The 115,343-nt window shown below is 59.6% G+C and carries 102 protein-coding genes and 5 pseudogenes (2 of these 107 running past the window's edge); 70 read left to right on the top strand and 37 right to left on the bottom strand.

Translation table 11 applies throughout. The annotated features are described in order from the left end of the window. Window positions 1-746: the 5' portion of a carbohydrate ABC transporter permease gene (locus tag XH89_RS37945; protein ID WP_128969536.1), read on the bottom strand. It extends 181 nt beyond the left edge of the window; 746 of the gene's 927 nt are visible here — the first part of the coding sequence; it begins with the start codon at window positions 744-746; its stop codon lies beyond the left edge, outside the window. A gap of 57 nt (window positions 747-803) precedes the next feature. Continuing rightward, a complete protein-coding gene (locus XH89_RS37940) occupies window positions 804-2,240 on the bottom strand; it encodes a sugar ABC transporter substrate-binding protein (RefSeq protein WP_128955162.1) in 1,437 nt (478 codons plus the stop codon). A gap of 653 nt (window positions 2,241-2,893) precedes the next feature. Here XH89_RS37940 and XH89_RS37935 point away from each other — a divergent pair. Further along, a complete protein-coding gene (locus tag XH89_RS37935; protein ID WP_128929507.1) occupies window positions 2,894-3,961 on the top strand; it encodes a HoxN/HupN/NixA family nickel/cobalt transporter in 1,068 nt (355 codons plus the stop codon). 302 nt (window positions 3,962-4,263) lie between these two features. After that, entirely contained in the window at window positions 4,264-6,288 is a 2,025-nt protein-coding gene (locus XH89_RS37930) for a TonB-dependent receptor (RefSeq protein WP_128930141.1), read from the top strand. Window positions 6,289-6,290: 2 nt separating this feature from the next. Here the strand turns inward: XH89_RS37930 and cybH (XH89_RS37925) are convergent, their stop codons facing one another. Then, window positions 6,291-7,016, bottom strand: coding sequence for a Ni/Fe-hydrogenase, b-type cytochrome subunit (gene cybH, locus XH89_RS37925; RefSeq protein WP_128929508.1), 726 nt, complete (start codon window positions 7,014-7,016; stop codon window positions 6,291-6,293). Window positions 7,017-7,358: 342 nt separating this feature from the next. Between cybH (XH89_RS37925) and XH89_RS37920 the strand changes: the two genes are divergently transcribed. The 43 genes and pseudogenes from XH89_RS37920 to argE all read left to right on the top strand — a co-directional run bounded on the left by XH89_RS37920 (window position 7,359) and on the right by argE (window position 54,951). Continuing rightward, on the top strand, window positions 7,359-9,470 hold the full coding sequence (locus XH89_RS37920) for a methyl-accepting chemotaxis protein (protein ID WP_164938218.1): 2,112 nt from the start codon (window positions 7,359-7,361) through the stop codon (window positions 9,468-9,470). Between the two features lie 117 nt (window positions 9,471-9,587). After that, complete coding sequence (locus XH89_RS37915) at window positions 9,588-10,904, top strand: DUF3422 domain-containing protein (RefSeq protein ID WP_128929509.1); 1,317 nt, start codon at window positions 9,588-9,590, stop codon at window positions 10,902-10,904. Window positions 10,905-10,973: 69 nt separating this feature from the next. Next, a complete protein-coding gene (locus tag XH89_RS37910) occupies window positions 10,974-11,990 on the top strand; it encodes a HupU protein (RefSeq protein ID WP_128929510.1) in 1,017 nt (338 codons plus the stop codon). Beyond that, entirely contained in the window at window positions 11,987-13,426 is a 1,440-nt protein-coding gene (locus XH89_RS37905) for a nickel-dependent hydrogenase large subunit (protein ID WP_128929511.1), read from the top strand. The genes XH89_RS37910 and XH89_RS37905 overlap by 4 nt, the downstream gene beginning before the upstream one ends. 210 nt (window positions 13,427-13,636) lie before the next feature. Next, window positions 13,637-14,728 carry a hydrogenase small subunit gene (locus tag XH89_RS37900; protein WP_128929512.1) on the top strand — a complete coding sequence of 364 codons (1,092 nt, stop codon included), beginning with the start codon at window positions 13,637-13,639 and terminating at the stop codon, window positions 14,726-14,728. A 29-nt stretch (window positions 14,729-14,757) separates the two neighbouring features. Further along, the gene (locus tag XH89_RS37895) at window positions 14,758-16,548 is read left to right on the top strand and encodes a nickel-dependent hydrogenase large subunit (RefSeq protein WP_128929513.1); all 1,791 of its coding nucleotides are present in this window, start codon (window positions 14,758-14,760) and stop codon (window positions 16,546-16,548) included. Between the two features lie 9 nt (window positions 16,549-16,557). Next, window positions 16,558-17,301, top strand: coding sequence for a Ni/Fe-hydrogenase, b-type cytochrome subunit (cybH, locus tag XH89_RS37890; RefSeq protein ID WP_128929514.1), 744 nt, complete (start codon window positions 16,558-16,560; stop codon window positions 17,299-17,301). Between the two features lie 16 nt (window positions 17,302-17,317). Then, window positions 17,318-17,896, top strand: coding sequence for a HyaD/HybD family hydrogenase maturation endopeptidase (locus tag XH89_RS37885; RefSeq protein ID WP_128955163.1), 579 nt, complete (start codon window positions 17,318-17,320; stop codon window positions 17,894-17,896). Between the two features lie 26 nt (window positions 17,897-17,922). Beyond that, a complete protein-coding gene (locus XH89_RS37880; protein ID WP_128929516.1) occupies window positions 17,923-18,219 on the top strand; it encodes a HypC/HybG/HupF family hydrogenase formation chaperone in 297 nt (98 codons plus the stop codon). Window positions 18,220-18,472: 253 nt separating this feature from the next. Next, window positions 18,473-18,919, top strand: coding sequence for a hydrogenase accessory protein (locus XH89_RS37875; RefSeq protein WP_128929517.1), 447 nt, complete (start codon window positions 18,473-18,475; stop codon window positions 18,917-18,919). Next, a complete protein-coding gene (locus XH89_RS37870; RefSeq protein ID WP_128955164.1) occupies window positions 18,916-19,779 on the top strand; it encodes a hydrogenase expression/formation protein in 864 nt (287 codons plus the stop codon). Before XH89_RS37875 ends, XH89_RS37870 begins: the two co-directional genes overlap by 4 nt. Next, window positions 19,776-19,985 carry a rubredoxin gene (locus XH89_RS37865; RefSeq protein ID WP_128929519.1) on the top strand — a complete coding sequence of 70 codons (210 nt, stop codon included), beginning with the start codon at window positions 19,776-19,778 and terminating at the stop codon, window positions 19,983-19,985. Before XH89_RS37870 ends, XH89_RS37865 begins: the two co-directional genes overlap by 4 nt. After that, a complete protein-coding gene (gene hybE, locus XH89_RS37860; protein WP_128929520.1) occupies window positions 19,982-20,491 on the top strand; it encodes a [NiFe]-hydrogenase assembly chaperone HybE in 510 nt (169 codons plus the stop codon). Before XH89_RS37865 ends, hybE begins: the two co-directional genes overlap by 4 nt. Beyond that, window positions 20,488-21,579 (top strand): nickel-dependent hydrogenase large subunit, encoded by a 1,092-nt coding sequence (locus XH89_RS37855; RefSeq protein WP_128929521.1) that lies wholly within the window; start codon window positions 20,488-20,490, stop codon window positions 21,577-21,579. Before hybE ends, XH89_RS37855 begins: the two co-directional genes overlap by 4 nt. After that, window positions 21,572-21,913: a hydrogenase maturation nickel metallochaperone HypA gene (gene hypA, locus XH89_RS37850; protein WP_128929522.1), complete on the top strand. Its 342-nt coding sequence runs from the start codon at window positions 21,572-21,574 to the stop codon at window positions 21,911-21,913. Before XH89_RS37855 ends, hypA begins: the two co-directional genes overlap by 8 nt. Then, window positions 21,913-22,818 (top strand): hydrogenase nickel incorporation protein HypB, encoded by a 906-nt coding sequence (gene hypB, locus XH89_RS37845; RefSeq protein ID WP_128955165.1) that lies wholly within the window; start codon window positions 21,913-21,915, stop codon window positions 22,816-22,818. Before hypA ends, hypB begins: the two co-directional genes overlap by 1 nt. 2 nt (window positions 22,819-22,820) lie before the next feature. Continuing rightward, complete coding sequence (gene hypF / locus XH89_RS37840; protein WP_164933597.1) at window positions 22,821-25,076, top strand: carbamoyltransferase HypF; 2,256 nt, start codon at window positions 22,821-22,823, stop codon at window positions 25,074-25,076. Continuing rightward, entirely contained in the window at window positions 25,076-25,312 is a 237-nt protein-coding gene (locus XH89_RS37835; RefSeq protein ID WP_128929525.1) for a HypC/HybG/HupF family hydrogenase formation chaperone, read from the top strand. Before hypF ends, XH89_RS37835 begins: the two co-directional genes overlap by 1 nt. Next, window positions 25,309-26,451, top strand: coding sequence for a hydrogenase formation protein HypD (gene hypD / locus XH89_RS37830; RefSeq protein ID WP_128955166.1), 1,143 nt, complete (start codon window positions 25,309-25,311; stop codon window positions 26,449-26,451). The genes XH89_RS37835 and hypD overlap by 4 nt, the downstream gene beginning before the upstream one ends. Then, window positions 26,448-27,488 carry a hydrogenase expression/formation protein HypE gene (gene hypE / locus XH89_RS37825; RefSeq protein ID WP_128929527.1) on the top strand — a complete coding sequence of 347 codons (1,041 nt, stop codon included), beginning with the start codon at window positions 26,448-26,450 and terminating at the stop codon, window positions 27,486-27,488. The genes hypD and hypE overlap by 4 nt, the downstream gene beginning before the upstream one ends. A gap of 8 nt (window positions 27,489-27,496) precedes the next feature. Then, complete coding sequence (locus tag XH89_RS37820) at window positions 27,497-29,197, top strand: hydrogenase maturation protein (RefSeq protein WP_128955167.1); 1,701 nt, start codon at window positions 27,497-27,499, stop codon at window positions 29,195-29,197. After that, window positions 29,194-30,648, top strand: a complete 1,455-nt coding sequence (locus XH89_RS37815) for a sigma-54 dependent transcriptional regulator (RefSeq protein WP_128929529.1) — start codon at window positions 29,194-29,196, stop codon at window positions 30,646-30,648. Before XH89_RS37820 ends, XH89_RS37815 begins: the two co-directional genes overlap by 4 nt. After that, complete coding sequence (locus tag XH89_RS37810) at window positions 30,623-31,984, top strand: sensor histidine kinase (RefSeq protein WP_128929530.1); 1,362 nt, start codon at window positions 30,623-30,625, stop codon at window positions 31,982-31,984. The genes XH89_RS37815 and XH89_RS37810 overlap by 26 nt, the downstream gene beginning before the upstream one ends. Window positions 31,985-32,197: 213 nt before the next feature. Further along, window positions 32,198-32,440, top strand: a pseudogene (locus XH89_RS42230) (hypothetical protein); the annotation flags it as partial. A gap of 571 nt (window positions 32,441-33,011) precedes the next feature. Next, on the top strand, window positions 33,012-33,887 hold the full coding sequence (locus tag XH89_RS37800; protein ID WP_128929531.1) for an ABC transporter substrate-binding protein: 876 nt from the start codon (window positions 33,012-33,014) through the stop codon (window positions 33,885-33,887). Then, window positions 33,884-34,774, top strand: coding sequence for an amino acid ABC transporter permease (locus XH89_RS37795; protein ID WP_128955168.1), 891 nt, complete (start codon window positions 33,884-33,886; stop codon window positions 34,772-34,774). Before XH89_RS37800 ends, XH89_RS37795 begins: the two co-directional genes overlap by 4 nt. After that, window positions 34,771-35,538: an amino acid ABC transporter ATP-binding protein gene (locus XH89_RS37790; RefSeq protein ID WP_128929533.1), complete on the top strand. Its 768-nt coding sequence runs from the start codon at window positions 34,771-34,773 to the stop codon at window positions 35,536-35,538. Before XH89_RS37795 ends, XH89_RS37790 begins: the two co-directional genes overlap by 4 nt. Before the next feature lie 45 nt (window positions 35,539-35,583). After that, on the top strand, window positions 35,584-36,933 hold the full coding sequence (locus tag XH89_RS37785; protein ID WP_128929534.1) for an LLM class flavin-dependent oxidoreductase: 1,350 nt from the start codon (window positions 35,584-35,586) through the stop codon (window positions 36,931-36,933). A gap of 199 nt (window positions 36,934-37,132) precedes the next feature. After that, window positions 37,133-38,068, top strand: coding sequence for a LysR substrate-binding domain-containing protein (locus XH89_RS37780; RefSeq protein WP_128929535.1), 936 nt, complete (start codon window positions 37,133-37,135; stop codon window positions 38,066-38,068). Window positions 38,069-38,306: 238 nt separating this feature from the next. Then, window positions 38,307-39,902 (top strand): hydantoinase B/oxoprolinase family protein, encoded by a 1,596-nt coding sequence (locus XH89_RS37775; protein ID WP_128929536.1) that lies wholly within the window; start codon window positions 38,307-38,309, stop codon window positions 39,900-39,902. Between the two features lie 17 nt (window positions 39,903-39,919). Next, on the top strand, window positions 39,920-42,043 hold the full coding sequence (locus XH89_RS37770) for a hydantoinase/oxoprolinase family protein (RefSeq protein ID WP_128929537.1): 2,124 nt from the start codon (window positions 39,920-39,922) through the stop codon (window positions 42,041-42,043). Window positions 42,044-42,393: 350 nt separating this feature from the next. After that, window positions 42,394-42,867 carry a transposase gene (locus XH89_RS42225; protein WP_128929538.1) on the top strand — a complete coding sequence of 158 codons (474 nt, stop codon included), beginning with the start codon at window positions 42,394-42,396 and terminating at the stop codon, window positions 42,865-42,867. Further along, a pseudogene (tnpB, locus tag XH89_RS37760) lies at window positions 42,864-43,218 on the top strand (IS66 family insertion sequence element accessory protein TnpB). Before XH89_RS42225 ends, tnpB begins: the two are co-directional and overlap by 4 nt. 50 nt (window positions 43,219-43,268) lie before the next feature. Beyond that, window positions 43,269-44,828, top strand: coding sequence for an IS66 family transposase (locus XH89_RS37755; RefSeq protein ID WP_128929539.1), 1,560 nt, complete (start codon window positions 43,269-43,271; stop codon window positions 44,826-44,828). Then, complete coding sequence (locus tag XH89_RS37750; RefSeq protein ID WP_232995571.1) at window positions 44,825-45,451, top strand: UPF0149 family protein; 627 nt, start codon at window positions 44,825-44,827, stop codon at window positions 45,449-45,451. The genes XH89_RS37755 and XH89_RS37750 overlap by 4 nt, the downstream gene beginning before the upstream one ends. Before the next feature lie 486 nt (window positions 45,452-45,937). Then, entirely contained in the window at window positions 45,938-46,432 is a 495-nt protein-coding gene (locus XH89_RS37745; protein ID WP_128929540.1) for a flavin reductase family protein, read from the top strand. A gap of 14 nt (window positions 46,433-46,446) precedes the next feature. Then, the gene (locus XH89_RS37740; protein ID WP_128955169.1) at window positions 46,447-47,883 is read left to right on the top strand and encodes an NAD-dependent succinate-semialdehyde dehydrogenase; all 1,437 of its coding nucleotides are present in this window, start codon (window positions 46,447-46,449) and stop codon (window positions 47,881-47,883) included. A gap of 47 nt (window positions 47,884-47,930) precedes the next feature. Continuing rightward, complete coding sequence (locus XH89_RS37735; RefSeq protein ID WP_128929542.1) at window positions 47,931-49,202, top strand: hypothetical protein; 1,272 nt, start codon at window positions 47,931-47,933, stop codon at window positions 49,200-49,202. A gap of 243 nt (window positions 49,203-49,445) precedes the next feature. Beyond that, the gene (locus tag XH89_RS37730) at window positions 49,446-50,705 is read left to right on the top strand and encodes a Glu/Leu/Phe/Val dehydrogenase (RefSeq protein WP_128929543.1); all 1,260 of its coding nucleotides are present in this window, start codon (window positions 49,446-49,448) and stop codon (window positions 50,703-50,705) included. Window positions 50,706-51,033: 328 nt separating this feature from the next. Then, window positions 51,034-52,323, top strand: coding sequence for an NAD(P)/FAD-dependent oxidoreductase (locus XH89_RS37725; protein ID WP_128930144.1), 1,290 nt, complete (start codon window positions 51,034-51,036; stop codon window positions 52,321-52,323). Window positions 52,324-52,387: 64 nt separating this feature from the next. Next, window positions 52,388-52,804 (top strand): RidA family protein, encoded by a 417-nt coding sequence (locus tag XH89_RS37720; RefSeq protein ID WP_128930145.1) that lies wholly within the window; start codon window positions 52,388-52,390, stop codon window positions 52,802-52,804. Between the two features lie 4 nt (window positions 52,805-52,808). Beyond that, window positions 52,809-53,483, top strand: a complete 675-nt coding sequence (locus XH89_RS37715; RefSeq protein ID WP_128929544.1) for a DUF1028 domain-containing protein — start codon at window positions 52,809-52,811, stop codon at window positions 53,481-53,483. Between the two features lie 304 nt (window positions 53,484-53,787). After that, window positions 53,788-54,951 (top strand): acetylornithine deacetylase, encoded by a 1,164-nt coding sequence (gene argE / locus XH89_RS37710; protein WP_128955170.1) that lies wholly within the window; start codon window positions 53,788-53,790, stop codon window positions 54,949-54,951. A gap of 459 nt (window positions 54,952-55,410) precedes the next feature. Here argE and XH89_RS37705 read toward each other — a convergent pair whose 3' ends face one another. From XH89_RS37705 to XH89_RS37675, 7 genes are all read right to left on the bottom strand, one after another. Next, window positions 55,411-55,566: a hypothetical protein gene (locus tag XH89_RS37705; RefSeq protein ID WP_164934241.1), complete on the bottom strand. Its 156-nt coding sequence runs from the start codon at window positions 55,564-55,566 to the stop codon at window positions 55,411-55,413. Continuing rightward, the gene (locus XH89_RS42220) at window positions 55,567-55,752 is read right to left on the bottom strand and encodes a hypothetical protein (RefSeq protein ID WP_367401020.1); all 186 of its coding nucleotides are present in this window, start codon (window positions 55,750-55,752) and stop codon (window positions 55,567-55,569) included. It abuts the gene before it with no gap. A 75-nt stretch (window positions 55,753-55,827) separates the two neighbouring features. Continuing rightward, complete coding sequence (locus XH89_RS42215) at window positions 55,828-56,067, bottom strand: SDR family NAD(P)-dependent oxidoreductase (protein WP_128929546.1); 240 nt, start codon at window positions 56,065-56,067, stop codon at window positions 55,828-55,830. Window positions 56,068-56,151: 84 nt separating this feature from the next. Further along, the gene (locus XH89_RS37690; protein ID WP_164939084.1) at window positions 56,152-57,171 is read right to left on the bottom strand and encodes an Ldh family oxidoreductase; all 1,020 of its coding nucleotides are present in this window, start codon (window positions 57,169-57,171) and stop codon (window positions 56,152-56,154) included. Between the two features lie 16 nt (window positions 57,172-57,187). Continuing rightward, window positions 57,188-58,246, bottom strand: a complete 1,059-nt coding sequence (locus XH89_RS37685; protein ID WP_164934239.1) for a ketopantoate reductase family protein — start codon at window positions 58,244-58,246, stop codon at window positions 57,188-57,190. A 35-nt stretch (window positions 58,247-58,281) separates the two neighbouring features. Beyond that, a complete protein-coding gene (locus XH89_RS37680; protein ID WP_128929549.1) occupies window positions 58,282-59,256 on the bottom strand; it encodes a flavin reductase in 975 nt (324 codons plus the stop codon). Window positions 59,257-59,310: 54 nt separating this feature from the next. After that, window positions 59,311-60,228, bottom strand: a complete 918-nt coding sequence (locus XH89_RS37675; RefSeq protein ID WP_128929550.1) for an SMP-30/gluconolactonase/LRE family protein — start codon at window positions 60,226-60,228, stop codon at window positions 59,311-59,313. Between the two features lie 205 nt (window positions 60,229-60,433). On the opposite strand from XH89_RS37675, the gene XH89_RS37670 reads away from it, so the two are divergent. The 5 genes from XH89_RS37670 to XH89_RS37650 all read left to right on the top strand — a co-directional run bounded on the left by XH89_RS37670 (window position 60,434) and on the right by XH89_RS37650 (window position 66,404). Beyond that, on the top strand, window positions 60,434-61,732 hold the full coding sequence (locus XH89_RS37670) for an NtaA/DmoA family FMN-dependent monooxygenase (RefSeq protein WP_128929551.1): 1,299 nt from the start codon (window positions 60,434-60,436) through the stop codon (window positions 61,730-61,732). Window positions 61,733-61,801: 69 nt separating this feature from the next. Further along, window positions 61,802-62,812, top strand: coding sequence for a TRAP transporter substrate-binding protein (locus XH89_RS37665; protein ID WP_128929552.1), 1,011 nt, complete (start codon window positions 61,802-61,804; stop codon window positions 62,810-62,812). Continuing rightward, complete coding sequence (locus XH89_RS37660) at window positions 62,809-64,677, top strand: TRAP transporter large permease subunit (RefSeq protein WP_128929553.1); 1,869 nt, start codon at window positions 62,809-62,811, stop codon at window positions 64,675-64,677. Before XH89_RS37665 ends, XH89_RS37660 begins: the two co-directional genes overlap by 4 nt. A gap of 97 nt (window positions 64,678-64,774) precedes the next feature. Further along, entirely contained in the window at window positions 64,775-65,581 is an 807-nt protein-coding gene (locus XH89_RS37655) for an amidohydrolase family protein (RefSeq protein WP_164935742.1), read from the top strand. A 115-nt stretch (window positions 65,582-65,696) separates the two neighbouring features. Next, window positions 65,697-66,404, top strand: a complete 708-nt coding sequence (locus XH89_RS37650) for an RraA family protein (RefSeq protein ID WP_128929555.1) — start codon at window positions 65,697-65,699, stop codon at window positions 66,402-66,404. Between the two features lie 24 nt (window positions 66,405-66,428). On the opposite strand, the gene XH89_RS37645 is transcribed toward XH89_RS37650, so the two are convergent. After that, window positions 66,429-67,274, bottom strand: coding sequence for an IclR family transcriptional regulator (locus XH89_RS37645; protein ID WP_194468755.1), 846 nt, complete (start codon window positions 67,272-67,274; stop codon window positions 66,429-66,431). Window positions 67,275-67,950: 676 nt separating this feature from the next. Here XH89_RS37645 and XH89_RS37640 point away from each other — a divergent pair. Next, the gene (locus tag XH89_RS37640; RefSeq protein ID WP_128929557.1) at window positions 67,951-68,409 is read left to right on the top strand and encodes a helix-turn-helix domain-containing protein; all 459 of its coding nucleotides are present in this window, start codon (window positions 67,951-67,953) and stop codon (window positions 68,407-68,409) included. A 625-nt stretch (window positions 68,410-69,034) separates the two neighbouring features. Further along, entirely contained in the window at window positions 69,035-71,308 is a 2,274-nt protein-coding gene (locus tag XH89_RS37635; RefSeq protein ID WP_128929558.1) for a hypothetical protein, read from the top strand. A gap of 546 nt (window positions 71,309-71,854) precedes the next feature. On the opposite strand, the pseudogene XH89_RS37630 reads toward XH89_RS37635, so the two are convergent. Further along, a pseudogene (locus tag XH89_RS37630) lies at window positions 71,855-72,127 on the bottom strand (IS21 family transposase); the annotation flags it as partial. Window positions 72,128-72,305: 178 nt separating this feature from the next. Here XH89_RS37630 and XH89_RS37620 point away from each other — a divergent pair. Next, entirely contained in the window at window positions 72,306-73,046 is a 741-nt protein-coding gene (locus XH89_RS37620) for a hypothetical protein (RefSeq protein WP_232995572.1), read from the top strand. A gap of 374 nt (window positions 73,047-73,420) precedes the next feature. Here the strand turns inward: XH89_RS37620 and XH89_RS37615 are convergent, their stop codons facing one another. Continuing rightward, window positions 73,421-73,837: a hypothetical protein gene (locus tag XH89_RS37615; protein WP_128929560.1), complete on the bottom strand. Its 417-nt coding sequence runs from the start codon at window positions 73,835-73,837 to the stop codon at window positions 73,421-73,423. Window positions 73,838-74,292: 455 nt separating this feature from the next. Here XH89_RS37615 and XH89_RS37610 point away from each other — a divergent pair, with 455 nt between their 5' ends. From XH89_RS37610 to XH89_RS37590, 5 genes are all read left to right on the top strand, one after another. Continuing rightward, window positions 74,293-74,544: a multiubiquitin domain-containing protein gene (locus tag XH89_RS37610; RefSeq protein ID WP_042336969.1), complete on the top strand. Its 252-nt coding sequence runs from the start codon at window positions 74,293-74,295 to the stop codon at window positions 74,542-74,544. After that, complete coding sequence (locus XH89_RS37605; RefSeq protein ID WP_082847948.1) at window positions 74,531-74,914, top strand: E2/UBC family protein; 384 nt, start codon at window positions 74,531-74,533, stop codon at window positions 74,912-74,914. The genes XH89_RS37610 and XH89_RS37605 overlap by 14 nt, the downstream gene beginning before the upstream one ends. Window positions 74,915-75,060: 146 nt before the next feature. Next, on the top strand, window positions 75,061-76,260 hold the full coding sequence (locus XH89_RS37600) for a ThiF family adenylyltransferase (RefSeq protein WP_232995573.1): 1,200 nt from the start codon (window positions 75,061-75,063) through the stop codon (window positions 76,258-76,260). After that, window positions 76,214-77,818: a phosphotransferase gene (locus XH89_RS37595; protein WP_128929562.1), complete on the top strand. Its 1,605-nt coding sequence runs from the start codon at window positions 76,214-76,216 to the stop codon at window positions 77,816-77,818. The genes XH89_RS37600 and XH89_RS37595 overlap by 47 nt, the downstream gene beginning before the upstream one ends. A 9-nt stretch (window positions 77,819-77,827) precedes the next feature. Continuing rightward, the gene (locus XH89_RS37590; RefSeq protein ID WP_128929563.1) at window positions 77,828-78,388 is read left to right on the top strand and encodes a DUF6527 family protein; all 561 of its coding nucleotides are present in this window, start codon (window positions 77,828-77,830) and stop codon (window positions 78,386-78,388) included. 297 nt (window positions 78,389-78,685) lie between these two features. Here XH89_RS37590 and XH89_RS37585 read toward each other — a convergent pair whose 3' ends face one another. After that, on the bottom strand, window positions 78,686-78,955 hold the full coding sequence (locus XH89_RS37585; protein WP_128929564.1) for a WGR domain-containing protein: 270 nt from the start codon (window positions 78,953-78,955) through the stop codon (window positions 78,686-78,688). Window positions 78,956-79,221: 266 nt separating this feature from the next. Continuing rightward, window positions 79,222-79,815, bottom strand: coding sequence for a hypothetical protein (locus XH89_RS37580; protein ID WP_128929565.1), 594 nt, complete (start codon window positions 79,813-79,815; stop codon window positions 79,222-79,224). Here XH89_RS37580 and XH89_RS37575 point away from each other — a divergent pair. Beyond that, on the top strand, window positions 79,814-80,266 hold the full coding sequence (locus XH89_RS37575) for a hypothetical protein (RefSeq protein ID WP_128929566.1): 453 nt from the start codon (window positions 79,814-79,816) through the stop codon (window positions 80,264-80,266). The genes XH89_RS37580 and XH89_RS37575 overlap by 2 nt on opposite strands. Before the next feature lie 12 nt (window positions 80,267-80,278). Here the strand turns inward: XH89_RS37575 and XH89_RS37570 are convergent, their stop codons facing one another. The 4 genes from XH89_RS37570 to XH89_RS37560 all read right to left on the bottom strand — a co-directional run bounded on the left by XH89_RS37570 (window position 80,279) and on the right by XH89_RS37560 (window position 83,169). Beyond that, window positions 80,279-81,397: a hypothetical protein gene (locus XH89_RS37570; RefSeq protein WP_128929567.1), complete on the bottom strand. Its 1,119-nt coding sequence runs from the start codon at window positions 81,395-81,397 to the stop codon at window positions 80,279-80,281. Further along, complete coding sequence (locus XH89_RS42210; RefSeq protein WP_210214794.1) at window positions 81,378-81,686, bottom strand: hypothetical protein; 309 nt, start codon at window positions 81,684-81,686, stop codon at window positions 81,378-81,380. Before XH89_RS42210 ends, XH89_RS37570 begins: the two co-directional genes overlap by 20 nt. After that, a complete protein-coding gene (locus XH89_RS42205) occupies window positions 81,590-82,057 on the bottom strand; it encodes a hypothetical protein (protein WP_371825247.1) in 468 nt (155 codons plus the stop codon). The genes XH89_RS42210 and XH89_RS42205 overlap by 97 nt, the downstream gene beginning before the upstream one ends. 128 nt (window positions 82,058-82,185) lie before the next feature. Beyond that, window positions 82,186-83,169 (bottom strand): CBASS cGAMP-activated phospholipase, encoded by a 984-nt coding sequence (locus tag XH89_RS37560; RefSeq protein WP_164934236.1) that lies wholly within the window; start codon window positions 83,167-83,169, stop codon window positions 82,186-82,188. A gap of 192 nt (window positions 83,170-83,361) precedes the next feature. Between XH89_RS37560 and XH89_RS37555 the strand changes: the two genes are divergently transcribed. The 3 genes from XH89_RS37555 to XH89_RS37545 are packed head-to-tail and all read left to right on the top strand — an operon-like array spanning window position 83,362 to window position 86,640. Beyond that, on the top strand, window positions 83,362-84,510 hold the full coding sequence (locus XH89_RS37555) for a cyclic GMP-AMP synthase DncV-like nucleotidyltransferase (protein WP_128929569.1): 1,149 nt from the start codon (window positions 83,362-83,364) through the stop codon (window positions 84,508-84,510). Next, window positions 84,503-86,191 (top strand): ThiF family adenylyltransferase, encoded by a 1,689-nt coding sequence (locus XH89_RS37550; protein ID WP_164934235.1) that lies wholly within the window; start codon window positions 84,503-84,505, stop codon window positions 86,189-86,191. The genes XH89_RS37555 and XH89_RS37550 overlap by 8 nt, the downstream gene beginning before the upstream one ends. Continuing rightward, a complete protein-coding gene (locus tag XH89_RS37545; protein WP_128929571.1) occupies window positions 86,188-86,640 on the top strand; it encodes a Mov34/MPN/PAD-1 family protein in 453 nt (150 codons plus the stop codon). Before XH89_RS37550 ends, XH89_RS37545 begins: the two co-directional genes overlap by 4 nt. 28 nt (window positions 86,641-86,668) lie before the next feature. On the opposite strand, the gene XH89_RS37540 is transcribed toward XH89_RS37545, so the two are convergent. Further along, the gene (locus tag XH89_RS37540; RefSeq protein ID WP_128929572.1) at window positions 86,669-87,565 is read right to left on the bottom strand and encodes a hypothetical protein; all 897 of its coding nucleotides are present in this window, start codon (window positions 87,563-87,565) and stop codon (window positions 86,669-86,671) included. 617 nt (window positions 87,566-88,182) lie between these two features. Further along, window positions 88,183-88,764 carry a hypothetical protein gene (locus XH89_RS37535; RefSeq protein WP_128929573.1) on the bottom strand — a complete coding sequence of 194 codons (582 nt, stop codon included), beginning with the start codon at window positions 88,762-88,764 and terminating at the stop codon, window positions 88,183-88,185. A gap of 157 nt (window positions 88,765-88,921) precedes the next feature. On the opposite strand from XH89_RS37535, the gene XH89_RS37530 reads away from it, so the two are divergent. Genes XH89_RS37530 through XH89_RS37520 form a run of 3 tightly spaced genes read left to right on the top strand, consistent with a single transcriptional unit; the run spans window position 88,922 to window position 92,117 of the window. Further along, entirely contained in the window at window positions 88,922-89,920 is a 999-nt protein-coding gene (locus XH89_RS37530; RefSeq protein ID WP_128929574.1) for a hypothetical protein, read from the top strand. Then, the gene (locus tag XH89_RS37525) at window positions 89,914-90,402 is read left to right on the top strand and encodes a hypothetical protein (RefSeq protein WP_128929575.1); all 489 of its coding nucleotides are present in this window, start codon (window positions 89,914-89,916) and stop codon (window positions 90,400-90,402) included. Before XH89_RS37530 ends, XH89_RS37525 begins: the two co-directional genes overlap by 7 nt. A gap of 20 nt (window positions 90,403-90,422) precedes the next feature. Next, window positions 90,423-92,117: a hypothetical protein gene (locus XH89_RS37520; RefSeq protein WP_128929576.1), complete on the top strand. Its 1,695-nt coding sequence runs from the start codon at window positions 90,423-90,425 to the stop codon at window positions 92,115-92,117. On the opposite strand, the gene XH89_RS37515 is transcribed toward XH89_RS37520, so the two are convergent. The 4 genes from XH89_RS37515 to XH89_RS37500 form a co-directional block, all read right to left on the bottom strand. Then, window positions 92,092-93,273 (bottom strand): radical SAM/SPASM domain-containing protein, encoded by a 1,182-nt coding sequence (locus XH89_RS37515; protein WP_128929577.1) that lies wholly within the window; start codon window positions 93,271-93,273, stop codon window positions 92,092-92,094. The two genes, XH89_RS37520 and XH89_RS37515, sit on opposite strands and share 26 nt — an antisense overlap. A 245-nt stretch (window positions 93,274-93,518) precedes the next feature. Continuing rightward, entirely contained in the window at window positions 93,519-93,725 is a 207-nt protein-coding gene (locus XH89_RS37510; RefSeq protein WP_050631493.1) for a hypothetical protein, read from the bottom strand. A gap of 294 nt (window positions 93,726-94,019) precedes the next feature. Next, window positions 94,020-95,051 (bottom strand): nucleotidyl transferase AbiEii/AbiGii toxin family protein, encoded by a 1,032-nt coding sequence (locus XH89_RS37505; protein ID WP_232995576.1) that lies wholly within the window; start codon window positions 95,049-95,051, stop codon window positions 94,020-94,022. A gap of 9 nt (window positions 95,052-95,060) precedes the next feature. Then, a complete protein-coding gene (locus XH89_RS37500) occupies window positions 95,061-95,729 on the bottom strand; it encodes a DUF6088 family protein (RefSeq protein ID WP_128929578.1) in 669 nt (222 codons plus the stop codon). A 586-nt stretch (window positions 95,730-96,315) separates the two neighbouring features. Here XH89_RS37500 and XH89_RS37495 point away from each other — a divergent pair. The 3 genes from XH89_RS37495 (at window position 96,316) to XH89_RS37485 (ending at window position 101,339) form a co-directional block, all read left to right on the top strand. Next, a complete protein-coding gene (locus XH89_RS37495) occupies window positions 96,316-97,629 on the top strand; it encodes a DUF2130 domain-containing protein (RefSeq protein WP_128955173.1) in 1,314 nt (437 codons plus the stop codon). A 606-nt stretch (window positions 97,630-98,235) separates the two neighbouring features. Beyond that, on the top strand, window positions 98,236-99,249 hold the full coding sequence (locus tag XH89_RS37490; RefSeq protein WP_232995577.1) for an SIR2 family protein: 1,014 nt from the start codon (window positions 98,236-98,238) through the stop codon (window positions 99,247-99,249). Beyond that, window positions 99,246-101,339, top strand: a complete 2,094-nt coding sequence (locus XH89_RS37485) for an ATP-binding protein (RefSeq protein WP_128929580.1) — start codon at window positions 99,246-99,248, stop codon at window positions 101,337-101,339. Before XH89_RS37490 ends, XH89_RS37485 begins: the two co-directional genes overlap by 4 nt. 579 nt (window positions 101,340-101,918) lie before the next feature. Here the strand turns inward: XH89_RS37485 and XH89_RS37480 are convergent. From XH89_RS37480 to XH89_RS41510, 6 genes are all read right to left on the bottom strand, one after another. Beyond that, on the bottom strand, window positions 101,919-103,475 hold the full coding sequence (locus tag XH89_RS37480) for a hypothetical protein (RefSeq protein ID WP_128929581.1): 1,557 nt from the start codon (window positions 103,473-103,475) through the stop codon (window positions 101,919-101,921). Window positions 103,476-103,490: 15 nt separating this feature from the next. After that, window positions 103,491-104,261 (bottom strand): DNA-binding transcriptional regulator, encoded by a 771-nt coding sequence (locus tag XH89_RS37475; RefSeq protein WP_128929582.1) that lies wholly within the window; start codon window positions 104,259-104,261, stop codon window positions 103,491-103,493. A gap of 1,150 nt (window positions 104,262-105,411) precedes the next feature. Beyond that, a complete protein-coding gene (locus XH89_RS37470) occupies window positions 105,412-106,233 on the bottom strand; it encodes a hypothetical protein (protein ID WP_232995578.1) in 822 nt (273 codons plus the stop codon). Window positions 106,234-106,509: 276 nt separating this feature from the next. After that, window positions 106,510-107,439 carry a relaxase/mobilization nuclease domain-containing protein gene (locus tag XH89_RS37465; protein WP_232995579.1) on the bottom strand — a complete coding sequence of 310 codons (930 nt, stop codon included), beginning with the start codon at window positions 107,437-107,439 and terminating at the stop codon, window positions 106,510-106,512. Between the two features lie 143 nt (window positions 107,440-107,582). Next, a complete protein-coding gene (mobC, locus tag XH89_RS41515; protein ID WP_237866544.1) occupies window positions 107,583-107,909 on the bottom strand; it encodes a plasmid mobilization relaxosome protein MobC in 327 nt (108 codons plus the stop codon). Window positions 107,910-108,525: 616 nt separating this feature from the next. Continuing rightward, window positions 108,526-108,687 (bottom strand): hypothetical protein, encoded by a 162-nt coding sequence (locus XH89_RS41510; RefSeq protein WP_232995580.1) that lies wholly within the window; start codon window positions 108,685-108,687, stop codon window positions 108,526-108,528. A gap of 334 nt (window positions 108,688-109,021) precedes the next feature. Between XH89_RS41510 and XH89_RS37450 the strand changes: the two are divergent. Then, window positions 109,022-109,717: pseudogene (locus XH89_RS37450) on the top strand (transposase); the annotation flags it as partial. A 113-nt stretch (window positions 109,718-109,830) separates the two neighbouring features. Here XH89_RS37450 and XH89_RS37445 read toward each other — a convergent pair. After that, window positions 109,831-111,036: a sulfotransferase gene (locus XH89_RS37445; RefSeq protein ID WP_276575773.1), complete on the bottom strand. Its 1,206-nt coding sequence runs from the start codon at window positions 111,034-111,036 to the stop codon at window positions 109,831-109,833. A gap of 898 nt (window positions 111,037-111,934) precedes the next feature. On the opposite strand from XH89_RS37445, the pseudogene XH89_RS41505 reads away from it, so the two are divergent. Next, window positions 111,935-112,155 (top strand): annotated as a pseudogene (locus XH89_RS41505) (helix-turn-helix transcriptional regulator); the annotation flags it as partial. Window positions 112,156-112,355: 200 nt separating this feature from the next. Here XH89_RS41505 and XH89_RS37440 read toward each other — a convergent pair. The 5 genes from XH89_RS37440 to XH89_RS37420 all read right to left on the bottom strand — a co-directional run. After that, window positions 112,356-113,339, bottom strand: a complete 984-nt coding sequence (locus XH89_RS37440) for a hypothetical protein (RefSeq protein WP_128929584.1) — start codon at window positions 113,337-113,339, stop codon at window positions 112,356-112,358. A gap of 245 nt (window positions 113,340-113,584) precedes the next feature. Beyond that, a complete protein-coding gene (locus tag XH89_RS37435; RefSeq protein WP_371746380.1) occupies window positions 113,585-114,010 on the bottom strand; it encodes a WGR domain-containing protein in 426 nt (141 codons plus the stop codon). A 35-nt stretch (window positions 114,011-114,045) separates the two neighbouring features. Beyond that, window positions 114,046-114,411, bottom strand: a complete 366-nt coding sequence (locus tag XH89_RS42200) for a hypothetical protein (RefSeq protein ID WP_128929585.1) — start codon at window positions 114,409-114,411, stop codon at window positions 114,046-114,048. 83 nt (window positions 114,412-114,494) lie between these two features. Then, the gene (locus tag XH89_RS37425) at window positions 114,495-115,169 is read right to left on the bottom strand and encodes a hypothetical protein (RefSeq protein ID WP_128929586.1); all 675 of its coding nucleotides are present in this window, start codon (window positions 115,167-115,169) and stop codon (window positions 114,495-114,497) included. Window positions 115,170-115,292: 123 nt separating this feature from the next. After that, window positions 115,293-115,343, bottom strand: the end of a protein-coding gene (locus XH89_RS37420; protein ID WP_128929587.1) for a 3'-5' exonuclease. It continues 504 nt past the right edge of the window; 51 of the gene's 555 nt are visible here — the last part of the coding sequence; the start codon falls outside the window, past its right edge — the gene reads right to left on this strand; the stop codon is at window positions 115,293-115,295.

The following is a 115,343-nucleotide window of genomic DNA, read 5'->3' as shown; positions in this document are numbered from 1 at the left end:
ATGTCGAAGATGCGCACGAGGTCGAGGCCGCGGATAAGGCATGCAACAGCTATCACGGGCGCGATCGCCGGCAGAATGATCGCGCGAAGCACGCGCAGATACGATGCCCCATCGATCTCAGCAGCCTCCAGTTGAGACTGATCGACATTGGACAACGCAGCGAGCAGCAGCAGAAACATGAACGGCGACCACTGCCAAACTTCGCAGATGATGATCGCCGGATAGACGTAAGCAGGGTTGACGGTCCACAGGATCCGGATCGGTTCGCCGGCGAAAAAGCTGAGTATCTCACCGATGGGACCAAAGCGGACGTCGAACAACAGGCGCCAGGTCGCACCAGCAACAATCGGAGAGATCACCGTCGGCAGCACCAAGAGCGCGACGAAGAGCTGGCGCCCGGGCATGCGGTCGATGAAGAGCTGCGCCATCAGGAAGCCGATCAGTAGCTCGAGAGGCAGGGCGATTGCTGTGATGATCGCGGTGTGGCCGAGCGATGCCCACAAACGGGTATCTCTGAACAACTCCGCATAGTTCAGCAAGCCGGCGAAAGACGTATCATTGTCCGTCATCGTGATGCGCTGGAAGCTCACGATCAACGAGTAGATGAGGGGAAAGAGGCCGACGAGGAGAAGAACCAATATTGCGGGCGCAACGATGAGATAGGGTAGGCGGTCCTCGAGCACACGCCCGAGCCGGCTCGGGCGGCGATGTTCAGTGCCATTAAAGCTTAAAGAGAACGTCATCATCAATCCAGGAATCGCGCCGCACGGGAGGCGGTGCCTCCCGCGCGCCCTCCAAGCCAACTATTGCGGATAAGCGCCTGGTTTTGCTGCCCAGACCTTATAAACCGCCTTCTGGTTTTCAATGCCCACCTTCTCGGTGATGGCATCAAACTGCTGCGCCATGCGGTCGAGAATGGTCTTCGGATCTTCGCCGGCCCAGAGGCTCGAAATGGCCTTGGTCATCGCCTCGTCGTACTTGTCCTGCTGCAGCAGGGAGAGATCGAGCAGGCCCTTCTCGCCAGATGTCTTGATCGTGTCGAGATAGGCAGGAGCATCAGGCCAGAGCGCACGGTATTTCTCGCTCGCGTAGTGCGACAGGCGGAAGGGATCGCGGAGCGTATAGGGGAGCTGCACGCGCTCAAGGCTGGTCTTCTTGCTGTTCAGCCATTGGATGAAGAGATAAGCGGCCTCCTTGTTCTTGCTCGTGGCCGAGACGGACAGGTCGAAACCGACGCCAAGCTCCGGGCGACCGAGGGGCGTGAGCGCATACCCGACCTTGCCGGCGACTTGCGATTTGGGTACCCATTTCAGCGCTTCCTCGCCCGAGCCGTAGCCGGCGGCCCAACGCCCATAAGGGGGCCAGGAGATCGTCATGGCGGTGGTGCCCTGGAGGAACGCGGCCAAGTTGTCGACGAAATTCCATTGCTCCACGCCTGGTGGCATGAACTTGTTCTCGGCCAACATCTGCTTGAAGACCTTCAGGCCGACATCGCTGTTCACCGTCGATTTCATCGTATCGGCATTGAAGAACTTGCCGCCCTCCATGCGGAAACGTTCCTGGAACATGTATTGCGGATAAGGCGCAGTTCGGAAGAAGCCGGCGCCATAGACCTTGGGCGCCATCTTGTCAGTGATGAACTGTCCGATGTCGTCAAGCTGCTTCCAATCCTTGGGCGGAGCGAGCTCGTAGCCGAACTTGGCCTTGAACCCCTCCTTCATCTTCGGATCCTCGAAAATGTCTTTGCGGTAGTAGAGCAGCATCACATCGCCGTCGTCCGGGAAGCCGAAGATCTTGCCGTCATACTGCATCTGGTTGTCGCGATAGGCTGCGGCGATGTCCTGCAACTCGTCGCGATAGCCGAACTTGTCGACATATTTGTCCAGGGGCTCGAGCGCTCCGGCCCGGGCCAGGTCGGGCATCCAGGATGGAATGACGTTCAGTGCGTCATAGGCCCCGGCGCCCGACTTGAAATCCTGCATGATCTTGGTGAACATCTGGTCGGTCGGCACCTCGACCACCTTCACCTTGATGCCAGTGAGCTTCTCCCATTTCGGACCCGAATAGTTGAGCGGGTCGAGCGATTGAAGGCCCGCCTCCCAGACGATACTGATCGTCGTGCCCGCATATTTCTTTGCTGCTTCGACAGCAATGTCGGCGGCATCCTTATCAGCGGCAGGAGCCGATACACCTGTGAGCGCAAGGATAGCGGCCACGCCCAACAATGTCCTGAACTTCATGCCTTCCTCCTCTTCATTTGAGCAATCCTAAGCCGCCAAGGTGGCCCCGGAGCTTTTGCCTCGGCGCGTCGACCGGTTACCCATGCTGGACGTCGACTGCCGCACCGTCGGAGGGCTGTCGAACGAACAGATGAGTGTCTTCTGGGGATGGCCATCCGCGCTCAGGCCGCGCTGCCCGATAGGCACGAACGCGATTTCGCCTTGGTAAAACACGCCTTCCCCCCAAAAGCTCTCGATGTATTTGCTTTTGGCGTCACTCTGCTGTGAGGCGGAAGCGGCCGGCAAATGAGAACTTTGCAACCACCGATGAGCCACATTCACCTGTCAGCAGTCTCTGCTGCGGCCCGCTCAAGCCTCAAAGCTGAAGAAAATCCGGTCAAAGCACGGCGGACCATTGGCCAAGCCAGTTGCGCCCTTGCGAGCCTTTGCTGAACTACGAATACGTTTCTTCAGGGATGGGAAGTACCTTGCCGAATATGGTTAGTTAGTTTGCGAGCGGCATCGCCTATTTTAAGGCGTAACTCGCTATCGACAGGGATTCTTTTGCAAGTGCAATCGCTTGGCGCCCTTTTACGCCATGGTCTTACTTGGCCTGAATATTGCTCAGGGTATGAGAGTTCGACAAAAAGATCATACCAGGGGAGTGGCGCCGCATGGGGCAGGTCACGTCACGAAGTGGCCTCTTGAAAGGCCTTAAGTTGAGAACTGTCTTGTTGCTGGCAGGGCTGACGCTGACCAACATTGCAGCCTGGGGCTGGGCCGTTGCGCTGTTCGCCGGTCAGCCGTCGGTAATGGCAACCGCGCTGCTCGCTTGGGTGTTCGGTCTGCGCCATGCCGTGGATGCCGATCATATTGCGGCAATCGACAATGTCGTGCGGAAGCTGATGCATGCCGGCCGCGCCTCCGAAACTGCAGGTCTCTACTTTGCGCTCGGCCATTCCACGATCGTTCTCGCTTCAATGATCCTGCTTGCCGCCGGCGTCATGACCCTCGGCGGAGAGGGTTTGCTCAAAAACTTGGGCGGCCTTCTCGGAACCTCGGTTTCAGCCGTCTTCCTGCTCGGCGTGGCCGCCGTCAACTTTGCGATCTTCGCAAACTTGTGGCGCACAATGCGTGCAGCGCAGGCCAGCGGCGTCTACGGTGCACAATTACTCGATGCGCCCCTAGCCGGAAGCGGTCTTCTTTCGCATTTGCTCGGCCCGATCTTCCGAATTGTGACGCAAAGCTGGCACATGTATCCGCTCGGATTCCTGTTCGGATTAAGTTTCGACACGGCGACCGAAATTGGCCTGCTCTCCCTCTCTGCCTCTGAGACTGCGCGCGGCCTGTCGCTCTGGCAGGCCATAGTCTTTCCTGCACTTTTCGCTGCCGGAATGTCCCTGGTTGATACCTTGGATTCAGCATTTATGGCCAGCGCTTATCGCTGGGCTTTCGTCGATCCGGCCCGAAAGCTTTGGTACAATCTGACAATCACAGGTGCCTCAGTCGCGATTGCGCTGTTCATCGGCAGCGTGGAAACGCTTGGCCTGATCAGCGATCAGCTTGAGCTCACGGGTGCCCTTTCGAGCCTCGTCGATCGCCTCAAGGGATCACAAGCCATCTTAGGCTTCGGCGTGATGTCATTGTTCGCTCTCGCCTGGCTAGCATCTCTCCTGCTGTATCGCGTTGCATGGAAGGGAAAGACCACTCGAACCGCCTTGCCGACATCACGCGCGACTTAGCGGCTGCAGCGATGCTGTCGAGCCGCTCGAAGCCTGCCGTCTTTGCCCGCTGGACGAGCATTGCAGCACTAAGCATCTGCGCCCTCATGATCGACGCTGAACCTAGCTCTGGAGACAATATCCAGACTAGCTACACCTTGCCTGCAGTCATAGTCACTCGTGAGGAGATCCCACGGCGACCGCGAAGAGCTCCAACGCCACGCTCGGATCGAGCGCTCGGCATAGGGTCCAGTAGCCAGCTGGGCGGGCAAGCCTCAGCGGTATCGGCCAAGAGCAGCGCGGCCTTGGCTCCCGCGTCGAGCATGGCAAGCCAGATCACAGTATCAGGCGAAGACGTCAACGCGCGGCCCGTGATGCGCCCGGGCGAAGTGCTCGAAGCTGTACCGGGGCTCATTGTGACGCAGCATTCCGGCGAGGGCAAAGCGAACCAGTACTTCTTGCGCGGCTATAATCTCGATCATGGCACGGATCTCGCGATCTATGTTGATGATGTGCCTGCCAACATGCGCACTCACGCCCACGGCCAGGGCTATGCCGACCTCAATTGGCTGATTCCTGAAGCGATCGCCGCCATGGAGGTAAAGAAGGGGCCTTACTTCGCCGATGAAGGCGACTTCTCCTCGGCCGGCGCCGTGCATATCGGCCTGATCGACCGCACGGTGAAGGGGCTAGCGCAGATGACCGCCGGCAGCTTTGGATATCGCCGCTTCCTCGGCATGGATTCGACGAGGCTCGGCGATGGGACATTGCTCCTCGCCGGCGAGGCTGGGACCTACAACGGCCCCTGGGACAACCCGGACAACCTCCGCAAGCTCAATGGGCTCTTGCGCTACAGTCAGGGCACGGCCACCGACGGCGTGTCGGTCACGGGCATGGCTTACGCCAACAGATGGAATTCGACCGATCAGGTGCCGCAGCGCGCCATGACGGACGGATTGATGGATCGGTTTGGATCTGAAGACCCGACTGACGGCGGCAACGCAAACCGTTTTGCCCTGTCGGCGCGCGTGGCGCAGAGCGATAATTCCGGGGCCTGGAAGGCGAACGCTTATGTCGTCAAGAGCGAGCTCGATCTCTACAATAACTTCACTTATTTCCTGGCCAATCCCGTTGTCGGCGACCAATTTCACCAGCACGACGGCCGCCTAATGGCCGGCGCTAACATCGCACGGACGATGGATGGCTCATTCGCTGGGCTGCCGATGCAGACGACCTTCGGCCTGCAGTCCCGTTACGACGCCATCGATCTCGCGCTCACCGACACCCACCGGCGCAGTTTCCTGTCCAACGTACGCAGCGATAAGGTCGGGGAAGGCAGCATCGGCGCTTACGCCGAGAGTACGTTGCACTTTTCGGACTGGCTGAGGACCACGGTCGGTTGGCGCGGGGACTATTACGCGGCCGACGTGACGTCGCTGTTCGATGCGAACAACTCAGGCCATGCCAACGCTACGATCGGAAGTCCCAAGCTTCGCATCGTGGTCGGTCCCTTTAACAAGACCGAGTTCTTTTTCGGCGCCGGCTATGGCATGCACTCGAACGACGCGCGGGGTGCGACGACGACGGAAGATCCGAGCGATCCCGGGACAAAGCTGCCGCGCTCGCCGCTGCTGGTCCGCACCAGGGGCGCGGAGGTCGGCGTGCGTTCGAGGATCGTCCCGGATCTCGACACCTCGCTCAGCCTCTTCGTCCTCGACCAGGATTCCGAGATCCTGTTCTCAGGCGATGCCGGCGATACCACGACGGCGCGCGCGAGCCGCCGCTATGGATTCGAATGGACCAACCATTACCGCCCACGGTCTTGGATTGACGTCGACGCCGATCTCGCGATGACCCATGCGCGCTTTCGCGGTTACGACAGCGACCAGGCGGAGGTTTATGCCTCACTCGCCGGCTATCCCGCCGCGCAGATCGGCAACGCGCCCGGCAACTATATCCCTAACGCACCGACCATGATGGCGTCCGCCGGCATCTCGCTCGGCGCGAAGACGGGCTGGTTCGGCGCCCTGCGTTGGCGCTATCTCGCCTCCAGTCCGCTGACGGAAGACAACGCCTTCCGATCGCAACCTACCGGCATCTTCAACGCGCGGATCGGCTACCGCACCGACAAGGGCTGGCGCCTCCAGCTCGATTTGCTCAACCTCCTCAACAGCAAGGCGAACCAGATCACCTATGCCTATGGCTCCCTGCTGAAGACGGACAAACTTTACAATCTCTGTGCCGCCAATGCCGCCCCTGCGCCAGTCTGTGCCATTGGTGTGATGGACTATGTGCTTCACCCGGTCGAACCCTTGACCGTCCGAGTGACCCTAGCGGGCACATTCTGATATCAGTCAGGTCGCGAGTCGCGAAACGTCCGTTCGCCGGTAATAATGGCCGATAGCATGCTCTGACGCGACACGATGTCCTCGCGCACGGCAGCATATACATGCAGGATGACGAAAGTCACAATGAACCAGAGGCCGAGATGGTGCACTGTATGCACGTCTTGACTGTTTGGGAAGATCGAGAACCACCAGCCGAACAGCGCATACCATAAGCTGTCGCGACCTTCGCCCTCAGCGTAAAGTGCAAATCCGGTCAGCATCATCAGGATCATCACAATCACGAACAAGAACATCGCAGTATTGGCCAAAGGATTGTGGCCGACGTATTTTTTCGGGTAGCGCACTAGGAACAGGTACCATCGCAGCTCGTACAAAAGGCCCCAGCGCCAGATCCGGTTGTAGATCGGAAACGCGAACAACTGGCGGGCATACTGGTTGCCGACGAACGCCCAGTAGACGCGATAAAGGAACGCGAAGGCGAGCACCTGTCCCGACGCGAAGTGAACAAATCGGATGTAGCCCATCGTGTACCAATTGCTAGCTTCACCAGGCATCGAGGGAAGCGGCGAGGCGATTAGATAACCGGTAACGGCCAGAAGAGAGATCGTTAGCGCATTTAACCAGTGCCAGATCCGTACCGGTGCCTCATAGACATAGATTGATTGGCGATCCGTGCCGACGGCGCCGACGGCGTCCAGCGTACCCGGAATCTCCGAGATTTTCGTCATCGCATGCTCCTGCATTGAGAGTGATTCGACGCAGCGAACAAACGAATCAGCGCATGCCATCGAGAATATCGCGCGCATGCCGGCGCGAAATCACCGCCCTGCAATTTTTTTCTTCACGCTTCAGCGGCCCTACGCAACGAAGAATTGGAAACCCGCTTTAACCGCAGGTGGAAATCCTGCTTTCATATCTTTATTGAACCTCTTTGCTATTTTCCGCTGCATCCACGTGGGTTCGCGGTCTTTTTCCCTGCATGAGCAGCGAGCTTCCTTACCCGGCGCACGACACTTGCTGCGCGGCAGCTCGCTGCAATTTACCGATGATTAGGAGAGACGGCACATCGTTTGCTCATTTCCAGCTCCAGCGAACCGGGTATTTGCGATATGGATTTGAGCTTCATTCGGCGCGGCGGCGCATCGCGCCGGGCAGGCGTCTTCCAGACACAGGGCCGGATGAATGCAGCGGCCATGAGCTTGCCGAAAAGCGAGCCAGTCATCGCCAACCTGTCAATTCGCCTGAAAATCATGATGGGATTTGCTATCGTTCTGCTGCTGTCGGCGGGCACCATGGCGGGCGCCTGGTTTGGCTATGAGGCGATCCTCGACGGCTTCGACGTTTATCGTATCAGCATGTCGGAATCGGATTATGCGCGCGAAATCGACAGCTCGCTCTCGGCATACCAGAGCAACGCGCGCTATTACGCCCTGACGGGCATAAAGGAGGCGGAAGCTGCCGCGGAAGAGGCGCGACGCTTGCTCGAGCGAACGATCACGGCAGCCAAAACCGAGACTGCAACTCTCAGCTGGCAGCAGTCGATAAAGGAACTGTTCGAAGCCTACCGCGCCTATACCGATTCCTTCAACAAAGTGTTGGCGCTGCGCGCCGGGATCGATCGCTCGGCAGCCACGATGGGCGGACAGGCGCACGTCATCCGGACCGCGCTCGATCAGGTGAAGGCGCCGGGCGCTCAAGCAGAAAATATCATTGAGCGTTTCGATACGATCGATCGCCTCGTAACGACAGAATTGAAGCTCCACGATGAAGTCCTCGCGAGGGACGTCTTACAGAGAATAGAAGGGTTTAAAGGTGCGATCGTGCGAGAGCGTCGCTCGCCGGACGTCGGCGGACAGGCGCTCGACGAGCTCGTCGCGTCTTACCGAGATGGGTTCGCCCGAGTGGAGGCCGCAGGCCAAGAGATCGATCGTTTGATGGCGGACATGTGGAAGCTGCGTCACGGACTATCCGGGGCGGCCGCCTCTCTGAAGCGAGTGGCTTTGGCGGAGCAGGCTGATGCCGAGAAAAAGACCGCGGTGCAAATCATCCACGGTCAATCGGTAGTGGTTGCCCTTGCGCTCGCCTCGATTGCAATTGGCCTCGTGCTCTCCTTTGCGATCGGACGCGGTATCGCAAAACCTGTCATCGCGATGTGCAGCTCGATGATCGAGCTGGCAAACGGCCGCTATGAGATCGTGCTGCCGGGGCTCGGTCGGCACGACGAGGTCGGCAAGATGGCTGGCGCGGTCGAGAGCTTCAAGCGGCAAGCCATTGAGCGCGCCGAACGCGAAGCTGCGGAGATCGAAGAGCGTAACAGGTCGGCGGCCGAGCTGCGGCGCGCTGAGCTCGCTAAATTCGCTGGCGGCTTTGAGGCCGCGGTGGGTGACATCGTCAACGGCATTTCGGGTTCTGCTCAGCAACTCGAAGCAGCAGCATCAACGCTGTCACGCAATGCGGAGGCGACAGGGGGCCTGACCAACGCGGTGGTCGGCGCCGCGCGAGAATCGTCGAGCAGCATTGGTTTGGTCGCCTCGGCGGCCGAGGAGCTGTCGCTGTCGATCAATGATATTCGCACCCAGGTCCGCAACTCGAATGCGATCTCCGGTAATGCGGTAGCCCAGGCCAAGAGCACGGACGCCCGCATCGCGACGCTCGCGCAAGCCTCGCACCGGATTGGTGATGTCGTGAAGCTGATTACAGCGGTCGCAGAGCAGACCAATCTGCTCGCGCTCAATGCCACCATTGAGGCAGCCCGCGCCGGAGAGGCGGGCCGCGGCTTTGCCGTCGTCGCAGCCGAGGTGAAGTCGCTTGCAAGCCAAACCGCCCGTGCGACGGAGGAGATCGGCTCTCACGTCGAAGGTATGCAGCAAGCGACCGGAGATTCGATTGCCGCGATCAAGTCGATCGCCGGCATCATTGGCGATATCTCCGCCATCTCGGGTTCGATCGCGTCCGCCGTCGACCAGCAGACCGCGACGACACAGGCGATCGCACAGAGCGCGCAGCAGGCGGCCTCTGGCACCGCGCAGGTGTCATCCAATCTCGAGCAGGTCAATCGCGAAGCAAGCGAGACCGGCTCGGCGGCTTCCGCCGTGCTGCAATCAGCGCGCGGACTAACCGAGGCGAGCCACCGCCTGCGCGCGGAGCTTGACCGTTTCATGGCCAACGTCGTCGCGGCGTAGTCTGGCTCGCAATGCGAGACGCCTGCGACTACCATTGCGCAAGTGCCAGAGACCTGCGCTAGTCAACGGACAAGCCGGCACCCTCGCGTGGGCAAACCGGTATCCTAGGGATCGTCGATGGAGCATGGTCTGGATCTGGCCGGATTCGCGTTGCACCCGCAACGCGGTGCAGTGTTGGGTGAGGTGCATGCGCGTCCGTTCACGCGGCTCTCCGCGCCTCTCGCAGTGCTGCGATTTGCTTTTTTGGGCCAGGGAGAAGCGGCGGCCGCCGACCGGCAGGCCTTTGTAGGCTTTTGCACCGCGCAGGGCTTGGCGGCACCCGAGGTGTCGGCTAAGCACCACCAGGTGTCAATCGGAGCAGTTTCGCTACGCTGGGAACAGCATTCCGAATTCACGACTTTCACCTGGATCTGGAGTAATGAGGCATCCGCGCTGGCGTTCGCTCCCATCGGTGACGAACTTACCGCATTGATCCGGGCACTGCCGCAAACGGGACAGCTGCTTGTGGCGGTGAGGCTCGAGGTGGAGCAGACCGAAGCGGCCGTCGCGCGCGCTGAGGAGCTGTTTGATAAGAGCAGCCTCGCAATGGCGACAGTCCGCAGCGGCCCTGCGGTCGTCGCTTCCGACTTTCGTGCGGATGCGCAGGGCTTTGTCCGCATTCTCATCTGCAACGACGGCCTGTCGCCGGGCCGGCTTGGCGCTCTTGTGCAGCGCGTGCTGGAGATCGAGACCTATCGCACGCTGGCGCTGCTCGGCCTGCCGGCCGCGCTCGAGCTCGCGCCCTCGGTCGATCACATTGGGCGGCGGCTGGTCGAAGTGCTCCAGGAGATGCAGGGCGCCGAGGACCTCAAGCTCAACAATCACCTCCTCACGGAGCTGACCGCATTGGCCGCCTCATTGGAGCGCGGCGCAGCGGGTAGCCTGTTCCGCTTCGGCGCGAGCCGGGCTTATTACGACATCGTGCAGGCCCGCCTTGGCGTGATCGAAGGAAGCGAGATCGGAGGGCGACCGACCTGGTCGTCCTTCCTTGCCCGGCGGATGGCGCCGGCGATGCGCACCTGCGCCGCGATGGAGGACCGCCAGGCCAACTTATCGATCAAGCTAGCGCGCGCCGCCGATCTCCTGCGCACGCGGGTGGACGTGGAACTGGAGGAGCAGAATCGTGACCTGCTGCGCTCAATGAACGAGCGCACCAAGCTGCAATTGCGCCTGCAGAGCACCGTCGAAGGCCTCTCCGTGGCGGCGATCGGCTATTACGTCGTCAGCCTGTTCGGCTACCTCGCTAAGGGCGCACATGACGGCGGCTTGCATGTCGAGCCGTCACTCGCGACAGCATTGTTCGTACCATTTGCCGTCGGTCTAATTTGGATCATCACGCACCGGATCCGCCAGAGGCACCTTAAACATGAAGGCGCGCCGGGCGATCATGACTGAGTTCCTTCGCGCCGAGGGCTTGCCATTCGAGCCGGGTCGGCCGAAGCTGGTGGAGCTGGAGGGCAAGTGATGAGCCAATCGAACGGAATGACCAACCTGCTCTGGCTGCAAGGCGCGAGCTGCGGCGGTTGCACCATGTCGATCCTCGAAAGCGGCTCTTCCGGCTGGTTCGACGAACTGAGGCAGTTCGGCATCAACCTGCTGTGGCATCCCTCGGTCAGCGAGGAGACAGGCGAGGAAGCGGCCGAGGTGCTCAACTCCGTGCGCGAGGGCAGGGTGCCGCTCGACCTACTGCTCCTCGAAGGCTCCGTTGCCCGCGGCCCGAACGATAGCGGCCGCTTCAACATGCTCGCGGGCACGGGCCGCTCGATCTACCACTGGATGCTAGATCTCGCGCCGCGGGCGGACTATGTCGTTGCGGTCGGAAGCTGTGCCGCCTATGGCGGGGTGCCAGCCGCCGGCGCCAATCCAACCGACGCGGTCGGGCTGCAATTCGAGGGCGCCGATGCTGGCGGCGCGCTCGGCGCAGGCTTCCGCTCCCGGCTCGGCTTGCCGGTGATCAATGTGGCTGGCTGTGCGCCGCATCCGGGCTGGATGATGGAAACCATTTTGGCACTGACGTCCAAGGACTTGTCAGCGACTGACCTCGACACCTATGGCCGACCGAAATTCGTTGCCAACCATCTTGCTCATCACGGCTGCTCCCGCAACGAGTTCTATGAGTTCAAGGCCAGCGCCGAAACCATGTCCGAGCGCGGCTGCCTCATGGAGCATCTCGGCTGCAAGGCGACTCAGGCTGTCGGCGATTGCAACCAGCGCTCCTGGAACGGCGGCGGTTCCTGCACGAAGGGCGGTTATGCCTGCATCGCCTGCACGTCACCTGGCTTCGAAGACGCGCAGAATTTCCTGGAGACCGCCAAGCTTGCCGGCATCCCAGTCGGCTTGCCGACCGACATGCCAAAAGCCTGGTTCGTCGCGCTCGCGGCGTTGTCGAAATCGGCGACTCCGCGGCGCGTGAGGCTGAATGCGACCGCTGATCATGTGGTGGTGCCGCCCGGCCGCACCACGGCCAAGCGCACGCCATGACGAGGATTACGATCGGCCCGTTCAACCGCGTCGAGGGCGATCTCGAAGTCCGCCTCGACGTCGAAAGCGGCCGGGTCCAGCGCGCCGAAGTGACGGCGCCGCTCTATCGCGGGTTCGAGCAAATTCTGGAGGGGCGGCCACCGCTTGATGCGCTGGTGTTGGCGCCGCGCATCTGCGGCATCTGCTCGGTCTCGCAGTCGGTCGCCGCCGCTGCCGCGCTTCGCCATGCGATGGGAACCGAGGCGGCGCCGAACGGTCTGCTCGCCACTAATATCGCGCACGCGGCAGAGAATGCCGCCGATCATCTTACGCATTTCTACATCTTCTTCATGCCTGACTTCGCCCGTGAAGCCTACGCTTCGCAGGATTGGTACCAGGAGACTCGCGAGCGCTTTGCGGCCACCCGCGGCAGTGCGGCGCGCGATGCGCTGCCGGCGCGGGCGCGGCTGCTCGAGACTATGGGAATCATTGCTGGCAAATGGCCACACAGCCTTGCCTTCCAGCCGGGCGGCGCGACGCGCGCGATCGAACTCGGCGAGCGCGTACGGCTGTTGTCGATCGTGACCTCATTTCGCACGTTCCTTGAACGTACAGTGTTCGCCGATACTCTAGAGAACATGCTGTCGCTCTCGACCGCAGACGAGCTCGACCGCTGGCGCGCGGGGCGCAGCGGTGATTTCGCTCATTTCCTCAGGCTTGCCGACAGCCTCGCGCTCAGTGAGCTCGGCAAGGGACCGGGCGTGTTGATGAGCTATGGCGCCTATCAAGGCGCCGATTGCGGACTGTTCCCGCGCGGCATTGTTGGTCCAGACATGGTTGTGGAGCCGTTGCCGCTGAGTCAGATCAGCGAGGACGTTTCCCATGCATGGATGCGGGATTGCTCCTCCGATCCTGCGCACAGCAACACCGTACCTGATCCCGACAAGGCAGGCGCCTATAGCTGGTGCAAGGCGCCGCGGCTTTCGGGCCAGCCGGTCGAGGTCGGGGCGATTGCGCGCCAGACCGTGGCCGGGCAAGCGCTGATAGCCGATCTCGTCGCCCCAAGCGGCACCAATGTCCGCAACCGTGTGATCGCCCGGCTGATCGAGACTGCGCGCATCGCACTTGCGATGGAGCAGTGGACCCGCGCGCTACGACTTTCGGAACCGTTCTGTGCTCCCTCGCAGGAGATGCCCGACGGGGCATATGTCGGTCTCGTCGAGGCCGCGCGCGGCAGCCTCGGGCATTGGGTGGCGGTGCGCGGTGGAAAGATCGAGCGCTACCAGATCATCGCGCCGACCACCTGGAATTTTTCACCGCGCGATTCCCTCGGCGTGGCAGGCCCTCTGGAACAGGCGCTGGTCGGCACCGATGTGGGCGAGGCTGGCGCACGTTCCGTTGCGGTTCAGCATGTCGTGCGCTCGTTCGATCCTTGCATGGTGTGCACTGCGCATTGAAACGGGCTCGGCGGCGTAAACCTCGTTACCGCCTGCAAATCGAATTGTTTCCGCTTCTTTCGTGCAGTGCCGCTCGATCTTCGCGTCTTGCACAATTCAGATCTCGCAACCTTTTGACATTCCTCTAATTTCATTTTGCGCCACGCAGTTGGCCTGCTTCTTGCTGTCCCTAAGCGTCATTGAAAGCCAAAGCTGACGGCGGGAGGATTTATGGGCACGGCGACGGAAACATTTTACAGCGTGATCAGGCGGCAAGGCATCACGCGTCGAAGCTTTCACAAGTTCTGCAGCCTGACCGCGACGAGCCTCGGCCTCGGCCCGCTGGCGGCGAGCCGCATCGCCAATGCGCTCGAGACCAAGCCGCGTGTGCCCGTGATCTGGATGCACGGTCTCGAATGCACCTGCTGCTCCGAGAGCTTCATCCGCTCCGCGCATCCCCTGGTGAAGGATGCGGTGCTGTCGATGATCTCGCTAGACTACGATGACACGATCATGGCGGCCGCGGGCCATCAGGCGGAAGCGATCCTCGAGGAGACCCGTGCCAAGCATAAAGGTCAGTACATTCTGGCCGTTGAAGGTAATCCGCCGCTCAACGAGGGCGGCATGTTCTGTATCGACGGCGGCAAACCATTCGTCGAAAAGCTGAAGATGATGGCCGAGGACGCGATGGCGATCATCGCTTGGGGCGCTTGCGCGTCCTGGGGCTGCGTACAGGCGGCAAAGCCCAATCCGACCCAGGCCACACCGATCGACAAGGTCATCACCAACAAGCCGATCATCAAGGTGCCGGGATGCCCCCCGATCGCCGAAGTGATGACCGGCGTCGTCACCTTCATCACCACCTTCGGCAAGCTGCCCGAGCTCGACCGCCAGGGCCGGCCTAAGATGTTCTACTCGCAGCGCATCCACGACAAGTGTTACCGGCGCCCGCATTTCGACGCCGGCCAGTTTGTCGAGGAGTGGGACGATGAGGCGGCGCGCAAAGGCTACTGCCTCTACAAGATGGGCTGCAAGGGGCCAACGACCTATAACGCCTGCTCAACCGTGCGCTGGAACGGGGGGGTCTCATTCCCCATCCAATCGGGACACGGCTGCATCGGCTGCTCAGAGGACGGCTTTTGGGACAAGGGCTCGTTCTACGATCGCCTCACCAACATCAAGCAGTTCGGCATCGAGAAAAACGCCGATCAGATCGGCATGGCGGCAGCGGGCGCCGTGGGTGCGGCGGTGGCCGCGCACGCCGCCGTCACTGCGGTAAAGCGGCTTGCCAGCAAGCGCGAAGACGCCGGCCACAACAGCTGATCAAAAGACACATTAGGGTAGAAACGATCATGGGTATCCAGACTCCCAACGGCTTCAATCTCGACAATTCCGGCAAACGCATCGTCGTCGATCCCGTGACCCGCATCGAGGGACACATGCGGGTCGAGGTCAATGTCGACGCCGACAACGTGATCCGCAATGCCGTATCGACCGGCACGATGTGGCGCGGGATCGAGGTGATCCTGAAGAACCGCGACCCGCGCGATGCGTGGGCATTTACCGAGCGGATCTGCGGCGTCTGCACCGGCACGCACGCGCTGACCTCGGTGCGCGCGGTCGAGAACGCGCTTGGGATCACCATCCCCGAAAACGCAAACTCGATTCGCAACCTGATGCAGCTCGCACTTCAGGTGCACGACCACGTCGTCCATTTCTATCACCTGCATGCGCTCGATTGGGTCGACGTCGTCTCCGCACTCTCGGCCGATCCGCGCGCGACATCAACGCTAGCCCAGTCGATCTCGAGCTGGCCGCTGTCCTCGCCGGGATACTTCAAGGATCTGCAGACCCGGCTCAAGAAGTTCGTCGAGTCCGGACAGCTCGGTCCGTTCAAGAACGGCTATTGGGGCAGCAAAGCCTACAGATTGCCGCCCGAGGCCAATCTGATGGCGGTCGCGCATTATCTGGAGGCGCTCGATTTCCAGAAGGAGATCGTCAAGATCCACACCATCTTCGGCGGCAAGAATCCGCATCCAAACTGGCTCGTCGGCGGCGTGCCCTGTCCGATCAACGTAGATGGGACAGGTGCTGTCGGTGCCATCAACATGGAGCGGTTGAACCTGATCTCCTCGATCATCGACCGCATCATGGAATTCAACGAAATGGTCTACCTGCCTGACGTGGCCGCGATCGGTTCGTTCTACAAGGACTGGCTCTATGGTGGAGGCATTTCGGGTCAGAACGTGCTCGCCTATGGCGACGTGCCAGAACATGCCAACGACTATTCAGCCAAGAACCTGAAGCTGCCACGAGGCGCCATCATCAACGGCAATCTCTCCGAGGTGCTTCCGGTCGATCACGCCAATCCCGACGAGATCCAGGAGTTCGTGGTCCACTCCTGGTACAAGTATCCCGACGAAACCAAGGGCCTTCATCCTTGGGATGGCATCACGGAGCCGAACTACGAACTCGGACCCAATGCAAAGGGTACCAAGACCGCGATCGAACAGCTCGACGAAGGCGGCAAATATTCTTGGATCAAGGCGCCGCGCTGGAAGGGACATGCCATGGAGGTCGGCCCGCTCGCGCGCTGGGTCGTCGGCTATGCGCAGAACAAGGCGGAGTTCAAGGATCCCGTCGACAAATTCCTGAAGGATCTCGATCTACCAATGTCGGCGCTGTTCTCGACGCTCGGCCGCACCGCGGCGCGCGCGCTCGAATCTGTTTGGGCCGGACGCCAGATGCGCTATTTCCAGGACAAGCTCGTTGCCAATATCAAAGCCGGCGACAGCTCGACCGCGAATGTCGACAAGTGGAAACCGGAGAGCTGGCCGAAGGAAGCCAAGGGCTTTGGCTTCACCGAGGCCCCGCGCGGCGCGCTCGCGCACTGGATCAAGATCAAGGAAACCAAGATCGACAACTACCAGTGCGTGGTACCGACGACCTGGAACGGCTCGCCGCGCGATCCGCAAGGCAACATCGGCGCGTTCGAAGCCTCGCTCATGAACACGCCGATGGTTAATCCCGAGCAGCCGCTCGAGATCCTGCGCACGATCCATTCCTTCGATCCGTGCCTTGCCTGTTCGACGCACGTCATGAGCCCGGACGGCCAGGAACTCGCCAAGGTCAAGGTCAGGTAGGAGGCGGCCATGATGGATGCAATTGCTCCCCCGGTGGAAAGCGAGCCGGACCTGACGGCGATCGCGGCCGATGCTGCTGGCGAGCATGCGGTGGGCCGGCCCACCGTCTATGTCTACGAAGCGCCGGTGCGCATCTGCCATTGGGTGAACGCGTTCTCGATCATCATCCTGATGGTCACCGGGTTTCTGATCGGGACGCCGCTGCCGGCGGTCGAGGGGGAGGCGTCGGCCAACTTCGTGATGGGCTATATGCGCTTCGCCCATTTCGCGGCGGGGCAGGTGCTCGCGGTGTTCTTCCTCGCGCGTATCCTGTGGGCCTTCACCGGCAACCACCATTCCCGGCAGATCTTCTATCTGCCGGTGCATCGCCGGCAATTCTGGAAGGAAGTCTGGCACGAGATCCGCTGGTACGCCTTCCTGGAACGTCAGCCGAAGATGTATGTCGGGCACAACCCGCTGGCGCAGACCGCGATGTTCACGGGCTTCACGTTGTTCGTGACCTTCATGATCGTGACCGGCTTTGCGCTCTATTCGGAAGGAGAAGGCATCGATAGCTGGCAGCACAAACTGTTCGGCTGGGTGTTCTCGATCTGGCCGAACAGCCAGGACGTTCACACCTGGCATCATCTGGGCATGTGGGCGCTGGTCGTGTTCGTGATGGTACACATCTACGCTGCGATCCGCGAGGACATCATGTCACGCCAGAGTATCATCTCCTCGATGATCTCGGGCGAACGGCAATTCCGTGACTGAAACTGGAACGATCTCGATGTTGAACGCCCCAAACGACGACCACATCTTGGTGCTCGGCATCGGCAACATCCTGTGGGCCGATGAAGGCTTTGGCGTGCGCGCGGTGGAGGACTTCCACCGCCGCTACGCCGTGCCTGATAATGTCACGATTCTCGATGGCGGAACGCAGGGGCTCTATCTCGTCAACTATCTGGAGGACGCTGATCGCTTGCTCGTGTTCGATGCCATCGATTATGGTCTGCCGCCAGGCAAGCTGAAGCTCGTGCGCGGCGACGAGGTGCCACGCTTCACCGGCGCGAAGAAGATGAGTCTGCATCAAACCGGCTTCCAGGAGGTGATCAGCGCAGCCGACCTGCTCGGCCGCTGCCCGAAGCACCTCGTCCTGATCGGCTGCCAACCGCTCGATCTCGAAGACTGGGGAGGTCCATTGACGGCGTCCGTACGCGATCAGATCGCACCGGCCATCGAGCTTGCCTGCAAAGTTCTGGCCGAGTGGGGCATCGAGGTGAAGCTGCGCGATACGCCGTTGGCAGACTCCGAGCGCCTGCTCGCCAACGACATCGACCATGCGAGTTACGAGATGCGGCCGGCCTGACCGCCGGAGCGTGCCGGAGAAGACGGATGTGCCTTGGACTGCCGATGACTATCGTCGAGACCGATGGAATTTCGGCTTTGTGCGAGTTTCGCGGCGAGCAACGCCGCGTCTCCGTGCTTCTGCTCTCGCATCCTCCGGCCGGTGCCCACGTGCTGGTCTACATCGACACGGCGATCCGCCTACTTGAGAAAGAAGAAGCGTGCCTGATTGCGGCTGCCATCGACGGTCTCGGTGCAGCGCTCGACGGCAACGATTTCGACTGCTTCTTCGCCGATCTGATCGACCGCGAACCGCAATTGCCTGCGCACCTCCTGACTGATTAAGCGGGTTGTCATCCTAGAATGACTTGGCCGGCTGACCTCAGCCGCTGGCCGAGGTGCTCGCCGGAAGACAAGTTTCTAGTCTGGAAAGAAGGCTTTCGTTTGTAGTGGAAAGTAGCTTATCATTCGCATCCACTCGGCTTGATGGCGTTGAAAATAGATCAGTGAATTCAACTACATAAATCCTGACTGTCCCTGGCACGCAGCTTGCTAACACTATCCCGATCAGAAAGATAAGTCTGTTTTGGGAGGTCAAATGGAATTCCAGGTAGGACGGCATGATCTCAGTCGGCATGGCCTCAATGAGGTCGATGTCGCGACCGTCGATCATTTTCTTAAACATGCCGACCAAGCCGGTGCTGTCGCCGTGCTGCTATCGGCGGGTAATCCCAACCGTTTTCCGGAGGCCATTGATGTCGCCGTAGTGCTGCCTGAGCTGGTTACGGCGTTCGGAGGCCGCCTGCGCGCCGCGATCATTGCACCCCATGCCGAAGAGGCGCTTGGCGAACGTTTCGGGGTGCGAGTGCAGCCGACCCTTATCTTCGTGGCCAAGGGCGAGACGCTGGGGCTGATCGCCAAGATCCAGGATTGGTCAGTCTATGTCGACCGCATCACTAAGCTGATCGACCGCCCGCGCGGGCAAAGCGCAGCCATTGCCGTTACCATTGTTCCCCAGCATCGCGCAAAAGGTGTCGAGCTATGAAGGTCGGATTCTGGGATGCGCCGGAAGGCGCCGAGCAACCCGTCAGCGTGTTCCCTATCGGAGAAGAGAGTCTCAATGCCTCAAGTGGCAGCCTGACGGCGGCCGGCGCACTCGCAAGACTCGCAACATTAGACAGTGTCGAGCTCGCTAAGAACTGCCCCAAAGCCGTCACGCTGCTCTCCAACATCGCGGAGGCCATTGCAGGTCAAAGGGCGGACGCACCCTCGCAACTGTTCCGGCTCGGCAATCTCAACGATCTCGAAAGCAAGCTCGTCGCCGATGTTCTCGGCGAGGGGGAGGTCGGCGGCGTCGTAGCGCTGCCGGACGGATCGCTGGCGCAGATTCAAGAATCGGTGCTCGCAGGGATCTGGCGTGTCAGGATCGAAACTGACGCGGCTTCCGAATATATTGAAGTAGGCGCTGTTCCCGAGATCGTCAGACGCGCAGCAGCCGATCTGACAGCCGCCGATTTCGAAATCGGACAGGCCCCTGAAGGCGCCATGAACGTCCTACCGGTGCTCGCCGAGATCCGCGAGCGGGCGCTAGCCTGGCGTCCTGGCATCCGCTCGCAGATCATCAATTTCACTCTGTTGCCGATGAGCCCGGTGGATATGAGCTTTTTGCAGGAGACTATTCGGAACGGGCCGATCCAGCTTGTCTCGCGCGGCTATGGCACCTGTCGGGTGCTGTCGACTGGCATTCGCAATGTCTGGTCGGTGCAGTTTTTCAACGCCATGGACACCATCATCCTCGACACGCTGGAAGTTGGCGGGGTACCCACGGTTGCGCTTGCTGCAGACGAAGATTTCGAGGATTCCGCCGAACGGCTCCAAGAAATCATTGAGGCATATTTCAAATGAGCGCCTTTGAGAACTTTGGCGTGCGCCAAGACGTCACTGAGGCTGCGCGGCTTGAATGCGGCATCTGTTGGACCGTCTATGATCCGGCCGATGGTGATGCGGTGGCGCAGATCGCACCCGGCACACCGTTCTCACTTCTGCCGGAGGAGTGGCGATGCCCCAACTGCGACGCCCCGAAATCGAAGTTCATGGCGATCGAAACATGACTGCCAGCGCGCCAAGCTCTCCCAGCGACGCCGACGCGGTGACATGGGGCGAGCTATTGGCAGGAATGTATCGCCAGATCGGCGAGCGCGCGATGCGCGATTTGCCAATCTACAACGAGGCCCTCGATGTTGAGGCCATTGGTTTCCGTCGCTTCGAGGGAACGTTTGTCGGCATCATGGTCACTCCTTGGTTCATGAACGTGGTGATGCCGGCGAGCGCCGCTGGGGATAGGTCGGGCGCGACCGTGCGTATTCGCTTTCCAGCCGGTGATATCGAATTTACCCTCAGCGAGGTGCAAATGGGCCGCATCGCTAGCTGCTCGCTGTTCTCGCCAATGTTCCAATTTGCGGACATGGCATCGGCGCGAGCAACGGCTGACGCCGCTCTTGCCGAGCTGATGCTGCCGGCCGACAGCGAGGAGGCGGTCCGCCGGCGCGAACCACCGACGACCCCGATTGATCGTCGGAGCTTCCTGCGCGGTACCTTGACGGAGCGGCCGGGATGAGTCGCCCCTTTCGAAACGAAATTGACATAATGGTGTGGCTCACTGGTACCACAATTTCGGACGTTGCTATCCGGCCACGGAGCCGGCCTCCCCTGACGAGGCTGTTTGCCGGAAAGCCGGCAAGCGCGCTCATCCCTGTGCTGCCGCGCCTGTTCTCCTTATGCTCGGTCGCCCACCAAGTGGCCTTCCTTTCAGCAATCGAGGCGGCGCAGGGGCTGGAGACGATCAAGCCGATAGCGATGCATCGTCTCACGGCCGTTGTCGCCGAGCGCTTAACTGAATTGATACGCGGCCTGTTCGTCGCAGGCCTCGAACTCGATCAGGAGAGCGCACCCGCAGTGCGAAGCATGATACAGGCGAGCACCACTCTCAGTGGTGCGGTTGAAACCGTGCCAGATACCGTGCGCCGCGATGTCATTGCACACGTCAAGGCTGCGCTCCGCGCGCTCGGAGTTTCGGGTGAACACCAGCCTCCGGCGCCAGGCAGCGTACTTTCCACCTATCTGACGCGCTGCGATCGTGAGGTGATGTCATTGCCGGCGGCCGACCAATTCTTTCTGACCCCCGCTGACGATCTTGAGATCGTGACGCGCCTCATGGCTGAAGGGACGGCTTATTCCGAAGCGCCGGAACTCTGCGGGAAGGTTCCGGAAACGGGCGTCTGGGCGCGGCGGGCGCAGCGCGAACAGATTTTGTCCTTAAGTGCTAGCGGCGCCGCGCGCGTGAGAGCGCGCATCGACGAGATCGCCCGGCTCACCTGTTGGCTGGACGCCAGGCGGGACGCTCCCGATAATGGCGTCGTTGCGAGCTATCGGCTCGGCGAGCGCCGGGGCGCAGCGGCAGTGGAATGCGCCCGAGGCCGGCTCCATCACGCGGTTAAGCTCGATGAGGAAGGACGTATCGTCGGCTTCGAATATATCGCTCCGACCGAGTGGAATTTTCACGAACGCGGACCGCTGGTGCGAAGCCTCAAGGGCGCGCTCCTCTCCGCCGGCCGGCAGGGCCAAGACGCGGTGCGGACACTTGTCGGGGCGTTCGACCCCTGCGTCGGATTCAGCGTCAGCTTCCGCGAGGCCAGCCATGCATGAGATGGCCTTGTGCGAGGGCATCATCGGGATCGTCGAGGAAGAGGCGCGCAAGCGCTCGTTCTTGCGAGTGAAGGCGGTGTGTTTAGAGATCGGTGCGCTCAGCCATGTCGCGCCGGACGCAATGCAATTCTGCTTCGAGGCCGTCGCGGCGCGGACCATCGCGCAAGGCGCAAGACTCGAGATCATCGCGACGCCGGGCACGGCCTGGTGCATGGCCTGCTCGCAAAACGTCGAGATCAAGCAGCGCTACGAGCCGTGTCCATCCTGCGGCAGCTATCAATTGCAGGTCACCGGCGGCGAAGAGATGCGTGTGAAGGAACTGGAGGTCGACTGATGTGTACGGTCTGCGGCTGCAGCGACGGCAAAGCGTCCAACGAACATACGCATGATCATAATCAGGATCACGAGCACGCTCATGGAGGTCATCATCACCACCATGGCCCCGGTCACCATCACCACCACCATCACGACGGAAGCCACGATCATGGGCCTGGCGATACGGGCCTGCTCGACTGCAGTGCAGACGCCGCCGGCCAACAGATCGCGGGCATGAGCAGCGATCGCATCATCCAGATCGAACGCGATATTCTCGGCAAGAACGACAGACTCGCCGCCGACAACCGCGCTCGCTTCCGTGCCGACGGCGTGCTCGCCTTCAACTTGGTTTCGAGCCCCGGAGCCGGCAAAACCTCGCTGCTAGTCCGCACCGTCAGTGAGCTGAAGGACAGTTTCCCGATCGGCGTGATCGAGGGTGACCAGCAAACCTCCAACGATGCCGAGCGCATCCGCGCAACCGGCGTGCCGGCGATCCAGGTCAACACCGGAAAGGGCTGCCATCTCGACGCGGCCATGGTCGGTGAAGCCTATGACCGGCTGCCCTGGCTGAACGGTGGGGTCGTGTTCATCGAGAATGTCGGTAATCTCGTCTGTCCGGCGGCATTCGACCTCGGTGAAGCCTGCAAGATCGTGGTGTTCTCGACCACCGAAGGCGAGGACAAGCCGCTGAAATATCCGGACATGTTCGCTGCCTCCGCGCTTATGCTGATCAACAAGATCGATCTTGCGCCCGTGCTCGATTTCGACCTCGCCAGGACCATCGAATATGCGCGGCGGGTCAATCCCAGGATCGAGGTGCTGACGGTGTCGGCGCGCACCGGCGAAGGCTTCCTGGCCTTCTATGCCTGGCTCCGCAAGCGGGCTTCGAAGGCGAAGCCGGCCGAGATGACGGCAGCGGAGTGAGGATGAGCGACAAGGCCACAGCGCGGGACGGACAGCGGCTGCGCCTGCATGTGCGTGGCGCCGTGCAGGGCGTCGGCTTTCGTCCCTACGTCTATGGTCTCGCCACCCGCTATCGCCTCGGCGGCTTCGTCGCCAACGATCCGAACGGCGTTCTTATCGAAGTCGAAGGCGAGCGGGCGTCCGATTTCGTCGCCGCGCTGCCACTGGAAAAGCCGCCGCTTGCCAGGATCGACGAGATCTCGGTTCAGCCGATCGGCGCCGCCGCCACCGAGGAGTTCTCGATTCGCACCAGCGAGCAGGGTAGGGTGTCGACGCGCATCGTCGCGGACGCCGCGACTTGCCGGGAATGCCTGAGCGAGCTGTTCGATCCGGCAAGCCGATTCCACCGCTATCCCTTCATCAACTGCACGCATTGCGGTCCGCGCTACACCATCGCCGAGCGGCTGCCCTATGATCGTCCGGCCACCGCAATGAAGCGCTTTGCGATGTGCGCAGCCTGTGCCGCTGATTATGCTGACCCCGGCAGTCGCCGCTTCCATACCGAGGCGATTGCGTGCCCGCGATGCGGGCCGCGGCTCAGCCATGGCATCGCCGAGATCGCCGCCGCCGTCGCGGGCGGCAAGATTGTCGCGATCAAGGGCCTCGGCGGTTATCAGCTCATCTGCGATGCTCACAATGATGCGGCCGTGCGGCAACTGCGCCTGCGCAAGCAGCGCGATCAGAAGCCCTTCGCCGTCATGGTCGGTACGCTGGAGGCAGTCGCCGAGTTCGCCGAGGCCGACGCTGTCGAACTTGCGCTGCTCGAGTCACGGCCGCGGCCGATCGTGTTGCTGACGTCGCGCGGGCGCCTTGTGCAGTCAATCGCGCCGGAGCTGGCGCGCATCGGCATCATGCTGCCGGTCGCACCGCTTCACCACCTGATTTTCGATGCGCTGAATGCGGCGCATGCGCCGGTCGGCGAGAGCTGGGCGATTGTCGCGACCAGCGCCAATCTCAGCGGCGAGCCGCTGCTGATCGATAATCGCGAAGCGGAGCAACGACTTGCCGGCATCGCCGATCTCATCGTCACGCATGACCGCGACATCGTCACCCGCGCCGATGATTCCTTGGCTGCGGTGGTCGCCGGACGGCCCCAGTTCATTCGGCGTGCGCGAGGCTATGTCCCGGAGCCTGTCCGGCTTGCGCGCTCGGTGGCGCCCCTGCTTGCCGTCGGCGGAGCGCTGAAGTCGACGGTGGCGGTGACGCGCGGCAACGAGGCCTTTGTCTCCCAGCACATCGGCGACCTCGACACCGCAGAAGGCATCCGATTCTTCGAGGAAACTGTGGACCATCTGCTGTCTACCCTCGACGTCGAGCCTGTCGCCCTGATCCACGACTTGCATCCGAACATGGCATCGACCCGTTTCGCCGAGGCACGCGGGACCAGGCTGATCGCGGTCCAGCACCATCACGCCCATGCGGCCTCGGTGATGGCGGAGCATGGCATCGCAGGTCCGGTGCTTGCCTTAGTGCTTGACGGGTTCGGCTACGGCAGCGACGGCGGCAATTGGGGGGGCGAACTGCTTGCCTGTGAAGGCGCGCGGTTCCGGCGGCTCGGGCATCTGGCGCCGCTGAAGATGCCGGGCGGCGATCGGGTCGCGCGCGAGCCGTGGCGGATGGCCGCCAGCGTGCTGCACGCGCTTCGGCGCGGCGATGCGATTGCGTCTCGCTTTGCGGCACAGCCGCAGGCCGCGCGCCTATCGGCTCTGCTCGAACAACCCGGTATGCCCACGACGACCAGCGCCGGCCGGCTGTTCGATGCGGCCGCAGGGCTGCTCGGGGTCTGCACCGTACAAACCTACGAAGGCGAGGCTGCCATGAAGCTAGAGGCGCGGGTCCGCGAGCCGCGCGTTGTGTCCGGCGGCTGGGTGATCGAGAATGGCGTGCTGTCGCTGCTCCCATTGCTCGACCGTCTGGTGGTCGATGCGCCGGATCCCACCGACGGGGCCGGGCTGTTTCACGGCACCTTCGCTGCCGCTTGCGTCGATTGGATCTCCCAAGCGGCTCGTGAGACCGGACTTGAGACCGTCGCCTTGAGCGGCGGCTGCTTCCTGAACGCCCGCCTCAGCACCGGGATTTCGCGCGGTTGCATCGCTGCCGGGCTCACCCCGCTCTTGCCGCGCCAACTGCCGCCGAATGATGGCGGCCTAAGCCTGGGTCAGGCCTGGATCGCGGGGCTGCAACTTCTCGAACACCAAGGCTTAGAAGGAACCGCCTGATGTGTCTTGCCATACCCGCCGAGGTGACAAAGCTCCTGCCTGACGACATGGCCATTGTGTCCATCGACGGCGTCAGCAAGGAGATCTCCGTCGCGCTCATCGAGGATCTCGCCATCGGCGACTACGTGATCATCCATGTCGGCTACGCGCTTACCAAAATCGATCCGGAAGAGGCGCAACGGACGCTGGAATTGCTGCACGAGCTTAGCGCCGAGGCCCTGGGAGCCATGCCATGAAGTATGCCGACGAGTTCCGCGACAAGGAGATCGCGCTCGGGCTTGCGAACGCGATCCAGTCCGAAGCAGATCCGCAGCGCCCCTATCGCTTCATGGAATTCTGCGGCGGCCACACGCATGCGATCTCGCGTTATGGCCTGGAGGACATGCTGCCTAAAAACGTGCGGATGATCCACGGTCCGGGTTGCCCGGTTTGCGTACTGCCGGCGGGGCGCATCGACATGGCGATCCGACTGGCCGAACGGCCCGAAATCATCTTCTGCGTCTATGGCGATCTGATGCGCGTGCCGGGCTCGCAAGGCGCCTCGTTGCTGAAGGCAAAGGCGAAAGGCGCCGACATCCGCATGGTCTATTCCACCATCGATGCGCTCAGGATCGCCGAGGAGAATCCGCAGCGCCAGATCGTATTCTTCGCCATCGGCTTCGAAACGACGACGCCGCCCACTGCGGTCATGATCCGTTTGGCCGAAAAGAAGCAGCTCGCCAATTTCAGCGTCTTCTGCAACCACGTGCTGACGCCGCCGGCGATGCAGAACATCTTGGAGAGCCCGGATATTCGCAACATCGGCCGGGTCGAGATCGACGGCTTTGTCGGACCTGCGCATGTCTCGACTATTATCGGGACGGCTCCTTACGAGTTCTTCGCGGAAGAATTCGGCAAGCCGGTCGTGATCTCGGGCTTCGAGCCTCTCGACATGATGCAGGCGATCCTGATGCTGGTGCGGCAGGTCAATGAGAACCGGCACGAGGTCGAGAACCAGTACAGCCGCGCTGTAAAGCGTGACGGCAATCTGCGCGCCAAGGAGGAGGTCTCCGACATTTTCGAGCTGCGCGACCAGTTCGAATGGCGCGGGCTCGGGCAGGTACCCTATAGCGGCCTGAAGCTGAAGCGCGCTTTCGCGAAATACGATGCCGAAGCGCGCTTCGACATGAAGGAGCTCCGCGTTGCCGACAATCCGGCCTGTGAATGCGGCGCCATCCTGCGCGGCGTGAAGAAACCGGTCGATTGCAAGCTGTTCGGCACGGTCTGCACGCCGGAAACGCCGATAGGGTCTTGCATGGTCTCGTCCGAGGGCGCCTGCGCTGCGCACTGGACCTATGGCCGCTTCCGCGACCATCAGCAGAGGCGGGCATCATGAAGGCCCATCAACGCAAGCTCGACATCAAGAACGGCTGCGTAGACCTGTCCCACGGCTCTGGCGGCCGCGCGATGGCACAGCTGATCTCGGGTCTTTTCCACTCGGCCTTCGGCAACGAATGGCTGGCGCGCGGCAATGACCAGTCGGCCTTCGATGTCGCAGCCGGACGCATGGTCATGACGACCGACGGTTACGTGGTCTCGCCGCTATTCTTCCCGGGCGGCAATATCGGCTCGCTCGCCGTGCACGGCACGGTCAACGACATCGCCATGGCCGGCGCGCGGCCGCTCTACCTCTCGGCGAGCTTCATCATCGAGGAGGGCTTTCGCTTCTCCGACCTGAAGATGATCGCGGAATCTATGGGCGAGGCGGCGCGCGCGGCCGGCGTCCATATCATCACGGGCGATACCAAGGTGGTCGAGCGCGGCAAGGCCGACGGCCTCTTCATCTCGACCGCCGGCGTCGGCGTCGTACCCGATGGCCTCGATCTATCCGCCGAGAAGGCTCGCGTCGGCGATCGCGTCCTGATCTCCGGCACGCTCGGGGACCACGGCGTCGCTATCATGTCGAAGCGGCAGAACCTCGCCTTCGAGACCGAGATCGTCTCGGACTCAGCCTCGCTGCATGATCTCGTGGCAAAGATGGTCACCGCAGGCGGAGAGGGCATCCGCCTGATGCGCGATCCGACCCGCGGCGGGCTAGCCGCCGCGCTCAACGAGATCGCCCAGCAGTCTGGCCTCGGCTTCCGTGTGCAGGAGGAGGCGATCCCAGTGAAGCCGGGCGTGGCCGCGGCCTGCGAACTGCTGGGCCTCGACCCGCTCTATGTGGCCAACGAAGGCAAGCTGGTTGCAATTGTGGCCCCGGAGGCGGCCGCTGCCGTGCTCGCGACGATGCGCGCGCATCCGCTCGGCTGTGATGCGGCCGACATCGGCGAGGCCGTGGCCGACGATCACCATTTCGTGCAGATGGCGACGAGCTTTGGCGGTGGCCGGATCGTCGACTGGCTGTCGGGCGAACAACTGCCGAGGATCTGCTGAGGCCGGTCATGCGCATCCTGCTTCTCACGCACTCCTTCAACAGCCTGACGCAACGGCTCCACGTCGAGCTCAGGGAGGGCGGCCACGAGGTCTCGGTCGAGCTGGATATCCACCCCGACGTTACGCGCGAAAGCGTGGCGCTGTATCAGCCAGATCTGGTGATCGCGCCGTTCCTCAAGCGCGCAATCCCCGAAGATGTCTGGCGTAGCGTGCGCTGCCTGATCGTCCATCCCGGTCCGCCCGGCGACCGCGGTCCGGCGGCGCTCGACTGGGCGATTCTGGAAGGTGTTTCCAATTGGGGCGTGACTGTGCTTCAGGCCGACGGCGGGTTCGACGCTGGTCCGATCTGGGCTTTCAGAACCTTCCCGATGCGGTGCGCGGCTAAATCCAGCATCTACCGCAACGAGGTCACGACGTGCGCGGTCGCGGCGGTGCTCGAAGCCATTGCAGCAATCGAAGCCGGACAGCCGACACCGTCGCCGATGCCTGCCGATGATCCCCGCATTCGGGTGCGCGGGCCCTGCCGGCAGGCCGACCGGATGATCGATTGGCAGCACGACACGAGCGAGACCGTCCTGCGCAAGATCCACAGTGCAGACGGAATGCCGGGCTTGGTCGACAGCTTGTTCTTCAAAGATGTCAGGCTGTTCGACGCCCACGAGGCGCGCGGCATCTCCGGTGTGCCCGGAACCATTGTGGCGCATTGCGATGGAGCCTTGGCCCGGGCCACGGTCGATGGTGCCGTCTGGATCGGCCATGTGCGGCAGCTTGTACCGAAAAGCCTGAAACGATCCGCAGCAAAGGTCTTTGCGGAGCAGGCGATGCGCCTGCCGTACCGACCCGATTGCGGCTATGCGCCCATACGATATCGCGAGCAGGGCGAGGTCGGCGAGTTGCAGTTTTCCTTTTACAATGGCGCCATGGCGACCTCTGACTGCGAAGCGTTGTTGAACGCCTACCGAGCTGCGCTGGCCCGCCCAACCAAGGTGCTTCTCCTGACCGGTGGACGTGATTACTGGTCCAACGGCATTCACCTCGCCGAGATCGAGGCGGCTGACAGCGCTGCGGACGAGTCTTGGCGCAACATCAATGCGATCGACGATCTTGCGCACACTGTCATCGAGACCACCGATCGGCTCGTCGTTTCCGTCATTCGCGGCAACGCCGGGGCGGGAGGGGTATTTTTAAGTCTCGCTGCCGACGAGGTCTGGGCGAGCGATCAGGTCGTCCTGAATCCACATTATAAGGACATAGGCAATCTCTTCGGCTCGGAATACTGGACTTATCTGCTGCCGCGCCGCGCGGGTGCAGCGAACGCCACCCGGATCACGCAATGCCGCCTGCCGATGGGCGTGGCAGAGGCGGGGCGCCTTGGCATCATCGATCGTGCTCTGTCGGGCGGGGAGCTGGCGGAGGGCCGCCTCATGAGCCTTGCCGCGAGCATGGCGGCGGATGAACGCTTTGCGACGCGTCTTGCTGACAAGCAGCGACGTCGCGCAGCGGACGAAGCCCACAAGCCCTTGCAGGCCTATCGCGACGAGGAGCTGCGGCGGATGCGGCTTAATTTCTACGGATTCGATCCGAGTTACCACGTCGCCCGCTACAACTTCATTCACAAGGTGCCGAAGTCGCGCACGCCACTCACAATCGCACCCCATAGGTCGCCTCGCGCGCTCGACAAATCTACCCGCATGGCGGTGCGCATATGAGCTTCCAGGGTACTATTTTGGTAGTCGACGACGAGGTCAGGTCACAGGAGGCGCTACGCCGCGTCCTCAACGAGGATTTTGAGGTACTCTGCGCCGGCAGCGCAGCAGACGCTGAAAAGCTGCTCGAAGGGGAGATCGTCCACGCCATCATCTGCGATCAGCGCATGCCGCACGAATCCGGCGTCAGTTTCCTCAAGCGGGTGCGCGAGCTCTGGCCCGATCCGGTTCGCATGATCATCTCCGGCTATTCGGAATCGGACGACATCATCGCAGGGCTCAATGAGGCGGGCATCTATCAATACATCACGAAGCCCTGGCAGCCGGACCGGCTGATCGACATTGTCAAGGAGGCGGTCCAGCTCTATCGGCTTCAGAAGGAGACAGAGACCGCAGGGGTCGACGTCAAAGCAACGCCCGAGCACATCAAGAGGGTCGTTTCGGTCAAGCGCGGCGCAGCTAAGCATCTCTATGACTTCAACCGAATTGTGCACGCCCCGGACAGCCCGATGCATGCGGTCATTGAACTCGGCCGGCGGGCGGCCGAATACGACATCTCCGTGCTGATCACGGGCGAATCCGGAACCGGCAAAGAGCTGCTGGCACGCGCGATCCACTACGGCTCAGCCCGAGCCGGTAAGGCTTTCGTCGTTGAGAACTGTGGGGCGCTGCCTGACGAGCTCCTCGAAAGCGAGTTGTTCGGGTGTAAGAAGGGCGCTTTCACAGGCGCCTACCAGGATCGCATCGGTCTGTTCGAAGTTGCCGATGGCGGTACCATCTTCCTTGATGAAATCGGAGAGACCTCGCCGGCGTTTCAGGTGAAGCTGCTCCGCGTGCTGCAGGAGAGCGAGATCCGTCCGCTGGGCGCGCAACGTGTAAGGAAAGTCGACGTCCGTGTGGTGGCAGCCACCAATCGGGATCTTGAGGCCGAGGTGGAGGCGGGCCGCTTCCGCCGTGATCTCTATTACCGGCTGGCGGCGTTCCCGGTTCACATGCCGGCGCTTTGGGAGCGGCCGATGGATATACCCTTGATCGCAGAAGGAGTACTGTCTCAAGTCAAGACTTCCTTCAACCGGCCAGGTCTGCGCTTTGCCTCCGCTGCTCTTGAGGGCTTCGTCAAATACCTTTGGCCAGGGAACGTGCGCGAACTGCAGAACGAGATCCAGCGTATGGCCGTGCTGGCTGACTCGGACGAATTGCAGGCTCCCACGCTGCTCGGCCGGCGCAACGGCAGGCGGACCGCCACGGGGGTCATACAGAACCTGAACGGCGCAGCGAGCCTGAAGGACAGGGTGGAGGATCTGGAGAAGTCGGTTATCATCAACTCCCTGGAGAAGTATGAGGGCAATATCAGCCGGGTTGCCAGCGAGCTCGGCCTGTCCCGGGTAGGCCTGCGGAACAAGCTGTCCAGGTATGATTTGAGAAAAAATGGCAAAGGCGACGCATTCTCCTGACGGATCCGACTCGCTGCTCAAGTTGATCAGCGATCGCGGTGCTATCGAGTTCGACCACGAGCGTGAGGGCGCTTGGATCGAAGTCATCCGCAAGATGGATGAGGTTTATTCCGACCTATTGCGTTATGAGGTCGATCTGGAACACAAGAATGCCGAGCTCGAGGAAGCTCAAGCATTTGTCACCAACGTCATCGAATCTGTCTCTGATATCCTCATCGTTTGCGACGCGAAAGGCCAGATCCAGCAAGTCAATTCCGCTTTACAGCGCACGCTTGACCGCGCCAATGACGAAATCGTCGGCTGGAGGATGGCAGACATCATTGACGCTGCCGATGGCGCCAAGCTCATGTCGCTCCTCAAGCCTCGGAGCCCGTCCGAGGTTGTGGATGGCGAACTCCGTTTCTTGACCGAAGGCGGCAGCTCAGACCTGTTCGCAATCAACAGCTCGCCCCGACACGACCATCGGGGCCGCTTCATTGGCGTGGTTCTGACTGGAAGGCCTATCGGCGAGCTTCGCCGAGCCTATGAAGCATTGCACACGGCTCATCAGGAGCTACAGCGAGTGCAGCGTCAATTGGTAGAACAGGAGAAAATGGCAAGTCTCGGCCGACTGGTGGCCGGTGTCGCTCACGAACTTAATAATCCCATCAGCTTCGTCTATGGAAACGTGCACACCTTGATGCGCTATCGCACGGCGCTGACATCCTACCTTGATGCCGTCCACGGCACATCGATAAGCTCCGAAGCTGCAGCCTTGAAGAAAAGCCTCCGCATTGACGCCATTCTAGAGGATCTCGGCCCGCTCCTGGACGGGACAATGGAAGGCGCCGTGCGCATTAGCGAAATTGTAAAAAACTTACGCCGGCTTTCCCTCAGCAAGCTCGGGGAGTTTGATCGCGTCAACATCGAGCCTCTGATCAACACCGCCGTGCTCTGGGCAGTCCGCACGAAGCAGGTTCGCCTCGACATTCACATGGACATCGAGGCGGATCTTTGGACTTGCGGGAATGAAGGGCAGCTCCACCAGGTTATCGTAAATCTCGTCGAAAACGCAATTGACGCGACGCGCGGCACTCAGGAGCCACGGCTAAAGATATCGGCTCGCCGCAATCAGAACGAGATCCTGATTCGTTTGTCCGATAACGGGCCCGGGATCGAACAGCACAACATAGGTCGCATATTTGAGCCGTTCTTTACGACCAAGCGCGTTGGAGAGGGCACCGGGCTCGGCCTTTGGATCAGCTACGGAATCGTGCGCGAACATGGTGCCGAACTGACTGTTGTCAACGCACCAGAGGGAGGGGCAATATTCTCCTTCGCTCTCCCGGCGGCGTAGAGTTAGTCAGGGCTGCGACGGTTCGGCGCCGCTTCCGCCCTCAGGGCTTCTAATTTACTCGCTAGCGCGAGGTTCGGCCGCTGGCCAGGCTGTCGGCCAAGCCGGATGCGGAGGCTGTCGGCGCGAGATTAACGATCTCGACGTCCTGGAGCGCTAGCGCGTACGACCACATTCGACGTTCTCGTCAACAAGGCCGGTCAGTCGCAGCGTAGCAACATCCTAGACCTTGCGTCTGACGAAATCCACGCGCTGCTCGACGTCAATCTGCGCGCGGCACTGCACGTGAAACGGCTGATCGTGACAAGAATGCCGATGCGCGCCGCTACGTGGTTGACGTCTGGTCGGTCGCTGGCCACTACGCCTTTCCAGAACGCCCTGGCTTTCTTCATCCCTAGCCATCATGCCACCAAGGCCAGCGTATTGCGCGTTCGCGGGCTGAGCCCCGTTCTTTACTGATCTCGCGCTCGCGTCACCGAGATCTCGCCCGGTCGTGTGGCGACAAGCATCTTTAAGTGCGTTCGATACACTTCAACTCCGAGGACATCGCCCATGCCGTTGCCATCGCGCAGGTGTCACGGAAAGAGCACCTCCCTTTCCCGCTCCGGAGCTCTAATAATGGAGACCGCCATCGAGACTGCCGCTCAGCGGTTCGCGAGGCCCCGCAACGCACAATCAATGGATGGCGCGTTTTGTCCTAGCATGGGCCATTTTTTGTGCTGAGGGTCGGCCTATGCCTTGGATGCATACTGACCTTGATAGAATGAATTTGATCCAAAATAGCCCGCCCCTTAGCGTTGCTAATTAGCACCGTCGAGCTGTGGCGGCAGGAAAGCAACACTTTACGAGTTGCGAAACTGCCGCCCAGCTTCCCGTGTCGAGCCCAAGCACGCTTCGCGGTTTGCCGTGCTGGCCAATGGAAGACGTCGGTGCCGCGTCATTGAGGTCTAATTTCCTACCCTCAACAGCACGCGGCCGAGTGAAACACGTGCCCCTGAAGGCAAGGGCTACCAATAGGGAGGAGAAATAGATGGGACCGTGGCGAGTAAACGGGTTCACCAGTCAAATCGCGAAAGTTGTTGCCCTATCAGCAATTGTAGGGCTTTCCATTGCCTCCTGGAGGGTAGTGAGTGCAGCAGAGATCCAGGTGCCCGACGCAGTCAAAACGGCGGGAGTCCTGCGCATGGGTCTCAGCAATGCATTGCCACCGCTGCAGTTCAAGGATCCGGAGACGGGCGAATTCAGAGGGATGAATGTAGATATTGGCCGGGAAATCGCAGCACGTTTGGGCGTCAAGGCCGAATTCAATGAAATGCTATTTGCGCAGTACATCCCGTCACTGCAGACCGGTCGGATCGATATCATCATGGGTGGACTTAGCGACCTCCCTGAACGTCATTCCATTATGGAGATGGTCGATTACTTCAGGGATTTCTATCAGGTCTACGCACTTTCCAATTCTCAGCTAAAGGAGTTGTCCGATCTTTGCGGTAAGCGGGCCGGCGCCATTCGGTCCACTGTTTGGTACAAAGTGATGCTTGCAAAGAGCGAGTCGGACTGCGTTCAGAAGGGAATGCCGGCTGTGAAGTTGATTGGCACCGAATCAACGCCAGATACGCGGCTGCAGCTAACGCAAGGCCGAATTGATGCAGCACTGCAGGGCTTCGTCGAGGTTCCTTACATGATTGCGGAGTCCAAAGGCCTTTACAAGACGATCGGCGAGCCCTTCGCGCCAGAATTCAAGGCAATTGGTGTGCGTAAGGGCGATGTCGCGCTGCGTGACGCGATCGCCGACGCTCTGGATGCGATGATTAAGGACGGCACTTATGCAAAGATCCTGGCTAGATATCAGTTGAGCAAACTCGCTATTTCGGAAGTATATCTAAATTCGGAACCGCGAAAATGAGCGCGGTGTCAAACAAGCCTGTACGATCGAGCAGCGGTTCCTCCACTCTCTTTTCACGGCCCGATCTGTCGTTGGTCGAGATCGTGCCGCCGCGTTACGTCGGCCGCTGGATAATGGGCGTACTAGTTCTTGGTCTGTTGGTCCTTATTGTAAGGGCCTTCGCTAACGCGCAGATCGAATGGAACGTTGTTGCCAAATACTTAGCGGCGCCTACAATTCTCGCGGGCTTCTGGCATACGATGATCTTGTCCGTGCTGGCGATGATTGTCGGTGTCGCGCTCGGCTTGGCTATCTCGATTATGCGAATGTCGGATAATCCGCTCCTAGTCATCGTCGCATTTGGCTACCAATGGTTCTTTCGCGGGACGCCGGTAATCCTCCAGCTTCTGATTTGGTATAATCTAGCCTTAATCATCCCAGTCATCGGCATTCCCGGTCTGTGGACGGCCCCGACTGTCGATGTCATCACGCCCTTTTGGGCCGCGCTGCTTGGCCTTGGCATCAATCAGGGTGCCTATACCTCGGAGGTCATTCGCGCCGGAATCCTCTCGGTTGATGCGGGCCAGCACGAAGCGGCACAGTCGATTGGCATGACCCGTCTACACGCGCTCTGGAGAATCGTCCTACCTCAAGCAATGCGCGTGATAGTTCCGCCGATTGGTAACGAGTTTATTGGAATGGTAAAAATGACGTCACTCGCCAGCGTGATCCAGTACACCGATTTACTTTACAGCGCACAGAACGTGTACTTCGTCAATCAGCGCGTGATTGAGCTACTGATCGTAGCAGGCGCTTGGTATCTCCTCGCTGTCTCCATTCTCACGCCGCTTCAGTTGCTGCTCGAATGGCGGTTCGCGCGGGGAACATCTGTCGTGAGGGTCCGATGACCAAGCCTTTGCTCTCAATGAGAAGAGTTAAGAAGCGGTATGGAAATCTACAAGTTCTGGACGGCGTCTCCCTCGACGTCATGCCCAATGAAGTAGTGTGTTTGATCGGCTCATCAGGCTCAGGCAAAACGACGCTCTTGAGATGTATTAATCAACTGGTTTCCGTCGACTCAGGACATATCTGGATAGACGACGAAATCGTGGGCTATCGCCAAGTGGGGTCGCAATTGCGGCCACTAGGCGGTGCGGAACTCGCCCGCCAGCGGACGAAGACCGCGATGGTGTTTCAACGATTTAATCTCTTTCCCCATATGACTGCTCTTGACAATGTCATTGAGGGACCCGTGCGTGTCTTAAAGCGCAATAAGGCTGACGTCGTTTGTGAGGCGGAAGCCCTCCTAGCACGCGTAGGCTTATCCGAGAAGCGTAACGCGTACCCTTCCAGCCTGTCTGGCGGCCAGCAACAACGTGTGGCCATCGCGCGGGCTATGGCTATGCACCCGCGCCTTATGCTCTTCGACGAGCCGACATCTGCACTCGATCCTGAACTCGTTGCCGAAGTCCTCGCGGCGATGAAGGAATTGGCACGCACCGGCATGACTATGGTGGTCGTTACGCACGAACTTGGATTTGCGAGCGAGGTCGCAGATCGCGTGATCTTTATGGAACAAGGCCAAATCGCAGAAGAAGGCACTGCCCGAGAGGTTCTTATGCACCCCAAGGGCGCAAGGACCAAAGAGTTCATTTCGGCGGTGCTCGATTAACACGCAGCATCTCTACATACGACCAGAGAGGAATTGAGGAACGAAATGGCAAAGGAAATCGCTTTCGCCGCACTCATACATGCAGCCGGTAGCGCAAGTGCCGCGTGGCGCCATCCAGATACGGATCCAAAGAAGGCGTTGAGTCTTCAGTACTACACAGAGCTCGCAAAGCTATGTGAAGCAGGCCGCTTCGATCTGATGTTTCTAGCGGACAGTCCGGGCGTTGATGTCGACAATCTCCACGCAATGGCGCAATGGCCACGCGGGCAAAACGTACTTGAGCCCTTGACGCTTCTCTCTGCGCTAGCTGCGAGCACAGAAGAGCTTGGCCTCGGCGCCACGGTATCTGCGAGCTTCACTGAGCCGTTTAATATCGCCCGGCAATTCGCATCGCTCGATCACCTTTCGGGAGGGCGAGCAGCGTGGAACGTTGTGACGACTGCAAACCAGTATTCATGCCGCAACTATGGCTATAAGACGATGCCGCCACACGACGAGCGCTATGCCAGAGCCAGAGAAGCCCTGGAGGTGGTCCGAGCTTACTGGGATACTTGGGACGATGATGCCTTCATCTTCGACAAGGCAAGAGCTATGAACTTCGATCCGAACCGATTTCACCACGTTCGATACGAAGGGAAACATTTCAAGGTACAAGGCGGACTCAATATTGCACGTGCTCCGCAGGGGCAACCCGTCATTATCCAGGCGGGCGCGTCCTCGGTGGGTAGGGAATTTGCCGCAGAAACCGCTGAGGTCGTCTTCGGAACGGGCGCAACTCTTGAGGAGGCTGCGTCCCTCTACAAGGATATCAAAAGCAGGATGGCGAAGTACCGCCGTGATCCTTCCGAACTTAAGGTACTCGCCGGCTTCCGCGCGATGGTCGGTTCAACCGAAGCAGAAGCGAAGGAAAAGCTTCGCCTACTAAACAGTGTGATGCCGATTGAAGCCAAGGTCGCGTATGTCAGTACGGACCTTGAAGTCGACCTGTCGAAGCTGCCACTGGACGAACTCGTTCCCGAACAGATGATCCCGACTTCCTCAAACCTTCATCAGGGTTATTTCAATATACTTGCGGACATGATCCGATCGCGTAAATTCACGCTAAGGGAGATTGCACAGCGCTACGAACGCGGATTCGAGATTTTCTGTGGCACTCCAAGCCAGATCGCCGACGAGATGGAACGTTGGATCGACAATGAAGCTGGAGATGGGTTTATGATAACGTTCCCTTACATGCCGACCTGCCTGGAAGATTTTGTGTCGATGGTAGTCCCCGTGCTCCAGGAACGCGGACTTATGCGCAAAAGCTACCGCGGCAAGACACTTCGCGAAAACCTCGGGTTACGCTATCCCAAAAACGTCAATACGAAACGTCCAGCTACAGGCGTTCCATAAGAGATCTCGTGGCGCGCCGCCTTTGTCGAGCCTTTCAATGCGCATACAAAAGGGCCGCGGTGCAACAAAGCGCCGCGGCCTTTCTTATTGTGGGAGCTGAAGTTCATCCGTCGAACGACTTGACGCATGGCCGAGAATACCATTTGATTTATTCGAATCGGGCTTATGCATCTAAAATGTAAATTTGTTTGGGCGGCATATGGCTAGAGCGCTCAGTTCCCGCGAGATCGATGCGTTTCGGGCTATGATGCAATGTGGGACAACGCTTGCCGCAGCCGAAATTCTAAATACAACGCAACCGTCGGTGAGCCGGCTGTTGGCGCAAGCGCAAGACGCTGTGAAATTTCGACTGTTCGATTATCGACGGGGCCGTTTGGTTCCAACCCCTGAAGCCAAAATGCTCTTTGAAATCGTCCAAAAGCACTATCTTGGCTTGGAAACGATACAGCAAGCCGCTGAAAGTATCAGGTCATCCGGCACCGGCCTATTGCGCATCGCTGCCACTCCGTCCCTGGCTATGGGCGTTATTCCAACGATCATGAAGGCATTCCGGCAGTCTAGCCCCGGTGTGAGCATCAACCTTCAGACGGGAGGGTCGCTGCAGATCAGAGACGGGCTCCTCAATGGCATTTATGATGTTGGCCTGACGACGAGCGGAGCTCATTTCCGAACAGGAGAGTTCGAAATCGAGGTGTGTGACGAATCTGAGGCCCTATGTGCGGTCTGCGCAAACAGCCCGCTTGCTTCGAAGAAGGAGGTTGCGGTCTCTGATTTTCAAGAGGCAACGCTGCTCACTCTCAATCGTGGAGACGATCTAAGTGATTTGTGGCGTCAGACACTCGCGCAGCACGGCGTGAAACCCTCGTCCGAGATCGAGGTCACCTATTCGGCGATCCTCTGTTCGCTCGCCGCCGCCGACCTTGGCATCGGCGTCGTAAGTCCCTACATCAAACCGCTTATTTCCGATAACGTTCGATTTGTTCGTATTTCGCCGAGAATCTCGGTTAAGATGTTCGCAATCTTTCCGGGACATCTTGTGAAGTCATCGCTGTCGCAGCGTTTCACGCGTAGCTTGAAGGAAACGTTCCTGCACAACGACCCCCATGTCGTGAAGTGCGGCGACTGCACGGAGTAAGCCCCCTAGCGGGATTTCGGATCGAGCTAGGCAACTCTCGCGGGCCGACGTGCCCGCCAAACAATCCCAATGCTATATCACCCGCGTATAGAGCGTGCAGCAAGAAGAATTGGCTGACGCGTTTAGCCTGACTTAATGTCCCGCAGAATGCCCGAGCTGGTGCGACTGTCGCGCAGCGCTTCGTGGGCGAGTGCAAGACCGTAGGGCAAGGCCGCGGGCGCTCCAAGGAGACTGACACGTGCTTGATGCAATCCAGCTTGAATTGATTTGGCGAAGGCTGATTTCTCTGACTGAAGAGGCCGCTACGACGCTGCTGCGTACCTCCTTCTCATCCGTCGTTCGCGAGTCTAATGATTTTGCGTGCGTTCTCATGGATGCCGAAGGACGCTCGTTAGCGCAACCCGCTAACAGCATTCCATCCTTTATCGGTACCGTTCCGCGGACGGTTCGTGGCTTTCTCAAACAGTTTCCACATGAGACCCTCTCCGAGGGCGATATCCTGATCACCAACGATGTCTGGCTTGGCACCGGCCATCTGCCCGATATCACGGTAGCCAAGCCCATTTTCTTGAATGGCAATATTGTTGCGTTCGCTGGGTCGGTCACGCACGCTCCTGACATTGGTGGACGCATCCGTTCTGCCGATGCACGCGAGGTGTACGAGGAGGGATTCCAAATCCCAATGATGAAGGTGGTTGAGGCGGGTCGAATGAACCGCACATTTGAAAGCCTGCTTCGCCAGAACGTTCGTACGCCAGATCAGACGGTAGGCGACCTTTATGCGCAGTTTTCTGCACTGCATCTGATGGAGGTGCGCCTCATTTCTTTGCTAAAGGAGTGGGAGCTCCGTTCATTCTCCGAAGTGTCTCAACAGATCCGCGGTCGGACGGAAGCCGCGATGCGGCGTGCGATTTCCGCAATACCGGATGGCGTCTATCATGCCACCGCCGTCAGCGATGGATTTGAAAATAGCATCGTGTTGCGGATGGCGCTTAAAGTTCATGGTGATGAAATCGAGGTTGATTACCGAGGTACAGATCCTCAAGTGCAGCGCTCCATCAACGTCTGCGCTGCTTATACGACGGCATACACTGCCTATGGAATCAAAGCCGTTCTTACGCCCGACACGCCAAACAATGACGGTGCGTTGGAACCGCTCAATATTCATGCACCTCTTGGCTCAATTCTTAATTCAAAGCCGCCCGCAGCGGGCGGGGCACGCGCACTTATCGGACATTTCCTGCCGGCGATGGTCTTGCGTGCGCTGTCACAAGTCGTGCCGGAGAGAGTCATCTCCGACGTCGGCTCACCTCTCTGGTGCGTAAACCTGGCCGGCGTCAAAGAGGATGGAAAGACTTTCGCTAACTTATTCTTCCTGAACGGAGGCTATGGGGCCAGCGCGGCCTCGGACGGCGCAAGCGTGTTGTCTTGGCCGAGCAACATTTCCTCCACGCCCGTCGAGGTGCTGGAACGAACCGCGCCGATCAGAATTTGCCACCGCCGAATCCGATCGCGGACAGCGGGCAGCGGTCGGTTCACAGGGGGGGCTGGGCAGGAGTTTCTCTTCGAGAATCTAAATAAAGGGCCTACCATAATTTCCTTTATGGCTGAACGAACTAAGCCAGAAGCTGTGGCGAATGGCTTAGCAGGCGGCGATCCCGGCGCTGCCGGTGAGATCCAGATCAACACCGTTCGGGTTGATCCCAAGATACAACACACTATCGACTTTGGTGCCCGCGTTCTGCTGCGCACACCTGGCGCTGGCGGATTTGGTGTTCCGATCCGCGCTCAGGAAGCGCTGGCCGAAGCCGATGGCGCCAAAGATTTTGTATAAGAAGGGTTAGATCCGATATGTACTCGCTTGGTATCGATATTGGCGGCACGTTCACCGACATTGTCCTCTATTGCACTGATGATGGTCGCGTTGTCGCACACAAGGAGCTGACGACGCCCCATGATCCAACAATTGGAGCCCTCGCCGGCGTAAAGCAGGTCGTTAACGCCAGCGGCACCGATCCCGATCAGATTGGTCGCGTGGTCCATGCGACAACGTTGTTCACTAACGCTCTCATCGAGCGTCGTGGCGCAAGGACCGGATTGATCACAACGAGCGGCTTTAGGGATACGCTCGACTTACAGCGGGAGTTTAAATACGATCTGTATGATCTATTTCTGAAATTGCCAAAACCATTGATTGAGCAGGATGATCGCGTTGAAGTTAATGAACGCACCTTGTTCAACGGGCACATCCAGCATCCACTCAACGAAGACGAACTTCTAATAAAAACACGCCGGCTGCTCGACAGGGGCGTCACTTCGCTGGCAGTTTCATTCTTGCATTCATATGCCAATGGGACAAATGAACTGCGAGCCAAGAGCCTAATCGAGCGGCATTTCCCACAAGTCCAACTGTCGATCTCGTCCGAGGTCTGCCCACAAATCCGGGAGTACGAACGAACGTCAACGACCGCCGCGAACGCGTATATCAAGCCCATTGCAGACAAATATTTGCGTGAACTCGAGGTGCAGCTAAAGGCCTTTGGAATACCAGGAGCACTTTTCATGATGCTCTCAAACGGCGGATTGACGCATATCGAGGAAGCGCGCCGTACGCCGATCGAACTGTTGGAGTCGGGGCCGGCTGCTGGCACATTGGTGGCCGCGTATTTCGGCAAACGCTCCGGATTTGACAATGTGCTTGCCTTCGACATGGGCGGGACAACTGCAAAGCTTGGCGTGATTGAGAACGGCGAGCCCCTGATCGCGTATCAGTTTGAAGCGGCTCGCCAGAAGCGGTTCGCCCCAGGAAGCGGATTGCCGGTGAACATCTCGACTGTTGAGCTTATCGAAATCGGTGCGGGCGGCGGGAGCATCGCACATGTTGATGAGCTAGGAATGCTCAAGGTGGGGCCGCAAAGTGCGGGATCGCGACCTGGCCCCGCCTGCTACCCGAACGGCGGAACTGCGCCAACGGTTACCGATGCAAACGTTGTTTCGGGGGCGATTGACGTTGATAACTTTGCCGGTGGCACTATGGTTTTGCGCCGCGGAGCTGCAGAGGCGGCGCTCACAGGCGTCGGGCACGCCATAGAGATGCCATTCATCAAAGTGGCGAATGGCATTCAGGCCATTGTTAACGAGACGATGGCAGCCGCCGCGCGTGTCCATGTTGCTGAGCGAGGCCACGATATAACTAAGTACAAGCTCATCGTGACGGGCGGTGGCGGCCCGATGCACGGTTGTGACGTCGCCAGACGTCTCGGCATCAAACAGGTTATCTGTCCGCCGAATGCTGGCGTCGCGTCGGCACTCGGCTTGTTGATTGCACCCGCGCGTGTTGATCGCTCGAGAACGCTTGGCGCCCTGCTGGGATCGATGGAAATCGAGAAACTCGAAGCAGCCTTCAGGCGCCTGGAAGACGACACAAGGCGCGTGATTGCGCAGGCCAGATCTCCGCACAGTACACTTCAGATGGAGCGCCGCGCCGACATTCGCTTTGTGGGCCAAGGGTCGGAGCTGGTAACAGGACTGCCCGTTGGACCCTACAGCGAGAGCGAACGTGAAACTATTCGCGCTGCGTTCATCCAGACCTATAAAGGTATCTTCGGCGATATCATACCCGATCTTGATCTTGAGATTATGAACATCCGTGTAACCCTGAAAGAAGTACGAGAACCCGCGAAACTTGGTCGGATGGAAGACCCTCCTCGCTCGGAGGGATCTCGCTATCGACCCGTGTATGATGATGCAACTCGCGCTTGGGTTAAAGTCCCAGTTCTTCGACGATCGGAACTCGGGATTGCAGGATCGATCGAAGGCCCGGCCCTTTTGGATGAGCAATCATCAACACTAGTTGTGCCGCGCGGGAGCCGCATGACGTTGGACGCCTCTGGCAATGTCATTGTTCAGCTCAGGGATGATGGTGACAGTGTTACCGTTCCAGTAGCAGAGCACGCCACCGAAATCGGGGCGTAGGGCTCTAATATGCAGGCCTGTCACGTCACGGCAGTCGCGTGGCGCCGCAGGATGTCATGCCGGGAGGCCTTCGGATCTCGAAGTCAACCAAGGCGCGAGGCAAGCTCTCGGATGGAAACGATCATACTCGCCCCCTCAGTCGCGTTCGTATGCATGCTCTAGCGACACCACCGGGCGGCAACGCGCGAGCCAGGAGGTGTCGAGCACGATCCGCCGATCGATCGGCGGTGTTGTGCGGTAGAACGGTTTTCTACCGTTGCCCTTCTGTAACCGGCATGAGCCCCCCACCTGGGCATCGCGCGAATGAGCTGCGATACAGCCTGGCATGAACTGTTTTTTGGAGGTGGGCTATGGCAGATGCCATGCATGAAGCCAGGCTTGATGCCAGGCAGGAAAGCGGCTCCTATCGTCGGATCGAGGTGATCACAGGGCAGCGTCGACGACGGCGCTGGACGGCTGAAGAGAAGGCTCGGATCGTGGCCGAGAGCTTCGAGGAAGGGGCCAATATTTCCGAGGTCGCTCGGCGCCATGGCGTTGTCCGTGGGTTGCTGACGGTGTGGCGGCGCAAGTTCGCGACGGCAGTGAGCTTTCAGGCGCCAGGCTTCGTGCCGGTCCGGATCGCTTCCGAGAGCGGTCCGGCGACGGCAGACGAGTCGGACCGGTTAGCGTGCGCGCATAAGGTGCCGCCGCAGATGGCATCGGCTCCAGGCAAGCTTGGCGGAATGATCGAGATCGAGCTGGGCGGGGCACGCATCCGGGTCGAGCCCGGAGTGGAGCTGGCGACGCTTTCGACAGTGCTATCGGCGCTTCGGGGCATCCGTTGATTGCATTACGGTCTGACCTCAAGGTGGTGCTGGCGGCACAGCCAGTCGACTTTCGCAAGTCGGTGCACACGCTGTCGGCGCTGGTGAGCGAAGCGTTGCACGCGAACCTCGTATTGCGGCGACATCTTCGTGTTCCGCAGCAAGCGCGCGGACAGAGTGAAGCTTCTGGCATGGGATGGTAGCGGCATGGTGCTGGTGACGAAGTGGCTGCACCAGGGACACTTCACCTGGCCGCCGGTCCGCGACGGCGTGGTGCATCTGAGTGCGACACAACTCGCGATGCTGCTCGACGGACTTGAGTGGACGCGTGTTTCACACAAGCCTGTGAAGCAGCCGGCCGTTGTCGGCTGAGAGGCGAAGATTTTGCTGGAGCCTGTGATGGGCGGATATATCGTTCGATCATGGCGATTCGTCCCGAAGCTCTTCCGACCGATGCAGCGGCTCTGGCCGAGATGGTGCTCGCGCTTGACGCCGAGAACGAGAAGCTACGTGTGGCGATGCAGACGCTGAAGGAGATGATCTTCGGCAAGCGCTCAGAGCGGCTGGCGGCGATCGTGGCCGAGCAGCTCGCGCTCGAACTGGACGATCTCGCGACTGGCGTCACATCACCTGCGCCAGCCAACGACGATTTGCCTGCGACGAAGCCGGCTGGGAAGCCGCGCAAGAAGGCGAGGCGCAACATCGGCGCGCTACCCAAGCATTTGCCTCGCTGCGAGCAGGTGCTCGAGCCAGACACGACAGCGTGCCCGTGCTGCCAGGGCCTTCTGCACCGGATCGGCGAGGATGTGAGCGAGGTACTGGACGTGATCCCGGCGATCCTGCGGGTACTGCGCACGATTCGTCCCAAATACGCCTGCCGCGGCTGCACCGACGGCGTGGTGCAGGCGAAGGTGCTGCCGCGTCTGATCGACAGCGGCATGGCATCGACGGCACTCGTGGCTCACGTGGTGATCTCGAAGTTCGCCTGGTATCTGCCGCTGTACCGCCAGGTGCAGATCCTGGCCGGTCAGGGCCTTCATCTCGACCGCGCGACGCTCGCCGGCTGGGTGAAGCGTGCGGCATGGTGGCTTAAGAGTCTTTATGAGCTTCAGCTGCGGACGATCCAGGCTTCGCCGCGGCTGTTCTGCGACGAGACGCCGATGCCGGTGCTCGATCCCGGACGACATCGCACTCGTATCTGCCAGTTCTGGGCGCATGCGATGGATGATCGCCCATGGGGTGGCCCATCGCCGCCGGCGGTCGCCTATGTGTTTGCGGATGGCCGCGGCACCGAGGAGATCGCCGGGCAATTGGCCGGCTTCTCCGGCATTCTGCAGGTGGATGGCTATGCCGCCTACAAAGCGCTTGCCCGCGGTCAAGGCGGGGCGATCCAGCTGGCTTTTTGTCTCGCGCATGCCCGACGCAAATTCGTCGAGGTGTACAAGACGATGCAGTCGCCGTTCGCTCACGAAGTGATCGAGCGCCTGCAAGCGGTCTACGCCATCGAGGCCGAGATCCGTGGCTTGAGCGCCGAACAGCGGCTTGCCGCCCGCCGCACCAGGTCCGCACCGCTGATGGAGGTGCTGAAGGCGCGACTGACCTCGATGCTCGACCACCTGTTCTCCCAATCGAAGCTAGTGGAGGCCATCAACTATACGCTCAATCACTGGGACGGACTGACGCTATTTCTCCGCGATGGCCGCGTCGAGGTCGACAGCAACACCGTCGAGCGTTCAATGCGCCCGATTGCGATGGGGCGCCGTAACTCATTGTTCAGCGGCAGCGAGGGCGGCGCCGAGAGCTGGGCAATCCTTGCGTCGCTGGTCAATACGGCAAAGCTCCACGAACTCGATCCGCAGGCCTATCTGGCCGATGTGCTGGAGCGCATCGTCTCCGGTCAGACCAAGAGCCACCAGCTGCACGAACTTCTCCCCTGGAACTGGAAGGCGACCCGCGAGCTCAGCGCACGGGTGGCCGCATGACCCGCCGCCGCCGTTCATCATCTTCATCATCGATGGCGGCAGCCGCGATGCCGCTCGACGAACTTGAGCCTTGGCTACAGGCTCGTGCCGAGCAGCATCCCGTCGCCACCAGTCTTCCCATGCTCGACGGCTATGTCGCCGCGATCGTGGCCGGGCCGGTGTCGATGAGTCCGCTCGACTGGATCTGTCCGCTGCTCGCCATCGACGCCGACGCATTCAACCATGGCGGCACGCCGGAGTTCGCCGCGATTTCGGCCGTCGCGCTGCGCCACAACGACATCAGTAATGTTCTTTCCACCGCACCACATCGGTTCGCACCGGTCCATGGCCGCAAGCCGAATGGCGACGTTGATGCGCGGCCGTGGTGTCAGGGATTCCATGCCGCCATGCGGTTGCGACTATCAGCCTGGGGCCCACTGCTCGACGTCAGCAACATACACCACGGCTTGCTCCTGCCCATCCTGCTGCATTGCGTCGACGATCAAGGGCGTCCACTGCTTGGACCACCAAGGAAAGGCCGCGAGACCGAGGAATTCCTGCGCAACGCCCATGCCGACATTCCGGACGTCGTCGAGGCCATGCGTCAGTACTGGATGCCGACCCGCTACGCTCGCACAGGCTGATCACTGCAGACGTGGGAGCTCATACCGGTTACGCCCTTCTGTGCGTCCCTCCCGAACTCGGCCGCCAGCCTCAGAGGTCGGCGCTCCTTTTTTCTGAGGAGTGAATGGCTACCGTCGCGGTTTGAGAGCGGCTTGGCTCGAGGATGAACGGATTCTGCGTAGGGGACTCCGAAGCATCGTCGCCTGGTCATCGTGACCGTTGGAGACCACCGGGCTGCCTAACACAGCTGGCATTTGAGGCGCCCGTGACCACGGATGAGTGGCGTTGGTAGGAGTATAATCAACGGTCAATGGCAATCAGCGCGCTGCGCGCCGCGCGCGGAACATGCGAGTTTGGTGCAACTATGCCTGATCCGAATACATGCCTTCAGTATCTCAATTGGATGAAGGCCAATGGCAATGATACGTCTTTGTTCGCTGTGGACGGGGCCGTCCTTCGCCACCGCTATCATGCTTTCGCTGGTACCTCAAAGGAGGGTCCATTAGATGATCGATGCAGGTCGCGCCATTGCCACAGCGACGCCCGAAACATTTCGAGAAGTGTCGCGGAAGTGGGCCTCTGGAATCGCCGTCGTAACTGCAGTCGATAGTCACGGAGCGCTTTTCGGCACCACGATGAGCGCCGTCGTCAGCCTATCGATCAGCCCCCTGCAATACCTGATATGCATCGACAGAAAGTCGAACTCGCTCCCCGCCATCACTTCGACAGGGTGGTTTTGCATCAACATGCTCTCCTCATCCCAAGAGCGCATTGCGATGACGTTTGCAAAGAAGGGGACAGATAAGTTTTCGGCGATTTCCTATCGAGAAGGTCTAAATCGATTACCAATTATCCAGGACGTCGCCTCATATATTATCTGTCACCTGAACAGCAGCTTTGATGGCGGCGATCACGTCATAATCGTTGGCGATGTCATCGAGATCGGTCTCCACGATGCGTCTCCGCTGGTCTATTTGAATGGACGCTTTAATAACGGATGACTTGCGGGGAACACATGAAATATGAGAATACGCTCCTCTTTATTGACGGAGAATGGTGCTCCGGCTCTGAGAAGCAAACGATCCCGATCTTTAATCCAGCAACTGACGAGGAGATCGGTCACGTCGCTAAGGCGACGGTGGCCGATCTCGACCGTGCAGCTGCGTCCGCCGAGAAGGCGTTCCATGTTTGGCGGAGAACGCCCGCGGTGGAACGCGGAGTTACGCTACGTAAGGCAGCTGGCCTGCTCCGCGATCGACTAGAGTCCATCGCCCATGTTCTCACCTTGGAGCAAGGTAAGCCTCTTTTGGAAGCGCGAGCGGAGATCGCGAGTTGCGCCGATGCCTTCGAATGGGCTGCTGAAGAGGGAAGGCGGCTCTATGGGCGCGTGATACCGTCGCGTGCAGCAGGCGTTGCGCAATATGTCGTACGTGCTCCAGTAGGCCCGGTTGCTGCGTTCACCCCGTGGAATTTCCCCGCGAGCCAAGTCGCGAAGAAGCTTGCTCCAGCGTTGGCTGCCGGATGCTCCGTGATCGTCAAGGCCTCGGAAGAGGTGCCACGATCTGCCGCGGCAATCATCACGTCACTTGTCGATGCTGGCATTCCAACAGGTGTTGTCCAGCTCGCATACGGCACTCCCGATGAAATATCGCGGCACCTGATTGCCCACCCGGCGATTCGGAAGATCTCCTTCACCGGCTCTGTTCCGGTTGGAAAACATCTAGCTGCGCTCTCGGGCGAGCAGATGAAGAGGACGACGATGGAACTCGGCGGGCATGGGCCGGCGATTGTCTTCAAAGACGCCGACATATCCTCAGCCGCGGCGCTGCTCGTTTCAGGCAAGTATCGCAACGCCGGTCAAACCTGCGCCGCGCCGACGCGGTTTATGGTACACAACGATGTTTATCATGAGTTCGTCGCAGCTTTTGTTGAAAAGACACAATCGCTTGTCGTTGGCAACGGTCTGGATGCGACAACGCAGATGGGCCCCCTCGCGAACGAACGCAGAGGGAAACTCTTCGATCAATTTGTGGACGACGCGAGGCAGCGAGGCGCAAAGCTCATGTGCGGCGGCGAGAGCTTATTTACTCGCGGAACATTCAGGCAGCCAACAGTACTTGCGAATGTCGATCCATCGATGCGAGTCATGAACGATGAGCCATTCTGCCCAATCGCGCTCATTAGCGGCTTTGACAATCCAAATGAAGCTGTTGCAGAGGCTAACCGATTGCCCTTCGGGCTCGCCGGATATGCCTTCACGGAATCATCGGCGAACGCTCAGTTCCTGGCGGAGAATCTTGAGGTCGGTATGCTCAGCATCAACCACCTGGGCCTTGCCTTGCCGGAAACGCCCTTTGGCGGCGTCAAAGAGTCTGGGTACGGTTCCGAGGGTGGCCTAGAATCAACTGAAGGCTATCTCAATACCAGATTCATCACCAATAAGGCCTACTAGGCGTCATGCCATTTGGGCAATCGACCACGACGACTCTGTGAGGAGCAATGTCCCCTTCAACTATCAACGAAAGAGTCAGCATCACACGACTTGGTGGTCAGGATTACAACTTCTTTTTTGGTTACTATAATAAGACGCCGTGGGACGGGCAGGGTCGCCTTATCCTAGGCCACCAAGTCGATGAACCTAACTTCCGCATTGGCAGAAATAGCGGCTGCAATGTCGGTTATTTTGATGAAGCGCGTGAGTTTCGGCTGGTTGATCGAACCCAAGCCTGGAACTGGCAAATGGGGAGCCAACTACAATGGCTCACCGGCATGCCTGGCCGTAACATAATCTACAATATTCGTACGTCGCACGACGCGGGTGGCCCGTATCCCAACATCGGTGCGCGGATTACCGACGTGGATACGGGGCGCACTCGCGATCTCAATATCCCGATTTACGTCGTAGCCGCGAACAGCAAATTCGCGATGTGCATTGACTATCGACGTCTCTACAAAACGCATGAGACGATCGGCTACTGCGCACTCGCGGGACGGCTTCCACTGGATAATGCACCGGACGATGATGGCATTTGGCGCCTCGACATTGCAAGCGGCGACTCGACACTCGTTGTCAGTTACCGCCAACTTTACGAGCTTGCTCATAAGCCATCCATGGATAAGGCAATTCATTGGGTGAGCCATATTGAGATAAATCCGTCATCAACACGTGTGCTCTTCCTTCACCGATGGACAGAGCGTGTTGAAGACGAGACCTGCTTCTTGCATCGCTTGATCACAATGGATCCGGATGGAAGCAACTTACGTCTCCTTGAATGCTCTGATCATCCATTGCCGCAGCTGGCTCGGCGGTTCGATTCAAAGGCCGTAGGTACCTACGACTACGAAAAGTCCGAATACCAGATCTCTCACCCGTTATGGCGGGATGATAGCAGCATCGTCGTCTGGGGACCTCACGCCGGACGTATAAACTATCAGGTTTACCAAGACGCGCACAATGGCTTAGTCCAGACTATTGGCGACGGCCTCCTAAGAGAGAACGGACACATGTCCTATTCACCTGTGAATATGCGCTGGCTTTTGAGCGATACGTATCCGCATTCCGAGACCAACCTGCGTGATCTCTTCCTTTTCGATGCCAACAATGAAGTCCGGCTCGACCTCGGAAGCTTTTATACTGATCCAACTCTGGCTAAAGAGAACCGGTGTGATCTTCACCCAAGGTGGAGCCGCGATGGGAAGTGCGTTTGCATCGACTCCTATCACGAGAGACGGAGGCGAATGTACACAATTGATGTCTCCGCTCTCGTGTAGTGCTTGTTGTTTTCCCTATCCAGCGACAGCAGGTGTCTAAAAGCAAGGGAACGTTGTTTTCCGCAAGGCATCCGTCCAAGGGCATTTCGACCTACCTTGAGCGCTCAGCTCATCGAATCTCGTTGAAATTCAGCATAACGACCTCGCTGAAGGGGCTTGCTTGCCTCTTACAGCGGCGGGAATACTTCGAATGGTAGCTATCCGCCGTCCGATCCGGTTTCGATCGAGTACAATGGAGCAAACGTGACCACATACAGTGGACCTGTCTTTGACATGGCCGTACAACAGTTCGAAGTGATCGCTGATCACCTGTCTGTGCCGCAGGACGCGAGGGCGCGCTTGTTAATACCAAAGCGCGCGATCACTGTATCTTGTCCTATTCATCGAGACGACGGCACGACGGCGGTTTTTGAAGGGTATCGAGTTCAGCATCACCTCACGCTAGGACCTACGAAAGGCGGCACGCGCTTCGCGGCTAGTGTGGACCTCGGCGAGGTTGCTGCGCTTGCGATCTGGATGAGTTGGAAGTGCGCCCTAACCGGCTTGCCCTATGGTGGCGCCAAGGGCGGCATCAGCGTCGATCCATCGAATCTATCAAGGCGCGAACTAGAGGCATTATCACGCCGCTACATGCAGGAGATGATCCCCTTCGTTGGCCCTCACACTGATGTCATGGCCCCCGATATGGGGACCAACGAGCAGGTGATGGCGTGGTTTATGGACACCTATTCGATGTATCAGGGCCGGACCGTGACGGAGATCGTTACCGGTAAACCGGTCAGCGCCGGAGGGACATTGGGACGCCGCGAGGCGACAGGGCGGGGCGTCGCGCATCTGACGCGCCGCGTGATGAACGAACAGGGCATCAATCTGAACCATGCAACGGCTGCTGTGCAGGGCTTCGGAAATGTCGGCTCGATCGCCGCACTTGAGCTTCACCATATGGGCGTTAAAGTGATCGCCGTCAGCGACCACACCGGCGCGCTCTACTGCGCTTCCGGCCTCAACATTCCAGAACTCGTGGTACATGCGGCAACACATGGCAGTCTCTCGGGGTATTCGAGTGAACTAGCCTTCGATCCGCAGGAAGTCCTCACGCTGTCTTGTGATGTTCTTGTGCCAGCCGCGATGGAGCGGGTCATCGACGCTGCTGTCGCCACGAAGCTGCGTTGCCGTATTGTCGCTGAAGGGGCCAATGGGCCGACGACACCGGAAGCCGATCTGGTTCTTACGCAGCGACAGAATGAGATCTTCCTGATCCCGGATATTCTGTGCAATTCCGGCGGGGTAGTGGTGAGCTATTTCGAATGGGTGCAGGATCTGCAACAACTCTTCTGGGAAGAGGAGGAAGTAGTACGACGCGAATACCAGATTCTCGATCGAGCGTTCGATCGGATGGTGGCGAGGGCGAGCCGCGACAAGGTGTTCAATCGCACGGCGGCCATGGCCATAGGCGTCGAGCGGGTGCGGGGCGCCAAGAATACGCGAGGTCTATTTCCATGAGGGACGGCCTGGTCGGATTCCGTGATGTATTTGCCCGAACCCGCAATGGTTCACATCGAGCCTTATTAGCGCCGGCGAGCCGCAATGGCCACAACCTGAATGGGATGGCGGTTGTATCAAGCGCACGGATAGTCGCTAATTCCATAGCGGTATGATGCCATCATGTTGCAACTCCGCGCTCAGTTTCAGAACAGCTTCTGCGGCGCATAGATGCAGGCCTAAGCGCTCCGACATAATCCCACATGATCATGCTCGCCTCCAAACTCTCGAACCGGATTTCCTCCATGTTCGACGCGATCACTCAATCGAATTAGAAATGGATACAGAGATGTCATTAGAAGTAGTAGATACGATCGTGATCGGAGCCGGTCAGGCAGGGCTGGCTATGAGTGAACATCTGACTTCGGCTGGTATTCCTCACGTCGTCTTGGAAAGGCACCGGATCGCGGAGAGATGGCGAACAGCCCGGTGGGACTCGCTGGTGGCTAATGGTCCCGCGTGGCATGACCGTTTCCCCGGCCTAACATTTCAGACGCACCCTGATGCGTTCCCGGGTAAGGAGGAGATCGCGGACTATTTCGTTGCCTACGCAAAGAAGATTGCCGCGCCGGTGCGCTGTGGGGTGGAGGTTACGGCCGTACAACGGAACGAGGGACGATTGGGCTTTCGAGTGGAAACCTCGCAAGGGACGTTGGAGGCAAATAACGTAGTTGCAGCGATCGGTCCATTCCAGATTCCGACAATACCTCAAGTAGTACCGCAGGACATTGGAGTCGTCCAAATTCACTCGAGCGACTACCGAAACCCGGAGCAGTTGCCTAGAGGGGCCGTGTTGGTTGTTGGCGCAGGATCTTCCGGAAGCCAGATCGCAGACGAACTTCTGCGCTCTGATCGGAAGGTCTATCTCTCCGTGGGCCCCCACGAACGCCCCCCGCGCTCCTACCGCGGCTACGACTTCTGCTGGTGGCTCGGCGTCTTGGGAAAGTGGGATAATGAAGCAAGAGTTCGCGGTACCGAGCACGTAACGATCTCCGTCAGTGGGGCCCGTGGGGGATACACGGTCGACTTCAGGAAGCTCGCCGCAGACGGAATGATGCTTGTTGGCTCAACTGAAGCGTTCGAGGCAGGCAACGTAACGTTTGCCAGTGATCTCGCGAAGAATGTCGCGATGGGTGACGCCTCGCTCTTCACTCTGTTGGATGAGGCCGATGAATACGTTAGGCGGAATGGACTTGCACTTCCGGAGGAGCCTGAAGCGCGCAGGTTACTCCCGGACCCGGACTGCCTAATGAATCCGCAGCGTGAGCTCAATCTAAAGACTGCCGGCGTGAATACGATCATCTGGGCGACGGGCTTTTCGTCGGACTACAGCTGGCTTAAGGTCAAGGCCTTCGACGAGGCCGGAAAACCCGAACACCAACGTGGGGTATCCTCGGAGCCGGGCGTCTACTTTGTGGGCTTGCCTTGGCAATCTAGGCGAGGGTCCGCTTTTATCTGGGGTGTCTGGCATGACGCTAAATATATTGCTGATCGTATCTCTACTCGGCGGCGTTACCTGGAACATCACGTCGTAAAATCGGAGAAAGTTGATCCACGAAAAGCGACGGGAGGCCCCTAAGTTTTTTGGCGAAACAGTTCACCAGTTGGGGTTGCGGGTGCTGACACGTAAGAAGGAGCAAGAAGTGGCTCATAGGCGGATTCGGAAATTCAATACGAAACACACTTATCCGGAGCAGAAGCTCGACAATGATCTATGTCAGGCAGTGGTGACTAGCGGCGGAAAAATTATTTGGCTACGGGGCCAGTGCCCCCAGAGCTTGAATGACGCCGTCAACATCGACAGCCATGATCCTGTCGAGCAGACGCATAAGGTGATGCAGAATATTAAGCAACTCATCGAAGAAAGTGGCGGTAAGATTGAACATTTGGTCAAGGTTGTCGTTTACCTTACCGACGTGCGGCATCGGGAGGCCGTTTATCGAACGATGGGTCAGTACATAAAGGGCGTGCATCCCGTGTCCACAGGACTTGTTGTCCAAGCGTTGGCGCGACCTGAGTGGCTTGTTGAAATCGACGCCACAGCGGTGATACCCGAGTGAGCGTATGACGTTTTCCCTAGTTGCTCGGTGCGACCAGACTGGAATGTTCGGCGTAGCGATTTCGTCTTCATCTCCGGCTGTCGCTTCAAGGTGTTCATTCGCGCGAGCTGGTGTCGGCGCGGTCGCTTCGCAGAACGTAACTGATCCCTCGCTAGGACCATTGGCCTTGGATGCGATGGAGAGCGGCATGTCCGCGTGGGAAGCCGTCGAAGAAGTGAAACAACGTAGTCGATTTATCGAGTATCGCCAGCTACTGGCAGTTGACCGCGACGGAAATGCCGCTGTTTATTCAGGGCCCAATTCACTAGGCATATGGGCTCAGACGAGCGGAGAAAATGTCGCGGCCGGCGGCAATCTCCTAGCAAATGACGGAGTACCGCACGCAATTGTCGATGCATTCATTGGTTCGTCAGGGCATCTTGGTGACCGCCTGATTGCGTCACTAAGAGCCGGGTTGGCCGCCGGCGGGGAGGCCGGTCCGTTACACTCAGCCGGCATGAAGCTTGTTGACCAAGTCAGTTGGCCAGTCGTGGACCTGCGCTGCGACTGGACACAAGAGTGTCCGATCGAACTGCTCGTTTCTGCCTGGAAGGTCTACAAACCCCAACTTAACGCCTACGTGAAGCGCGCGCTTGATCCACGAGCGGCTCCTTCGTTCGGCGTCCCGGGTGACGAATAGCGCTCCGACGAGCGCTCGCCATTGGCCGCACCGCTCCCTTGATCGTCTTCATGACGCGGTGCCAGAGCACAGAGTAGATTGAGCTATACGCTTCAAGTCAGCAGTCTACGCAAACCCGCGGATGTTGACAGAAGACCCCTGAATTGTGGGCATTGGCAAATGTCGGGCAGATTGGGGTTAATTTTGTATCGACCTTTCATAGCGGAGATCTGATGCTGTCTCGGACAACCATGATGACGCTGTAGTCTGGCGACGAGCGAACGCTACGAACCTCAGAAGAACTGGAAAACTGAGCAAAATACAGATGGACAGCATCGCCATTATTCAGAGGTTGGTTGCGTTTCCGACCGTCAGCCAGGAATCAAACCTCAATTTGATTGACTTTGTCGTTCAGCTGCTTCGCGAAAACGGCGTGACCTGCCGTCTTGTCTATTCGCAGGACGGGCGAAAAGCGAGTTTGCTGGCTACGATCGGACCCGATGATCGGCCAGGCGCAATTCTCTCAGGTCATACGGACGTCGTTACGGCCGATGATCAGAGCTGGACCAAACCGCCATTTAGCGCCACACGACAAGACGGTAAGCTGTATGGTCGTGGAACTGCAGACATGAAAGGCTTTGTGGGCTGTGCCATTTCCGCCGCGCTTAAGGCGTCGAAGACACGCTTAAATGCGCCTCTCTACCTGGCACTATCATATGATGAAGAGATTGGCTGTGTAGGAGTGCGAGGTCTGCTTGACTCGATGGTGAATGAGCTGCAACGGCAATCTTTCTGTATCGTTGGTGAGCCAACAAATATGAACGTTGCAATCGGACACAAAGGCAAGGTTGCGGCTCGCGTTACTTGCGTTGGCCGGGAATGCCATTCCGCATTGGCGCCTACCGGGATAAACGCGATCCATTTGGGTTGCGAATTTGTCGAAGCCATCCGCAGAGAGCAAGCTAAGTTGTGCGACGAGGGCGCGCGGGATGCGAGCTACGAAATTCCGTATACAACGCTTCACGTCGGCACGATTAAATCGGGGGGAATGCTCAATATTGTGCCGAGCCGATGCGAGTTAGAGTTCGAGATCAGGAATGTCGCAGCGGAGATACCTGAGGAGATATTGAGTAGGCTGCGAACTAGAGCGAGTGAAATCGCCAATGGCGCAAGGACCATCGCGTCCGAAGCCGCTATAAATATTGATGTAGTCAACAGTTATCCCGGGCTCAATATCGCCTGCGACGCCCCGGTCGTCCATCTTGTCAAGTCTCTCACCGGTGACGCCAACGTGGTGAAGGTGCCATTCGGAACGGAAGCCGGCCTGTTTTTGCAGAGACTGGGGGTTCCAACGATCGTTTGCGGACCGGGGTCGATGCAGCAGGGTCACAAGCCGGATGAGTTTATCGAAATTGACCAGATTGACCGCTGCGACAAGATGTTAGATAGATTGATTGACCGACTAGCAAGCGGCCATGGCTTCCCCTGAGCGAGGCGTTGCGGCCCGATGCGGCAGGAACTCGCGCAACGATGTGACTTGCGCCCAGACATAGAGTGAGCCCGGGAGACCGCGGCGGTGAGATCGCCGAACTACCCCGCTAGACCATCACCCACTTGGGTGGCGCGGGAACCGAGCTGCCTGCGGGGTTGGACCAGCCGCTCCCGCCCGGCTGGGGCGAGACATAGGCTTCTTGGCACCACCGACCATCAAATCAGCACTCGAAGACTGCGAAGCTCGGACTGCTCAAAATCCAGCTCGCGAAGGATTTCAGCCGGCGTCCGCTCGAGGATATCGCCTCGCGAATCGCTGACGCCTGACGCGCTCTGCTCTGAACTCGACCGGACGCAAGACTGCAAGCTCAAGTTCAAAGGCGGGAGAGCTGTTGGCCACCGCCAACGTCGATATGAATGCCGATCGCATAAGGGATCTCTCCGCGAACAGGGAGGGTCACGGCCCGGCCGATCTCTTCAGGCCCCAGCGCGCCATTGGAATGCCGCCGGTGGCGATCAAATCGTCATAACGATCCTTCGCCGCGGCTGTCATCTCGGTGCGAATGATGACGAAGCTGTTCGCCTCACGACTGGCTTCCGAGCCTATCACCATCTACGACGTCAGGCCGGGTGTCATTCCAACGCCCGCCTTGCTGATACAACAGTCGGCCCTGTTTTCGCCGATGATCTCTGCATTCGCCGAGCCGATGAAGATCACCGATCCCGGGCGCCTTTCGACGAGGCCCAGGCACCTCCTCGCAAAACACTGTGTGAGGAAAAAGCCGGCACGAAGGTTGATGTCCAGCGTCCGATCGTAGCTTTCCGGCTCAAGGTCGAGGATATCCCCGCGCTGCAGTGCTGCAGTGAGCTTACGCTAGCATTGTTGACCAGGCAGGTGGCTCGCCGAGCTCTCCCGCAATCCGGGCCAGCAACGCATCGTTTCCCGATCTCGGAAAACATCGTATCTATAATACCGGTCGGGAGCCGGAATTGGCTCCTGCTCCAGATCCTCGGGACTCACGTGGGCGACGGTGAAATTGGCCTTACCGAGCGCGTCGGCGATTGCACGACCGATTCCACGCCCTGCGCCCGTAACGACCGCCACGTCCCTCATCGGTCGCGTCCTCCCACCGGCGCCGCCAGCGCACGAGACGGCCACCACAAACCGCACCTCGGAGCTCACCTGCGAACGATTGAACTAAGCTGGAAGTACCGCTCCGCCTTCTCGACCGAGTTCGGCAAGTTGTTCGAAGAGATTGCGCTCGATCGCGATCCCGACCTGGTCCGCTTGCGCGCGCAGTTCTGCCGCGCGCTCGCCGGGAATGCGGCCATTTCCTCCGACCGCTGCGAGATAGCGCTGCGTCCAAGCCTGCATGTTCTGATCGAAAGCATCTTTGCCGATGAGCGCCGCCGGATCGAACACGAAGCCGAAGGCGCCGACGCCGCCCGGGGCGCCGCCTTCCGACAACAGGGGCCTTGCCCCGGTCAGCACTCCCGCAAGCACTTCCACGATCATCGCCAGCGCGAGTCCCTTGTGACCGGCGGCCGGTAGGATCGAGCCGGCGAGCGCCGCGGTCGGGTCGGTCGTCGGCCGGCCCTCCGCGTCGATCGCCCAGCCTTCCGGGATCGGCAGGCCATCGCGTAGGGCGACGTGGATCTTGCCGCGCGCGACATTGCTCATCGCGAAGTCGATCAGCAGCGGTGGTCCGTCCGGCCTCGGCGCTGCAAATGCAATGGGATTGTTACCGATTGCCGGCCGCGTTGCGCCCCCGGGAGCCATCACCGGCTGGGTCACCTGCGACAGGAAGCCGACCCTGCCGCTTTCGGCGACGTCGAGCAGATGCGAGCCGACTGCGCCAAGATGTCCGGCGTTGCGGATCAAAAAGGGGACGAACGGTCGGGTCGGGCCAAGCGCATCCATCGCCAGTGCCAACGCCTTGGGGCCAACGATTTGTCCAAGCCCAAGATCGGCGTCGATTACCAACACCGTGCCATGCCAGCCGCATTTGATATCCGGCCTCGGGTTCAAGCCGCGGCGCGCGAGCTGGCGCCAATACGAGGGCAGACGCGCGATGCCATGGGTCCGTACGCCCGTGATGTCGGCGAGCAGCAGACGACGGGCTGCCAGCCTCGCGTCATCTTCGCCGAGTCCGGCCCGCGCGAAGATGGTTGCGACCCACGCTTCGAGCGGCGGCAGCAGCATGTTGATCGTCTCCATCGCCCGGCTTTCTATCTCAAATCTCGAACAGCAGCTCCGGGCGCGGGGTAACCTCGCCGCGTTCGACCTTGCGGACGATATCGACGATCCGCTCATGCGCCGGCGCTGCGCAGCCGGCCTCCTTCGCCTTGCGGACGATGAAGCCGTTGATCTCACCGATCTCGGTGCGCCGCCCCTTCTGGATATCCTGTGCCATCGAGGGACGCTGCAAATTGCTGCGCGCCTGCGAACCGGTTCCCTTCTGCATGTGCCGCTCGACCTCGGCCAGCGCCGTGGCGTCGCCTTCGGATGCCGAGCGTAGCAGGTTCGGCTCGATGCCCGTGATGTGCTCGAGGTCGAGGCCGAGCGACTGGCCGGTCCGGATCGCTTCGCCGCCGAGGCGGATGACGAGGCGGCGGATCACGGGATGGGCGTCGCGTTCGTTTCCGCTCATGCCGGTCGCGGCGCTGACGCCGTTGCGCATGCCGTTGACGCAGAGCTTCGACCAGCGCACGCCCCACAGATTGGTAGTGACGCCAGAGCCGTCGATCGGGGTAAACAGGGCGTGCAGCTCCTTCACGCGCGGCGTCACGCGCCCATGGACCTCACCGACGAGAATCGATTTGGTCTCGAAGTCGCGCGGCATGGTGCGACGGACGCAGCCCGGTTCATAGAGATCGACGGCGAAATTATTGCCGACGATGCAGCCGACCGTGCGTCCCCATCCGACGACGCCGGCGATGATCTCCTCGTTGATCGAATTCTGCGCCGAGACGACGTAGCCCTGCGGCGAGAGATACGGCCTGATGAGGGTCGTGCACCATTCGGTATCGTAGGATTTGCTGGAGATGATCGCGATATCGATCGGCCGCTGCCTCGAAAGGCTCTGCACCTCGGTGAGGTGCATCGTCGGGACCGAAACGATGCAGGTTTCCTCATCCCTCATGCCGGACAGATGCAGCCCGCGTTGGCGGATCGTCTCGATGTGCTCGGGCCAGGGATCGATCAGCGTGACGTCGTTGCCGGTGCGCGCCAAATGGCCGCCGAGATAGCTGCCGACAGCGCCGGCGCCGACGATTGCGATACGTTTCTTCATTACCATTGTTCCTTCGTCGTCGGCCTTGGTTCTTACTATGCCGTCGGTGCGCGGCGAACGAGCTTGTCGAGAACGTGCCGGCAACTCGCGATCTCGCCGGGCGAAATGCCGGACAGTTCCTTTGCCTCGATTGCGCGGGCGCGCGCGTGTAGTGCGTGGTTGCGGTCGCGTCCCATGGCCGTGAGTGTCAAGCCGCCGCTAGCGTCGGCCTCGACGAGGCCCATGCGCACTAGCTCGTTCACGGTGCTCTCCGCGGCGTTGAGCCCGAGAAACAATTCAGGCAGCAAGCTCGCGAGCGTGCGTCCCGGCAACGTTTCGATCGCGGCCATCAACCGGCTCTGCAGGACGCTGAGACCTTCGGCATGGCGACCCTCGTCGAGCGCTGCCGAGAGCACGCCATGGGCACGATACATCAGCGCCGTCATGAACTCATTCATCGGGCCGCCGGCGTGCGCCTGTCCGGTCGCCTTCGACAGGTCGGTGGGATCGGCGAAGTCGGCGGCCATGCAATAGCGTCCTTGCGCAAACAGTAGCGGGCCGCGGTCGTGGCGCACGAAGCGTTCGACTTCACCCAGCATGATCAGATGATCGCCGCCGGGATATTCGGCCGCCTTGCGGCATTCGAAGCTGCACAGCGTTCCCTCGAGCAGCGGTGCGCCGCCGATGCCGCGCTTCCAGGAGACGCCCCCGAACTTGTCGCCGCCCGAGCGGCCAAAATGATTTGAGAGAGCGATCTGGTCGCTGGATAGAATGTTTACGGCGAAATGCGTGGCGACCTTGAAGGTCGGGAAGCTCTGGCTCGTTCGCTTGGCCGACCACAGCACGAGCGGTGGATCGAGCGAGACCGAGGAGAACGAGTTCGCCGTCATTCCGACGAGCTCGTCACCGTGAGCGGCGGTGACGACGGTCACGCCGGTCCCGAATTGGCCGAGGCAGCGCCGAAACGCGGCCGGATCTGCCTTGGGATCGCCGCTGTCGACGGCCGCGATGGTCGGGGAGAACTGCTGCATGGCGTGCACTCGGCCTTCTGGTCAGTCGCTCGGAGGTTGCTGCGAATATCCTGATCACGCAGCGTGGGAGTACATCGGCCGTCCCGCCACCGGCATTTCCGCTGCGAGGATCGTACCGCTCTTCGATTCCGTGATGAAGAGTGTCCGCCGATCCGGACCGCCATAGGCGCAATTGGTGGTGAGAAGTCCCTTCGGAGACTTGATGCGCAGCATCGGTTCTCCGAGCGCGCTGAACAGCCAGGTGGCGCCGAGGCCGACGTGACAGATCGCGATATTGTCGTCCTCGTCGATCGCAAGGCCATCGGGGCCGCCACCTCCGGAAAGCTGGATGAAGGTGCCAACCTTGCTTGCGGTGCCGTCGCGCATCAGCGGCACCCGCCAGATCGCATTGGCGCGCGTCACCGCCAGAAACAGCATCGTCTCGGCCTTGTTGAGCACGAGGCCATTCGGGCTCGGAATCCGGTCGAGCACGCAATCGAGCTGGCCACTGGGTCGCAATCGATAGAGGCGGCCGCTCGGATCATGCAATCCGGTCTGCCCCTGATCGGTGAAGTACATGTCGCCGTTCGAGGCGAACACGAGATCATTGACGCCCTTGAATCGCTGCAACAGCGAGCGCTCCAGGAAGGGCTCGACGCGACCCGTGGCCGGGTCGAACACCATGATGCCCTGCTTGTGGTCGGTGATGAAGCCGCGCCCGTCCCTGTGAAACTTCAGGCCGTTCGGCTCACCGTCGTACTCCGCGCCAACACTGACCTCACCGTTCGGCGTGATGCGCAACAGGCGGCCCCAAGGAATGTCGACGACCCAGAGATCGTCATTGCGGTCAAAGGATGGGCCTTCGAGAAAGGTCGGCGTCGGTGCGCCGTGAAACTGCACCTCAGCCCATTCCGAGCGCTGGCCGCTCTTGAACAGATGCTCGGGGATTGCAGTGAAGACGCGCGCCTCCACGCTTGGCGGTGCTGCATACATCGTCGAGTTCTCCCGTGCGCGGAGTTAATCCGCGTCTCGTTAAGCCGCGCATTCCGTGACGACACGTGAGCGCAACCGGCTTGACAGCCGTGGTGATTGGCTATCTATTCTTATATAAGGATAACGTTCCGAAATGAGAACGCAAGGAAAAACCGGGGCGTCGCGCCAGCGCGATGCGGCTCGGCTTTTCGGAGGGAGCGACTTCATGCGTGGCGGCATGCACTTGATCGGGTTTCTGATCAACTCGCCTATCAATCACACGATCCTGAGCTGGTCGGATCCCGCCGATCAGCGTCTCGAGGCGATGGGAAGCCTGAAGCGCTGGCAGAGGCTTGCGCAGACCTATGAGCGCGGCCTGTTCGATGGGCTGTTCTTCGCGGATACGCCGGGTGTGTTCGACCGCTACAAGGAGCGTTCCGACGAGGCGGTGCGCTACGGCGTGTGCTGGCCGCCGCACGATCCGGTCGTTCTGCTGAGTGCACTCGCCGCCGCCACCGATCGGCTCGGCCTTGCGGTGACGCTCTCCATTTCGGCCAATCATCCCTATCAGGCGGTCCGCTCGCTCTCGACGCTCGACTATATGAGCGGCGGTCGGGTCGGCTGGAACATCGTCACTGGCCATCTGCGCGGCGAGTACCGTGCACTCGGTCTCAATCAACTCGATCACGACCAGCGCTACGATCGCGCCGATGAATATATGGAAGTCTGTCGTGCGCTCTGGAGCGGGGTGCGCGAGGGCGCGGTCCAGGCCGACAGGACGACAGGCGTCTATGCTGATCCGGCCAAGGTGGACATCATCAATCACGAGGGCGAGTATTTCCGCTGCCATACGGTGCCGCCGGCTTTGCCGTCGCGGCAGGGCCATCCGGTGCTGTTCCAGGCCGGATCCTCCGGCCGCGGCCAGCGCTTCGCGCAGAAGCACGCCGACGTGGTGTTCTCCATTCAACCGCATCTGGGCGGCATGAAAACCTTCATGCAGGAGCTCGGCGCAGCATCGGGGAGCGCGGCCGCGCCCAAGGTGACGTTCGGCGTGCAGCCGATTCTCGGAAGCTCCGAGGCGGAGGCGAGGCGCCGGCTCGACGAATTCGCCGCGCGCATTCCGCTTGAGGCCGCGCTGAGCCGCTTGTCCGGTTCGCTCGGGGTGGATTTCAGCCAAGTCGAGCTCGATCTGCCGCTCGAGGAGCAGAAGACGCAGGCATCGCAGGGTCTGATGAAGGCCATGTCGGCCTCGTTCGAGAATCGCCGCTTCACGCTGCGCGAGGCGGCGGTACGCTGGGGCCTTGCGGTCGGCATGCCGCAACTGATCGGAACACCGGAGCAGGTTGCCGATCAGCTCGAGACGATCTGGCGGGAGACCGGGTGCCACGGTTTCAATATCACGCCGACGACCACGCCCTCCAGCGTCGAGGAATTCGTTGACCAGGTGATCCCAATTCTGCAGAAACGAGGTGTGTTCCGCACCGCATATGAGGGCGAGACGTTCCGCGAAAATTTGCTGAACTGAACGGCAACGGCCACGCGAGTTGGCCGCGTTCCAACGAGTATCGTTACGAGCAGGGAGGAGATCGTGACAATGAATCACACTCGGAGAGCGTTCGTGAAGACGACGCTGCTCGCGGGCATCGGCGCGCCGGCCCTTGGTCTTTTCGCGCCGAACATCGCGCGGGGGCAGGGGGCGGTCACCCTGAAATTCGCTCATCCCGACAGCAACCTCCATCCCAACCACAAGATGGCGGAAGCCTTTGCGGGCCGGGTAGGCGAACGCACCAATGGCGCTGTCAAGATCGATATCTTCGCCGGCGGACAGCTTGGCTCCAGTGTCAGCATCGCGACCGGCGTTGCGACCGGGACGGTCGATCTCGTGTACCACACCGCGGGATTCCTCTCCTCCATCTTCCCAATGATGCAGGTGCTCGATCTGCCGTTCCTGTTCCGCGACGCGCGCAGCGGCGAAAGGGTGACCGATGGCGAGATCGGCCAGATGATCTTCGCCAGCCTCGCGCCGAAGAATGTCTATGGCCTGGCCTGGAGCACCAATGGCTGGCGGGTGGTGGAGACCACCAGAAAGGTCGTGCGAGCTCCCGACGACCTTTCCGGGATGAAGTTCAGGATCCAGCAAAGCCCGGTCTTCGTCGCGATGGCCAAGGCATTCAACGCCCAGCCCGTGTCGCTCGACGTTTCCGAGATGTATCTGGCGCTGACGCAGAACACGATCGACGGCTACGAATTCCCGCTGCTCTCCGTCGTCGCGACCAAGCTGCACGAGGTGACGAAATTCGTTTCCGAAACCAATCACACCTACAACGCGATGGCGCTGCTCGGCTCGAAGTTCAAGCTCGACAAGCTCGATCCGACGCACCTGAAGGTCCTGCGTGAGGAAGCGCTGCGGTTCGGCAACGACACCCGCAAGTCGATCGTCGAGGCCTCCGCCGCGGCCAAGAAAACCTGCCAAGATGCCGGCATCCAGTTCAACCCCGTCGACTACGCGCCGTTCAGGCAAAAGGTCGAGCCCGTGTTCGCTCAGTTCCGCACGTCGATGGGCGAGCAGCTCATCGACAAACTGCTGAAAGCCGCCGAGGGATGACCGAGCAGGTCTGTGATGTTCCGGCTTCAGGGCACAGCCACGCTCTGTCGCGCTTTGGTCTCGGTGCCATCGCCGAGATCATGGTGGCGATCGCGCTGGCGTTGCAGCTGGCCATCACGCTGCTCTCCGTGCTGATTCGCGAGGTGACGCCGTTCTCCATCCTGTCGGTGGACGAAACCGCAAAATTGTCGCTGAGCGTGATTGCCTTCATGGGCGGCGCCATCGCCTATCGGCGCGCCGAACATGCCTCGATCGAGGTCATCACAAAGCGTTTGACCCCGCACTGGCGACAGGTCCTGGGCTGCGTGGTCGACCTTGGGGTGCTGGTGACGGCGATATCCATCCTCCGGGGCAGCGCCTCGCTGTTCATGGTCCGTCTCGACGAGCATCTGCCGATCACGGGTTGGCCGACCGCCACCCTGGTCGTGCCGCTCGGGCTCGGGCTGCTGCTGATCGCCCTGACCGCCGCCGAGCGGCTCTTGGCAAAGCGCGGGCGACCGCTCCTGGTCGCGCTTGCCGCCGCTACCGTGCTTGCCGGCTGCCTGTTCGCCGATGCCAGCCTCTTCACACAGACTTTCAGCTCGCGATATTCGCTGGTGGCGCTCTTGATCGTGCTGTTCGCCATGATCGGCATCGGCATGCCGATCGGCTTCGCACTGATGGCGGGCTCGCTGATCTACCTCCTGGCCAACGACATTCCACTGGTCGCGATCGCGCAGAGCATGATCGACGCCAACAGCAACTTCATCCTGCTGGCGTTACCGTTCTTCATCCTCGCCGGCGGTATCATGGATCAGGGCGGAATCAGCGTGCGCTTCGTGCGCTTTGCGATGTCGCTGGTCGGCCATTTCCGTGGCGGTCTGCTCCAGGTGGTGGTGATCACGACCTATCTCGTGTCGGGTATCTCCGGATCGAAAGCGGCCGACGTGGTCGCCGTAGGATCCGTCATGCGGCGAGAGCTTGAAAGAACGGGCTACAAGCCCCAGGAATCCGCCGCGGCGCTGGCGGCATCGGCCGCAATGTCCGAGACGATCCCGCCGAGCATCGCGATGCTGATCCTCGGAACGGTGACACCGGTTTCGATCGGCACGCTGTTCGTCGCCGGTCTGATACCCGCGGCAGTGATTGCCGTGATGCTCATGCTGCTGATCTATGTTTCCGCCCGCAACAGCGGTTTGTCCGCCAATCCCAAAGCGACCGCCGGAGAGCGAGCCAGGGCCGGCACGGACGCGTTGCTGCCGCTCGGCATGCCGGTCATCATGATCCTCGGCATCAAGTTCGGCTTCGCCACACCGACCGAAGTGTCCTCGATCGCCGTGCTGTATGGGCTTGTCCTCGCATCCGTGTTCTATCGCGCGCTCACGCTCAGGGCATGCGCCAGAATCCTGATTGAAGCCGGACGGCTGACAGGGATGGTTCTGTTCATCGTCGCGGCCGCGGGCGCATTCGGCTGGGTGTTGACCGCCGCCGGGCTGAACGCGCATCTGAGCCAGGTCGTCGCGCTGCTCGGCAACAGCAAGTTGCTGTTTCTCCTGGGTTCGATCGCCCTGATCATCATCGTCGGGGCCTTGCTGGAGGGGTTGCCGGCGATCATCATCCTCGCACCCGTCCTGATGCCGATCGCCAATCAACTCGGCATCGATTCCATTCATTATGCGATGGTAATCATCCTGTCGATCGGCGTAGGCGTCTTCATGCCGCCTGTCGGCATCGGCTTCTATATCGCTTGCGCTGTCGTACGCGCGGACATCGACCAGGCGTCGCGATCGATGGTGCCGTACCTCGTTGTGCTCTGTCTCGGCGTGCTGCTCATCGCCTATGTCCCCTGGTTTACGCACGCGCTGCCAAATCTGATCGGGAAGTGAGGCTCCGGACCGTCTGCCGCGGTCGAAGGTCTCGACGATGTCGTGCCAAGAAGAAAGAAGAACGGTGACCCGGAGTTCTCAAGCAAGTTTCAAGACCATGCCGGGACGGACCGATACCCATTTCCATGTCTTCGGCCCGGAGGCCCGATATCCCTATCGGACCGAGCTGACCTACGCGCCGCCTGCTGCAACACCCGCAGCCTATATGGCGTTGGCCGAGCGGCTTGGCATCGATCGTGCCGTCATCGTCCAGGCCAGCGTCTATGGATCGGATAACAGCCGGCAGCTCGATGCGATGCGCGAAATCGCAGGCGTGGAAACACGTGCAGTTGTCGTCGTCGATCCCGATGTCTCGGACGAAGAACTCGACGAGCTACACCACAAGGGCGCGAGAGGCGTGAGGTTCATTGCGACCCGGCCAGGCAGCTTGCCGCTCGCACAGCTGGAGCGAATTGCATCCCGGATTCGGCGATGGGGCTGGCATGTCGCGCTGATGCTCGACGGTCGCTCCATCGTCGCGCTTGAGGACCGGCTGCAAAAATTGCCGTGCCCCTTCGTGATCGATCACCTGGCCGATCCCGACGCCCAAAAGGGAACGGAACAACCTGCTTTTCAGGCTCTCCTTCGGCTGCTCCGATCGGGCAATTGCTGGACGAAGATTTCGGCGCCGTATCACATGAATACCGCTGCACCGGCTTATGACGAGCTCGAGCCGCTCGTCGAAGCCTTATTGGCTGAGGCACCGGATCGTCTGCTGTGGGCGACCGACTGGCCGCATGCCGCAACGCATGGACCGACCCCTGACGCGACAGATCTCCTTTCGGCGCTTTATTCGTGGTGCGACGAAACCGTCCTGACCAAGATCATGGTTCGAAATCCGGCGGCTCTGTACGGATTTGGCTGATGCAATGCTCGATCATGACCGTTGGCAGATGCGGCTCGTGTGAGCACCCGAGGATGCGGCTCCGGGCAACTTGAAAACCCTTCGTACGTGAAGAACGCTTACAGAAAGAGGAAACATGCAGTCCGTCATCTACAAGCGCATTCCGCAATGCCCGGCAGACCTCCTGGCCGAGGTCGCAAAATATCCGGTCTCCGATTTGCACGAGGCACTCGGCCCGGTCGAGGGGCGCATGCAGCTCATGAGCTCGCGCATGCGGCCGATCGCGCCAGGCCAGCGGATCGCGGGCCAAGCCGTCACGTCGTATAATTTCCCTGGCGACAACCTCATGATCCATGCCGCCCTCAACGTCGCGCAGCGAGGCCAGGTGCTCGTCCTCGTCAACGGCGGTGGCGCGCACGGCTCGTTGTGGGGCGACGTGGCCGCGACCTTCGCCAAGCAGAAGGGGATTGCGGGCATCATTGTCGATGGTCCGGCCCGGGATGTCGCTGCGCTGCGTGAGCTCGGCTCGCTGACCTGGTCGACGTCGATCTCCTCCAGTCATCCCGAAAAGCGCGGCCCCGGCGCGGTGAACGTGCCGATCGTTTGCGACGGCGTACGTGTGGATCCCGGTGACGTGATCGTCGCCGATGATGACGGGGCGCTCGCGATTCCGCTGCGCTCGCTCGAGCGTGCGGTGAAGGGCGCACGGGAGCGCAATCGGAAGGAGATCGAGCTGCGCGACCGTCTGAAGACCGGCTCGTCGTTGTTCGAGCTGCTGCAGATGGACAAGAACGTGCAGGCCGCCGGCGCTGAAATCAGGGATACTCTCTGGATTGACGGCTGACCGGACGGCGTCCCTGGCGCGAGGTCATTTCTTGCGCCGCTTGCCGGTGTCGGCCCGCTCGGCAGAATCTTCTGCCGGCGGATATGGGCCGCGATAGCCGAGGATCTGCGAGATCTGTTCGGCGGCCTTGAAGGTCAGCCGCTCGATGTGCTCGCGCGCAAGCAGCAGGCGCGCGGTAGGGCCGGCGATCGTCACCGAGCAGCTGACGAGGCCGGCCTCGTCAAAACAGGGGCTCGCGATGCCGGTGGCGCCATCAATTATACCATTAGCGTCGACAACGACGCCGCGGTGACGGATTTCGGGGAACATGGCGACGAGTTCCTCTTTCGAGGATGTGTCGTCCGTGAACTTTACAAACTTGGTCTGGGTCAGATACGCCGTCTGAACATTCTCTGGTAGGAATGCCAGCATCGCCTTTCCTGCGGCCGTACAATACAGCGGCCGCCGGTTGCCGATGCGGACCGCAAAGCGCAGCGGCTTTTCCGATTCGATGACATCGACGTAAGATATCTCGTGGCCCTCCTCGGAGAGGACACCGAGCAGGATCGTCTCCTCGGTCTCTCGTGCGAGCCGCTCCAGGACGGGACGCGCACATTTCGGGAACGATCGAGCCTGAGCCAGGCTCGCGCCAAGCTTGATCGCTTGATCGCCGAGAATGTAGTGGCCGTTGTCGCTGCGAGCATATCCCCCGCCTTCGAGCGCGCGCATGAGGCTGAAGACGCTCGTTTTCGGCAGTTTTAGGCGGTCACTGAGCTTTGCCAGCGTAAGACCTTCCGGTTCGGCCGCTAACGCCTGCAGGATATCCATCACCCGAAGCGCCGAACGAGGGCCGCTGAAGGCCCGTTCGGTTGTCCTCGCGTTGTTGGACATTTGTTCGTCGTGGCGTTTCATCGGTTGATCTTACTTTCATTATTCCTGTCATTCGATTAGCCAGAGCGCAAGCAGCCCAAGCGAGCATCAGTTGAGGGTCCAGATAGACCGTTCTAACAGCTATAGGTTATACTCCACGCAGCCGACCGCGACGCGGCTGGCCGTTGTCTACCCATGTCATCGCCAATGGGGCGGATTGGGCTCAGGTGCTGAAAGAATATGAAGATCTCCCCAGCCATGCCTCGCTAGGTCCGTTTAATCGGCGTGGAACGAGAAGCGCACGAGCGCAAGCTCCGACTGCACGACCCTCGGATGCGTATCGAGGGTCAGAGCCGAGCCACATTGCGGATGAAGCCGTCGGTCCTGTTAGGATGTGAGAGCAGGGCCGGGGGGCTGAACGGAAAAAGATCAGTCTTGATAAAACAGCCTTCCCCCTATGCGTAGGCTCTGCCCAGAATTACTTCTGGACTTCACCGGGCGGTTGCCCGGTCCTGGGCCAGTTCCGCAGCATTCCATGCTTATCCGGGGCGGCCCCGAAAGTCTCACCTTGCATTGAGCTACTTGACCCCGGGGAGGGGACCCCAGCCAACCGGAACTTCAGTATTTTCGTTTATTTCACTTGTTGCGTTTATTTCGAATATAGCCTACATACAATGCCGTACCGAGGAGAACAACGATTACGATGCCAGCCTACGCCGAAGAGCTGGGAGGTACTCGCCTGCCTTCCGCGAGCGAGAAGGCGGCAGCCAACCAGCTTCGTCAAATACTCGCGTCGCATGCGACTGGGGATGCCAAGCTACGCGTGCTCGACGATGCTCAAAAGGCTGCTGAGATAACCTTGTCGCCGGCCCTGTCGAGCCTCTTAATGGAATTGCTTCGGCACATCGGCCGCGGCGATGCGGTGACCCTTGTGCCTGTGCATGAGATGTTGACCACACAGCAAGCTGCCGACATCCTAAATGTCTCACGTCCGTTTCTGGTTTCTCTGCTAGAGAAGAACGAAATTCAGCACGTGACAGTGGGGCGTCATCGCAGGATTAGGGCAGAGGATCTATTCGCCTATAAGCGCACGCGTGATGAGAAGCGAGGCAACGCGCTTGCGAATCTCGCCGAGCTGGACGCGGAGCATCTGTAAGCTTGTTTGCGAATCGTTTCACCGCATTCGTCGATGCGTGCTCCCTTGCGAGTGCCCTCAAAAATAGACTGGCCTCAGGCAGCACAATTTTGATGCAGCTCTGATTTCGGATATTCCAAAATGAAGGTTGTGCAAATCAACGAAAGCTGACTGAGATCAATCGCCTGCGTGTAAAACGACCCGCTGGCTGTCTCCTGCACTCGCGCCACTCTCGGTCTCTGCGCCGAACTAGCGCTATCAAAGGCAGTATTCCCGCGACTGGACCACCGATAGATCATCGCTTCCAACTGCCCGCGAAGGTCAATCGAATGCTCTGCGTATTCAGCCCGACTGTGATCGCACCATCGGCTCTGCAGCGTGCGCGTCCGATACCTCGCCTGCTGAGGGCCCACCAGCCTCTGCTTTAGGGCGGGGAGTGTTGCGCTCCGTCTCCACGGCCTGGTTGCAAAGCAGGACGCGTGTCTGCAGACCGGAAACCTCAAACCAAGGCATCTTCTATGGAATTGGAAGCACGGTGATTCTGATTTTCGTGGTGAGTCCGGGAGAATGCCGTTCGTCAGCTGATCGTCAGCCAAGCCGTCTATCTAATTAGGCTTCACGTTCTCGCCTGGATCGGAGTTAGAATATGACGGGTATTGGCCGGCCTGGCAAATCGCTCGTTGGGGCTCCCGGAGCCGACAGCACTTGGGACTCGAGCAGTTTGCGTTCAGAATCGAGTCTCGCCGCTGGGGAGGGCGGCCAATCCTTCTATTCCATCGTGGAGCGAATGCGCTCTTGGCCTCAGGATAGAGCGGCGTTGGTCGGCAGCCAGCCGCGAACTTCGGATATGGCAGTCCCCATTTCATCGACGGGTGACGAGATCAAGGCAACAAAGCGACAAATGGAAAGCCTGCTCTCGGAAGTTGGCGCTCGCAGTAAGGCGGCCATGCAAGCGCGGAGCTCGTCAGAGGCACAAGAGCTGATCGACAAGCTCATCCAGGTCGGCTCAAAAGTTCTGGAGTACTACGCCAGCCTGCCCCAGCACGAGGCGCGCAGGATTCTGTCTGACGATCAGGCTCGCGGTCTCCGGGACGAGGTGCTCCATGCGGCGGAGCAATGTAACGCTCTGGCCACCCCGACCATCTACGCCTTGGAGCAGAGCAGGAAAAGTGCAACCGTCGTGCTCCAACGGATGCTATCCAACACTCCCTCTGACCTACTGAACCGAGCGGTTTCCGGCGTAGCAAACCGCTATGCGGACTGCATGGAGTGGTGGGGAAAGAAGGCGTTGCGTTCGGAACGGATGCAATGCGTCTGCGCCGCTACTGCTAATTTACCCAATGTAACGGCCCAAAAGCGGCAGGCCGACGAGGCCGCACTGCGGCTGCACAGCGGTTGGGCACTGCACACCAAGTGCATGCATCTGCAATCGCAGGTCGCTCTCGCACAAATCATGATTGAGCCTCTCGAAAGCACGTTCGACCCAGCCACGAGGGAAATCCTCATGGCCGAGAACGGACGGGCTCGCCTGCTCGGCACTTTCATCGATGACGTTTTTCCGGCATTCATATCGACAAAGGACGCAGTTCTACAGAGCCAAGGACGCGCACTCGACGCGGCGCACTGCGCGGTCCTGGAAGGAGTTATGGAGCGGCTTTCTGAATTTGCGTTGGGAGTGCACAACCTCGTTTCAAAGCTAAGGGGTCAGGGGACCGGTGACGACCTGCCATTGAAACTGTTGCATCAGATCGTGGAAAGCGCGTGGGTCACTGCACACGACGTTATGCGGCTGCTGGATCTACAGCCCAAAACGTCGGCCATCAATTCACCGGCGGTCGAAGCAGGGGCTGCGAAGCCGGCCAACGCTACGCGAGAGGCTGTAGCGGCCGAAGGCACTTCTGCGCGCAGGAAGGGTAAAGCCAAACGTACACCGAGCACTCTCGCCGGGAGTTCGGCACGCGACGGGACGCAGCTGCAGATCGCTACAACCGACAAAGCCACGGCGCCAGCAGCCAAAGTTGTGGTGCTCTCGGATCTGGGTACGAAGAAGCTCGTGAGCGCGGAAGAGGCGCATGCGAGGGCGACATCCTCGGCGACGGCACACTTGGCGATCTGGCAGGCCCCGCCATCAATGGAGACGCTGGCGCGCCTACTCGAGCGGTTGGACGCACTTTTGCAGTTTGATCTGGCTGGTCAGCAACGGGCCGTCTCGCAAGCCCGCCAAATGAAGCCCGAGGACGCCGACCACGTTGTGGATGCCGTGATCGAGCGCCTGCAGACCCAGGCCGCCGAAATGCAGGCTTGTGAGGGTTCGCTCGCGGAGCCTGGTCGACGTATCCTACTCACGCCAACGCAAGTGCCCGAGGTGCATGGCAAGCTAGTCCGACTCAAGATGATGCGGGCCGAGGCGCAGGGGCTCGCCAAGACTTTGGACGAGCGAAGGGCATTGACTAGGATTGAATGCATGAAGACCTACGGCTTTCCGTCGCAGAAGTACCTTGAACAGTTGCGCGCGGCCGGGGAGTTGGCGCCTGCCGATCTACCGCGCGCGTTAAAGGGCGAGCCAGGGGTGCTGTTTCAGGTTAAGCTGCAACCCAAGGCGCTGCGCAATGGTGCAATGCCGAGCCCCATGTGGGTTCACATCCATACGAAGCGACCGGTACATACGGGCCAGTTGGCGACGCTGGATGACGCCGACTTCGCCGCTTGCCACGTCAAGTCCAACGAACAACGCGGCTATAATCAGCAGTGGCAGAACGCCCGGGCGGCGACGGGCTGCGAAAACGTCGTGATTCACCGCGGCAAGCTCACGCCTGCGTTCTGTAAGTCCTTGTTGGCCACAGTGCGTAGTGACATCCCACCCTATCGGCTTGCCGAGGCGGAGCAACTGTCAACGCAGGCCGCTCGACTTGGGATCTAGGGGCTTTAACGGTAGAGTACCGAGTGGCGACATCATTGGTCAGACCAGGAAATCCGAAGCCAGTGGGCCGTAATCGGGGTCGTGGGCCTACAAGCTGGCCGGCGACAGCTTGCGCGCGACTGTCCGGTCTGGCCGCAGCGATTGGAAGGAGACAAACTGAGCGTCGGGCGCACCCTTTCGCCGACGCGGACGATCAGCCCGCGTAAGTAGGTCAGGCAGGCTTTGTTGCAGCGAGTCGCCAGCGCGATGTTTCGACAGGAGATTTGGTACAAGTGTTGCAGGTACGAGGTGAGGTCTTCGATGCGGAAATTCTTTCGGTGTTGGGAAAGATCTATGATGAAGCGGTGGCGGCGCTGCCTGCAAGTATGCGAACTCCCGTCAATCGAACAGAGCTTGCCAAGCTGGTACTTAGGCGCACGGCCGCTGGTGAGGCCGAACTGGCTCTCCTAAGAAGGCTAACGGTGGCTATTGCGCCAGTCGCTTAGGCGAGCAGCGGTTGAATGCCTCTACTTGAATTCCAGAACTATAACCGCGTTACCACGGCCGGCGCAGGTCTTCGAAGATCCGGATCAACGTCAGCTGTTCACGAGCCGGTTTAGCATCGTTCGCCGCGAGCAGTCCGTCAAGCTCTACTGGCCATCCTCCCAGCTTTGGCCGCGGCTGCACTTGGCGGTCAAACTCGAAGGAGGTCTCCCCAGACCTCAGTACCTTTCGGACCGTGTTCCGCGACACCTTCGGGTCACAGGCGATCTCCTTGATCGTCTTGCCTCTGATGAAGTGCTCACGCCGTATTCGCGCAATCGTCTCCATGACCAGCATCGCCGACCACCTGCTTCATTCCAAAGCAGGCAGCGCAACAGCCCAACTGGGTCAATGTTGGGCGCGATCCCGGCTTAGGGGGGCAATATTGCAGACGATGACGTAATTGCGGTCGCGCCCGCGGCACGAAAGGTCCACTATCTTCAAGCCCTCCACCATCTTACGAATCGGAGGGGCTATGAAGCAATATGTTGGGCTGGATGTCTCGCAGAATGAAACGTCAGTGTGTGTGCTCGACGAGGTCGGTCAGGTCTTGTTAGAGGGAAAGGCCAAGTCCGACCCCGGGCGCTCACGGCACTGCTCCGCAAGCGAGCTCCACACGCCGAGCGCATTTGTTTTGAGACCGGGACGATGGCGAGTTGGCTGTGGCACGAGCTTCGTAGGGCTGATCTTCCAGTGGTCTGTATCGACGCTCGGCATGCGCAGGCGCCTTTGTCAGTGCTCGAACCGCTCGGATTCTCAGTCATTCTCGCGCAGTCGCGCTACGACTCTCCCCTCGCAGGATCGCCTGCTGACTGCACTGCTGTCGCGGCGGCCGGAGGCGATCATCATGGTCGGATCACCCGCAACGGAGGAGGGCGCTCGCCTGCTGCGGCATGCACGCAGTCCCGTAGGTGAAACACGGGAGCTGCCATCGTCTCCAATCGATGCAGTCGTCGGTTTCGATAACTACCAGGCGGGCGATACCGTCGCCCGGCACTTCGTCGCGCAAGGACGCAAGAACTTAGCGTTCATCGACGGCACCGACCCGCGCACGACCCGCCGCCGGCTCGGATTTCGCGACAACGCCGTTGCGAGCGGCCTTACTGACCCACGTCGGCTGATCCTGGACCGCAACACGGCCTGCACGACGCTGGCGCATGCGCAGCTTCCCGGCGTAGACGCCGTGTTCACGGCTAATGATGCTGCCATCGGTTAAATGGCGGGCTTGCGCAAAGCCGGTTCTTGCGCGAGGCCTGCCTCTGAGGCCCACACTTCTTTGAACGTTCCAACGGTTCCGCTACAGCGTCCAGCACCAACATCCGGCCGACGCTTGCGACCTGCGCCAGCATACACTTCGATACGCGGCCACAACGGTCGTCTTATGTCGTCCGAATAGTCGTCCATTGTGAGCACCCTTGCTGAAGATGACTTTTCTAGCGGGGATCACGCGACTACGCAACCGACGACAGCAGGTACTTAGGGACCAACTTCAGACTACACAATTTGATGCAAACTCAACTTCGGATATTACATAATGAAGGTTATACGAATCAATCATCTTCGATGCTGGAGCCAAGGCCCGTCCTTTGCTCACGAGCGAGCTCTCGCACGTTGCAACTGCCGCAACGCTTGGCGTCGGGTTTGTTTGCGCAGGCGTCGAACCGGCGTGATCGACGGCATCGGCGACAGTGTCGTGGCTGGCGCCGGCTCCTCGACCGCGCGGGCATCAGGCAGCTCCATTGGCTGAGCTGGTGCGGGCCGCGCCTCCATGACCGCGAGAACCTCGCGTCCCTTATCAGTGATGCGCCAGCCGCCGTTCCTTCGCTCGATGAGACGTTGGGAGAAGATATCCAGGTCAGGCACGCGGGCCGCCAATCGCTTCGTGCGTTCGGCCCAGTCCCGTCCGCTGGTGGCCAGAATCGCCATATCGCGCTTGATGTCCTCCAGGACGGCGAACCCGTCCGGATAGCTGACCAGCACCTTGAGAACCGTCACCTGGAAGTTCACTGCCCCACCCGTACGCGGCTTCCGCGAACTTACTTCCCTACATCTTAGAGGCACTCGAGACCTCCTGTCGACTCACGCCATTCATTCGTTGGTTTGTCTTGGAGGTGCGGGCGTGGTGATGGCGTAGCACTCCAGCTCGGAACGGTCATGCCCGCGTCGGGATTGAGGATAGTTGACGTGCAAGCTTGAAGAATTCACCCGCGCGCGGCGCCGCAAGCAGCCGCTTAGATTGCTTCCGCGATCCAGGACGCAGCTAGGCCCGCGCGAAGCGGCGGCGTTTCGCCACTCGCTGGTAGCCGCCAGTCACGTTGAGCCGCACGAACTCGGCGCAACTGACAGGCACCTAGCTGCAAGATCCAAGGGGAGAAGACCTTGACACTGTTCTTTATTTGTTCTAGCTGATAGCATGCGCATCGGTCTTCGTCGGGAGGCCGCACCGGAGCAGGTAGGAGATCATGAACGACAAAAAAGAAAAGGAATTCCACTTTTTCGTTGATGGGGTGAAATACGAGACCGAGCATTCTTATCTCTCCGGGGCCGACATTAAGCGGATCGCCAAGATCGAAGCGAATTATCAGCTTTTTTTGGAAGAGCAGGGAGACACGCCGGATCGTCCGATCGCTGACCCAGATACAGTGCCCCTGAACGATCGGATCAAGCATTTTTTTGCAGTGCCGCCGGCGACATTTGGACATGGAAATCATTGATAAGCAGTTTGCGGCGCTCCAACAGCATTTTCCCTTGGCGCGTCGAACCCCGATGTCCAACGGAGCTGTATTGGTTGAGATTCCGGAATTCGATCTTCCAGAAGGTTGGAGCATCGCTAAAGGGACCGTCATTTTTCTGCTGCCACCGGGATATCCTTCGGCACAACCGGATTGCTTCTGGTTGGAACCGGGGCCTGTTCGCTTGGTGGACGGCGGCGCTCCAACCGCCTCGAACGATGCCAATCCGGTCCCAGGGGGTGAGCCGCGAGGCACTTGGTTTTCGTGGCACTTGCAATCTTGGAATCCAAATCGCGACAACATGCTGACCTATGTCAACGTCATCGCGCAACGTCTAAACCCCGCACGATAGTGGACGATCTTCTCATCACCTTTGCCGATCTCGACTTCGTCCGGCGCTCCGTGCTGGGCGGTCGAACCGAGTTATGCTTGGTCTTGATGTGCGGCAGAACGTCTCGGGCCGACGGTCGTGCAAGGGTGTTGGTGCGAGAGGTCGTAGTGCCCGCTGAAGACGACTACACTCGGCGCAGCCAACTCGAAGCAGAGCTGCGGCCTGCGTTCATCGCCAGGTGGGCAAAGATTGCTGCGCGGACCAAAAGTAGCCTGGTGTTTGTGCATAGCCATCCCGGGAGGGCCGCGCCCGAGTTTTCGCGCATTGACGATGCGGGCGAGGAGGTTCTCGCACACTTCTTTCGGCATCGAACCCCTGACTTGCAGCATCTGGCCCTTGTTGTGAGCGACGGAGGGTATGCATGTCGCTACCTTGGAAGCGACCGACATCTTCGTCTGATTGCGGTAGGGGATGATCGACGAGTCCTGTTTGATCCCAGTCGATCACACGACCCTTCCGATCTTTACGATCGGCAGGTTCGGGCCTTCGGTCGTGCCGGGCAGAGCATCCTCCAAAGCCTCAGGGTGGGGATCGTGGGACTTGGTGGCACGGGATCGCTGGCCGTGCAGCAATTGGCTCACCTCGGCGTCAAGGAGTTCGTTCTAGTTGATCCAGATGACGTCGAGCTGACTAATTTGAACCGCTTGGCAGGGTCCGCATCTGCCGATACGGGGCAGGCCAAAGTCGCGGTGGCCGAGCGATATATTCGCGCAGTTCAACCTCGTGCCGTAGTCACCTCTTTTCAAGAGAACGTCGTCTTCGTCGAAACCGCAAAGAAATTGCGAGACGTTGATGTGCTGTTTTGCTGCACCGATTCACACGGTAGTCGAGCCGTCCTTCAGCAATTAGCTTATCAATATCTCATTCCTTGCATCGATATCGGGACGGTTATCGCCGTTAAGGGGGGCAAGATCACTCACATTACCGGCCGCGCCCAGATGCTGTCGCCTGGATTGGCTTGCCTCACCTGCGGTGGCCTCTTGGACGGTAACGAGGTCCGCCGCGACATGATGTCGGAGGCCGAGCGCAAGCAGGATCCTTATCTCGTCGGCGCTCGTGAACCTGCGCCCGCGGTGATCTCGATCAACAGCACTATTACCTCGCTCGCCATCACCATGTTCTTGTCCGCTGTTGTCGGCGTGCCATCGCCGGCGCGGCATCTTCTGTATGATGGTCTGAGAAGTCGCCTCCGGTCGGTCAAGGGTGAGCCCGTCCAGGACTGCATCGTCTGCTCGCGGGCAGGCGTTTTGGCAAGGGGCGATGGATTGGCTCTCCAAGGCCGTCTCGCTCAAAATGTCAATCGTTGACGTTACAGCTTTTGGTCGGTCGGAGGTTGGCTGGATCGGCGCCGATCCCCCGGCTGAGGCTAAGGCGCCGTTTCAAGACCGCGGCCTCACGATCAGACAACAGCAGATTACCGCTTTTCAGCCGATGGAGCCTGCTCTGTTGGCGAGCCTTGCCGCCGTCGTAATCGTCCAGCAACAAGATTACCCATCAAGATTCCAGCGAATCGTTCGAAGCTGCCTTAAGCACCTGCTTGATTACGAATGCCGCGTCTTTGTCGTGCCGTTCGGCGTTGCTGGTCTTCCGCAAGTGTATAGATGTCTGGAAGAGGCGCGTGTGTTTGCCAGCAACCTTCCGAGCGACGTCCTGCGCAATCAGTTCACGTGGCAGAGATCATTGGGCGATCCGATGCCTCTCCCCCCGCTGCCGCACGTCACCATCTTGTCGCCCATTGCCAATTGGTCGGAAGCGGCCAACTTCTTGGTTCGGCATCTCCCCGGCGAGGCCGTACAAGAGTCTGTCAGTTTCAGCTTCGCTCCCGAATGCGAGTTTGGAGAGAACGACGCTGGTGTTGGCCAAGTCCTTCTGAAGCGCGCATTCAGAGGTTACACGGCCGTGCATTTCAGTCCAATGACCGAAGGCCGGTCCGGGGCTGCCGTATACCGTGCCTACCCGGTCTTCGGCGCCTTTCATACTATGCCGCGTTTTGTCAAACTCGGTGATCGCAGCAAGATCTTTCAAGAATTTCAGAATTACCAATTGAATGTCGAGAAATACGTGCCTTTCAATCTCGGGCCGCGATTGAACTACGATTTATGCTGTCTCGGATCGACACGCGGTGTGCTGGTCGGCGATCTCATCGAATCCTGCGAGAGTCTAAGGCTTGCCGCACGGAGCGGCCGGGCCGGGCCGGCAATATCGTGCCTGTTCGATCGAACGCTGCAAGCGTGGTATCGAAATATCGAACGCCGAGATACGCCACTTTCGCAGACCCTGGGTCCGCGCTTTCCAAAGCAATTTGACCGGCGCCGGATGCAAAGGGCGCGATCGATCGGCTCGAGATGCGACCGCGATCGACTGTTTACATTGTTCGAATACTGCGCAAGTTCTCCGGTGTTATTCGCAAAGATTCATGGCGATCTCCACGTCGACAATGTTCAGGTGAGGGGGCACGAGGCGCTCGTCATCGACTTCTATGCCAATCAGGATGGACCGCTGGTGTGGGACATAGCGACCTTGGAGGCCAGCCTATTGGTCGATGCCTTCGATAATCATGAGCTCTGGTCCTTCGATGAGTGGTGGAGGTCGATTGAGCAACCGTATGGTGGTAAGCCGCTCGACATGCTGCTCGGGCACGGTGATCCGCGCGATCCGCATCGCTGGTTTCACGAAGCCGTGCGACAGATCCGGCACTATGCCGCGCGTGTCGCGTCAGCAGATCAATACGGAGCGGCTCTTGCACTGGCCCTTCTGAACAAGGCGGCCAAAGATCCAAACCTGAAAGGTCCTGAGGATGAGCGTCGCGCCGCTGCGTACGTGTTAGCAGAGCGCATTCTCAACAACAACTTCGCACCGCAGTGAGGCGAATTCATGGGCATCGTCATTCTCAACTTTCGGGCGAAGGTTTCTTCACGAGGCGAGGCGGACCAGCACCTGTCGAAACCCGGCGATGCTGTCCTGGTCAACCGCGGTGGTCCACGTTGGCTTGTGTTGTCCTGTCCTTGCGGTTGCGGCGAACGATTTCCAGTCAACCTCGATCCAAGAAGTGGGCCCGCCTGGCGTATCTACAATGCGGAAGGAGGAAAAATGAGTGTGTTTCCTTCTGTTTGGCGCGATACCGGCTGTCAAAGTCACTACATCATCTGGCGCGGACGTATTTATCTGTTCGGATCAGACAATGATGCGGAAACAGACGCTGGTATTGCATTGGACGATTTGCTCGAGCCAGTGTCGAAACGATTGTCGTCCGCCGCTTGGCGGTCATTTGTCGAGGTCGCCGATGACCTCGGAGAGATCCCTTGGGACGTTCTGGAGGCCTGTCGGACCCTCGCTCGCAAGCGGGTGGCCGAGGAGGGAACTGGCAAGCTGAGAAGCCACTTCCGTTTACGTTCGGCCTTGGGAAGGACGGACAAGGTCGACTTCACGGCTTGAGAACGTTTGCTTCAAACGGCTGCGAATATCGAAGATAAAATAGTCAGCTCGCGTACTCGTCACTTGATTGATCAGCACGAGAGCGCGTTGGGGCAGGGCAAGTTGGGTTGAATTGCTGCGCTGGCAAATAGCTCGTTCTGCAAATGCTCGATACTAAAAGAGGTTGTGATCGGCTAGGATTACTTGGATTCGCATAATGAAGATTATGGAATACTTTTGCAATTCTTGCGAATAGGACTGAAACGACCTTAGATTACTTTGATATACTTATTTCGGCTTTTCGTCCAGCCCAGCATCTCACGCCGGGTCACAGCTTGACGAGTGCCGCTGGACGTAACCACGACTGGTTTTTCGCCTGAGCCAACACTCAAGGGCCTCGACGGCCTGCGCGTGACCATCGAACAAATCGAGCCGCCGTCGACCGCGCCCACCGAGGCGCCCCCATTCACGCACCAATGCCGTATCGCCAAACAGCGTCGGCTCGATCGTGAGCACATAGAACCGCGCCATGTTACGGGCCGGATCGCGACGCTCGAGCACGAGATATTGCACGGTGAGTTCGGACATGCGCCAGAATCGCAATTACCGAATCGACCGTCCAATTAAATAAATGAACCGATCAGGGCCTAAGATTCAGAAATTTCATTGTGGCAACAAACGCCGAGGCCAAGCGTATCCGCTTTCCGCCGATGACCCCGTCAAGCGCCGCCCGATAGAGCTTATGCCGTTGCGTCGACAACTGCGCCCAATCGATTGCGAGGCCTTTAGCGGTACAGCCCGGTCATGGATGCGCCCACACCCGCCGATCGCAAGATCGGGCGCGGCATCGTCGCCTAAAACCAGGCGTGCCTCTCCAGTTTGAACTCGGCGATGCCATTTGTCGGCTGGTCCGTAAAATATTCACCGCTTAAAGTCTTCGTCCCCGACATCCCAACACTCATTATAGCCACGCCTCGATAAATCGTAGGAAGCCCAGGCTTAGTGTACTCAGCCTTCCGTCGATTCTCGAAGACGTAGTACACATGGTATTGCGTGCCGGTAGGATCGCGTGTGGCTACAACCGCCAGCGTAGTCGAGGTCGATTCCCTGGTTTCGAGGACAAGAGACATCCCGCTCAAGTGATGTCGGATCGTCAGCGTGGCATCCCTGAGCTCCTGCCTGTCGGGTGGACCATAGCGCAGCACACCGGTCCACCGGCCACCCAAATAGGGGAATGTCATACGCTGAAGTATCGGGATAGCACGCCATGCCCCGTAGATGACGACAGCAAGAGCAGCAGGTATGCCAAAGACATACCTGGAGAATATCCAGACGTCTTCGTAGGTGTTGCCGGTGAATACATCGGCAAACTTCAACCCTGCGAATATCGCTATCGCCAGACAGACGACTATCGTAAATAGAAGCCGGGTCTGAAGAAAGTTGATCATGTCGAAGACCGAAGCCGCGATGACTGGAATAGACGAAATCTTCAGGATTCTGGCTGGACGTCCAGCAGCTTTCGATCCGCTGATTTGCTGTCTCTACCATCAGAATAACCTACCACGTTTCGCCGAGCCAATGCCGCGCGATCCTTCCCCCGAGGTGGGCCAATTCCTCGACCAGAATTTTGCGGAGACCGTGCGAGCAGCAATCGCTTTTAACGAGGCGATTCACGATGGAGCGATCATGGCTGCCGTAGATCATCATTCGCGCTGTACCATCACGGGGTGGTCCTACCGCCTCTTCCCTCCCCCCTCAGAGATACCCCCACCTGTCAACAAAGGATCGGCGTTCAACAGTTGCGTGGCGATGTCCCTCGTTCCCGGGATCCTGGCTCTCTACCTGGTCTCCAAGGGCACGACGTGGAGATTCGAACGCGGCAGCGTCAATAGGCTTTAGCGGCCCGACGACTTAACTCGGTATCTCGATCGACTCGATGGCGCCTCGCGCCACCCCCCAGGGTATGCCCAGATCGAACGTCAGTTGCGGCTTCTGCTCCTTGGCGACGTTCTTCACGAGATCATCGATTTCATGTGAGAGCGCCTTCATGCCTTCGTACTTCTCCTGTGTGTCGAAAATGAACCGGGAGCTGTCCGGGACGCGCAACTTCTTTGCTTCTTCAGGGTTGTGATACAGGTAATCCAAATGTCGCTGCACCTCCGCGAGGACCCGTAACTCGTAGAGATATCCGATTTTCAAGGCCGTCTGATCCGCGTGATACATGGTAGCGGCTATGTCGAAGCTGGGGAAATTGATCTTGGTACCCTCCTCGACCGCATCAGCCTTGACGTTCTTGCAGAGCCGTATGGCCTTCCTCAGGCCGCCGAGACACGAACTGCAACGATCTTCGATCAGCTTTATGTGTTTGAATGGGAAGTTCTCGATTGTCTTCGGCACTTTGCGATCGAGAATAACAACTCCTCGGTCGTGAATCTGTCTAGACTGCTGGTAGACGACGGTATCGTACCAGTGGGACGGAACAACATCCACCGGTCGCGCCAGAGACCCTCCAGAAACGGCGACCGCCTTCCCACCGGACGTATCGACGTCGGCGGCTGGAAAGTTCAATGGCAGGATCTTCTCGATCGAGGAACGTAGTTCGCCTAGCACTCCAAGCGAGTTGCGCGCCGTGGGAACATAGGTGCCTGCCGCGGGCCCCGACGAGTGGAATATGAGGAAACCGGTCTCCAGCACGAGCAGATCGACGTCGCTGACTCCCCGGATATGGACGTTGAGGGGCACCGACCCCTGAAGCCGAAATTCGACCGAATCGATGGATTTCTGGATTTGGTTGCCCACGCGCTCGGCCGTTTCGACACTGATTCTGGTGTACTCAGGTCCCACCTCCTGCATCGCGCCAAGCGCATATCGCGTGTAAGCATGCGACGGAGCCCTATTCTGCCAGCTTTCCGCAGCCAAGCTCTTCGACAACACTTCCTTGCGGGAAGCCTCGTTGAGTTTTCCAAGACGGTCGACGCCCCTGCGACGCAGGCGCAGTTTGTTCAGTCGACTATTGATGTCCCTTACCATGGTCCCTCTTCAAACTAATCGTGCCAAATGTGAAGCGGCCGTGACCGTTGAAATACTCGCCCTCTGCTGATTCCAGATCTTTCGAGAAAATAAGCATGCAGGAACCGAGATGGCTTCTTAAGTCCACCTCTCCGATAGCCGGGTCGTTCCGATAGTTGTACAGAAGCCTATATCCCTCTGCGTCGTCGCAGATCAGGGCTGCCCAATGCTGTCGGAGCCCGATTGATCCGTCTTCAGCCTCACTCGGATCTTGTCCCAGGTCTGAAAGATCGTGAGGGTCGCCCTCCATGCGTAGCCGAGGCTCCCGTCGGGCTTGAGGCTTCGTCCTTCGCAGGACCAGCTCCCAGCGAGATCCGGGACCTTCAGCGCCGCATTCAGAAAGGGCCATCGCCACGCGTACCGATCGAGCGTCCAATAGAGCGCCGCAAAGACCATGCCCGCACCGACGAGGGAAAGGACCGATGGTGGCAGGTTGACATTGAGCCCGAAGCGGTTCGCCACGTCGACCACGGAAAGCAGCGTGAAAACGATCGCAGCCGATACCGACGCGGCGATCAACGTTAGGTAGCGTCCGACCTTGGCTCGGTTCAGTCCACCGTGCAACGAATAGTCGTGTTGTTTCACTTCAACGTTCCATTTGGCAAATCTCGATTGCGACACATTGACCGAAACTTTAACCTCGATGATCCCGCACTAGCTTTCCGGCCCCACGAGTAGCTCGCATCTCAACCTGCTCGCGGCCTTCAGGCAATCTGCCGATGTTACGCGTTGGATCCCTCTTGCGTAGTTCACACGTGATAGAACGTCGGCTTGGTAGGCCGATGTGCCAACATATCGATGACGCGCCTATCGTTGCACAGCGCTTGATAGCAACCGTCCGCCATCCCTAGCAGGGTCTTCCGCCGGCTCTCGGTCGCGAGGTCCATCCCGAGATCGGAAATCTGCTCGGCGGAGGGCTGCTCGTCGAACCTGATGTAGCGATCGCCGAGCTGATGCTTGAGCATGAAATCGACCAGCTGTTGCTGCGAGGAAATGATGGTCGATGGAAGCCGGTTGTTCTCGAGCCAGTCCCTTTGGCCGAAATTGCGTCCCGCCGACGTCGGCAGCGAGAATTTGCTGGTGGTCGTGCCAATGCTCATCACCGATACGTCCTCGATCTTTTGATCCAGGAACTGGACAGCTTCGTGCAGCGCACAAAGGTCAGGTGCGTTCGCGACCACGCCGCCGTCAATGAAATAGCTGTTCCCGATCTCGGCCATCGGGAAGTACAGCGGCGCGGCCGCCGTCGCCATGGCGATGTCCGCGGCCTTCACCTTGTAATCGGTCATGAACCTCGGATTATGCGCGGTCTTGAACATCTGGACGCTTCCCTTGGTCATGTTGACCGTCGGAACAAGCACGCGCGTCTTCGCGTCGCCGAGCTTGGCGTCGGCGCCGAGCACGCCCTCGATCTTGCTCCGGAGCACCGTACCGTCGTACTTGGGATGTCGCCACTCGAACCACCGGGCCTGCATTTGCGCCAGCCGGCTTTTCGGCGTCTCCCCGCGGGGGAATATCTCTTCCCCGTGCTTGAGAAACATCTCCTGAATCGTCTCGGCCTTCTTTCCCATCGCCAGACCGAGGGCGATAATGCCGCCTGCCGATGTCCCCGAGATCAGGTCAAAGCATTCGTGAAGGGGGCGCTTTGCCTGCTCCTCCAGGCGCGCCAGGACCGAACTTGTGAACAGGCCTCGAAAGCCACCGCCGCTGAGAGCAAGTATCTGAAAAGTCATTGCAATCTCTAGTTTCGGAGCACGCTGTGGCATCGGAGATCCACCGAGGCTCGGGAATCCCGTATGAAATGTTCATTTTCTGTTCTACAATCTAGTGGACTCTCAAGATAGAGTCTGATTCGCGCGGTTGTGCGACTGGAGGGCATTGTCCACCGTCTAGATCTCCCTCGCTTTTCCAGATGGAGATCGGCCATGGCCAACGTCTCGAAAGTGCTGCACGCGTCTGGCGACGCGGCGTGTTTCCTGAAGAACCTGAACATCGCCGATACCGACCGCGCGTGCCTCATGGAAGCGCGCGAGAAGGTTCGAGATTGCCTGCGCAAGACGTTCGCGGCTTTGACCAAGCAGGAGCTCGGCGTGACAGTCCATCCCCGGTTTTTCACGCAGGGCAGCTTCGCATATCGGACCATCAACGATCCGTGCTGGACCCCGCCGCAGCAGATGGACCTCGACGACGGCGCCTACCTCCCGATGACGTTTATCCAGGGCGTACAGCGGCCTTCCGTCGCCGCTACCGCCTTCTTCAAGGTGGTTGACGCCGCGCTCGAGAAGCTCGCGAAGGAAGAAGGCTGGCAGTTCGGGAAGAAGCCGACCTGCTCGCGGCTGGTGATCTCGTCGAACTCGCACATCGACGTGCCGCTGTACGCGATTCCAGATGCGGAATTCGAGAAGCTCGAGAAGCAGATGAAGTCGTTCGACGCTATGGCCCGCGATGCGCGCGTCGACAGCGATGATCGTTGGGACGCGCTGCCGTCGGACTGCGTCCTGCTCGCCCATCGCGAGCACGACTGGATCTCGTCGGATCCGCGCAAGATCCGGGACTGGTTCGTCGAGGCCATCAAGATCTATGGTCCGGTGCTTCGCCGCGTCTGCCGGTACCTGAAGGCCTGGCGCGACCACCACCGCCCCCATCTCGACGACGTATCGTCGATCCTTCTGATGGTGTGCGCCTTCGAAGCGTGCGAGGACCTCGGCCGTCCGAACGTTCCCGGCCGTGACGACCTGGCGCTGCTGCGGATCGCCGAACGTCTTCCGCGCCTGCTGGAAGGCCCGGTCTACAATCCCACCGACCGCGACGAGCGCGTCGACGGCAGACTGAGTGCGGCCAGCCGCCGTATCGCGATCGACATGGCCAAGAAGTTCGATGCGGAGCTCACAGAGATCGTCGAGAAGTGCTTCGATCCCGAAGAAGCCATTGAAAGGCTGACCGCATTGTTCGGTGACCGCATTCCGGATCAGATCGATCTCGTCGACGTCACCAAGGCCGCGCATGCCGAGATACGCTCGCATGCTCCGAGGATCGCCGCCGCCCCCACGGTCGGCAAATCGACCAGTGCCTGAGCGGGACGACGATTCTGTCCGGCGCATTCACGACGCCTTCAGTCAGCGCAACTTCCGGCGCGACTTTTCGCGTCGTGGCCTTCACTACATCGGCCTTCTCGACGAGACCGGACTCAAGGTCCCGGCGGTCGTATCCGTCGACGACCTCGACTTCATCAGGCCTCCGGTCATTTGCCTGACCGACCCGGAAGCGGGATCGAAGGGGCAGGTCCCGCATGTGCTCCGCTCGGACGGCACGTTCTGCTATCTCGACCGCAAGAGCGTCGTGCTCGACCGCTACAAGCCCGCCGAGACCATCATCCAGTGCCTCGAGCGTGCGGACCAGGTGCTGCGTGACGCCGTAAGGGGCCGCCTGGTCGACGACCTCGCCGAGGAGTTCGGCGGCTACTGGTCGGACGGCGAGGTCTTGGTCGATCTGCCCCCTTCTTTCGAAGGCGACGCGAAGGTCCACATCCTCAGGCTGGACCGCGATCCGGAGCACAAAACCATCGTCGTCTCCCACGACAAAACAAGTTTCGCGAAGCTGCACCGGAGGAACACCGTGAAGGATCCTGGTCCAGGTATCCTTTGCCCGATAATTCTGGTGCCGCCGCTTTCGTTCGATCCGAAGCTGCCGTGGCCGCCCAAGGATCTGGCGCAGCTCAACGGCTGGCTGAAGAAAATGGCCCCCAATGCGCTCGGATCGATCGAAGCGGCGTTCGCCAGGACGAAAGATCTCCACATCCAATGGATCTGCCTGTCCGCGCCGAACGGAAGGTTCTTCGTATCGGCGGAGATCGCCAAACCCTATCGGACGCCGGAATTCCTGAAGAACAGGCGAGCCAGCATCGCGCGAACGCTCGATCGGATACCGGCCGCTGTCGAAATTTCGGGCTATGTGGGAGTCCCCGCCGATGAAGGCTATGTCTTTTCGAGGAATCTCGGTCACATGAAGAACCTCGCAGGAAAGCGCATCCTGCTGATCGGATGCGGAACGGTCGGCGGATTTCTTGCGCAGCACCTGGCTCAAAGCGGTGCCGGCGCCGGCGGCGGAAGATTGATGCTCGTCGACGACGACGAACTCCAGGGCGCGAATCTCGGCCGGCACCTCCTCGGCGCGCCGTATCTCACGTGGAACAAGGCCGAAGCCTGCGCCGATTTTCTGGGCCAGCAGCTGCCGCACCTGGACATCGGGTTCAGCTGCGATTCGATCATGAAGCAGCTGGCAATCCTGCAGCGGTACGACCTGTGCATCGATGCCACAGGCGAAGAAGCGCTGTCGATCGCGCTGAACGACTACGCCGTAAGAAAGCGTCCTGACTTCCCGCCGATCCTCTATACTTGGCTCGAAGGAAACGGTGCCGCCGCCGTCGGCTTCATGTCGCACGATCCCGATCTCGCCTGCTTCAAGTGTCTGAAGGTTGAGCTCGCAGGCGAGAAGAGATTCCGGCTGCTACGCGAGGGAGTGGAAATCGAGACCGCCCGGAATCTCGCGTGCGGAGACGCCCACTACATCCCCTTCCCCGTGTCGCGGGCGGCTAGCGCGGCCGGCCTCGCGTGCGACATGGTTCTCGATTGGGCGAACAACGGCGAGCGTCATCGCTGGCGGTCTCTCACGATGGATCATCGGACCGCCAACGAGGTGAAGGACGGCAATCCCAAGCGGGTCGTCAAGTGTCCCGCCTGCGGCGGAAGCGCATGATCTTTCTCGCGAAGGGCCGTCTGGTGACCCTCGCCGACGCCGTCGCGCAAGAGCTCGCGCGCTTCGCGGCTCCGCCGGAGTCGGATCGCGAGGCCGGCGGCATACTTTTGGGACGCTACCGAGGCCCGCACGTCGAAGTATTGAAGTGCACGACTCCGATGCCGGAAGACCGCCGCACCCGCTTCGGATTCGTGCGGCAGGACAAGGGCCATCAGGAAATCGCGAGCAGAGAGTGGTTCGAAAGTGGAGGGGCCGTGAACTTCGTGGGCGAGTGGCACACCCATCCCGAGCGGCATCCAACGCCGTCCTGGGTCGACCGGCGGTCGTGGCGCAAGCAGTTGCGAAGGCACAAGTCCGACCCTTTGGTATTCATCATAGTCGGTACAGCCGCGACGTACTGTGAGATCGGCTCCGACGGGCACCTCGTCGCCATGGGCAAGATCGGTTGAGCCGGCGCAAGCGCTGATCTCCCGCAAATCACAAGCCGAAGTCCCAGGTAGGCGAGCCGAAATGAATTCGGATCAGCCTAGTGAGTGCGGAAACAGATTGCGCGCTTCCTGCGATCAGCTTCAAAAGCCTCTTGCCGTCATCCATTTTATCGACTGCGAAGAGCGCCAATGCGCCCTTCATGACGGAATCGCAATCCTCGTTCGAGGCGACCGATCCAGCATATTCCACCTGATTGAAACCGATCGACAACCAGGCGCTGGCCATGTCGAGGAGCCGATTCCTTCCGCTGCCATCCGGTTGCATGTGTTTGTCCAAGGCGTGGACTCCATGCGCCAGAACGTAGGACAAAAGCTTGCCTGACGTCGTCTGAGGCGAGGGGTCTGCGATTTTCTCGAAGCAATCCGGCTTGGTTCGACAGTAATTCTGGTGATGCCGGACGAAGTCCAATCCCGAGATGTCCGACAACGGAAAATCATCCGCAACCATAAACTCTGAACAGAAATCCGGATGCCACCGCCACTTCCCGTCGACACGCCTCAATGGGCCGTCATCCTTCTCCGGATCGTACTTCGTCACCAACGGCGAAGCGATATCCTCGAACGCCATGAGAAAACGGAAGGCCGGCGGGTGGTAGTTCGGCATCGCCTCGACCCAGTAGATCTTCTTGTGTTTGACGAGTTTCTCCCAATCGAACTGAAATTCGACGGTCCCATAGAGTGACCCCAGCGACCAATTATTGGCCGACAGCCAGGTGACGCTGATGCGTGATTTGTTGAGCCGGCTCTTGTCGAAGACAAGCCCGGACTTTATCCGTCCGTCCTCGATGATCCGGCGGGCGACAGGCAGGTGCACGATATGCCGCACGGTAGTGAGTTCGGCGTACTTGTCGGCAATCTTGTATCGCTCCCATTCTGGCTGGGGCATTTCAGTCCTCGGTTGTCTTCGAGCTCCAAGTGTCGGAACCTGCCCTATCTATCGAACGAGAGGGATCGTCCTTCCGTCAGATCGCCAAGGAACGCGGCGCAACGCGATCTATCGGAGCATAGAGCAGACCGTCTCCGCCGATCTGAACCGGTCCGTCGCTGCGGCGCGCCCTCGCGTCGAGGCGTTGGCCTGCGAGAGCTCTCCGGATGACATCCGCATCGACCCCTACGAACCGGATCGAGTTCGGCATCGCTTGGGCGAGGGTCTGAGCTTGACCGAGGGGAAACGGCAGCACGCCAAGCGGCCCAACGGGTACGCCTAGATAGGTGGCGGAGTCCTCACCGTCAGACCCGAGGAACGCTCCCTCCAGAGGCCTGTTGCCGCCGGCAACGTGCTCCGCCAAGAGCTGCGATGCCATCTCGCTGAACCCCATGCCGGCCAGAAGGTAGCCGACATGAGCCCGGGCAATGTCCTGAACTATATCGTCCCGTTCGTGGGCCGACGGGGGTTCGCCGTGCGTGTCCGGATCCAGCACGTAGAGGAAAGCACCTCGTGGTGGGATTTCGACCCCCCAACGCGACATGACCGCCCAGCCCTTTGCGCGAACCGCGGTCCAGCTATTCCTTCCCGGCCACGTTCCGCAATCTCTCGACCACGACTCCCTTGAGTTGGCCGTCGGCAGTTTTTATAGGACCAGGCAACCCGGTGCCGGTGCCGTTCGATGCCTGACTGGTACCCTTTGCCTCGGCGACCGCAACTCGACCCGATCCGGAGCCGCAGATCCAATCCGGAAGCTCGGTCCCCTTTCCGGCTAGTCTGGTGACACGCAGACGCTTCGAGACGTTCGTTGGATCTCCGTCGATCGGTGTGAACCAATCGAAACCGTGGTATCGGGCGAGGTAAGCCCGGGCGAAAAATCGCCCGAACAACCCCGAAAACGCGCGCCGCATCTCCTTGCCGCGGCCAGGCCCCTTGCCCTTCCAAATGAGTCCGTCTCCGCCGGGGACGAGGAGCTCTTCGAACAGCAGGGCCAATGGCCTGCTCGATCCGCCACCGGTCTGAAGGAGCTCTCCGATGGCACATGCGGCCACGAAATCGGTATCCACCTCGCATTGGCCGCCGGGACTTATGCCGGAAAGCAACTCCTTTGGGCAGGCGCTGGGCGGCCGGACTACATAGCGAATCTTGTGAACGCTCATCTGTCCCCACGCCCCTCACAAATCTCCGTTAAAATCTAATACCATGCACGAATGTCGCAGCCTTTCCTCCCGCGCGACCATGGATTCACTTAGATTGCGCCGGACTTGTCCTGCAAGCGAAAATTGAGCAAAATTCTACCGTGCGGAGACAATCGACGTGGATGCATTCGTTTTTCTGAAGGGATTGCCAGCCGTTCTCGGCATCGTGGGCTTCTTCGTCTATCTCTGGGCCGGCCAGTACCGCATCGGCGGTGACCTCATGAAGGGCGTCGTCGATAAGCTGCGCGCCGCTCCAAATGTCGACATCAAGGATTACGCATCGCTCACGCCGACGCGCATCGGTCAATTGATCGAACGGGACACGGCCGTCCGCAGTGTGGTGAACGATCAGGACGTGAAACTGATCCGCCTCATCGTCATTCTCCATAACGTCTTGACCTTGATAGTGCTTCTAGTCTGCGCCGCACTCGTCGGCCTCGGCATTTGGCTCATCGCAAGGCCTGAGCCCCTGTCAATCGTGGCCAGACCGCCCGTTGCCGCACGTGCGAACGCCGACCTCGCGCTGACCGTTCTCGATCTGGTGAAGGTCGAATGGGATGCGAAGGGGCTGACCGAAAGCGTCAGCGTTTTCCTAGAGAACGTCGACACGAATGCGAGAACGAGCAAGAAGGCGGTATTGGCGGACGTCCGGAGCGTGACTTTCAGTGCCGACGATCTCCACGACGTCGCGAGCAACCGGAATTATCGCGGTAAGAACCGGGTACGCACGGTCATCGAATGGAGTGGACAAACCGTACATTCGGACATCGCGGATATCCTCGTTGGAATCAAATACAGGCTGATGGTCGGTGGGAAGCTGATCACTCCGCAGGGAAGCCGGTCGATAAATACTCTTTTGGCTACAATCGACGACAGTACGGAGCAGATGCCACGAGAATATTGCTTTTCGGTCGACTTCGCCGGCTGGAGCCACTCGAACTCGGCCTTAGTGGCTCCCCTCAAAGCCTGCAACTCCAAGGCGGAGGTGAACCTGCCCTTCCTTCAGCAGGTCGAATGGGGCCGCCCACCCGGCCTTGTTCTCAACGATCCTCTGGCCGACAGACCTATTGCTCGGCTGTGCATTGCCGCGCCGCAGCATTCCGGCAACAATTGCTGACGGACCATGTCGATGGCGGCACCTGCACTGCCTTTCCTTGGAGAGAGATCATGACGGAAGTGAATAGTGAAAACCTCAAGAAATGGGCCCTTGCTATCGTCGCCGAGGTCGAGCCTGACGACACGTTCGTCGTGGAAGACGGCTTCGATGCGCTGGTGGAAGAATGGCATCGCGCGGACGCACAGGATGAGGGCCGCTTCATCGGCGGGGCCGAAGTCGCGACTTTCGCCGCCATGGTCGCTCCGTTTCTTCTGGCGTTCTTCGGGGACGTCGCCAAGGACGTCGTGAAGGACAGAGTAAAGACGGCCATAGGGTCCCTGCTCGATCGGGTGCTGGATCGTCGTGCCAGGAAGGACGACGTGGAGAAGCTTCGCAAGGAAGTGTCGTCGGCGATCAATAAGAGCCGCTTCTCCGCGGCCGAGAAGGCTAAACTCGAGGCCGGTTTCGCCAAGCTGTTTGCCAAGGTTGGCCCGAAGAAATGAAGGGGACCCATCCCAGGAGTTTGCTGCGCCGCCTCGGCATTTCCGACGGCCCCGCCGCGGCGGCGATCATCATCTCGGTTTGTCTGCAGTATCTTTTTCTCGCAAAATTATGGGAGGGCTACCCGATACGGTACATGGGCGACGTCATCCATCAGAACGTCGTGCTTTCGATGATCGGCCTGACCGTGCTTGGCGCGATCGTCATCGCAGCTGCATCGCTGTACCGATGGCGAAACGGAACGAATGCCGCGTCGAAACTAGAACGACTTGCCGTGAACCCGTCCTTCGATCCCATCCGATCAACGCTGGAGCAGATCGCGGCACGTTCGACCCTGCGTTCGCAGCCTCGCCTCCTGTACACTCCGAAGAACGGTGACGCGTTGGAAGCCAGAGAACGCGTGACGCCGTCCGGCGATGCGGTCGTCGTCGGTCTCAATCAGCGTGCTAGACAACGCGATCAACCACGTGCCTTCGAAGCCATGATTGGGCATGAAGTATCGCACCTCGAACTTGGCGAAACCTGGCTTGAAATTTGGGCAAGACGCGGCATCCTCCTGCATTTTCGAACGCTCGGCTGGGCGGTCGCGATATTCTGCCTGGTGCTCGGTTTCATCGATCGCAGAGGCATCGGCAGCCATCCCCCTTTCGGAGGCTTCATTCCGGTCTTCGATGGCGCTATCTTTGCCGGCCTGTCCTCCCAGTTCGCGGTTCTGATCCTCTCGAGCGCGATCGTTTTCGTCTATTCATACTTCTTCGTCGTTCGCCGCGAGCACATCCACGATTTCCGCGGCTCCCAACTTGCCGGAACGGACGCCTTGGCCGACGTCTTCGCCGCCCAGCAGCCGCCGGCGTTCCGGCCGTTCGACGCCTTCAAAGATTTCTTCAATCTGCATCCTGATCCGGCCGCACGAACCCGCGTGATCAGAAATCGTGACCTGATCCTGATTTCGGTGATCCTGTATCCGTTGGTCATGTCGGGCTTGCAGCCGTTGACATTGTTGCTGACGGCGGGCTGGCGCGACTTTTTCGGCGTGGCGAGAGAGGCTTGGAATTTCGGCCTGACTGTCGCCTCCGGCCTCTTCCTGTATGCCGTTCTGCGCGCTGATCTTGCAAGGTTGGGTTTGGGTCTGCTTTTGGACCCACGTCGGTACGCCCTGTTCGTTCCGATCTACGCTCTGGTCGCGGGTCTAGCCACACAGATCCCGCGCATCGTGCTGGAAGTCCTATACGGCTGGCGTCATGAATTTTCGCTCGACCAGATCGCCGATCGGATTTGGAGCGGAACGCTGATCGGGGGTGCTCGCATCGCGCTCATGACGGCCGCCATCCTCGGCCTGCTCGCCTTCCTGAACGGCGTCCGCATCGCCGCAACCGGCGAAACAAGGCCGGGCAAATGGAGCGCTATAGGTGACGCGGTTGCCGCCATTCTGGTGGTCGGAGCGTTCACCATCGCAAGCCTATCGAGCCTTCAGTTCGCTATCGGCGTGCTGGCATTCTGCGCGCCTCTGATCTTCGCTTATGCAATATTGTTTGCATTAGTTTGTCGATGTCTGGACTGCGGTCGCAGGCGCACTTCTGCTCTGCGGCTGTCGACGCGATGCAGTTGCGGGAGGGACCATTTGTCTCTGCCAAAGCTTTGGACTCGACATCCATTCGAGGTCCAGCTGTCGGTACCGAACCAGGTGGACATCAAGGGTCGAGAGAAGCCGGCCTAAACTGGTCGGACTCGGCGAATGTGAATTCGCTTTCCTGGAGGGCCACTCCGAATTGCCAGGCGATCTTCTGCGGCAAAGCTTTGCGCCAGTACAAGCTCTGCTCGTGCAAGGAATGCGAGTCGCCTTCCAAGTGCTTCTTCGGACAGCCGCCCCAACAGACCGGAAGGAACGAGCAGCGGCTGCAATTGGGCTGCCGCGTTGGGTCGAAGCCGGTCCACCAGGCCGCATCGCGGCCGGGCACCATGTCGCCTCCGGCACGGCGGATGGCGACGGGGCGGTCCTTCTCGCCCACTTGAAGCCCGCACCGATAGTGATTGCCGTCCGCTCCGATCACGATCGAATCGTTGGCCAGCGCTGCACAAACGGAGGTCCTTGGCAAAGGATAGAGCGAGCGGGTTGTGGTTTCGTCGAGAGTTGCTTCGTCGGGGACCATCTGCCGGGACCGTTCGCGAAGTCTCTCAAACTCTTCCTCAGAAAGCTTCGTGCGGCTAAGAAATCCGGCGCGCTCGGAAAAGTCGGATATCCGTGCGAGTTGAAAAACGCACGGAAACGCTCTGTCGAACCAGCCGCGGTCCTTGCAGAAGGCGATGAAGCCGTCCAAATCGCATTGGTTTCCGTGATCGGCATTGAACCTTACGTCGACGCGTACCACCTCGAGCAATCCGTCGACCACCGCGGTCGCCTGATCGAACGAGGAGACAGACGGATCGGGCGCCCTGCCCCTTCTATATCGGCGTCTCTTGTCGTGGTTCGGTTTGAGGCCGTCAAAGGAAATCTGCACCTGCCGGAGGCGGTGTCGCCTCACGAAGCCGGCGATGTCGTCCGGCCAGCATGTCCCGTTCGAAATTACGGAAGCGGAGTAACTTACCCCGATCTCCTTGCATAACGATTGAAGCGCAGCGGACGCTGCATCGATGAAATCGACGTTGAGGAGCGGCTCTCCGCCGTACCAGTCGACGTGAAGGCTGTCCTTACCCGACGCGACAAGGCGCTGTCGGGTCCAATCGACTATCGCCGGAACATCGCCTTCTGCGAGAGCATCGCGGGATCTCTCTTCGTAGCAGTAGTAGCAACCCAGGTTGCAGTCCTGCGTCGTCGTGAGGGTGATGACCATAGGCGTCCGTCCACGCGCATGCCAATAGCGCTCGCGGATCATGTCTAGCTCGTCGAATTCGTGGTCGACGAGAAAGCCCCCTCGCCGTAGTGTGGCGAGGAGCGTACGCGGGATCGTCTTGGCGGCGACCCTCCGCGGAGGACCGCAAAGCAGCTGCGCAAGCTCGCGCGCGTCCTGGCCCGACAGCCGAACCGAAGCGCCCGTACCCGCGTTGTACAGGACGTTGTCGTCGCCTAGCGGGACGCAGAAGTTGTAGCGCGATGATCGCAGACGATGCCGCGCTGCAGTCACTTGTCGATATCGACGATGGCGAGGCAGATATTCGTGCCGTACCCGCAAAGCCGAGCACCGACGCGACCGGCCTTCTTCAGATCCGGAGTGATAGTTTCGACCTGAACGACGTGCAGCTTGCCGGGTCGGACCTTCAACTTTACGTCCTTGTCGTCGGAGACGATCAAGCTCACCTTCGGCTTCTTGGTCGGCTTTCGCGCCATGGCTTCCTCCCGCCCCGTTTCCGTGAACAACCTATGGTCGCACATTCTTCGCAATCGTCAAGTGCAGCCTTTTGCCCGTCCGAACTTAGGAATCCCTGACGGCGGCGTGCGCCTGGCATCGAAGCCGTATCGAGGCTAAGCGTCCAGCGAACTCGTTTTCAATCGCTCCACCGGGTTTCGCCGATGATGTGGGTACCCGACTTCGCGACGGCCGCCGACGGCAGGCACGTCGGCAAGTCCATCGGCAGGGTTGTAGCCGGTGGAGGACCGATTGAGACTTTGGTCAGGTGGCGTTCAAGGTCGCTTCGGCTGCTTTAATCTTGCCGAGGATATCCTCGAAAGAAGGGATCCTCCGAAGATCATGCCGGCCATCTTCTGGTAGTCCGCCTTCAAAGGTTCGAGCATGCCGTCGACCGGTACGATACCGAACGTTCCGGGAGTCGCCTGGTCGAGATCGAGAGGCTTCCGGTTGAAGTAGAGGCGGGCATGGCGAACGCAGCTTTCCGCGAGCTCCAGATCTTTAAGTGCGGCTTCGCCGTGTTCGGAGGTCAGAAGCCGGAATATGTCGTAGTAATGGCGCGACAATCGCTGCCCGTCCTTGTAGAGCTCCCCTCTGTTCTGGAACCAGTGTCGCTGTCCGTGTAGGATGATGATCTTGTCCCAGAACGTCCTCTCGGGCTTGATCGTCAGCACGTTTGGCACGGTGAGGTCCAGGCCGTCGGTGTCGGTGGCAGAATATGGACTGATCGTTTTCGTCTCATGCGGATCGAGCGCCGACTTAGCGCCGGATTCGATCTTCACGACGCGTCGGACGTACCGCTCGTCGGAATCCGCGAATGCGCTTGGATAGTGGAAGAGCAGGGATTGAGCGTCGGGGTCGTCCGGATCGGGCTCGATCTTGAACGTCAGTCCTTCGAGCTCACCAGCGGCGAAGTTCGTCAGCGCGTTCTGGAATTCGCCGTTAATGAAACTGCTGCACCGCTCCTTTATTTCGTCAAGCTTTCGCTTGCGTTCGTTCGATCCCATCGCGCGGAGATCGTCATCTGACGGGAAGTTTTCGCCGGGCAGGTCGTCGCGGAATACGGTGATGTCGATGTCTTCCGAGAACCGCTGGATCAGATCGAAGGCCTTCGAGAGTGACGTGCCGCCCTTGAAAAGCAGACGCTGCTCGATGCCCGCCTTGTTGTAGAGCGCGTCGAGGATCCAACAGACCCAAAAGTCCTTTTCGATGTTCTCCGGGGGGCACGAGAGACGCTGTCCGGTTTGTTGGAACAGTCCCCGCCGGTCTTCAGCGCTTGCTCGAATGATCTGCGGCAGGTCGGTCATGATCGCATCTCATTGGCCGCGGATCGGCGGGAGCGGATCTGGCGCCGTTGCGTCGGACTTGAGGATATCTTTTACGATAGGAACGAGCCAGTCGGGGAGATCACCCAAGTGGTCCTGCAAATCCTTTCGCATGCGGTGCCCGTCGTCGCCGTCGTTCAGGATGGACTTGAGGCGCTTTGCGATCTTGTCGCCATCCGAAGGAAGAACGTCGCGCAGCCAAATCAGAGCTTGCACCAACTGCGCGGCCGGGCGGTCAGCCCACAGAAGTCGACTTGGCGCGACTTTCTTGAAGTCGATGACCATTTGGTCGAGTTGGATCGGCTTCACGCGGGCGTCCGTCCACACGACCACCTTCGCCGGGACGGCGTTGGTAAGTCCCAAGTTGTTGGCGGCGGTTATTCCGTCGACCAGTACTTTGGCGCCGTCCCGTCTCGCGACCGCCTGAATCACCGACTTGTAGTCCGGTGGCGAAATCTTCTTCGTCAGTTGGTTGGTGCGAGCAAGATCGTAGAGACCTTGGTCGATGCGCCTGATGCGGTTGTCACTCCGGAGGCGGTGGAGGGCGACGTCGACAGCCGATCGAGTGCCGGTGTCCGCAAAATCGCGTGCGGTCCATACCTTGCTCGGCTGAGGGTCATGGCTCATCCGATCGTATATCTGGTTCGCTGTGCTAGCCATTTTACGGTTCCCTTGTAAGAAATTTGCGCCTTAAATCTTACAAAGTCAAGACCGCGTAGGAAATATGACTCATATTCCTTACGGCCGTCTAATTTCGGCGCCGGAACATATCGGAGCAGCGAAGCACCACGCGATGGGCCTCTTCCAGGAGCCATCGCGAGATTTCCGGCTGTTTCGGCGTCTTTGCCCAGTCAGATTACGTAAAATAGAGGATTCCCTCGGGTTGGTTTGGAAAAGTGCTAATTTACTTAGTATGGCTGAGCAAAAGGACAGAAAGCTAAACAAGCTCGAAAGGACTCTCCCTCAGGGGCTTCTGGTCGATGCTGCCTGGATGGAACGACAGGGTTATTCCACCAGCCTGCGCAGCCAATTGGCGCTTGATCCTGTTTTGTTCTCATCTAGAATATATTCCCAATAGAACGGCTCGCCCTGAGGCGTGGCCTTACGTCGACATGTCGTGATGCCTTCCGTGGAAAATCCCCCGGCCAGGTCGATATCGGCGACGCGGATGTGGACATCGAGAGCGGCGACATCGCAATCGCGCGCGGATGGTGTTCAATCCTGCTCTACGATGACGGGGGAATTCATGAGTTTCAAAGTAACCGCAGCCGGCGCTTCACACGAACCTACCCTGCATTGTCCCAACTGCAATCACGAGATCCGGTTGACGGAATCATTGGCCGCTCCCCTCCTCGCTGAAATTCGTCAGCGCTTTCAACAGCAGCTGGCCAGCAAAGATGCAGAGATGGAGCGTAAGACCGAGGCACTGCGGCTGGAACGCGAGCAGGTCGCTAAGGACCGCGAGCAAATCGAGGACCACGTTGCGAAACGATTGATCGCCGAACGTGCCCAGCTGGTCGCGGCCGAAAGCAAGAAGGCGCGAGAGGCGGCCGCGGCCGAGCTGCAGGCGAAGGAAGCGGAAGCCGCGGAGCTGCGAGCCAACCTGCTTACCAACAACGCAAAGCTTGCCGAGGCCCAAAAGCAGCAAGCCGAACTGATGCGACAGCAGCGCGCACTCGAGGGGGAAAAGCGCGAGCTCGACCTGACAATAGAGAAGCGCGTGCAGGCCTCAATCAGCGAAATCCAGATCAAGGCCAGGCAGGAAGCCGACGAGGCTGCGCGCTTACGCGTTGCAGAGAAGGACCAGACTATCGAGTCGATGTCTCGAACGATCGAGGAGCTCAAGCGCAAGGCCGAGCAGGGATCACAGCAATCCCAAGGGGAAGTACTCGAGCTCGAGCTCGAAGAGCTTCTGCGCGGACGTTTTCCGACCGATTCGATTGAGCCGGTTGGAAAAGGTGAGCTTGGGGCGGACGTTATTCAACAGATAAATGGCGCCATTGGCAAACCTGCCGGCATCATCCTTTGGGAAACCAAGCGAACCAAGGCATGGAGTGACGGATGGCTTGCCAAACTGCGTGACGACCAGCGTCGTTCCGCCGCCGACGTCGCTCTGATCATCTCTCATGCGCTGCCGAAGCACGTCGAGCAATTTGACCTAGTCGACGGCGTATGGGTGGCCCATCCGCGTTGCGCATTGCCGGTCGCCGTGGCGCTGCGCCAGGGGCTGATCGACGTAAGCGGATCGCGCCTCGTTCAGCAGGGTCAGCAGACCAAGATGGAGCAGGTTTATCACTACCTGACCGGCACGAAGTTTCGGCAGCGGGTAGAAGCTGTGGTTGAGAAATTCAACGATATGCGCGACGACCTGGACAAGGAACGCAAGTTCATGGGCCGGCAATGGGCCAAGCGCGAAACTCAGATCCTCGCCGTGGTGGAGTCGACCGTTGGCATGGTGGGCGATTTGCAGGCGATCGCCGGCAAAGCCATGCCAGAGATTCCGAGCCTGGATATGCCACTGCTTGAGAGCCACGCCGCTCCTGAACGAAAGGTGGGATGATGGCGGAAGCTGATGGCGAGCTCGAGTCGGAGAGCATACCTCGCTCCCGCCGCCTCCACCCGAGCCGGCGGACGGGATCGACTGAAGCTGGAGGCGTGAGGGAGCCAGGATAGCGGCACTCCTCGTCAGATCTCGTCTCCTCACCGGTTCAAGCGATTAGTCGAGGAAGCTAATCTCGATGCCCTTCATCCCCTCGCCGCTTCGCTGCTTACCTTTTTCACTTTGACTACCTGCCCGCCTTGCAACCTCTGATTATGTTGCTTTAAGACTTACTAGCGGGGACTCAGGTCGGTCCTGCAACTCGTCGCGAGGGTCCATGGAGTGGAAGGCGCACGGTTACCGGGTTGGTGCATCGAGCGAGACCTTCGATAGCATCCCAGAAAGCGCAGACGAACTTGATCGGTTCATCGCGCTACACCGCCGAAAGATCGAGCCGTGGCTCTCGGCGGTATTCCAAGCTGAGCATCTGAACCTCCTGCTTGGCAGCGGCTTTACCATTGCTGTGGGCTTCGCTGCCGGCGTCAAGGCGACGGGTATGGCGATTGCGACGGGGAAGTCGAAACATGCCAAGGCAATCCTCGTCACGCGACCGCAAGCGCCAAAAAGATGGGTCGCGGTCAAGCTAACATCGAAGATCAGTTGCGTAGCGCCATTGCTGTGCTCGATGGTCTTGACATCATCGATAAGGGGTCGGCGCAAGGTGTTCGCGACGACATTAACTCCGCAATCGCGACATTCCTAACCTCACTGCTTGCTACCGAGCGAGGTATTTTCGAAGCAAACAGTGCATCAGCACTGGCGACGGTGCAGTCATTTCTGCTCAGCTTCGTCAGCCGCGCCGCTTCACGCGAGCGTTTACATATCTTCACGACCAACTACGACCGGTTGATCGAACATGGCTGCGATCAAGCGGGGCTACGGATCATTGATCGCTTTGTGGGGAGCTTGCGTCCACTGTTCCGCAACACTCGGATCGAGCTCGATTATCATTACAACCCACCCGGGATCCGCGGTGAGCCGCGCTTTATGGAAGGCGTCGTCCGTCTGACCAAGCTCCACGGCAGCCTTGATTGGCGCTTCGACCCCATCGCGCATCGGATCTATCGGTCAGAGACACCATTTGGTGCCGACGACGATCATCCGAGCTTACCAGATTCTCCAGTTGATACCGTGATGATCTATCCTAATCCGGCTAAGGACGTGGAGACCACCCAATATCCTTATGCGGAGCTATTCCGTGATTTCGCCTCGGCAACTTGCAGACCCAACTCGGTGGTGGTGACCTACGGCTACGGGTTCGGTGATGACCACATCAACCGTGTTCTGCTCGATATGCTGTCGGTTCCGTCCGCACACCTCGTGATCATCGCCTTTGAACTAGACGATCGCATCAAGGGATTTCTCAATCAAACTCGTCCTGCACAAGTCAGCCTCCTCGCCGGCAACCATTTCGGAAGCCTCCAGCACCTCGTCGACGATTATCTGCCAAAGCCCGCGCTCGATTACATCACCGGGCGTATGTCTGACTTGCTGAAGAACCGCGCTTTCGCAGATGCCGCTGCGGGCCTGGCGCCAGCCGAACCGAGTCAGCCGCCAGCGGGCTCTGGAGGAGGAACGTGAGCTCCCCGATCGAACGGCTCGCTGAACTGGTCATCGGCACGGTCGAGTCGATCTCCTCGGATGAGATCCGTGTGCTGCTCGATCTCGATGCGCCACAGGCTACTGCGCTCAACACCGGCACACCGATGAGCTTCCCAAGGCTCAATAGTTACGTGCTGATACCGAATGAGGCTGGTGCTACCGTCGCCTACGTCACGTGGATCGGGATTGAACGATCGCCGTACCCCAAACGGTCGGGGCTTAAGGATTTCGGCCTGATCGATCTGCCATTCCCTCTGCGGAAGATGTCGCTCACTCCGATCGGCACCCTGTCTGTCGCTCGAAACCGACGCGAGGGAAGCAGTATGTTCGAATTGAGTCGAGGAATCGTTGCGTTCCCTTCGGTAGGCGATCAGATACCAATCCCAACGCCGGAACAAATCACAGCTATCGTCGGAGCAAAGGACAAGGACCGCCGCGTTCGCATCGGCTCGTCACCGCTGGCTGCAGATACCTCAATTATGGTCGATCCCGATAAGATCTTCGGGCGGCACGTCGCCGTACTCGGCAACACCGGTAGTGGAAAATCCTGCTCCGTCGCTGGGCTGATCCGCTGGTCACTCGATGCGGCGCAGGCCGCTCTTGAGAATGGCACAGAACAGCCGAATGCGCGGTTTATTATTCTTGATCCTAATGGGGAGTACGCCAAAGCATTTGCAGATAGGGGCGGAAATATCCGCCTGTTTCGTGTCCCGCCCATCGACCTCAACAGGGGTGAACGCGCGCTCCGTCTGCCGGCCTGGCTCTGGAACGGTCACGAGTGGACCGCGGTATCGTTCGCACGACCCGGAGCGCAGCGGCCCCTGCTGCTCCAAGCGCTTCGTGAACTAAAGAACGGGCAGCTGGCGGGGACGCCTCGCCAAACTATCGTCAGGCGGCATTTGTATTCCTATCGCATCATGATCGCCGCTATGTTGGCCGAAGGTGCCGCGACCTACGCTGGCAGCGCAAGCAATCGGCGGCGCTGCGGCGAACTGCTAGACAACATTGCATCAGACTGCAGCAATATGACGGAATCCGTTGATGGTGAGCACAAGACAGCTCTGGAAGAGATAAGCAGCATTATCGAAACTATCGCTAATTCCCGTCGGTCAGGAGACTGGTTCAACTCCTTCTCAGTACAGGACATGGAAGCGGTGCGGAGGTCACTGCAGAGCTTCGTAGATCTGGTAGAGGATGCTTTCGCCATCGCGCATCTTACGGAAGATGCACCGATACCATTCGACGTACACATGCTGCCAGAGCACCTTGAGAGGATAGCAGCGACGGAGGGAGGTGCGTTGGCCGGATTCATCAGCACGCTCGGCATGCGCATCCGCGGCATGATGTCGGACCCGAGACTCGGTCAAGTGATTGGAAGTGACCCGGCGATCACCTTCGATGCCTGGCTTGACGCGTTCGTGGGCAGCAACGCCTCGGCCAACGGACAGGTCGCAATCGTTGACCTTTCGTTGGTGCCTTCAGAAATAATCCACGTAGTCGTTGCGGTTCTGGGACGGCTGACGTTTGAGGCATTGCAGCGCTACCGACGGCTTCATCCTGATGGCAAACCTCTGCCCACGACCTTGGTTCTAGAGGAAGCACACAACTTTGTTCGGCGAGGCGCCAACGAAGATGGGCCGGCAGAAAACCCGACCCAGCTCTGTCGCGAGACGTTCGAAAAGATCGCGCGCGAAGGTCGCAAGTTTGGTCTTGGATTGATGCTATCGTCACAACGCCCATCGGAGCTCTCGCCCACGATCCTTGCACAGTGCAATACTTTCCTACTGCACCGGATCGTAAACGACCTCGATCAGGCGCTAGTTGGACGTCTCGTTCCCGACAATGTGGCGGGCTTGCTAAAGGAGCTACCTAGCCTACCATCCCGTCAGGCAATTTTGCTGGGATGGGCCACGCCGATTCCTTTGCTCGTGGAGATGGATGAACTTGCCGAGGCACATCGGCCGCAATCGTCAGACCCAGATTTCTGGGACGTTTGGATCGGCAAGAACCCACGTCCGATCGATTGGCCCACCCTCGTCGGCGATTGGACCGGCAGTGCGCAGAATTGAACAGACTGCGCTCCTCGATCAGACGTTTCCATGACTGCCGCACGCCTTATGAGTCCGACGGGAGAAAACAAGGTGAGCTGGTGATCTCATTGCTCAATGGCTTGCAGGACGAGACGGAGAGCGAGGTCGAGTTCGTCGAATCCGCTATTGTCATTCGGCGTCACAATTGATCCCTTCAGCATCCAATTTTGCATGCCGAATGACAGCTTGCCCGCTAAGTTGAGTGGCGTAAGTCGGCCGGCGTCAGCAGGCGATGAGATCGCTTCGACGGAAACACTGATCCGGCAGCAAGTGCCCGAGCATTGCTAACTGCGTTTCGTGTTGCGGGGACTTCGTGCTGAGCACAGACGAGGCTAGGGCCGAGATCGATCGGATCGACACCATTGCAATCAACTGGCGCCAAGTTTTTGAGGATGAGGGTGTCGACGAAATCGAAAGAATAGCACCTGCCTTCCCAATAGCAGACTGCTTTCCCCGCAAGCTCGTCTCCAGCCTTAGAGAGCTCAGCCGACTTTGCCGGCTGCGCTGGCCTTGCTTTTTACGGTCGTACTTCCACCGTTGTGACTGATAAGCACTTCTCTACGAGATGGAGAGCATGACCTTATCCCAGTTAGAGAATCCCTCCGCGAAAAAGGCCGGTCTTTTCGACCCCCGATCCTTATTCGATCGTTCAACTGCGCTCTCGACAAAGTCAGACGTATCGGCATTCAATGCCCGCACCACCTCTGATACAATATGGGGCCGACCACCGATGAGCGTGACCTCCGGCTCCGAGCGGCTCGATGATACAATCGGAAGTTCGATAAGCGCCGTATAGCACGACCCAAAACATTCGAGCGAAAAAGGCGTCAACAAAGCATCGTCAGAAGTCAGTTGAATTTCGTCAGGCCAATGGTTGAAGATGATATTGACGCCTGGCGTTGATGCTACGGCAAGAAATTCGATGTGAGTATCAACCCAATCGACGAAGTCGGCAAATTTAAAGCGGCGCGCTGTCTGCCGACCTGCCCGAACCATCGCCGATACAATCCTACGAAGAACTGGCGCGGCCGGAATCCAATGCGCAAATGGCCCTTCGCCTGGTGCCATTTCCAACTTGAGCTCTTTTCCCTTGAAACGGAGCGTTATCGATTTCTGCGGCCTGGCCAGTATGACGCCAATCTCGATGATGGCGACCGCCTCCTCCAGGTCGACAATTCGTTCACCGTCATAGTTGAGCGTTAGGTTCGCCTCCGCCTTCGGAAAGTCGATCAAAAATTCAAGGAAGTTGTTTGCAAGTCGCACCGGCCCGAGCTTTCCATCGAATATCGGAGTGACGAACATCTCGAGCTCTACCGAGGTCCACTCGCCTGCTTCCGAAGAAAGTTCAACCGTGGTTGACATCGATGACGATACGTTTAGCTCCAGCACCGCTTCCCGAAACTCATCGCGATCATTGTCGAGCGGAATTCCGAACCGGCGTCGCTCAATCGTCAGGTCCGTCACCTTAAGCGTGCGAGGGCCACCCAAAAAGAGCTGACCGATCTTTTCGCCCGCATTTTCTCCTGGAACGAAAAATCGACCGACAATGGATCTGTTATCAAAACCGCAAGTCTTGCGGTAGTCGACCTTCCCTGCAATATAATCGGCAGGTGCCCCTCCGAGCATTCCGTTTAAAGCCTTTGCCAGCCCTTCTCCTGCTGGAGACAATTCTACCGCACGATCGAGTGGCACAAGAATCGTGATTCTGTGAATGTTCCGCTTTCCTTTGGCTTCCTCGCTGCGAACCCGCTTGAGGGTGTCGTAGATCATTTTTTGATCGACCGGGACGAGGAGAGTGCGAATCGGCGTCCGCCCGTCTTTGACGAAAAACATGACGACGATCGCCGCCGGCAGGTCAGCATCAACGAGATGCTTGAGCGCCGACAGCTTGATCCTCGGCGGCTGAGATCCTTCTGTCGCTTTCACTTGGATCAAGAATTTCGGAAGATCGTTCTGGGAATCAAGCGGACGCTCTTTCATCCGCAAAGGCTCGCCTTCAAGGAGGTAGTCCCAGCCGAGACGGTCTGCCTGTGATTTCTGGGCACGAAACCCTTCCGGTTCACACCAACCGATGAACACATTCTCACCTCGCGCGCCAAGATCTGGAACGCTCACTGAATTCTTCATATTTTAGACCATAGCCTTAGCTACTGCTGAAACCAGATCGATAGTCGGGAAGAACCCGAGTTCGTGGAGTTGATGCAGTAATTCCTCAAATTGAAGGTGATTGGCGCTGCCCTTGGCGGCAAGCTTCGCCAGTTCATCGATTTTGCCGGCGAGTAATTCGATGTCCCGCTGGCGGCGTTTGGAGTCCGCAGGCGACAGCCGCTGCGGGCCATCGACAACAAACGCGGCCGAATGTTTTCGGACGTACTCCGCGACGTTGTCCAGCGCAATTTCGCTTTCGCCGGCCTTTGAAAAAGCCATGCTGATGCTGTACGCGGCATCTTCAAGGTACGGCCTGTCCCGCACGAGGTCCGGCGAGCTGTCTTTGCGGCGGTACCCGCTGAGAGAGAAGCTTCCGTTTTGCAGGTTGTAAAACCCGATCTCAAAAGGACCGAACGTCGCAACGCCTTTAGCGATATTGACCGACCATGGATTTTGCGGCCCGCCGCGAGCTTCGACCGCTTTGATCAGCCCGCTCACCTCTCGCGCATGAAGTCGCGCACGCTCGAGCTGAGCTTGGTCGTTCTCGAATATGGAAATGGCGTCCGGCTTCCAAGCCAAGTGCCGCGCGTGGAGTTGGTGCCAGGCACGCAGAGCGGCTTGGGCCGGACCGGGAATTTCCTCGCCTTCCATCCATCTTCGAAGCGTTCGCGTCGAAACTCCCAACAGTTGCGCAGCCTCGGCCAGGTCGAGGCCCAGAAATGTCAAAATTTCAGTCAGCTCAATACTTGTCATTATGTAAAATCCGTTTTGATAATTTGTCCTTCGTATTTTGACAATATGTCAGAAAAAAGAACCTGCTTTGTCCCCCTCCCCTTCCGCGGGAGTGTCGTCCCGACGCGCGAGTTGGCGAATGCCGTCACCAAAACAGATTGAAAAATGGACCGCCGCTACTCGGTCGTCGTCATCGCATTCCGTCGGTTCAGACGCAGATTTACCGCAAGAGTATTGGGATTCAATCCTGGCTGACGCGAGCGTCGGAACGAGTCCAGGCGTGCCAATTCAGCAGCGACGGCTATCGGAGATCCCTCGTCACGTTTTGCGGGTGACCTGCCAGCGCTGCAGTCGAATCGTTGAGATCCGAAAAGGCAGATGCGGTCGGGTCTTTCGATCAGCATGCAGTCTGGAAGGACGTCGGGCAGAAGTCGGCCGATCGGACATGTCAGAATCGTAGCGCGCGCTACGAGGAGGATGGCTGCTGGCTATCTTTCAAGAGCTCCTAAAGGATCCGCTCGCGATCGGTTTGTTACTCAATGGCGCTTAACCACCATCCAACACCCCTGTCCGGTGGCGATCGCAACGCTCTAAAGAAGGAGCTGGGCAAACGACTCCTTGAAATCGACGGGCAGGGCCAACCCGAAGGGGTAGGTCGTCGGAAAAGATCGGGGATGAAGGAGCCTTAACAAGCGGGACACGGATCGGGCTAACGACTTCACGCCGCCCGAAAAGCGGCCGGCTTCGAGTCCAGTTGAGAGGCCGCTGCCCGCTTTGGTGGCATCTGGCCCCTATCGAGCCCACGAGACGCGGCTTCCCGAAGTCTATCTTGTTGAGACGCTAGGCTGTCAGCCGGCGACCGCCGTCGTGCTGATCGTGTCGCCACGGTGGCGAGACTTGCCTGCCGATCGCCTGCAGATCATCCATCCAGGCAGCCGTTTGGTCCTCGACACCGGTAGCACACATCTCCTGCCCGGCGCCTACTATGTCGCTCTCCGTACTGGCACATCATCGCCACCGAGGAAACTCACTTTTCGCCGGCATCATCAGTCTGATCCCGACAGCCGCCTTCACAGGCATCCCGCAGTCGGGGCGCGCAGCACGCAAAGGCGTAGAGAGAGCGAAGCGTCTCCTTCTTGGCACTGTCGTGCAGCCCGCACCTCGTTCGTAATCAAAGCCTAAAGCTGCCGCGATCCGCATAACCTTTGGGCCGAATATCCAGCGCGGCGATCAGGTCCAGGCGCTGCTTCCGACAACCAAACTCGGGGTGATCTCCCACCTGGAGCCACGCTCCGTCACGGCGCTCAAGCCATCCGGATGCAAACACCTCGCCCGCCAGGAAACCGCCATTTGCCGTTCGGACCCAGCGTTCGCCGTCGATCGCAGGCCACAGAGCAACGTGGATTGATAGCTCGTCCCAATCCGCGTCGTGAACGCTGGCAATCGCCGCAATATCCTCGATCATGAATCGGTACGTTCGACCATCGTCCCCGTACCTCGGATCCAGCAGCGGCCAGCTGTTTTCTCCTGCACGCGGCGTAAACAATCCCTGGTCGATGCCAGCATTGATCCCGGCGACCATCACATTGCGCCAGGCCCGCCGCCTGCGGGACCCGTCGTATTTCACCTTGGTTACCCCCTTGGACGCGGTCGGAATCACGTCCGCACCCTCGTAGTTGAGGCGATCGAAGGAGAATCCGCGGAGGTCTTCGTCCGATGTCGGAACACCCGTCATCGCCGCGAGCCGGCTCAGGAACGGCAATTCCTCGAGCAATGCAAAGTCCGGATGCACCGGTGCACGCTCCAACATGCGGGCTCGCAGCGCTGCATGACTTGCAAAGCCGCATGCGGCTGCGATCGCCTCGGTCAGATGGGATGATTTGTAGTTCGGATAGCCCTGCCTAACCGCACGCTTCACGGACGTGAGCGCAGATTCAGTCAAAGGGATAGCGGTCAAAGGATCCACCTGTTCATATCGGCGGCCGATGTCCACAGATTACGCACCGACCTGGATATGACGGTCGATCCAAGGATTTGAAATAGTGCCCACTTTGACCCTGTGGCAGGTCCGGCGAGACGGCCGATTCGAAGAATGCACGATCTATCAGCCAGCTTTCAAGGACCTAGGCGCCTCAGGGCAGCCGCTCCATAGGGGTGTAACTTCCCGTTGACGGCTCCAATGCTGTTCGCGCGCTCGAGGAACATGACAAGCCGCCAGTGCACATCTACGTGCCAACCGATGAAACGGTTGGCGGAGCGCGCGGGCGCCTTACCTCGTCCGCTCATCGTCTCGCTTGTGACCGCGCAACTCGGCATCGATTCCCTGCTCTGCCTTGCGGCGACGGCTATTGGTGAGCTCCGAAAGCTCATTCTTTAGTGCATGCCGCCGGGTTTCAACGGCGGGCATGTCGTTCACGAATTGCCTAACCTGGCGCGCGAGCGCGTGATCTGCCGCCGCTCCAGAATGCTGCAGCTCGGCTGCGTAATCGAGATATCGCCGCCGGATCGCATCCTGACGTGACTTGATCTGCTCGTCCCAAGGACGTTTTGCAGTCGTGCCGCCCCTCACCTCCGAAAGCACCTCTTTCCGGGCGAGCCGGTCGACATCAGGTACGATTTTTCGCTTGCGCATAGCGAGCACCGCCCCGCGATCGGCCTTTTGAACTCGCCCGCGGGTTCGCCGCGGCGTTGCCTCGGCCGCTATCCCGCGAAGCCGGAGTTCGCCAGCAAATCGCTCCCGCCAAGCCTGCAGATCTGCCTTCCGAGGGTTGAGACGCTTGCCGTCGTGGCCCAGGGACCGGACGGTCAAGTGCACGTGGGGATGTTTGTCGTCGAGGTGCTGGACGAAGACATAGTCATGATTGTCCCCGAACGTTTCGATGGCAAATGCCCGGGCTGAATCCTTGACGGCGACGGCATCGGTGCCAGCCGGCATCGACAGAATGATGTTGATCGAAAGCGACCCATCACGGCGGCGCTTGTCGTCAAGGCCGGCATCATCCTCCCAGCGTTGCTGTAGGTCTTTCAATCCGGAACGACCGGCCAGACTCGCGCCCTGCTCTGTTTCCGCATCGAGCTCGCCGTTTCGCGTGATATACGCAAGGTGCGACTTGAGATGCGCCACGTCCTTGGTGCGGCCGGTGATCTTGACCATCACCTCTGGCGCTCGGCGCACGATCCGTTCGAGCTTCGCGCGCATAGCCGGCGTCAGGCGACTAGGAACCGCCGGATCGGGGATATCCCACTCGGCCCGCCGCGGGCGCCGATTGGGCGTTTCCCAAACATATGAGATCGGCGGAAGCTCGGAGGCCAGGTCTGCCGGCCGCGGCTTATGGCGCCGACTCATCGCCGCCCATCCCAATAATCCGCGTTGCCGTGCAGCGCATTGCGTAGTTGCGCGAGCTCTTTTTCGATGACCAACTGGGCCTCTTGAATTGCGGACAGATCGGGCTCGACCGCCCTGCCCTGCAGCACACTGGCGTTCGCTGCGCGCGCGATCTGATTGATGTTGCCGCCGATCTGGTTGAGCTCGCGAACAATCGCGCGGAGCGCCTCGTGCTCGCCTGGAGAATGCTGCACCGGTGATCCCAACCGCGAGCGCACCAATGCAACGATCCAGCCGGTTCGGGTCATGCCGCGCTGATGTGACACTTCCGCGAGCTGCCGCATCTCGCTCTCGCGAAATCGCACCGTCACCTTCTCCGGTCGCCCGACAGGCAGCACGGAGATGCGCGGCACTGGTTCAGCAAGTGCCTCAGCAATGAGACGCCGCAAGAGCGCGGATTTGCCGCCCTGGGTCGCTGCCAAAGCTGAGAACTCCGCAGCGACTTCGTCAGAGACGCGAAGCGAGATCAGAGCCATGCACTCCAATCCCAATCGCGATCTAATACATCGCTGGCGCGAAGCCTATCCTGCACTAGAAAAAGCGAATCCTTCCACTCCCTCCGTGTTGGTTCGAACCAACAGGCTCGGCATTCAAAGCTCGGGATTTGCTGCAGGTGAGATCCAACCCAGCCGACGATCGATGCGCAGAATTCCTCCGGGAATGGCGCCGCCGTCAGCCCCGGTGCTCTTATTCCACGAACGCCGCGCGTGGAGACCGGCAACATTGGCACCGGGTATGTGGACCGCGGCTTACCAGCAGCCTCCGGCCTCTCTACGGCGCTGTGGGGGGCGCGTTCGGCCTCCGGCTGCTGCGCTAACGCGCCATCCTTCGGATGGGAAATCCGCTCCGCCGGCATGCCAAGCGCAGCGGTCTTTCTGAGGAGACAGTCGAAGGCCAGCTTCATGCGAAAATGATCTCTTCGATGGTGATGGTCGATGCCGGCACCTCTTCCACTTCTTCTGCGCCATCGACCAACAGCACGGCATGGCGTGAGCCTTGAGACGCGAGCCGATCGACGAGAAGACAGCCCGCGCGATCTTGGTGGCGCACTCTGATCGTCACTGACGAACTCATTCGCTCATTTCGATGGACGGAAGACCTGGAGCTCTTCTCCGCGGCCGCCGTTACACGGTCTCTCTCTATGGGTCGCAATGCTACTTGCGGTGCGATCGGGCCTCGCGCCGATTGAGCTCCAGCGGCACCTTCGCTATCAGCATGGGAGCCCCCAACTCCGCTACGAATTTTGCGAGCCAGCTGGCGGGCGTGGGCGTCGGTGAAGCTCTCCTGTGCTGCACATATGGTCTCGACGGCGTTGGGCTGCTCACGCCAAGCCTGGTAGAGTTCATACACTGCACGGATTGACGAGCCCGCAAGCTTCGACCGGAGAAATTCCGGCATACCAGGCGGCGGGATCGCTCCTGATGGAAGCTGGGTTCATTGTCGCCCCGGCTTCTTCCTTCCCGTTCGCGTGCTATCACGATTGCATCGTCGGCTATTCCTGGAGCGCCTGCAGGCGGCGTTCGATGGCACCAAGCTCCAGTTGTTCGGCCATCTCGCGCACCTCGTCGAGCCAGCGGCATTCGCCCGCCATCTAAACGCCCTCCGCAAGGTCGAGTGGGTCGTCTACGCCAAGCGTCCCTTCGGCGGACCAGAACAGGTTCTGACTTATCTCGGGCGCTACACTCATCGCGTTGCGATCGCCAACGGCCGGCTTCTTACCTGTGAGCAGGGCCACGTCCGCTTCCGGTGGAAAGATTATCGCGCCGGGAACAAATCCAAAGTAATGACGCTCGACACTGAGGAGTTCCTTCGTCACTTTCTGCTTCACATATTGCCGAAGGGGTTCCGCCGCATCCGTCATTTTGGTTTCCTGGCGAACGCCTGCCGCGCCGCCAAACTCGCGCGCATCCGAGCGGCACTTGAAGCCCCGCAGCCACCTCCGCCTGCCGAAGCTGTCGACTATCGTGAGCGCTGCGCCATCCTCCTTGGTCACCGCCTCGACGTGTGCCCCATCTGCGGAGGCCGCATGGTCGAGATTGGGCCTGCGCCGCGTGCGCCGCCGCGACGCGCACCTCGCTGCGATACATCATGACCGACTACCTCGACTTATTCGCTCCCACTGCACGTCAAGCGACGCAGCAGCGCGCGCGGGAGGGACCTGTGGGCCGGTGGGGCGATCGGGCGCGCGGTGGTCACGCGTTTGTCCTATCGTCGGCCCGCCGGCGCAAGCTGTCGCCTCACCTCCGAGGACACGACCGCCGTGAGCTCCTCGTTCAACTGCGCCGCGATTGAATTTGCCACCCGCAGATTCTCTTCCTTCTTAGTGGCGGCCAGACGTTGCGCTTGCTGAAACACTGAGGCTGCGAAAGCAACCGCGGCGTGTTCCTCCGCTTGCCCACCACTATTATTGAGTTCGGCGGGGAGCTCGAACGATCCTCCCGTCTTGCCGTCCAGAAAATCCCAGCAGGTCCGAAATAAGTGGCGATAGCCTTGGGTTGCTTCCGGCCCCCTATCGACGACGCCGGCTTGCTTTGCGTACTGAAAATCCCGCTCATAACCGAGCTCTGTCAAGAGCTTCGCCCCAACCAGGTCGGTCACGACTTGCATCTCTTCGATGCTCAAGTCAGTTTGCCAAGCCTCCACTGAGCGGTCATCGACGGCCTTTCGCTCCAGGATCTTGCGATCTCCGAAAGTGCTGGAGCGGAGATAGTCCGTCTGCCCCCCCGGCGCCGATCCCGTCTCGGTCGGAGTGTAACCGAGGCCGGCAAGCACGCGCCGAATTTCGTCATCGGGGTGCGCCACAAGGGTCTCATAGTGGACCACCTGCGTCTGAGGTCGACTGCGGTATGCTGCTAGCGCAGGCAGGCCCAGGACAAGATCTGCGAGAGAAGATGCGATCGCGGGCGTGGGCTGGCCCAACGCGATATCGGCGAGACACGATGCGATGGCGGGCGGGGAACTTGCGGCCAGCAGAGGGACGCCCCATGTCGTCTTCAGTGATGCGGCGATGGCGTAGGGGTTACGCATGAGAACGAGACGCGGTGCTTCCGGATAAAGGGAATCCAAAAAGTCGAGCACCGTCCAATAGCGCGGCGTCTTGTCTATGAGAGTGCGTTTGCCTGCAGCAGCTAAATACTGGCAATAAGCTGCATCGGAAAAAGCGCGGGTAACGATCATCCGATCTATTCGCCCCAAGAACTGCGAGGTTGCGCTTTGAACCAATGATGCGCCGGCTGGGTGGCGGTGGTCGACTTTACCGAAGGCCTCAAGTGCCAACATGAGCCACGGTTCAGGCGGAGCCAAAATATCCGGGTGCCGCTGCAGCAAATGCGCTAGCAGCGTCGTCCCCGAGCGGGGAAGACCGAGCAAAAAGCACACCGCAGGCGCATGGCTTACATCGCGGTTCATCATTCAACAGCCTATCTTGGACAGACCGAGCGTCCGTCTTAAAACCTTCGTCCGGTAGAAAGAGACAACACCAGCAATGGCAATCCAGATAGGGTCAACCATCCCTATCCTCAGATGACGTGACATCCGCGAGGATGACATCATGCCGCGACAACATTCGATGGCCCTTGTGGCAGCTTTGGCTTGTTCGCTGCATGAGCGCCTACTGCGCGCTTCGGATGGACGCGCGCCATCTCCGATTGGCAATGCGTACGTAGATTGCCCGTTGTTCAGGTTTGTTGCAGATAGACCGTAACTCTCATCGATCCCATTCGTAGCGGAAATGGAAGACGACCCTATCCCTGTTTCGCATGATCTGGGTGCCATGAATTCAATCCATTTAGCCAGCCACAGCACCGCACCTGAGATCGGCTGCGCCCAGCTCCTTTCGGGGCCGGAGCCTCCAAGCATCGCCCCGCCGCGCGGAGCTAAGCCATATTGAGACCATCAGAAAAGCTATACCGTGGTTTATCGGAAATAAGCGGCAAAGCGACCGCGGAAGCCCGTCGCTTCGAGCCGCCACGATGCCATTCCCTCGCCAGCCAAAGAAGACGGTAGCTCATCTCGATGTCTAAGTGCGCCATCTGAACCCAATATCCGCCATTCGTAGGATCGGCAAAACTCAATAGTTTTGATGGAGCACATCCATACCGTGGATTGATGGCTTAACCGGCCAACGGCCTCTGCATCCAAAGAGACACGGCCGTGCTCTGCCTGTCATCTCGCAAGGAACAGAGCAGGGGTGCCGAAATCATTCCCGCATCTTCGGCATCCCCTTAAGCGCTCTTCTACTCCACACCATCATGCTCGTCGGCACGCGATCAGCCGCGCGAGCCCTCCAGAAGAGCAGGGAGCATCTCAAATGCCAGACCACCGCCGGCTGCCGCCGCGATACTTGCGGAGCCCCGAAGCGGCACGCTTTCTCGGCCTGTCCGCCGAACTTTGGAAAAGCATCGCACATACGGTACGGGGCCGACTTATCGCAAGCTCGGTGGGCTCGAAAACCTCGAAGCCTTGGTGGACCGCGGAGCCAAGAAATCGACCAGCGATCCCGGCACAGGAACGGTCTTGCTCGCAAAGCGGCAAATACCGCATTCCTTATGTGTCGCGCGCCATGGAAAACTGCCCCCCATATTGCCTCAGATGACAATGTTACCGAAGTCACCCTGGTGTCTTCTGGATCGACTGCCGCGAGTCGGAGCAAGCCGCTCGCGAAGCTCGCCCCCCAGAGCGCCGTAGCGAGCGAGCGGCTTGCGGTGCTTCAGCGAAAGAACCTGTCAGGATTAAATACGAAGGCGCGAAGCTTGGACCGATAGTGTGATCTCTGTGTTGCTGATGAGCTGTCGAGCGGCCTTTGATCGCCAATTCTTCACCAATCGCTGCACCGTGCGCCGCTGATGGCCGCTGAACCGACCGGGCGCATGCGCTTCCAGCAGGGAGAGAAGATCGACCGCAGACAAGTGCGGAGCTGCGGCGAGCCATTCCTCGATGATGGGAATGTATGGGTCGAGCATCGATGGCCGACGTGGCACAGGCTTGCGCCGCACATAGCGACGCCGATGAATGCCTCGCTGCTCACCCTGTTTCCAACCATCGCCGAGCTCTCGGGCAAAGGCCGCCAAATCACTGTGCCCCTGCGCGACAGTCATCGCTGACTTTCCAGCCCGTTGATCGACACGCTTACCCAACTCATTCTGAGCGTCCCGCATCTGTGCCAGCAATGCCACAGGATCAAGCGTCCGGTAAATCTCCCGCAGCCGACCTTTGAATGCCTCATTGAGCCTCGGGTGGACCAATGCTTTTTCGTACGGCGTAGCGGGAGGAAGATAGCACTTGATCATCTTGGCACCTTCGCGGTGCTTCTCCTTCAGCTTAAACGAGGGCTGGAAGAAATTGATGTATAGCCGGGCCGCCGCAAACAGGCGAACCAATGAACGGGCGGCATCAATGCCTTCAAACCGCCCGTAGCCCACCAGGCGGCGAACGATAGCTCCGTTCTTTTGTTCAACGAATGCCTGATCGTTCTTCTTGTAGGCCCTGGAACGAGTGACTTCGACATCGTGAGAACGGCACCACGACACGACCGTGTCGTTCATGAAGGCGCTGTCGTTGTCAAAATCGAGCCCCCGAACGGGCCAGGGAAATAGGTTCTGCGCGCTCGAGAGCTTCGACCACAAGAGCTGCTTCACGCACAACAAGCGGAAAGCATTCGGTCCACCCGCTGATCTGATCTCGCGCTTTGCGCGCATGCTGATCTTCCCTGCCATACCTGCCACCGAACTGATTCGGCAGCTCCGCCCCAGACACGGCAGAGAAGTTGTCCGGTAACATTTTTAGTGAGGCAATGCGGGGGGTCAGTTCCGGATGGCGGGAGCCGGTGACCATGTCGAATGACACATGCTCTGCTTGTGGGCAACAGCGCGGTCGACTCGATCTGTTTCACTCATTCCCGGCGATCTGGCGCCGCACGGATCCACGCCTCGCTTGAATAGCAACTGATGGAGCATTTCTATTATGGAGTTCGGTTGATCTCTCCTACTGAAACCATGACACTATTTAAATTCGCATAATTAATTATGGAATACTTTCGCAATTCTTGGAATATGGTCGAGTATGATCTCGGATTACTTTGATATACTTCCACTGACATTTTGTCCAGATCAGCCGACTTGTGGCGTGTCGCACGCCGGCTCCGAGCCCGGAAAGTGCCGCTGGACGTAACCGCGACGGGCGTTGCGCCTGAGCCAGGACTCAAGAGCCTCGACGGCTTGAACAGATCGAGTCGCCGTCGACCGCGCCCACCGAGACGGCCCCATTCGCGCACCAATGCCGTATCGCCAAAGAGCGTCGGCTCAATCGTGAGCACATAGAACCGCGCCATGTTACGGGCCGGATCGCGACGCTCGAGCACGAGATATTGCACGGTGAGTTCGGACATGCGCCAGAATCGCAGCCGCCGAATCGACCGTCCAATTAAATAAATGAATCGATCAGCGCCAACGATTCAAAAATTTCATGCTGACAACGAGACAGGTCGCGGCGAGGCTCGCGATGGGCGACTGAGCTGAGGCGCGCTCCGGCCTCGCTGGGTGGCAGCGTCTCCCCTGGAGAAGCCGTCTGAACAAGTTGCCATCGCATGGCCGCCAGGTAAATGGAGGGTTTCCTCCTCCGACCCCATGCGTTGCGCAAGACTTTCTCGACTTGCGCGACGAGCTTCGCCCTGTGCTCGGCAGGCAGTTTGTCCAGATTGATCTGCTTCCAGCGTATAGCCGGCAGGTCCGCCGCGCCAGGGACGCCCAGCAGGCTCCAATCCGGCTCGCCGCGCTTGAGGTCCGCCATCACGGCGAATGCGCAGGAGACATCGATATATTCTTCTCAACGGCTGCCTTCTCTGGATCCCAAACTAGAATCCAACACTGACCTTATCGGAATGCTTTGCGAGCTACCTTTTCAAGGTCTGCGGCCGCACTTGACGACCAGCCGTTCCGCTGAGCCCATCGGCGGACCTCAACTGGATCAAACGAATGCCCTTCCTGACGCAGCTGCGCGATTGTGCGCTCTGCGTGTTTCTTGTCTGAGGGATGATTGAGACCCGTACCCAAATTGACGGCTTGGGTCAGGCTCTGCAGCGCCTCCTCCACGGGCTCGGGCAAACTAACGGTCGGTGCCGGTGCAGTAGTGGCTCCTACGATCTGAGCTCCCCATGTCGCTCGCCAGTTTTTGCCGTCGGTATCGTTCCAAGGAAGGTAGACGATCGCTTGCGCGCCGATCGCATCGTCCAGCTTGTTCATGTCTTTGTCCGAGATGTGGCCGCCGATCAGCAGCCCATCTGACCAACTCCCCCGGGAGGTCTGCGCACTTTCCAACTTCATCTGAACGCCCTGCGCCACCAGAACGGGTTGCCCCTTGACGAGCGCCTTTACGACGTTCGGTCCGAGGAATTCGGCCACGATGGTCCGATCGAAGCCGCCCTTCTGCGGCACCACCAACGTCACGCTGGAGATATTCCTTTCCTTGCAAATTTCGAGGACGCTCTTGAAAGCGAGCCGGACCTGGTCCGGCGACCGCTCAACGACATATCGCGCGACTGATGCCACCTATTGTTCCCCTTTAATAGAAAAGCGACCGATCAAACGTAGTTGCTTTGCAAAAAGTTGCATCGCGAATGCGAGTGGTCCTTCGACAATGAGCGAGCGTCGCTTCATGTCTCCCGCCATGCTCTACCGATTTCCCAAGAGCTTGGTTCGAATGAGACTGAATAACTCGGCCTG

Source organism: Bradyrhizobium sp. CCBAU 53340 (assembly GCF_015291645.1).
Lineage (GTDB): Bacteria > Pseudomonadota > Alphaproteobacteria > Rhizobiales > Xanthobacteraceae > Bradyrhizobium.
This window is presented reverse-complemented; position numbering and strand designations above follow the sequence as displayed.

Excerpts from the sequence above, each read along its gene's own strand:
- hypA (WP_128929522.1), top strand. The coding sequence starts at position 21,572 with ATGCATGAGATGGCCTTGTGCGAGGGCATCATCGGGATCGTCGAGGAA.
- XH89_RS37895 (WP_128929513.1), top strand. The coding sequence starts at position 14,758 with ATGGGTATCCAGACTCCCAACGGCTTCAATCTCGACAATTCCGGCAAA.
- XH89_RS37885 (WP_128955163.1), top strand. The coding sequence starts at position 17,318 with ATGTTGAACGCCCCAAACGACGACCACATCTTGGTGCTCGGCATCGGC.
- XH89_RS37725 (WP_128930144.1), top strand. The coding sequence starts at position 51,034 with ATGTCATTAGAAGTAGTAGATACGATCGTGATCGGAGCCGGTCAGGCA.
- XH89_RS37660 (WP_128929553.1), top strand. The coding sequence starts at position 62,809 with ATGACCGAGCAGGTCTGTGATGTTCCGGCTTCAGGGCACAGCCACGCT.
- XH89_RS42225 (WP_128929538.1), top strand. The coding sequence starts at position 42,394 with ATGGCAGATGCCATGCATGAAGCCAGGCTTGATGCCAGGCAGGAAAGC.
- XH89_RS37865 (WP_128929519.1), top strand. The coding sequence starts at position 19,776 with ATGAGCGCCTTTGAGAACTTTGGCGTGCGCCAAGACGTCACTGAGGCT.
- XH89_RS37905 (WP_128929511.1), top strand. The coding sequence starts at position 11,987 with ATGACGAGGATTACGATCGGCCCGTTCAACCGCGTCGAGGGCGATCTC.
- hypD (WP_128955166.1), top strand. The coding sequence starts at position 25,309 with ATGAAGTATGCCGACGAGTTCCGCGACAAGGAGATCGCGCTCGGGCTT.
- XH89_RS37770 (WP_128929537.1), top strand. The coding sequence starts at position 39,920 with ATGTACTCGCTTGGTATCGATATTGGCGGCACGTTCACCGACATTGTC.
- XH89_RS37855 (WP_128929521.1), top strand. The coding sequence starts at position 20,488 with ATGAGTCGCCCCTTTCGAAACGAAATTGACATAATGGTGTGGCTCACT.
- XH89_RS37580 (WP_128929565.1), bottom strand. The coding sequence starts at position 79,815 with ATGATCAACTTTCTTCAGACCCGGCTTCTATTTACGATAGTCGTCTGT.
- XH89_RS37680 (WP_128929549.1), bottom strand. The coding sequence starts at position 59,256 with ATGCAGCAGTTCTCCCCGACCATCGCGGCCGTCGACAGCGGCGATCCC.
- XH89_RS37595 (WP_128929562.1), top strand. The coding sequence starts at position 76,214 with ATGGATTGGCTCTCCAAGGCCGTCTCGCTCAAAATGTCAATCGTTGAC.
- XH89_RS37585 (WP_128929564.1), bottom strand. The coding sequence starts at position 78,955 with ATGTCCGAACTCACCGTGCAATATCTCGTGCTCGAGCGTCGCGATCCG.
- XH89_RS42215 (WP_128929546.1), bottom strand. The coding sequence starts at position 56,067 with ATGAGGGACGTGGCGGTCGTTACGGGCGCAGGGCGTGGAATCGGTCGT.
- XH89_RS37820 (WP_128955167.1), top strand. The coding sequence starts at position 27,497 with ATGCGCATCCTGCTTCTCACGCACTCCTTCAACAGCCTGACGCAACGG.
- hybE (WP_128929520.1), top strand. The coding sequence starts at position 19,982 with ATGACTGCCAGCGCGCCAAGCTCTCCCAGCGACGCCGACGCGGTGACA.
- mobC (WP_237866544.1), bottom strand. The coding sequence starts at position 107,909 with ATGCGGCAGCTCGCGGAAGTGTCACATCAGCGCGGCATGACCCGAACC.
- cybH (WP_128929514.1), top strand. The coding sequence starts at position 16,558 with ATGATGGATGCAATTGCTCCCCCGGTGGAAAGCGAGCCGGACCTGACG.
- XH89_RS37675 (WP_128929550.1), bottom strand. The coding sequence starts at position 60,228 with ATGTATGCAGCACCGCCAAGCGTGGAGGCGCGCGTCTTCACTGCAATC.
- XH89_RS37605 (WP_082847948.1), top strand. The coding sequence starts at position 74,531 with ATGGAAATCATTGATAAGCAGTTTGCGGCGCTCCAACAGCATTTTCCC.
- XH89_RS37755 (WP_128929539.1), top strand. The coding sequence starts at position 43,269 with ATGGCGATTCGTCCCGAAGCTCTTCCGACCGATGCAGCGGCTCTGGCC.
- XH89_RS37685 (WP_164934239.1), bottom strand. The coding sequence starts at position 58,246 with ATGAAGAAACGTATCGCAATCGTCGGCGCCGGCGCTGTCGGCAGCTAT.
- XH89_RS37650 (WP_128929555.1), top strand. The coding sequence starts at position 65,697 with ATGCAGTCCGTCATCTACAAGCGCATTCCGCAATGCCCGGCAGACCTC.
- XH89_RS37655 (WP_164935742.1), top strand. The coding sequence starts at position 64,775 with ATGCCGGGACGGACCGATACCCATTTCCATGTCTTCGGCCCGGAGGCC.
- XH89_RS37750 (WP_232995571.1), top strand. The coding sequence starts at position 44,825 with ATGACCCGCCGCCGCCGTTCATCATCTTCATCATCGATGGCGGCAGCC.
- XH89_RS37435 (WP_371746380.1), bottom strand. The coding sequence starts at position 114,010 with ATGTCCGAACTCACCGTGCAATATCTCGTGCTCGAGCGTCGCGATCCG.
- XH89_RS42210 (WP_210214794.1), bottom strand. The coding sequence starts at position 81,686 with ATGGAGGGCGACCCTCACGATCTTTCAGACCTGGGACAAGATCCGAGT.
- XH89_RS37575 (WP_128929566.1), top strand. The coding sequence starts at position 79,814 with ATGTCGAAGACCGAAGCCGCGATGACTGGAATAGACGAAATCTTCAGG.
- XH89_RS37590 (WP_128929563.1), top strand. The coding sequence starts at position 77,828 with ATGGGCATCGTCATTCTCAACTTTCGGGCGAAGGTTTCTTCACGAGGC.
- XH89_RS37540 (WP_128929572.1), bottom strand. The coding sequence starts at position 87,565 with ATGCCCCAGCCAGAATGGGAGCGATACAAGATTGCCGACAAGTACGCC.
- XH89_RS37505 (WP_232995576.1), bottom strand. The coding sequence starts at position 95,051 with ATGACCGACCTGCCGCAGATCATTCGAGCAAGCGCTGAAGACCGGCGG.
- XH89_RS37785 (WP_128929534.1), top strand. The coding sequence starts at position 35,584 with ATGGCAAAGGAAATCGCTTTCGCCGCACTCATACATGCAGCCGGTAGC.
- XH89_RS37930 (WP_128930141.1), top strand. The coding sequence starts at position 4,264 with ATGGCAAGCCAGATCACAGTATCAGGCGAAGACGTCAACGCGCGGCCC.
- hypE (WP_128929527.1), top strand. The coding sequence starts at position 26,448 with ATGAAGGCCCATCAACGCAAGCTCGACATCAAGAACGGCTGCGTAGAC.
- XH89_RS37645 (WP_194468755.1), bottom strand. The coding sequence starts at position 67,274 with ATGTCCAACAACGCGAGGACAACCGAACGGGCCTTCAGCGGCCCTCGT.
- XH89_RS37555 (WP_128929569.1), top strand. The coding sequence starts at position 83,362 with ATGGCCAACGTCTCGAAAGTGCTGCACGCGTCTGGCGACGCGGCGTGT.
- XH89_RS37800 (WP_128929531.1), top strand. The coding sequence starts at position 33,012 with ATGGGACCGTGGCGAGTAAACGGGTTCACCAGTCAAATCGCGAAAGTT.
- XH89_RS37880 (WP_128929516.1), top strand. The coding sequence starts at position 17,923 with ATGTGCCTTGGACTGCCGATGACTATCGTCGAGACCGATGGAATTTCG.
- XH89_RS37690 (WP_164939084.1), bottom strand. The coding sequence starts at position 57,171 with ATGGAGACGATCAACATGCTGCTGCCGCCGCTCGAAGCGTGGGTCGCA.
- XH89_RS37780 (WP_128929535.1), top strand. The coding sequence starts at position 37,133 with ATGGCTAGAGCGCTCAGTTCCCGCGAGATCGATGCGTTTCGGGCTATG.
- XH89_RS37440 (WP_128929584.1), bottom strand. The coding sequence starts at position 113,339 with ATGGCAGGGAAGATCAGCATGCGCGCAAAGCGCGAGATCAGATCAGCG.
- cybH (WP_128929508.1), bottom strand. The coding sequence starts at position 7,016 with ATGACGAAAATCTCGGAGATTCCGGGTACGCTGGACGCCGTCGGCGCC.
- XH89_RS37940 (WP_128955162.1), bottom strand. The coding sequence starts at position 2,240 with ATGAAGTTCAGGACATTGTTGGGCGTGGCCGCTATCCTTGCGCTCACA.
- XH89_RS37735 (WP_128929542.1), top strand. The coding sequence starts at position 47,931 with ATGTCCCCTTCAACTATCAACGAAAGAGTCAGCATCACACGACTTGGT.
- XH89_RS37935 (WP_128929507.1), top strand. The coding sequence starts at position 2,894 with ATGGGGCAGGTCACGTCACGAAGTGGCCTCTTGAAAGGCCTTAAGTTG.
- XH89_RS37465 (WP_232995579.1), bottom strand. The coding sequence starts at position 107,439 with ATGCGCGCGAAGCTCGAACGGATCGTGCGCCGAGCGCCAGAGGTGATG.
- XH89_RS37875 (WP_128929517.1), top strand. The coding sequence starts at position 18,473 with ATGGAATTCCAGGTAGGACGGCATGATCTCAGTCGGCATGGCCTCAAT.
- XH89_RS37620 (WP_232995572.1), top strand. The coding sequence starts at position 72,306 with ATGAAGCAATATGTTGGGCTGGATGTCTCGCAGAATGAAACGTCAGTG.
- XH89_RS37810 (WP_128929530.1), top strand. The coding sequence starts at position 30,623 with ATGGCAAAGGCGACGCATTCTCCTGACGGATCCGACTCGCTGCTCAAG.
- XH89_RS37490 (WP_232995577.1), top strand. The coding sequence starts at position 98,236 with ATGGGTCGCGGTCAAGCTAACATCGAAGATCAGTTGCGTAGCGCCATT.
- XH89_RS37870 (WP_128955164.1), top strand. The coding sequence starts at position 18,916 with ATGAAGGTCGGATTCTGGGATGCGCCGGAAGGCGCCGAGCAACCCGTC.
- XH89_RS37510 (WP_050631493.1), bottom strand. The coding sequence starts at position 93,725 with ATGGCGCGAAAGCCGACCAAGAAGCCGAAGGTGAGCTTGATCGTCTCC.
- XH89_RS37635 (WP_128929558.1), top strand. The coding sequence starts at position 69,035 with ATGACGGGTATTGGCCGGCCTGGCAAATCGCTCGTTGGGGCTCCCGGA.
- XH89_RS37900 (WP_128929512.1), top strand. The coding sequence starts at position 13,637 with ATGGGCACGGCGACGGAAACATTTTACAGCGTGATCAGGCGGCAAGGC.
- XH89_RS42200 (WP_128929585.1), bottom strand. The coding sequence starts at position 114,411 with ATGGCGGACCTCAAGCGCGGCGAGCCGGATTGGAGCCTGCTGGGCGTC.
- XH89_RS37705 (WP_164934241.1), bottom strand. The coding sequence starts at position 55,566 with ATGGTGATAGGCTCGGAAGCCAGTCGTGAGGCGAACAGCTTCGTCATC.
- XH89_RS37745 (WP_128929540.1), top strand. The coding sequence starts at position 45,938 with ATGATCGATGCAGGTCGCGCCATTGCCACAGCGACGCCCGAAACATTT.
- XH89_RS37535 (WP_128929573.1), bottom strand. The coding sequence starts at position 88,764 with ATGAGCGTTCACAAGATTCGCTATGTAGTCCGGCCGCCCAGCGCCTGC.
- XH89_RS37570 (WP_128929567.1), bottom strand. The coding sequence starts at position 81,397 with ATGGTAAGGGACATCAATAGTCGACTGAACAAACTGCGCCTGCGTCGC.
- XH89_RS37495 (WP_128955173.1), top strand. The coding sequence starts at position 96,316 with ATGAGTTTCAAAGTAACCGCAGCCGGCGCTTCACACGAACCTACCCTG.
- hypF (WP_164933597.1), top strand. The coding sequence starts at position 22,821 with ATGAGCGACAAGGCCACAGCGCGGGACGGACAGCGGCTGCGCCTGCAT.
- argE (WP_128955170.1), top strand. The coding sequence starts at position 53,788 with ATGGACAGCATCGCCATTATTCAGAGGTTGGTTGCGTTTCCGACCGTC.
- XH89_RS37475 (WP_128929582.1), bottom strand. The coding sequence starts at position 104,261 with ATGACAAGTATTGAGCTGACTGAAATTTTGACATTTCTGGGCCTCGAC.
- XH89_RS37500 (WP_128929578.1), bottom strand. The coding sequence starts at position 95,729 with ATGGCTAGCACAGCGAACCAGATATACGATCGGATGAGCCATGACCCT.
- XH89_RS37610 (WP_042336969.1), top strand. The coding sequence starts at position 74,293 with ATGAACGACAAAAAAGAAAAGGAATTCCACTTTTTCGTTGATGGGGTG.
- hypB (WP_128955165.1), top strand. The coding sequence starts at position 21,913 with ATGTGTACGGTCTGCGGCTGCAGCGACGGCAAAGCGTCCAACGAACAT.
- XH89_RS37815 (WP_128929529.1), top strand. The coding sequence starts at position 29,194 with ATGAGCTTCCAGGGTACTATTTTGGTAGTCGACGACGAGGTCAGGTCA.
- XH89_RS37670 (WP_128929551.1), top strand. The coding sequence starts at position 60,434 with ATGCGTGGCGGCATGCACTTGATCGGGTTTCTGATCAACTCGCCTATC.
- XH89_RS37665 (WP_128929552.1), top strand. The coding sequence starts at position 61,802 with ATGAATCACACTCGGAGAGCGTTCGTGAAGACGACGCTGCTCGCGGGC.
- XH89_RS37560 (WP_164934236.1), bottom strand. The coding sequence starts at position 83,169 with ATGACTTTTCAGATACTTGCTCTCAGCGGCGGTGGCTTTCGAGGCCTG.
- XH89_RS37715 (WP_128929544.1), top strand. The coding sequence starts at position 52,809 with ATGACGTTTTCCCTAGTTGCTCGGTGCGACCAGACTGGAATGTTCGGC.
- XH89_RS37795 (WP_128955168.1), top strand. The coding sequence starts at position 33,884 with ATGAGCGCGGTGTCAAACAAGCCTGTACGATCGAGCAGCGGTTCCTCC.
- XH89_RS37545 (WP_128929571.1), top strand. The coding sequence starts at position 86,188 with ATGATCTTTCTCGCGAAGGGCCGTCTGGTGACCCTCGCCGACGCCGTC.
- XH89_RS37910 (WP_128929510.1), top strand. The coding sequence starts at position 10,974 with ATGAGCCAATCGAACGGAATGACCAACCTGCTCTGGCTGCAAGGCGCG.
- XH89_RS37445 (WP_276575773.1), bottom strand. The coding sequence starts at position 111,036 with ATGATGAACCGCGATGTAAGCCATGCGCCTGCGGTGTGCTTTTTGCTC.
- XH89_RS37515 (WP_128929577.1), bottom strand. The coding sequence starts at position 93,273 with ATGATCCGCGAGCGCTATTGGCATGCGCGTGGACGGACGCCTATGGTC.
- XH89_RS37740 (WP_128955169.1), top strand. The coding sequence starts at position 46,447 with ATGAAATATGAGAATACGCTCCTCTTTATTGACGGAGAATGGTGCTCC.
- XH89_RS37835 (WP_128929525.1), top strand. The coding sequence starts at position 25,076 with ATGTGTCTTGCCATACCCGCCGAGGTGACAAAGCTCCTGCCTGACGAC.
- XH89_RS37790 (WP_128929533.1), top strand. The coding sequence starts at position 34,771 with ATGACCAAGCCTTTGCTCTCAATGAGAAGAGTTAAGAAGCGGTATGGA.
- XH89_RS37915 (WP_128929509.1), top strand. The coding sequence starts at position 9,588 with ATGGAGCATGGTCTGGATCTGGCCGGATTCGCGTTGCACCCGCAACGC.